Source organism: Caballeronia humi, from assembly GCF_001544475.1.
Lineage (GTDB): Bacteria > Pseudomonadota > Gammaproteobacteria > Burkholderiales > Burkholderiaceae > Caballeronia > Caballeronia humi.
Genome location: NZ_FCNW02000005.1, coordinates 1 through 114,988 on the forward strand (window position 1 = coordinate 1; position 114,988 = coordinate 114,988).

Sequence of the window (114,988 nt, forward strand, 5' to 3'; positions counted from 1 at the left end):
TACTGCGGTCCCATGCAAAGCGGTCGACCGGAGTTAGCGCTTCAGCGCTTACTGCGGTCCCATGCAAAGCGGTCGACCGGAGTTAGCGCTTCAGCGCTTACTGCGGTCCCATGCAAAGCGGTCGACGAGAGTTAGCGCTTTACCGCTTACTTTCGTCCCATGCAAGTGGTTGCTAAAACGCGCGGCGGGTCAGCTGCCGCGATAGTAGTTGTAGCTCCACGGTCCGAACAGCACGGGCAAGTGGATGCGCTGAGTGATGTCCGTCACGCGAAAGCGCAGCGGAATCGTCGAGAGAAAGAGCGGCTGCGGCAGGCTGGCCTTGCGCGCGGTGAAGTATTCATCGACGTGCAGCAGCAGTTCATACGTGCCGGCGCGGTACGCGTCGCCTTCGAGGAGCGGCGGTTCGCTGCGTCCGCTCGCGGCGAGCGTCACGGTCTGCAGATGCCGCGACCGGCCCTCCTCGATGCGAAACATCTCCACGCGCATGCCGGCGGCCGGCGTGCCGTGCCAGGTGTCGAGCGCGTGCATCGTGAGGCGCGGGCTGAGGCCGTCCTGCTGCACGGGGCCCGTGGTCTGGTTGGGGACGGTGCCCGCTTGCTCACCGGCCGCCTGCGCGCCGCCGGCGAGCAGAAGTCCGCCGCCGAGCGCGACCGATTGCAGGGCAAAGCGGCGACGGCTCGCGTCGACGGAAGTCGGGTCGTTGTTGCGCATATCAGGCTCCTTGCTTGTTGCCGAGATTGCGAATGCCGATGAGCACCAGCACCGCAGCCAGGATCTCGATGACGGCCACCATATACAGGCCCGTCGTGACCTTGCCGGTTGCGTTCTTGATCAGACCCATCACGTATGGCGCGCCGAAACCCGCGAGGTTCGAGACGGAGTTGATCAGCGCGACGCCCACGGCCGCGGCACTGCCGGCGAGGTAACGGTTCGGCAATTGCCAGAACACGGGAATCGCGCTCATGGTGCCGACGAGCGCCACCGTCATCGCAAGCAGCGCGACGACCGGCGAGAGCGCCTGCACGCCCATCAGCACGGCGAGCGCCGCCATCGATACGCCGCCGATGATCGCCGGGCCGCTGAAGTGCCAGCGCACTTCGTTACGGCGATCGGAGCGCGCGCCGTTCACGATCATGCCGACGGCGCCGCACAGATACGCGACCGCCGCGATCCAGCCGACGGCGATCGGGGAGATGAAGCCGACGTCCTTGATGATGGTCGGGATCCAGAAGGTCAGCGTGGAGTTGGCGCACAGCAGACAGAAGAAGATCGCGATCAGGAGCCACACCTTGCGGTTCGTGAGGAGCCCGCGCCAGTCGTGGCCGCGCTCGCCCATCGCAGCGCTGTCGCGGCGCAGGGCGTCCTGCACGACGCGCTTTTCGTCGTCGGTGAGCCAGCGGGCCTGCTCCGGCTTGTCGGTCATGTAAAACCACGCGAAGATGCCGGCCAGCACGGACGGGATGCCTTCGAGGATGAACAGCCACTGCCAGCCGTGCATGCCGTGAAAGCCGCCCATCGACGTCATGATCCAGCCCGCGAGCGGCCCGCCGAGCACACCGGCAATGGCGGACGCCGACATGAACGTGCCGAACGCCCTGGCGCGCCGCTGCGACGGATACCAGTACGTGAGATAGAGGATCACGCCCGGATAGAACCCGGCCTCGAACGCGCCGAGCAAAAAGCGCAGGAGGTAGAACTGCGTTGGCGTGGAGACGGTGGTCTGAAGCATGCAGATCACGCCCCAGCAGATGGTGATGCGCATGATCGTCTTCTTCGCGCCGATCTTCTGCAGCAGCATGTTCGACGGCACTTCGAAGAAGAAGTAGCCGAGAAAGAAGATACCGGCGCCGAGGCCGTAGACGGCTTCGGAGAAGTGCAGCGAGTCCAGCATTTGCAGCTTGGCGAAGCCGATGTTGACGCGGTCGAGCCACGCCAGCACCCACAGCACGCCGAGGAACGGCAGCAGGCGCCAGGAAACCTTGCGATAGGCGCTGGCTTCAGCGCTTGCGACCGCACTGTTTGCCTCGTCGGCGAATGCCGGCATGGCCTGTTTGATGATCGACATGGTGTCTCCTTTCCAGTCGGTTGACGTTGCGCGGCCGGTCCCCGGGAAGGTGGGCGGCGGCCGTGTGTTCGGTTGGAAGCAAGTATAGGAATGCGCCGCCAATTGGGAACGGCGGGGGAGTGAATAAGGCCCATAGCAACGCATGTATGGGTGCGAGAGCCTTATTCGAAAAGGGTTTGCGGGACTGGCAGGCCGACCTATGATTTACCCTTGAGCCACTTGACCATGCCCCGGATCGGTGCAAATTTGACACTTTTGTACGGATTTGACCCCGTTGCTCTGCGCGGCGCAACACGTTAAAACATCGTCATCCACCTTACGTGCCCAGGCCCGCCATGAATCGCGCCGACGATCCGTTCGATACCTACCTGCTGCGCGTGTTGTGCACCGTGATTGCCGAGCGCAGCGTGTCGCGCACGGCGGTTCGGATGAACCAGTCGCAGCCGGCCATCAGCAGTGCGTTGAAGCGCCTGCGCGACATCTTCAACGACCCGCTTCTCACGCGCGAAAAGAACGTGATGGTGCCCACCGAGCGCGCGCTACAACTGGCGCGCAGCGCTCAGGACGCCCTCAGCGCGCTGGACAACCTGCTCGTATCGGACGACCGGTTCGATCCCGCCACCACCGAGCAGAGCTTTACCGTCGGCATGCCCGACTATCTGGCGCCGCCGTTTTTCGCGGCCGTGGTGCGCGAATTCCGCCGCGCCGCGCCGCGCGCGAGGCTCTCGGCGGTGCCGCTGAGCGCGACGTTCAATTACGAGCAGGCGCTGTCGGAGGGCTCGCCTGATATCGTTATCGGAAACTGGCCGAATCCGCCGGAGCATCTGCATCTGTCGGTGCTGCTGGAGGACGACGTCGTCTGCGTCGTGGCGGAGGAGAGCGTCCATGCGCAGCCGGGCAAGTTCACGGCGGAGACGTATCTGGGCGCATCGCACATCGTGCCGACACCGTATTCGCGCGACCAGCGCGGCGTCGTCGATACGGGACTCAGCACCATGCGCGTGCATCGCGACAACCGCATCAGTTGCCCTTACTTCAACCTCGCGCCGAGCCTCATTCCGGGCACCGACCTGATCCTCACGACCGGCCGCCACTTTGCCAACTACCACGCGCAATATTTGCCGGTGGCGGTGCTCGATCCGCCGATCGACTTTCCGTTCATGCGTTTCTATCAGCTTTGGCATCCGTCGCGGCATCGGTCGGCGTCGCACATCTGGCTGCGCGGCATGCTGACAGCGGCCGCGCAGGAATTGCGCAACCTGCGCGACATGAAGCGGCGCTAGCTGTATCGCGTTCTCTTATGTAGTTTATAGAATCGCGGACCTCGCCGCTGCCGCGCGTGCTTTCTATACTCGGCCCGTATTCATCACCACGCCCGGCGGTTACCGCGGGCCTTACGGGAGAGCAGCCCATGTCACAGTCGATCGATCTCGCGCCAGTCAACGCGCTGGACCAGACGGCCTTCGTACGCACGTTCGGCAGCGTATTCGAGCATTTTCCGCAGGCGGCGGACGGCGCGTGGCCGCGCCGGCCGTTTGCTTCAGCGCGTGCCCTGCACGACGCGATGATGGATGTGATCCGCAATCTCGATGCGCAGGCCCAATGCGATTTTCTGAACCTGCATCCGCTCTTGTCCGGCGCGAACATCCGCGCGGGCACGATGACGGCGGATTCGAACGCGGAGCAGAAGAGTGCTGGACTCGACGCGATGACGGCCCAGCAGGAAGCGACACTCGAGCGGCAGAACGCGGCCTATCTGGAGCGGCATGGTTTCCCGTTCATCATCTGCGTGCGGCATTACACGCGCGAAGGCATCTTCGCCGCGCTCGAACGGAGACTCGACCGCGCGACGCATCAGGAAATCGACGAAGCGCTGGCGCAGATCGCAGCGATCACACGCGGGCGGTTAAATGAGCGCTTGGGTGCGCTGGAGCGATTGACGGTGAGCGTTACCTGAGGCGATCTCTATTGCCGCGGTATCGACTGAGCCAGCCCGATGAGATTCTGCGGCGCGACGCGGATCAACCCGCCGCGCGGGCTGTCGATATCGGCGATGAGCATGAACGATACCGAGCCGATCACGGGCATCAGCAACAGGAACGCCTTGCGCGATTTGACGCTGCGCGAGCCATATCCCACGAGCGTGTTGCAGAACACGCCGACCAGGATCATCAGCATCCACGCGGCCACGGGAATCCGGTTCCACCACGCCGCCTGCGTATAGCCCTGCGTGTTCAGCACATCGTTCATGCCGGAGACGGCGAGCGCCGTGACGGGTGTCGGCTGGACGATCGCGGCAGCTTTCACCGCCGCCCACAAATCGGCTTCGAGTTGTTCGGTCGCTTGGTTGATGGGGCTGAGTTGCGCTTCGTCGTGCGTCTGATAGTAGAGCACGCGCTGGTCGAGATATTTGATGAGGAGCGCGCGGGTGAGGGCAGCCTGAGGCCCCGGCAAAAGCTCCGCTCGAAGAAACTCGGTGCCGATCGCGTTGGCTTCTTCTTCCTCGTAGGCTTTCCGCTGATCGTACCTCCCGACCGACATCGACAGCGTAAAGCCGATCATCAACGCGAGTAGCGTCAGGCTGGCGCCTTGAATGATGCCGAAATCTTCGCGCGCTTCGGCATCGAGCGGACGCCTTCGCTTGAGCGCGACACCCGCCCATGCTCCCAGCGACATCAGCACGAAGGAGATGACGAAAATCTCGAAGGGGTGATTCATCGTCTGGGTCATGCTTCGGTGCCTCCAGAGCGGAAGAGCGAATGATCCCCGAAAGTATAGATTCCGCTTGGGCGAAGCATCGACCGAAATCAACCGCCCGCGATCGACTCCTGCTCCCGCCGTACTCGCGCTTCCTCCTCGAAACGCGTCTCTTCGATTTCCAGCAGTACGCTATCGAGATCGACGGGACGCGTATCGATTTCGATCACCCCGGTCAATTCGACATCGACGTGCAGCCCGCCCGCTTCGAACAGCCGCCAGATCTCCGTGCCGTAGTCGGCGGAAAAAAGCTGTGGCGCGAAGCGTCCGAAATACGCGGCGAGGTTGTCGACGTCGCGCTTGAGCATCGACGCGGCTTCGTTGTTGCCGGCCGCATCGACGGCTTGCGGCAAGTCGATGATCACCGGCCCGCCCGCCGCCAGCAGAATGTTGTACTCGGAGAGATCGCCGTGAATCACGCCCGCGCAGAGCATCCGGACCACCTGATTGAGCAGCATCGCGTGCAGTTCAAGGGCGTGCGCTTCGGTCAGATCGACGTCGTTCAGCCGCGGGGCGACGTCGCCCGCTGCGTCGACGACCAGTTCCATCAACAGCACGCCATCGGTGCAGATGTACGGCTGCGGTACGCGAACGCCTGCGTTGGCGAGACGGAACAGCGCATCGACTTCGGCGTTCTGCCAGACCTCTTCCTGCATCTGGCGGCCGTAGCGCGAGCCTTTTTCCATCGCGCGCGCCTGACGGCTGTTCTTGACCTTGCGACCGTCGCGATACGACGCCGCTTGCCGGAAACTACGCTGCTTCGCGTCCTTGTAGACCTTGGCGCAGCGCGTCGAATCGCCGCTGCGCACCACGTAGACGGTGGCTTCCTTGCCGCTCATCAACTGACCGATGACTTCGTCGATGAGACCTTCGTCGAGCAGCGGTGCAAGCCGTTTTGGCGTTTTCATCGGACCGCCAGATGCGGTTCGACGTGCGCGAGGGTTGATGTGTCCGCGATCAGCCGGGCGGGCGCTGCGCGTTGGAGTACTGCGTGGAAATAGGAGGAATTCATCCACCAAGTATACAGGGCCGGGGAAATCGCGCCTCTTACGCATCCCGACGCACAAGGGGACGCTGTGTACGGTCGATGGCGAAAGGCGTCGTCGTGTGCTGCACGACCGCCTGTTGCGCGGGCCGCGTCGGAGCGATATGAGCGAAAGCAAGCGCAGCGGTCAACGCGACGGCCAGAAGCGAAATAGTGATGGCGTTCATTTCAGCACCTCGATGAGTAAATATCAGACGAAAGAGCGTTTCAATCAGTGATCGTCGGTGATTCGCCGGTCACCGGCGCGGCGTGCCCGGTCAAGACCGAATAGCTCGACACGAGCGGCTCGGCGAACTTCGACGGCTGCTCTTCAGGCGGCAACTGCGCGGGGCCAAAACCGTTTGCGGCCTGATACACCGGCAGCGGAGGCGCCGCCTGAACCGAAGAATCGACCGGAAACACCGGCCCGCCCACGATGCCCACGCCAACGAACACATGCGCTTGCGCGGCCGTCACACAACCGGCGGTCAGGGCTGCTGCTACGAGGATTTTGCGGATTGCTTTCATGACTTTCTCCTATCGGGTTCGTTTGTCTTGCTGCATGACTGCAGTGTGCTCGCCGAAAATGAGGAAAGAATGAGGAGCCGGGCCTTGTCCGCGAGCGAGACGGAGCGGTGCGCGTGCTCGTCGGCGGCGCGCCACGCGGATTCCTCGGACAGACACGGCGTCGGCTTCGCATTGCTGCAACTCCAGTGGTGCCAGACGAAGAAATCCGCGCAACGCTCGTTGCCGCCGATCGAAGCGAGGTGATGCACCGAGTATCCGCACTCGATCAGCGATTCCTTGCGGACATCGTCGAGATTGAAGGCGATCAGGTAGCCGGCCACGTTGCGCACGACCGGTCCGCGAATCTGCAGGCCGCTTTCGCCGACGCTGCATAGCGTGGGCAGGCGGATGTCGTAGCGCCCGCCTCCGGTCGATTGCACGACTTCCACAGTGACGAAGTCGGTGCGGTAGCCGTATTGACGGGCAAGAAAGAACTCAGCGGTCCGCATGGGACTCTCCTTTGAAATAGATCGATGCCTGCTCGCCCGAGTGCGCCCGCGACCAGACCTGCTCGTCGCTGAGCGTGGTCTGGATCAGCTCGACCGGCATCCCGCCATCGACGATCACCGCGACGCGAAAGCCATCGATCGGTTCATACGGTCCGAGCACGACCTGCTTTCCGTCGATTGCGCGCGCCAAATCGTCGACCTTGAACGCGACGTGCGGCATCGTGCGCAGCACCGGATGCAGGATGCTGTCGGTATCGAAACGGTGGTACTGGATGCGCACGAGTTCGCTTTCGCTATCGCTCGTGTACATGCCGAAAACCGCGCTATAGCGTTCGCCGGGGTGTGACTCGGCAGTCGGCACGCCGAGATGGTGGAACTCGTAGGTGACGTCGTCGCGTTTGAACATGACGTTGCTCAGTAGCTTCCCGCCATTGGCAGGAGAAGGTAAGGCAGGAGGTCTTCGTAGCTCGGCGTATCGAACGACGCGGCTTGCGCGGCTTGCGTGGGTTTAGGCGCGTCAGCCATCGGCTCGACTTCAAGCACGCCAGTTGCCTGCAACGACGGATCGTTCTTCATGATTCACCCCGGAACGATGCACGAGTCAATGACGATCGCTGCCGGCGAGCCAGCCATCGCGCGTATCGTGATCGATCGCCTCCATGCGATGCTCCAGATCGGCGAGATCGGCGGACGCGGCCAGATAATCGTCGCGTTCGTGCTCAGCGGCGTTGTAACGGATGTTGTGGAGGACTTCGAGAAAGTGCGTGAACATGATGGACTCCGCTTCTTGAGTGGTTGTGCATCGATCGATAGTGAAACGATGCGGTTCCGACGGCCGTTGTGCCTTTGCTGGCACTAGTCGTTCGTCGACACTGGTAAGCGTAGTCGCGCTGAATGAGCGGAAAATGAGGGTGCTGCGGACTAACTCGATTTGTCGCTGGATGGTGCGCTGAGCATGACCGTCCACCCAAGGCCGCGCACGTTGCGGATCACGGAGTTGCCGAATTTCTTGCGCACGGAATGGATGAGCACATCCAGCGCATTGCTCTCGATTTCCTTGCCCCAGCCATAGAGCTTGTCTTCGAGCTGTTCGCGCGAGAAGATCGTGCCCGGCCGTTCGAGCAACGCGAGCATCAGCGCGAATTCACGCGCCGAGAGCGCGGCCGTCGTCCCCGAGCAGGTGAGCGTGCGCTCGTCGAGGTTGAGGTTGAGGGTGTCGTTGCCGAGACGCGAGACCGCGTAGCCCGCCTTCCGACGCAGCACCGCGCGAATCCGCGCGAGCAATTCGGGAACGTCGAATGGCTTGAGCACGTAGTCGTCGGCGCCGACGTCGAGGCCCTGCACGCGCGTTTCCAGATCGTCGCGCGCGGTGAGAATCACCACCGGCACCGCGTTGCCCGCCGCGCGCGCCTGCCGCAGCAGTTCGATGCCGGTCATGCCCGGCAGGCCCAGGTCGAGCAGCACGACGGTATAGCTCGCCGCCGCGATGGCCGTGCTGCCGGCGGTGCCGTCGCGCACCCAGTCGACGGCGTAGTCCGCATCCTTGAGCGCGCGCATCAGGCTCGTGCCGATCTGTACATCGTCTTCGATCAGAAGGATTCGCATGGTGTCCCCGTCTCGCCCCGCACACGCGCATTGTATGCGAGCCAATCAGGCGGCGCATGCGTCATGAGCGTGGTTCGGGATCGAGCGGCAGAGTGATCGTCGCGACGATGCCTGACGGCCCGTCGCTGCGGTTCCTGAGCGCTACCGCGCCGCCGTAGCGTTGCGCGACGGCCTTCACGATCGAGAGCCCCAGGCCGCTCCCTTCGATGTCGCGGTTCGCGCGAAAGAAGCGGTCGAACACGCGCGGCAGCAGGTCCTCGGCGATCCCCGGCCCGGTATCGACCACCTCGATGCACGCCATGCCCGCCTCGACGCGCAGGTAGAGATCGATCGTGCCGCCATCGGGCGTATAGCGCACCGCATTGCTGACGAGGTTGCGCACCGCCATGCCGACGTCGGTCTCGATGGCCCGGACGTGTGCGCTCACGATCGATTCCGCGCCGATGTCGAGGCCGCGTTGCAGCGCGATCGGCAGTACGTCGGCGACGGTCGCCCTCACGATATCCGCGAGATCGACGCGCTCGATCGCGGCGCCGCTCACCGGCGCATCGGCGCGCGCGAGGCGCAGCAACTGCGTGATCAGGCTTCCACTTCGCGCGATGCCGCCGCGCAATTCGCAAAAGCGCTCCTGATTGCTCGCGACGATGTCGCGCTGAAGGTTATCGGCCTGGAGCTGCAGCGCGGTGAGCGGCGTGCGCAGTTCGTGCGCGGCATCGGCGATGAACTTGCGCTCGGCTTCGATCGACCGCGCAAGACGCTCGATCATGTGATTGATCGAATGGATGAAGGGATCGAGTTCCGTCGGCACGCCAGCGGTGCGCAGCGGCTGGAGATGGCCTGCATCGATTGCCTGCACTTCGCGGCCGAGCCGGTTCAGATCGACGAGCGAGCGCCGCACCACAAGCCCGACGGCAATCCATACCAGCGGCAGCAGCACGAAAATCGGCCATAGCGTGCGGGTGGCAGTCGCTTCCTCGAGTTCTCGTCGCACCGAAAGACGTTGCGCGATCTGGATCGTCATCGCGGGGCCGCGCAGTGTGTAGATGCGCCATTCCTCGCCGTTGACCGCTGAAGTGGAAAAGCCCTGCGGCGCATTTTGCGGCAGCAATAGCGAGGGTTCGGTGGAGCGGAAAGGGGTGTCCTGGCCTGGCTTCCAAACGACGAGGACGATATCGCGCGCGTCCTGCGAGCCGCGCAGAGGCGTCTCCGGGATGCCTTCGGCGTAGCCGTCGCGCATGCGCTGGCCGACCTGTTCCATGCGCAGGTCGAGCAGCGCGCCCATGCCGTTCTTGCAGAGCTGATAGGAGCTCAGTCCCTGGAGCAAGCCGATGATGCTCACGAGCAGACCGAGCGCGACGACCAGTTGACTTCTCAGCGACTTGAACATCGGTGCACTCTTCGAACGAAGCGGGTAGTGCATTCTACGACGCCCGTTCAAAGCCCTGTGCGTGGATCGATCGGACGCGCGGCATGTTGCGCGATCTTCGCGAGTTCAGGACGCAGCGCGTTGCTGACGATGGTCTTCTGCGCGTCGTTCAGGCCGTGATAGAACGTGAGCCACGCTTTCGCCGACTTCTCCGGCAAGCCCGCATCCTGCTGCACGGCCTTCTCGTGCGCGGCATGCAGCGCAGACAAATCGAGGATCGGCTTGTCGAGCATGGCAGCGGTTTGCTGCTGCATCACGTCCGCGTTCATGCGCTCGGCGGCGTGGGATTCGCGCATCGCATCGAGCGCGGCCTGCCATTGAACCTCCTGGTTCGGGGCGAGGTTCAACTGGTCGTGTATCTGTTTCAGGTCGACGCGCTGGATCTGTTGCATCACAGCGGTCATCGGCGGTACGGATTGGGCAAACGCGGACCCCATGCCGACACTCAATCCGATGAAGGCGGCGGCTACGTAACGGGAAGTCTTGCTGAACATGATGTGCTCCTTGAAGTGACGCGGATCGCGCCGGTTTTTTAGGTGGCCGGGGTTTTCGCCTCGGCCGGAGTTCATGTAAAGCAGTCTAGGGGCGTTGTATTAGGGAAAAATGAGCGCGCTTTTCTTCGGGTGCGCGTTCTGCGGTTCGGCCGAGACCGAAGGATGTGCCGCGAACTTCGCAATCCGCCATCCAAATACGATGGCAGGCCCGAGCGTCGTACCCGGTCCCGGATAGGTGCCACGGAAGATCGACGCGAGATCGTTGCCGCACGCGAAGAGGCCCGGAATCACGTTGCCGTCGTTGTCGAGCACCTGTCCGTTTGCGTTGCCCGCGAGGCCCGCGCTGCACGCGAGATCGGCGGGCCAGACGGTGACGGCGTAGTAAGGTCCCGCGCCGATCGGCCGCAGACAGGGATTCGGCTTTTGCGCGGTGTCGCCGTTGAAACGGTTCATCGGACTCGATCCGCGATGAAACTCCGGGTCGACGCCCTGCGCCGCGTTGCGGTTGTACGCCTCGACCGTGCGTTCCAGTCCCTTCGCATCGACGTTCAGCTTGGCGGCCAGCGCAGCGAGTGTGTCGCCCTTGATCAGATAGCCCGCTTTCTCGAAGCTCGCGATGCGCGCCCGACTGCGTCCGCGCATGAGGAGGCCCAGGCCGTAGTCGCGAATGAACGCGGCATCGACGATCAGATGCGCCGGCACGCTGTCGGTGCGCAGCATGCCCATCACGAAGTCGTGATACGAATCCGACTCGTTGACGAAGCGTTCGCCACGGCTGTTCACCGCGATCAAGCCGGGCTTCGCGCGGTCGAGAATGATGTGCGGCCAGACGCCGTCGGGCTTGCCATTCTTGCGCAGGATCGAACAGGGCATCCAGAGGCCGGGGCTTTCGCAACCGTTGTCGAGCTTCGCGTTGAGTTCAAGCGCGCTTTTCACGCCGTCGCCGGTATGCGTTTCGGGCGAAAGCGACAACGGCTCCGCGCCCGCGGGAAACAACTGTTTGCGCAGCACCGGATTGCGCGTGATGCCACCGGTCGCGAGCACCACGCCGCGACGCGCGCCGATTCTTTTCTTCCCAGCGTTCTTCTGCTGCACCACGGCGCCCGTCACTTTGCCGTTCTCGATAACCAGTTCCACGAGCGGCGTCTCGAAGCGCACTTCGACGTTCTGCTTGCGCAGGCTGTAGAAGAGCCGCGCGGCGAGCGCGTTGCCCATGACGAGATGCGTGCCGCGTGGATAGCGCAGGCGGTCGAGCACATAGCGCCCCACGACGGCCAGCGTGCGCGAAAAATTCTTCGTCGATGCGAACGGCGCGAGCAGCGCATCGAGATCCGTGCGCGCCACCATCATCCCGCCGAGGCCCATGAATTCCGCACGCGGCGGCTTCACGCGGACGAATTCATCGCCGAGCAGACGCGCGTCGAACGCCACGGGCGCGAGCGCGCGTCCGCCGAACGCAGCGCCCGGACCGCTCACGTAATCCGGATGAGCCGCGGCCGCGACAAACTTCACGTCGCTGATGCGCTGCAGTTCATCGATCGCCTTCGGGCCGCTTTGCAGAAACGCCTCGCGCGCTTCATCGCCGCCACGATCGCCCACGACCGAGGCGAGAAAGCGCCGCGCATCGTCGATGCTGTCAGGCACGCCGTCGCGCACGCTGAGGCTCGTGCCCGGCACCCACGTCGTGCCGCCCGACGTCGACGTGATCCCGCCGACCGCATCGGTCTTTTCGCACACGAGTACCTTCAGCCGTTCGTGATGCGCCACGAGCGCCGCCGTCATGCCGCCCGCGCCGGCTCCGAACACCAGCAAGTCGACCTCTTCGTCCCAGCGTGCCTGATTGACTGCATCCATGATCTTCGTCGTCTCCTTCTTCATACCGATACCGGTGCTTTCGATGCCGCCGCGCGATGCACGGCGAATGTCGTCGCGAGGGTGCGCGTGGCGTCGTCGCCGGAACAGACCGGCTGTTCCTCGCCATCGATCACCGCGCAAAAATGCCGCAACTGCTCGTGATACGGATCGCCGCGATGCGGCGTGCTCTGCTCGACGGTCAGCGGGTCATGCCAGCCTTTGCCGCTGCGGTATTCCCACACTTCGAGCAGCGGCAGCGTAAGCGACGCATCCGTGCCGGTCAGGAAATGCGTGTTCACGTGCTGGCGCGGATAGTGCGCCGCCTCGCCCGCCGCGAGATCCCAGTTCCACGGCGACGCCGCGCAATCGGACACCGCCAGCGTTCCGAGCGCGCCGCTCGCGAAGCGCAGCAGCACGGCCGCCGTGTCTTCCACCTCGAAGCCGCGCACCGCATTCGACGTCACCGCCTGCACTTCGACCACTTCGCCGAGCAGGAACCGCATGATGTCGATGTCGTGGATCAGGTTGATCAACACCGGGCCGCCGCCTTTTTCTCGGCGCCACGTCATGTCGAAATAGCTGTCGGGCTTGTAGAAAGTGGCGAGCGCCATCGCCGCGACGGGCGTGCCGAGGCGTCCCAAGCGCACGATCTCGCGGGCGCGCCGCAGGATCGGATTGTGTCTGCGATGATGGCCGACGAGCAGCGGTACGCGCGCCTCGGACGCCGCGCGCGTCAGGTGCGCGGCCTGCTCGACGGTATCCGCGATCGGCTTTTCCATCAGCACCGCGATGCCCCGTTCGATGCACGCAAGCCCGACTGGAAGATGCGTCGCGTTTGGCGTCGCGACGATCGCGCCTTGCGGCTTCGTTTCGTCGAGCATCGCGGCGTAGTCCGCGAACCATCGAAGTCCTTCGGCACGCGCAAACGCTTCGGCGGCCGGCGACGGATCGGCGATCGCCACGATTTCGCAATCCGGATGCGAACGCGCGCGCTCCACGTGCATGCGCCCGATCGCGCCCGCGCCGATTACGGCAAGTTTCTTCTTGCTCATTCGTGTCCCCTATAGAACGCCACGGTCTGCTTCAATCCGTCTTCGAGCAATGTGTGCGGCAGACCCGGCAGCAGACGCGCGAGTTCTGGATCGGCGGGAAAAGAAGTCGCGATCGGCAACGGCGCGCCAGCCGCATCGATCCGCGCACCCGGCACGATCGAGCTGACGTGCTCGATGACCGTCCCGACCGAGGCAATCTCCCCCGCGAGCGTGAAAGCGTGCGCGCCTTCGACGCGAGCGAACAGCGCGGCTTCATAAGCGGCAGCGACATCGTCGGCGTAGACGAGCCCCGTCGATCCCGTGAACGGAATCGTGTACGGCTCGCCGCGCGCGGCCGCCCGGCAGGCGAGGCTCGGCCCCGCGCTTGATCCGCTCTCGCGTCCCGCGCCGTACACGACGAGCGGCCGAAAACCCACGCTCGCAATGCCGTGATCGTTCCAGTAAGCGCGCGCCGATCCCTCGCATGCGAGCTTGAACGCGCCGTAATGCGTCTGAGGAAAGGGCGCGACGCCGTCTTCGGGGCCGAAGACGCCCGCGCTGCTGGCGTAGAGCACGGCTCCGAGGCCCGCTGCGCGCGCCGCTTCGAACACGTTCAGCGTGCCGATCAGGTTGATCTGCGCGCCGCGCACCGGATCGGCGGCGCAGGCCGGCGTGAGCACGCCCGCGAGATGGATGACCGCGTCGCAACCGTTCATCGCTTGAACGACATCGCTCGCAGAGGAGATATCGCCGGCGCGCCATTCGACTTCGGCTGCGCGTTGCGGCGCAAGCTGTTCCAACACGTGCGTGTCCTCACGCACGTCGAACGCGCGTACTTTTACCTGCCGCGCCAGCAGCCGGCGCGTTACCCACGCGCCCAGGAAGCCGCTCCCGCCTGTTACCAGTACTTTCATCGTCGTCTCTCCGTCGTCTCGAAATCGCTTTGCAAATGTCGCTTTTGTGGAATAGTATTCCAACATCAAAGAATATTCCACAGCGATGTTGATTTTCTGATTCACGAACGACCAAGGACGACGTAATGACTCTCTACGACACAGTGACCCTCACCGTGAAGATCGGCGCCAACGCGCAGGTCTTCGAAAACATCAAGGCGAATGGCGACCGGTCCGGCGCGAAGCTGCTCGGCTGCTGGTACTCGGATATCGGCGCGCTCGGCAAGGTGATGGTGTTGCGCGGCTTCGAATCGGAAGCAGCGCTGATCGACGAACGCCGTCGCCTTTTGCTCGAAGGCAATCCGTTCGGCTGCGGCGAATACACGACCGATGTGAAGGTCGAAAGCTATGCGCTCTTTCCGTTCCTGCCGCCGATCGAGCCGGCGGAGCACGGCGGCATCTACGAGATGCGGGTCTACGGCACGAAACTCGCGAGCCTGCAGCACACGATCGACGCATGGGAAAACGCGGTGCCGGAGCGCACGAAGCGCTCGCCGCTGATTGGCGCAATGTATTCGCTCGACGGAACCGTGCCGCGTTTTCTCAACATCTGGCCGTACAAGAGTGTCGATGAACGCTCGCGCATTCGCGCCGAAGCCGTGAAGGACGGGATCTGGCCGCCTAAAGGCGGCCCGCAGCATCTGACGACGATGGAATCGACCATCTACGTTCCCGCGCCGTTCTCGCCGCTGCGCTGAAAGGAGCCGACATGTCACAGCAAAACCAGCGTCCGCTGTCGCTCTCCGCGCTGACGGCGCTCGAACTCACGCCGCCGCAGATGGTCGAGTGCGCAGCAGAGGCGGGCTACGAGTACGTCGGCTTGCGGCTGTTGCCCGCGACCGATCACGAAGCGCGCTACGACTTCACCGGCCATTCGTCGTGGAAGCGCGAGACGCTCGCGCGCCTGAAAGATACCGGCGTGCGCGTACTCGATACCGAGATTTTGCGTCTGAAGCCCGATACCGATGTCGCCGCCTACGAGCCGGTGCTCGAAGTCGCAGCGGAACTCGGCGCGAAGTATGTGCTCGTCGCGGGCAACGATCCCGACGAAGCGCGCACCGTCGACCGCCTCGCGCAGTTGTGCGACATCGCCGCGCCGCTCGGACTCTCGCCGTCGCTCGAACCGATGCCCTGGACCGACGCGAAGGACATCACGCAGGCGGCGCGCATCGTGAAGGCATCGGGGCGCAGGAACACGGGTCTCATCATCGATCCGATTCACTTCGACCGCGCGGGTTCGTCGCTCGATGAACTGCGCGATCTGCCGCGCGAATACTTCGGCTATCTGCAGTTCTGCGACGCGCCCGCCGAGCGTCCGACGGATCTCGAAACGCTGCTTTATCAGGCGCGCTGCGAGCGGATGATTCCAGGTGAGGGCGGGCTAAATCTCGCGGGCATCCTGCGCGCGTTGCCGGCGCACTTGCCGGTGAGCGTCGAAGTGCCGATGGACGGCTGGGCCAAGACGGCGAAGGCCGTCGAGCGCGCGCGACGGCTGCGTGAAGCGACGCTTGCGGTGATTGCGAAGGCTTACGCGGCATAAAGCGAGCGTCCTTATCGTGAGCGCTCGAAAATGACAGGCAATCTGACGCGGGCGCTGGCGATCATCGAATTGCTGGCGAAGCACGGCGGGCGCATGCAGCTCGCCGCCATCGCCGACACGCTCGACATTCCTCGCAGCGGCACACACCGGCTGTTGTCGATGCTGATCGACGAAGGCTTCGTGCGTCAGGATGCGGAGCATGGCGAATACGGCCTTGCGCTCAAGCTCGTTTCGCTCGCGCTGATCCATCTGTCGACGGGAGGGATTCTCGACGTCTCGCAACCGGTGCTCGACCGGCTCGCGGCGGCGTCGGGGGAACTGGCGCGGCTGGGGATCGTCGAGGGCGATCACCTCACATTCGTCGCCAAGGCGCAGGGCGCGCGCTCGGGCCTTCGCTACGACCCCGACATGGGCAGCCAGCCGCCGCTCTATTGCACCGCCAACGGACAGGCGTGGCTCGCGTCGCTTTCCGATGAAGAGGCGCTGGTGCGCGCGGGCGGGCTAGGCCGCAAGGGTCACGGTGGTCCGAACGCGCCAAGAACTGTCGCGCAACTTCTGCAGGACCTTCGAACCACCCGCCTGCGCGGTTACAGCATCGCGATCGAAACTCACGAGGCAGGCATGTCAGCGATGGCGGCATCGATTCGTCACGCGGTCTCGAAAGACGTCGTGGGCGTCGTAAGTCTCGCCGGGCCGACGACTCGATTACCCGAGTCGCGACTGGAAGCGCTCGCGCCCGCGTTGCTCGAAGCGGCGTCGGACATGAGCGCTGCGACGTTGAACTCGCCGTTCCTCAAACGCACACCTGTCGCGTTCATCTAGCGTCGCTTTTTTCTCGCTGCACCCATCACATCAACATCCATGAAAACCCTGCAACTCATTTTAATTATTGAACGCAGTTCCATCCTAGATTAGCATTCGTTAAAACTTGTATCGACTAGAGCATGACGAACGCCATCCACGAAAACCGGAACCAGGAGCGACGACAGATGAGCCAGAACCAAGGTGGGGACAAGAAGGACAACGGCAACACGGGCACGATGGGCGGCGGCATGACGCGTCGCGACTGGCTGACCACAGCGGGCAAGACGCTCGCGAGCGGGGCGGCGGTGATGTCCGCGCCCGCGTTCGTGCGCGCGCAGGGTGACCAGCCGCTCAAGGTCGGCCTCGTCATTGCGAAGCAGGGCGTGTGGACCGAGCAGGGCGAGATGATCGCGAACGGCGTGAAGCTCGCGCTCGCTGAAGCGGGCAACCAGGTGCGCGGACGTCGCATCGACCTCGTCTGGTACGACGAGCCCAATCCGCAATCGGCGCAGCAGAACATGCAGAAACTTGTCGACGAGGACAAGGTCGTCGCCGTGATCGGCGGCACGAACAGCGGCACGTCGCTCGCGATGGCATCGGTCGCGAATCGCACGAAAATGCCATACATCTCGCCCAATGCGGCCGCGCGCGAACTCACAGGCAGCAGTTGCAATCCGTACACGTTCCGCACGCTCGCGCCCACGCCAGTGACGTGCCGCGCGCTTGCGCCGTCGCTCTTGTCGAAGGGCAAGCGCTGGCACTTTCTCGTGGCGAACTACGCGTACGGACAGGACATCCAGCGCGCGATGTCAGATTTGCTGAAGCAGGCCGGCGGCACGATGACCGGCGCCGACGTCACGCCGCTCAACACCACCGACTTCAGCTCGTTCATCCTCAAGATTCGCCAGTCGAAGCCGGACGTCGTCGTGCTGGGCCTGCCGGGCGGCGATCTCTCCACCTTCCTCAAGCAGTACGCCGAGATGGGCATGAAGGGCACGATTCCGGTGGCTTGCCCGATCATCGGCGACTCGGACCTGTGGTCGATCAGCCCCGAAGCCGCGACCGGCTACTACGGCAAGCCGTGGCACTACAGCTCGCCGGGCCATACGCCGGCGGAAGTCGCGTTCATCAAGAGCTACACGGCAAAGTACGGCAAGCCGCCCGCCGACAAGGCATGGCTCGGCTGGTTCTCGACGCGCGGCCTCCTCGAAGGCATCAGGCAGGCGAAGAGCACGGGCGGCGCGGACATCGCGTCGAGCCTCGAAACCGTCAGGCTCGACGACGGCGCTGTTCCTGCGTACTTCCGCGCCTGGGACCACCAGATGGTGCGTAGCTGGACGGTGTTCAAGGTGAAGGACCGCATCACCGACAAGTGGGACTGGCTCGACAAGGTATCGCTCCTGCCGCAAAACCCCGCCGATGTCGATGCGCTTTATGGCACGCGCCAGGAAGTCGGCTGCACGATGGCCGCGCGCGCCGCCTGAAATCGACCCAACTGTAAGGCCGGAACAGGGAGTACGGACATGGCAGAGATTGTCTTGTCCCAGATCGCCAATGGCTTGGTGCTGGGATTTCTTTACGTGCTGCTCGCGATCGGACTGTCGATCATTTGCGGGCTGCTCGGGATCGTCAACTTCGCGCACGGGGCGCTGTTCGCGCTCGGCGCGTACTTCGCCATCGCGCTCTCGACGCAGTTCGGCTGGTGGGCCGTATTGCTCGCGCCGCTGCTGGTGGCCGCGGTCGGCATGCTGATCGAGGTCGTCTTCATACGCAGGCTGTATGGCAAGGAGCCGCTGCTCGGGCTGATCGTCACGTTCGCGTTGTCGCTCTTGCTTACCGCGCTGATCCGGCTCGTGTGGGGCGCGGGCGGCCTGCCGTTCAGCCCGCCTGCGGCGCTGTCGGGTTTCATCGTCTACGGGCCGCTCCTGCTCACGAAATACCGCTTGTTCGTGCTCGTCACGACGGTCGTGATCCTGCTCGCGCTCTGGTGGTTCCTCAAGTTCACGCCGTACGGACGCATCCTGCGCGCCGGGAGCCGCGATCCGGAGATGGTCGGCCTGCTCGGCATCAACCTGCCGCGCGTCCTGACGGGCGCGTTCGGTCTCGGCGCGCTTCTCGCGGGCGCGGCGGGGCTGCTCGCGGCGCCGCTCTTGACCGTCACGCCGAGCATGGCGACGGCGGCCGTCATGCCGGCGTTCGTGATCGTGACGATCGGCGGGCTGGGCTCGTTCGGGGGCGCGGTAGTCGCGGGGCTGCTGGTCGGGATCGTGACGGCGCTGGCCGTGCAGTTCTTCCCCGAGGGCTCGGCGGTGGCGATGTACATCCTGATGGCCCTCGTGCTGCTCGTGCGTCCGCGCGGGCTATTCGGTGAACGCTGGGAGCGCTTCGAATGAACTTCAAACTCGTATCCCGACACCCGGTCGCATTACTCGCGATCTGTCTGTTGTTCGTCTCGGCGCTGCTCGCGATGACCGGCACGCCGCTCGAACGCGCGACGCAAGTCGCGATCTACGCGCTCTACGGCATGGGCGTGAACCTGCTGGTCGCGTACACGGGTCTCGTGCCGTTCGGGGCGTCGGTGTTCTTCGGGACGTCGACGTATCTCGTCGCCGTATCGCTGCAACGCTATCTGCATAACGAAGTGCTGGCGCTGGCGTTAAGCGTGGTGCTGTCGGCGGCGATGGCGTTTCTCATTGGTGCCATCGTGCTCAAGCGCCGGGGGCTCTACTTCTCGCTGCTCACGCTCGCCTGCTCGCAGATCGCGTTCGAAATCGCGTTCAAGTGGACCGATGTCACCGGCGGCGAGAACGGCCTGCAAGACGTGCCGCGCCCGATGTTCGCGACGTTCCCCGCGTTCCATGTCTTCGCTTGCGTGACGGTGGTCCTGGTGGCGTGGGCGTTGTGGCGGCTCGTGCATTCGCCCTTCGGCCGCGCGTTGCAGGCGCTGCGCGACAACGAGCAGCGCGCGTCGAGCCTCGGCTACGACACGTATCGGCTGAAGCTCTCCGCATTCGTGATCTCGGCGGCGATCATCGGTTATGCGGGCGGCTTGCTCTGCCTGATGCTGCAGGGCGCATACGCGAACAACCTGAGCTGGGAGCACGCGGGCGACAGCCTGCTGATGACCGTGCTCGGCGGCGTGCATCAGTTCCTCGGGCCGCTGTGGGGCGCGATCGCGTTCATCCTGCTCGAAGACAAGCTGAGCGGCCTCACCGAACACTGGTGGCTGCTGTTTGCGCCGATCATCATCGCGTTCGCGTTCTTCTCGCCGGAAGGCATTCAGGGGCTCGTGCAGCGCGTGCTGAAAAAGCCGCGCTGGACGCTCGTGCGCGATACGATCCCCGCGCGTCCGAGCGTGATCCAGCCGTACGAAAGCGCTCGCATCGACGCCGATCCGAATACGCCGATCCTCTCCGTGCGCGGCCTGTCGAAGCAGTTCGGCTCGCTCGTCACCGCTGACAAGATCGACCTCGATGTCTTTCCGTATCGGCTGCACAGCTTCATCGGTCCGAACGGCGCGGGCAAGACCACGTTCTTCAACATGCTGACGGGCGTGCTCCAGCCAACCGCCGGACAGATCCTCTTCGACGGCCAGGACGTCACCCGCCTCGCGATGTTCAGGCGCGTGCGGCTTGGCATGAGCCGCTCGTTCCAGATCCTGAGCGTGTTCCGCAACCTGACGGTGTTCGAGAACGTGCGTGTCGCCGTGCAGGCGGCCGGGCGCGGACGTCTCGGCATATGGCTCGATGCGCACGGCTTGGAGACGCAGAACGCACGCACCTGGTCGCTCCTCTCGGCGGTCGGGTTGGTCGATAAAGCGGCGGCGTCGTGCGAGAACCTGTCGCATGGCGAGCAGCGTCTGCTCGAGATCGCGATCTCGCTCGCCACGCAGGCGAAGATCCTCCTGCTCGACGAACCGCTCGCGGGTCTGGCGGAAGCCGATCGCGAGATCGTCGCGAAGATCGTGCGGGAATTGGCGAATCACCATGCGGTGGTGCTGATCGAACACGATATCGATCGCGTGCTGGCGATCTCCGATCGCATCAGCGTGCTGCATCGCGGACATTTGATCGCAGATGGCGCGCCTTCGGAAGTCGCGGCGCATCCTGAAGTGATCGAGGCGTACATGGGCCGTTCGAAACTGACCGTGCCTGCGGCCGAACGTGTGAGCACGCGTATCAAGCGCGCCCCGGCGACGAAGCCGCTTCTCACGATCAGGAACCTGAAGGCCGGCTACGGCGGCAACACGATCCTCGATGGCCTCGACCTCACGCTCAACGAAGGCGAAGTCGTGGCGATTCTCGGACGCAACGGCGTCGGCAAGACGACGACGCTGCGTGCCGCCACGGGCATCGTGCAGGCGAGCTCGGGCACGATTACGTTCGACGGTCACGACATTACCAACAAGCCGAGCCACACCATCAACCAGCTCGGCCTCGCGATGGTGCCGGAAGGACGCAGGCTCTTTCCGAACCTGACCGTCTACGAGAACCTGCGGCTGGCGGCGCGCAAGGGCGGCGCGAGTGTCGATGAAATCTACACGCTCTTTCCGCGGCTTGCGAACCGCAAGGACACGCGCGCGGAAAATCTGTCGGGCGGCGAGCGGCAGATGGTGGCGATCGCGCGCGCGTTGATGGCGCCGGCGAAGGTGATCCTTCTCGACGAGCCGTTCGAAGGGCTCGCGCCGGCTGTCGTGCAGGAAGTGCTCGATGCTGTCGTGCGGTTGCGCGACCGGGCGAGCGTGATCATCGTCGAACATCAGGCCGATATGGTCTTGCCGATCTCGGACCGCGTATACGTGTTGGTGAACGGACGCGTCGCCTACCAGAACACGGCCGAAGCGCTGGAGCAGGACGAGTTCACGCAGGCGAGACTGCTCGGTGTCATGCATGACGAAGCGACGCAGCCTGAGGCGGCGGCATGACGGCAATCGTGACTGGGGGCGCTCGCGGGATCGGTCTGGGCATCGCGCGAAGGCTCGCGGCGGCGGGGCACCGGATCATTCTCTGGGACATCGATTTCACCGGCTTCGATTCGTCCTCGGCAGGCTTCAAGCCTTTGCTGAAGCAGAAGGTGAACGTCGCCGATCTGGCATCGGTCACGTCCGCTTTCGACGATGCCTTAACGACGGCCGGCCGCATCGAGATACTCGTGAACAACGCGGGCCTCAACGGACCGATCGCGCCGGTCTGGGACTATCCGGCCGATCAATGGCAGCGCGTGCTCGAAATCGATCTCACGGGCGTATTCAATTGCTGCCGCGCCGTCATTCCGCATATGCGGGAAAACGCGTACGGACGCATCGTGAATGTCGCGTCGATTGCGGGAAAGGAGGGCAATCCCGGCAATAGTGCTTATTCGGCCGCGAAAGGCGGCGTCATTGCTTTTACGAAGTCGGTCGCAAAGGAATTGGCCCAGTCGGGGGTGCTGGTCAATTGCGTTGCCCCGACGATGGCGGAAACCGGGTTACTCAATCAAATGACGCCGGAATTTATTGCAACGATCAAGGCGAAGATACCAATGGGCCGCTTCGTTGCGGTTAATGAAATTGCAAATATGGTCGCGTGGATCGCAAGTGCCGAGTGCAGCTTCACAACCGGCTTCACTTTCGATCTGACAGGTGGGCGCGCGGCGTATTGAGCGCATCTTTATGTATCGAAGAAATTACAGGGCGCTGATTGCGCCCGTTCTGTTTTCTGCTCTCATCGAACGATAAATCGGTCGAAAAGACCTGGGAAATCGTTTGAGTTCGCGGTAATCCATACCTATGAACATTTACCCCGGCTTGTTTTGGGGTGAATCGTGTCGCTTTCGCACAGCATGCCAAACCTCGCACGAGAAATCTTCTGTAACACGCAGCTAGATCAATAGGTAGTTTCTTAACGGCATACCATATCACTAAAGCAATTCTTGCCTTTCTTCAGACTGTTACGTCTCGTAACAGCATCTGGCATTTGCGGACAAATATACTTCGTTCATCCAATCACACCGCAGATACTACCGATGAAAGCCATCAACGAGACGAATCACCAAGGCAACGTTGCAGTAGAGAATACCGATTCCAAGGAATCGAAGGTTTCACGTAGAAATTTCCTGTCGATGATGGCGGCAGGCGCAGGAAGCATGGCTCTCGCGGCCTGCGGTGGCATTGGTGAAGGCGATGGCGAATCGGCTGCGTTGAACGGTGTCGCGAAGGCTGCGACCTCAGGTTCCGCCGACGGCACCACCATCCCGCCGGCAGCGTCCATTACCGATTCGGCCGGCGCGGTCTGGACGGTGGTGAGCGGCGTCGTCAAGAAGAACGGCGCATCCGCCGGCTACACGAGTCAAGTGCAGATGCTGCTCTACAAGGGCGGCAAGGTTTATCAGCAGAACGTCACCGGCAACTTCTGGTACTGGAGCGGCACCGCATGGGTCGCCACGACGGACCCGCGCACCACGACCTCCGTCGCAGCGCCGCTCTTCTACGGCGTGAACGGCCACATGGCGTGGGGCAGCGGCATCTACCAGACGCTTTCGGCAGCGGCGCAACTCGCGATCCTCAAGGACCTGGGCGCAAGCGTCTACCGTGCCGACACGGCCGACGCCGGCATGTCGCAGACGATCGCCAACGCGTTGAACGGCGCGTTCAAGAACAGCGGCGTGACCATCATGCCGGTCATCAATCCGCGTTCGGCGGGCTGGAATCAGTCGGGTACCGAAGCCGCGGCGTACACGCTCGGCTACAACCTCGCCGTGAAGTGCACGACCCCGCTCAAGGGCCTCGTCACGCACATCGAATGCGGCAACGAACTCGATACGGTCGGTCTCAAGATCGGTGGCGACGGAAGTGCTTCGACCGACTGGAATCCCGCTTACTGGCCGGCATTCCGCGGCGTGATCCGCGGCATGATCGACGGCGTAAAAGCGGTCGACCCGTCAATCAAGTGCGGCGTGAACGTGGGCATTCCGATGGCGTACCGCGCGCTGCAGATGCTATGGAGCGGCATTACGCCGAACGGCACGGCGAACGGTGTCGGCGGCGCGGCGAACGTGCGCTGGGACTTCACGACGTATCACTGGTACAAGAGCTCGTACAACATCCAGAAAGCGGGACCGAAAGCTTCGGTCGACGTGCTTCAGATCCTCAAGGACTCGTTCGGCGTGCCGATCTGGCTGACGGAATTCGGCTGGTCCGGTACGAAGGACTCGGCTCAGTCTGCCGCAGATTACGTCACGACGGCGATGACCCAGTACAAGTCGGTCAAGGACAAGTACAACGTCGAGTGCATCATGCTTTACGCAGTGATCGATGCCAGCTACGGCCTGATGCAGATGGACGGCAAGACGAAGAACCCCGCGTACTCGGCTTACAAGAACTTCGTCGCGGCCAATCCTGTTTGATGACAGATGGTTCCGAGGTGCGCAGTGCGATCGATTCGACGTGCTGCGCTGCGCGAGTTTTTTTGCCTTCAACGAACAGGCGAGCGTCGCATCGAAGCGCGTCGACGCACAGGCGGTCAGGACAAAAGAACAATGAGAGATTCCGCCGAAGTCGGGTACAAGGGTTTTGCCCTCACGCCATTGACGGTAGAAGAAGACGGGTCGTACACCGCGATGCTCATCGTGTGCGATCCTGAAGGGGTTCAGCGGGCGAGCGGTGCGCTGGGACGCTTTCCCTCCGCGCTCGAAGCGATGCGGTTCGCGCTCAGGTACGGGATGGCTGAGATCGACGGCTGTCGTGTGCCTGAGGTGATGTGAGAGGCGGGCGACGAAAGCACCGTGACGTGCTTTCTCACTCTGTCTCGTTGTCGTCGGTGTCGGCATTGGCGCCATTCAACTCTTTATTCATGGCAGCGTCCGCCAGTGTCGTCGCGATCTCGGGGCGGGCTTCTTTTCGCTCGCTGTATCGATCAGTCAGATACGCCGAGCGATCTCGTACCAGCAGTGTGAACTTGTAGAGTTCTTCCATCACGTCGACTACGCGGTCGTAATAGGAAGAGGGCTTCATTCGGCCCTCGGCGTCGAACTCCTGCCATGCCTTTGCGACCGAGGATTGATTCGGGATGGTCACCATGCGCATCCAGCGTCCGAGAATGCGTAGTGCATTTACCGCATTGAACGACTGTGACCCACCGCACACCTGCATGACCGCCAGCGCGCGGCCTTGCGTGGGACGCACGCCGCCGCTCTCAAGCGGTAACCAGTCGACCTGGTTCTTGAACACGGCAGTCAGTGTGCCGTGGCGCTCCGGACTGCACCACACCTGGCCTTCCGACCATTCCGAGAGCTTGCGCAATTCGATTACTTTCGGATGATCGGCCGAAACGCTGTCCGCGAGCGGCAAGCCGTGTGGATCGAAGACACGCGTCTCGGCGCCGAAATGGCGCAGAATCCGTTCAGCTTCGAGTGCGAGAAGCTGGCTGTACGACGTGGGGCGCAACGAGCCGAAGAGAAGGAGGATTCGCGGGGCGTGCGTTGAAACGGCGCGTGGCTCGAGCTTCTGAACATCTGGCGTATCGAGGTGCGCTACGCTGACGTTGGGCAACTCCTGCATCATCAAAATTTCTCCGTCCTGCTCGTCAATCATCATGCGTTGCTTCGGTCCTTCGCTTCGTACCAGCTTCGTGAACGATTGACGATGCCGACCACGAACAGCATCACCGGCACTTCAATCAGCACGCCGACTACCGTGGCAAGTGCTGCACCGGAATGAAAACCGAACAGGCTGATCGCGGTCGCTACGGCAAGTTCGAAGAAGTTGCTTGCGCCGATCAGGCTGGAGGGGCCCGCCACACAGTGCGCGACGCCCAGGCGGCGATTCAACAGGTAAGCGAGCCCCGAATTGAAGAACACCTGAATCAGGATCGGCACCGCGAGTATGGCGATGACGAGAGGTTCCTTGACGATCGCCTGCCCCTGAAACGCGAACAGCAGTACGAGTGTTGCAAGCAGCGCACCGATGGAACACGGGCCAAGGCGTGCGACCGCGCGCGAGAAATGCGCTTCCCCTTTCGCCAGCAGACGGCGCCGAAGCAACTGCGCGACGATCACGGGGATGACAATGTACAGCCCGACCGAGATGATCAGCGTATTCCACGGCACCGTGATCGCCGACAGTCCAAGCAGCAGCGCGACAAGCGGAGCGAACGCCACGATCATGATCGAGTCATTCAGCGCCACTTGCGACAGCGTGAAATACGGATCGCCTTTGCAAAGTTGCGACCAGACGAACACCATCGCCGTGCAAGGTGCGGCGGCGAGCAGAATGAGGCCGGCGATGTAGCTGTCGACTTGATCTGCCTGGAGCCAGGGCGCAAAGACATGTCGAATGAAAATCCAGCCGAGCAACGCCATCGAAAACGGCTTGACGAACCAGTTTACAAAAAGCGTTACGCCAATGCCACGCCACTGGCTTTTGACCTGCGTCATGGCGGCGAAATCGATCCTGAGCAGCATCGGGACGATCATGATCCAGATCAAAACTCCGACCGGCAGATTGACCTGCGCCACTTCCATGCGTCCGATGGCCTGAAAGAACGGCGCAAACATCTGGCCGAGCACGACGCCACCCACGATGCAGAGCGCAACCCAAACCGTCAAATAGCGTTCGAAGAATCCCATAGCGGGGTGTTCGGCGGGAAGCGCCGTGTCGGTGCTGCTCATGTCATTCCTATACGGGGTTCTCGCCGATGGCGCGCATTTCGTGCTGGCTTGCGAGTTCACTCTGCCGAGAACATTGTCCCGGAATTGCACCATGCGCGAGCCGATAGCATCCAAGCGCTTTACGGTGCATCACCGCAACAGTCTGGCGGATCGCTCGCCTCGCATGTCGTGCCAGAGCAGCAGTTCTCCGTCAGAAAACCGATGAGATCCGTCATCGCGCCGAAGTTTGCCGTGTAGATAACGAAGCGTCCGTCCTGGCGCGACTCAGCCATGCCGGCATGCGATAAATCTTTCAGGTGAAACGAAAGGCTGGAAGGGGAAAGCCCCAACGCCTGGGCGAGTTCACCTGCGGCCATGCCTTCCGGGCCTGCCACGACCAACAGGCGAAAGATCGCGAGGCGCGATTCGTGAGCGAGCGCGCTCAGGGCGCGTACAGCAAGTTTCGAGTCCATGCACCGAACGATAAACGAACGGTTTTGACATTTCAAGTAATATCGAAATAACCGTTTTGAGAGCGGGTTGTTTTGTAGGGCACAGCAGGCACGCACAGCCAACAACAAGCCGCGCCTTCACATCACTTCGCGTACCGCGCCAGAAACATATCGGCGGCCGCTTCCGCCACTTTCTCCTGCTCTTTCCTGGAGAGCCGCGGTTGGCCCATCGATACCTGCGGCCAGAACGCGAACGCCTTCACCAGTCCATGTAACTGCTGGGCGGCAAACGCCGGGTCCTTAATCGCGACACGTCCATCCACCGCCGCCGCGCGGATCCACATGCTCAAATCCTCCTCCCGCTCGCCCATGCGCGCGACCATATCCCGCGCACGTTCCGGCGAATGAATGCCCGCCGCGATCGCCACGCGCGCCAGCGACAAAAACGCTTCGTCGTCGAGAAGACGCATCTTGCGCATCAGCAAATCGAGCAGTTGCGCGCGCAAGGGAGCATCGGAGTCGTAGGCGGGGGCGTCGCTCGTCTGGCTCGCGTCCCACAGTTCATGCAAGATCGCCGCGAAGAGCGCTTCCTTGCTCGCGAAATGGTTGTAGACCGTGCGCTTGGAGACGTTCGCGCGCGCAGCGATGCGATCCATGCTGGTCGCATCGAAGCCGGACGCGATGAACTCCTCGACGGCCGCATCGACGATCGCGGCGCGCTTCTTGTCCGTCAGGCGTAGGGGAATGGCGTTCGGATTCATCGTTCGATTTTACACTGACAAGTTTACTTTCTTCTCAAAAATAAACTACACTGTCCAGTCTACTTCCCGAACCCATACCGACATGCCTTCGTTCATCGATCTCATCGGCCGCAAGCTCGGTTTCGCCGCCGCCAAGCGCTCACGCGTGCTGTCCCGCACCTCGCCGCAGCACGATGGCGAGCGTTTTCGCAACGTCAGGCCGCGTCCAGCCGAGGGCTTCGGCAAAACGCTGCGCATCATGTGGAACGTGCTGCTCAACAAGCCGCGCGGCACGGTGCCCGCGCAGGCGCCAGACGTCGAGACAGTGACGCGCGCACAGCTCGACGCCGCGCCTGATCGCAGTCTGTACCGCCTCGGTCATTCGACGCTGCTATTCAAGGTGCGCGGGGAGTTCTGGCTGACCGATCCGGTGTTCGGCGAGCGCGCGTCGCCTTTCAAGCGTGTCGGTCTGAAGCGCTTTCACGCGCCGCCGATCGCGCTTGACGACTTGCCGCCGCTCGCGGGCGTGATCCTCTCGCACGATCACTACGACCACCTCGACCGCGAAACCGTGCTGGCGCTGGCCGCGACCACGGGTGTGTTCCTGACGCCGCTCGGCGTCGGCGACCGGCTGATCGAGTGGGGCATAGACGCGTCGAAAGTGCGTCAGCTTGACTGGTGGCAGAGCGCGTCGATCGGCGGGGTGACGCTGACGGCCACGCCCGCGCAGCACTTCTCGGGTCGCAGCCTGTTCGACGGCAACAGTACGCTGTGGGCGTCGTGGGTTATCGTCGATGACGATCTGCGCATCTTCTTCAGCGGCGATACCGGCTATTTCGACGGTTTTCGCGCGATCGGCGAGCGGCTGGGTCCGTTCGATGTGACGCTGGTCGAAACGGGCGCCTACGATGCTCAATGGCCCTACGTCCACATGCAGCCCGAGGAAACCGTGCAGGCGCACGTCGATCTGCGCGGCCGGTGGCTCGTGCCGATTCACAACGGTACGTTCGATCTCGCGATGCATCGCTGGCAGGAGCCGTTCGAGCGCGTCACCGGGCTGGCGCTCTCACGCGGCGTCGCGGTCTCGACGCCGCGCATGGGCGAACGGCTGAATCTGGAGGCGCCGCATCGCGGGGAGAAGTGGTGGCGTGAAGTTGCGCAAACGGTTGAGTCGACGAAGGCGTCGTGGCCGTGGTGTGCGTCGTCGGAGCAGAAGTCGTAGCCAACGGCTTGTCAGGTTGATGCTGGCGGAATTGATGCCGCATGAATGAAGCGTATCAGGGCATTTAGCCCCTTCTCTTCGTCAGCTTCTAGCTCCCTCCTTAACCCTCTTCCGATGCGCCGCGACTTTCGCGCGGTTTCCACAAATCGCCATGCTGCACCAGCGGCGCGCGTGCCCGCGCGTGTGATCGGCGAACAGCAGCGTACAGGCCGGGCCCTCGCACGCTTTGACCTGTGCGAAGTCCTCCTCGCACACGAGTTTCGCCAGCGCTTCGACGATCGGCATCAGCAACGATTCCGACGTCGGCCAGCGCCGACGCATGCGAAGCGCGAACCCCGTTTCATCGACCACGATCTCGCCGTGCTGCTCGTCGCGTTCCAGCGCGCGATTCAGCGGCTCAAGCTCACGCAAATCCATCGACGATAGCGCACGCCCCTTTCGCTTCTGCACAAACGCCCTGAACCACTCCCGCAGGTCGCGCGCCTTCGCCGCGAGTTCATCGAGATCGGCCGACGACGCTTCCGCCCTTACGCGCCGGATCACATCCACGGGCACGAACTCCGCCTGTTCGAGCCAGCTCAACAAACCCTCACCATCGGCGATCCAGTCGATCGGCTCATCGATTGGCGTGGCCAGCGAGTTCAGGAAGTCCAGTCCGGGTGCATCGGCGAGCAGGATCGCCGGAATCTCACGGTAGTTCATTTTTCCAGGTCAGGCGCAAGGATCACGATGGATTCATCGTAACCACTAAAAACCGGGTTGACAAGTTACATATAAGATTAGTAACCTTCTAACGACGCTTTTAAAGGTTACGACAATCACCGGAGAACATGCCATGTCCAAGATCGCCCATCGCCATATCGACGTCGACGGTTTCAAGGTTTTCTATCGCGAAGCCGGTCCGGCCGACGCGCCGAAGCTCCTTTTGCTGCACGGCTTTCCGAGTTCCAGCCATATGTTTCGCGACCTGATTCCGTTGCTCGCGGACCGCTTCCATATCGTCGCGCCGGACCTCCCGGGCTTTGGCCAATCCGACATGCCGAGCCGCGACTCCTTCGCCTACACTTTCGACAACATCGCCCACGTGATCGACCGTTTCACCGAGACGGTCGGTTTCGATCGATACGCGATCTACGTCTTTGACTATGGCGCGCCGACTGGCTTCCGGCTTGCGCTGAAGCATCCCGAGCGCATCACGGCGATCGTTTCGCAGAACGGCAACGCGTACGAAGAAGGCTTGAGCGAAGGCTGGAATCCGATTCGCGCGTATTGGCAAGCGCCCACGCAGGCGAACCGCGATGCGTTGCGCGCGATGCTGACGAAGGAGACGACGACCTGGCAATACACGCATGGCGTGAGCGAACCATCGGCGCTATCGCCCGACGGCTATTCGCTCGACGACTACTATCTGAGCCGCCCCGGCGCGCACGAAATCCAGCTCGACCTCTTTGGCGATTACCGGAACAACGTCGCGCTGTATCCGGCGTTTCAGGAATATTTCCGCACGCATCGGCCGCGCTTTCTGGCGGTGTGGGGCAAGAACGATCCGTTCTTCCTGCCTGCGGGCGCGGAAAGCTTCAAGCGCGACATTCCCGATGCTGACGTGCGCTTCTTCGATACCGGCCATTTCGCGCTCGAAACGCACGCGAAGGAGATCGCGGCGGCCATCGCCAGCTTCCTCGCTTACTGACATGCCGCACGGTGTGGCACGCCGGAGGAAATCGCGGAATTGATGACGTTCGTGGAATCACCCGGCGCTCGCTGTTTGCGCCTGAATGGCGGCGAAGTGAAGTCGATATGAGCGTCACCCAATTGCTATCGCCCAGTCAACGGCCGGCAGCCAGGTGACGAATCCCGCATCGGCCAGTTCGGCGCGCACGCGCAGACGCTCGCATGCCAACGCTTCGTCGGCGCGGCCCTGAAGCACGTCGGCAAGAGCCCGCCCGCGTGCCGCGAAGAGCGTCGCCCAGGGCAGCGGCTCCAAACGCGTGTAATCCTCCAGCGCAACCGCGTGCCGCATCGCTCCTGCCGCATCGCGTGCCGCAAGCATCGCCTCGATGGCATCGCGATGGAACCAAAGATGGTTGTGGCCGACCGCGCCCTGCCGCAGCAACTCCGCGCCTTGCGCAAGCAGTTGCATTCGTTCGGCGGGATCCTCGATGGCGCGGCTCAGCGCGCTCAGCGCCTTGGGCCCGCTGAACTGCGTTCCCACCTCGCCGCAGATCGCGAGCGCCTCGCGCAGCAATCGCGCGGCGCTCGCGCGCTCGTTCGCGTCGATCAGCAAGCGCGCCCGGTTCTCCAGATTCTGCGCCTCGAAGCGCCGCGCGCCGAGTTGCCTGATCAGCCGCATCTCATGGTCGAGATGCAGCCGCGTTTCCTCTGCGCGCCCGAGTTCGAGCGCGGCGAACACGCCCATCGTCTCGCCGAGCATCTCCGCGCGCGGCTGGCCGACGAGCGCGGCGGCGCGCACCGCCGCTGCGCCGTCGTCGCGAGCCTGACGCGCTTCGTTCAGGTACATGCGGCTGAAGCCGACCATCGACCGGTTCGCGACTTCGATCCGCCCAAGCCCATGCTCGCGGCTCAATTCGACGCAGCGGCTGAAGTGCTCGAACGCCGTGCGCATGCGGCCTTGCGCATACGCGGCGTCCGCGAGACCGCCGAGCGCGCGCGCCTCGGCTTCCGGCGAACCCGAGCGGCGCGCCTGAGCGAGACCGCGCTCGTGCTCGTCGCGACAGCCGTCGATCCGGCCGAGCGGGAAAAGGATGTTGCCGCGCAGATGATGCAGCCGCGCGCGCTCGGCGACGAGATCGTGCCGCTCGGCGACTTCCTGCGCAGCGTCGAGCAGCGCCTGCGCTTCGGTCAGCCCCTCACTCACGCGCAGGCTCTCCGCGAGCCCGAGTTGCGCGCGGCAGAGGCACGCGTCGTCGGGTGCGGCGGACACGGCCATGCGGTATGTCTCGATCGATGCGCCGACCTCGCCCAGATCACGCTGCAATTCGCCCATCAGGCAGCGAAGCGCGTGACGCTCGCCGTCGTCGCGAGCGATCGCAAGGCCGCGCGCGATCAGGCGCAGCGCATCGTCCGGCAGCCACGCCGCGCGCTGTGCAAGCGCCGCGTCGAAATAGGCATGCGCGGCGCGCGCGTCCTCCGCGCGGTCCAGATGCTGCGCGCACAGTACCGGGTCGCTCGCCGCGAACCATTCCGCCGCCCGCCGATGCAGCTCGCGGCGCCGCGCATGCAACAGCGTCGAATACGCGCCCTCCTGAATCAGCGCGTGCGCGAACAGAAAATCATCACCTTCGGGCAGCACGAGCGCGTTCGCGACGAGCCCGTCGCACACGTAGTCCGGCGCGTCGATCAGTTGCCGCAACAGTGCAAGCCCGAAGCGCTGGCCGATCGCAGCCGCGGCCTGAAAAGCCTGCCGGTCGAGCGCGGGCAGGCGGTCCATGCGCGCGAGGACGAGGCTGCGGATCGACGCGGGCACGGCTTCGTCGCGGCCTTCCTCCGCGTTGCGCAGCAGTTGTTCGAGAAAGAGCGGATTGCCGTCAGCCCGTTCGATGCACGCCAGTGCGACGCGCTGGGTCGCATCGATGAAACTTTCGGCGAGATCGAGTGCCTCGGTGCGTCGCAGAGGGCCGAGGTCGATCGTCGCGAACGGCGTGCCGCGGCAGCTCGCGCGCCACGCGGCGTCGAGCGGATCGCCCTCGACGCGCGATGTCATCACGACGAGGCCCGGCCCGTTCGCCAAAGCCGACGCGATCGCCGAGAGAAAGCCGAGCGTTTGCGGATCGGCCCAGTGCAAGTCCTCGACGACGATCAGCACCGGCCCGCGCACGCACGCGCCCTGCACGAGCGACGCAACGAGCGCCCGCTTGCCGCGATCGCGCGCGCGATTGTCCATCGCGTCGTAAAGCGTGCGCCATTCGCCGGTTTGCGGCAGGTCGAGGAGATCGTGCAGGAACATCAACTGATCGGCCCTGGCCACGCGCAGCGCCGTCTCGCCGCGTTCGACGACATCGGCCGTGGGCGCGAGCCCGAGCAAACTCCCGACGATCGCGCGAACCGGGTCCTGCCCGCGACCCATGCCGAAGTCGAGCACGCGGCCGCGATGCGTTGCGAAACCGAGCGCCTCGGCCGTGCGTCGCATCTCTTCGGCAAGCCGCGACTTTCCGATTCCCGCTTCGCCGCGCACATAGACAGCCTGCCCGGCGAGCGCCGCCAGACACGCCCGCGCGATGCCCCGGAACTGCTCCAGCTCCGCCTTGCGCCCGACGAAGCGGCTGCGGTTGTCGCTCGAACGCTCGCCTTCGATGCCGGTCAGGCGCCACACGCGCACGGGCGCTTCGATGCCCTTGAAGCGCATTTCGCCGAGGGCGTCGGCGCTGACGGCCTCGCCTAGCGCGCGGCGCAGGCCGTCGGCGATCAGCGTGTCGCCGGGGCCGGCGGCATCGACCAGGCGCGCGGCAAGATTCACCGAATCGCCGATGACCGTGTAGTCGCGAACGCCCGCACGGCGGTGTGTGCCCGCGATCACCTCGCCGCTCGCGATGCCGATATGCGCGACGAGCGGATGCGCCGCGAGCTTGCCGAGATCCGCGAGCGCCGCGTGGATGTCGAGCGCGGCGCGGGCGGCGCGCAGCGCGTCGCTGTCGTGGGCGCGCGGCGCGCCGAAGAGGGCCATCACGGCGTCGCCGATGTGCTTGTCGATCGTGCCGCCGTAGCCGAGCACGATGTCGTCGACGAGCGCCGTATAGCGGCCGATGCGCTCGTTCAGTTCCTCCGGGTCGAGCGTGTGTGACAGCGCGGTGAAGCCGCACAGGTCGGCGAAGAGGATCGTGACTTGACGGCGCTCGTCTGAAGAGGGCGCAGACGTCGGCTCGGAGCGTTCGGCAATCGCAGCCAGCAGCCGCTTGCGATGCCCGAGCGACGCGACGCCGATCTCCTTTAAATCGGCATCCGATAGCTGCGCGAGCATGGCGAGATCGACGTCGTTATCGGCGAACGACTGTGCGTATTGTCCGAGCCCGAGCGCGTCGAGCCATTGACCGATATCCATCGCCACGACTCCCGTCACGTCAGATGATTCGAACGGCGTGCAATTACAGTGTAGGCCGCGGCGCAGCGCACCGCGCCTTGCAAATTGACACGCCCGCGCGCCACGGCGGATACTCACCGACGGACCGGCCTCCCGGAGTCGCCCCGGGGCCCTGTTTCCCACCGTCGTTCTCTGCGTCCCGCAATCCGCCAGCACCGTCCCGCATTCCCCGGGAGAGCGCCGTGAAGCCAGGCACAGCAGGATCGGCCATCGTGCCGCGAAGAGGCGAGCGCATCGCGCGCGTGATCGGCGACCTCTCCGCCGGCACGATATCGACGCTCGTCATGCTCTGCTACGCGATGAGCCTCGGCATGATGATCTTCAGCGCCGACCTCGCGCGCTACGCGGAACTCGGCGTGCCGACCGCGCTCGTCAGTTGCGTCGTGACGGCGCTCGTCATCGCGCTCACCAGTTCGATGCGGATGAGCATCGGCGGCCCCGACAGCAACGCGACGGCGTTCCTCGTCGGCGTCGCGGCGGGTGTCGCGAGCAGCGTGCGCGCGAACGGCGGAACGCCCGCCGCCATCCTCTTGACCGTGCTGATTTCGATCGCACTGTGCTCGCTCGTAACGGGTGTCATCCTGCTCGCGATCGGGTCGTCCAAACGCAGCCGCTCGCTGCAGTTCCTGCCTTATCCGGTGCTCGGCGGCTTTCTCGCCGGCACGGGCTATCTGCTGCTCGCGGGCGCGTTTCGCGTGCTGACGGGCCACGCGCCGACCTGGCAGGCGCTGCCGCTCGTCACACATCTGCACTGGCTCGCGTGGGCGCCTGCGCTCTTCGTCGGCACATTGGCGACGGTTCTGCATCGCACGTGGAAGAACGTGGCCGCGCTGCCGCTGACGCTCGGCTTCGGCATCGTCGTGTTCTATGGGCTGTTGCGGGTCGCGGGCATCGGCATCGAGGAGGCGCGCGGCATGGGCCTGCTGCTGCCTCATGTGCCGTTGCATGGGCTGCAGATTCCCGAGTTGCATCTGCCGGGTTCCTTCACTAAAGGCGATATCGACTGGCACGCGATCGTCGCGCATCTGCCGGAGACGCTCGTCGTGACATCGGTATCGGCGATCACGATTCTGATGAACGCCACCGCCATCGGCAACGCGACCGGACAGGACGTTGACCTGAACCGCGAAATGCGCGTGGCGGGCCTCGCCAACATCGCGAGCGGGATGCTCGGCGGCATGGTCGGCTATCAGTCGTACAACCGCTCGATGCTCAACGCGCGCGCCGGCGCGACGAGCCGCGTCGCGGGCGTGTTCGCCGCGCTCGCGTGTCTCGTGGTGCTGGCTGTGTCGCCGGATCTGGTCGCGCTCTTTCCGGTGCCGGTGCTCGTCGGGCTGCAGGTTTTCATGGGGCTGCGCCTGCTGATGGACTGGCTCGTCGGCGCGTGGGGCAAGCTCGATCTCGGCGACTATCTGCTCGTGCCGCTGATCCTCGGCGTGATCGCGTTCTATGGCGTGGTCGCGGGCGTTGCGGCCGGCGTGCTCGCCGCGTGCGTGAAGTTCGCGTTGCTGTATGGCCGCGTGAGTTGCGTGCGCATGGAGTTCGATGGCAGCACGCGCACGTCGAACGTCGAGCGCACGCTCGAACAGGCGCAGTGGCTCAAGCAGCGCGGCCACCAGGTATGCGGATCGTGCCTGCAAGGGTTCCTGTTCTTCGGCACGGCCAATTCGATCGTGCATCGTCTGCGCGAGCGGCTGAAGCAGGACACGCCGATGCCGGTGCGCTACGTCGTGCTGGATTTTCAGGCGACCAACGGGATGGATGCGTCGGTGTCGGTCAGTTTCATGAAGCTGCATCAGGTGTGCAAGACGCGCGGGGCGGTGCTCGTGCTGACCGCGCTGCCCGCCCGCTCGCGCGCGTTGCTGGCGCGCACGGGGGCGTTGAATCCCGGCGATCTCGAATTCGCCACGCTGGATGCGGGGCTCGAATGGATCGAGGAGCGGCAACTGGAGGGCGGCGCGAAGGCACGCGCCGACGGCGAAGCCGACTTCCACAAGACGCTCGCGCTGCACTTCACGCCCGATGCGTTGAGCCGTCTGATGGACTGCCTTGAGATGTGCGAGGTCGATCAGGGCGAGCCGCTCTTTCTGCACGGCCAGCCGGGCGACGCGATGTTCATCGTCGAGCGTGGACACGTGACGGTGTCGCTGCCATTCGCCGACGGGCGCTCCGTGCGCCTGCGGACGTTCGGACCGGGGACGATCGTCGGCGAGATGGCGGTCTATTCGCGCAGGCCGCGCAGCGCCAACGTCTTCGCCGACGAACCCGCGCGCCTCTGGAAGATGTCGCTCGACGCGCTGCAGCGCCTCGAACGCGACGATCCGGTGACGGCGCAGCAGTGGCACCGTTTCGTCGTGAAGATCATGGCGGCGCGGCTCGCGAGCGCGGACGATGCGTTGCGCGCGGCGTTGTAAGCCAGCTCACTTCGTATCGAACGTATGGACGCCGTCCCAGTCGTCGGGGAGCGGCGTGGCTTGCAGCAGCGCGATGCGTTCGCGATACACCATGAAAAGCCCACAGCCCGGATGCCGCTCGACCAGCGCCGCGAGCTTCGCGGACGCCGCCGCCCACTGCCGCGCGCGATAGTGCGCGAGCGTCGCGTGCCATTGTTTGAGGTCGTCGTGCTCGGCGGGATCGGCGCTGTCCCACGCGGCGCGCGTCATGAGCGGCTCGAACACGGCGACGGGTGTCGCGCGCCCGAGCACCCGCACGCGATCGATCTCGCGATACACGACTTCCTCCGTACGCGCGCGCGTCGCTTCGCCGACCAGAATCTCCACGCGATAGTGTCGCGTCAGCCCTTCGAGCCGCGCCGCGAGATTCACGGCATCGCCCATGACGGTGTACGCCTTGCGCACCGACGATCCCATGTCGCCGACCGTCATCGGCCCTGTATTCACGCCGATGCCCGCCCAGAGCGTCGGCCAGCCGCGCGCGGCGAACGCGCGGTTCAGGTCGACGAGTACCGCGCGCATGCGCAGCGCCGCCGACACCGCGCGCCGCGCGTGATCGCGGTCCTCGACCGGCGCGCCCCAGAAGCCCATGATCGCGTCGCCGATGTATTTGTCGAGCGTGCCGCGCTCGTCGCGCATCACGGCCGTCATCGTGCCGAGATACTCGTTCATCAACTCGGCGAGCGCTTCCGGTTCGAGCGTCTCGGCGATGGCGGTGAAGCCGAGCACGTCGGAGAAGAGCACGGTCAGTTCGGCGCGGCGCCCGGCCATGCTGTAGCTCTCCGGATGCCGGCTCATCTCCTCGACGAGTTCGGGCGGCACATACTGGCCGAAGAGGCGCGTGATGTGTCGCCGCGTGCGTGATTCGACAAAAAACGCATACGACATGTTCAGCACGAACAGCGCGCCGATCGCGAGCAGCAGCGCGGCGACCGGCTGTGACCACGCGCCATGGCGCCAGAGCGCGAGATCGCCCGCGATCACGGCGCCCGTCAGCAGGATCGTGAGCAGCGTCGCGCGGGCGGGGACGCGCCACGGCCAGGCGAAGATCATCGCGAGGCCCGCGACGGCGAGCACGAGCGCCTGCAGCACGCCCGCCGATGCGGGCTCGGAGCGGATCGAGCCGTCGAGCATGCCGGCGATCAGGTTCGCATGGACCTCGACGCCCGGAAACACTTCGCCGACCGGTGTCGTGCGCTGATCGACGAGGCCCGGCGCCGTCGTGCCGAGCAGCACGATCTTGCCGCGCAGCGCGCCCGCAGCGATGCGGCCCGCCAATACGTCCGCGACCGAATAGTATGGAAAGCTGCCCTGCCTGCCCCGATACGGCACGAGCGCGGCGCCGTTCGCATCGACGGGGATCGCGAGCGTGCCGCGCGGCGTGCGCAGCGTGAGCGCGGAGAGCGTGGAGCTGGCGTCGGCGGGGGCATCGAAGGCGAGGGAGAGCGGCGCGCTGCCCAGGAGCACGCGCACGACCGCCAGCGACAGCGCCTCGTACACCGCGCCGCGATATTCGGTCACGAGCGGCACGCGTCGCACCGAGCCGTCGAAGTCGATCACCGGGTTGAAGAAGCCACCACGACGCGCGGCTTTTTGCAGCGACGGCAGGTTGCCTCCATAGCTGCTCCAGTCGAAGAGCGTCATCGGATGCGGGTCGAAGGCGCGCGCGGGCAGTACCGGCGGTGGAATCGCGCCGCTCGTCTGCGCCTGATTCGCGAAGTAATAGCCGAGCACGACGGGCCGGCCTTCGAGCGCATCGGCGAAGCGGCGGTCGTAGTCGAGTTGCGCGGCGAGGCCCGGCAGCGTGCGCTGGAACTGCGGGTCGTCGCGAAGATCGCCGTTTGCGAGGCGATTGAGCGCCGCGAGTCCCGAACTCGCGTCCGGCTCGGCGAAGACGATGTCGAACGCAAGCAGCGCGATGCCCTCGCGCGTAAAAAGCGTATCGGCGAGCGTTGTCATGCGCGCGCGGTCCCACGGCCAGCGGCCGAGCTCCGCGAGACTCTTTTCGTCGATATCGAGGATCGCGATGCGGCTGTCCACCGTGCGCGGCATCGTGAGCTGCACCTTGGTGTCGTAGATCAGCGCGTCGAGCGTATCGATGAAGCGCACGTCGTAGCGATTCAGCACGTGCCCGAGCAGCGCGAACACGATCGCGAGGCTGGCGGCATAGCGCAATGCGTGCAGTTTCAAATGGGCCTCACGCCTTTAGTGCGACGTCCGCAACTGTTCATTCGCGACCGCGAGCCGCGCCGCCAGCATCCGCACGACGAACTCGTGAAAGCGCGACGCGAGCGCCGGGTCTTCTGCTTCCAGGCGCCGGAGCGTCGGCAGCGCGAGGCGCAGGACCACGGCCGGCGTCTCGGCGATCACGTCGGCGCTGCGCTTTGCGCCGGTGTACACCGCCATCTCCCCGACGATCGTGCCCGCGCCGAAACTGCGCAGGCGCATCGTCTTGCCGTCGTCGAGCGCGAGCGCCACGCATACGCGCCCCGATTCGACGAAATATACCGAATCGCCCGGATCGGCCTGACGGAACAGGAACTCGCCGGCCGCGAGCAGCACCGTGTCGAGGTGCGGCCGCAACGCGCGCAGGCTCTCGGGCAAGCGCGACTCGCCGGGATCGGGCGAACGTTGCGCGGCGGCGCGGCTGCTAGCGAGCAGTTCGTCCTCGATCCATTCGAGGCCTCGGTCCAGATCGTCGAATTCATGTACGGCGGCCACCAGCGTCCCGCCTTTGCGGAACCACGCCTGCAACGGCGTCGACAATCCGGTCAGCACCAGTTCCACGCCCGCGCGCAGACACGCCTGGCGCAGCCGCACGAAGCTCGCCGTGCTGGATGCATCGACGCCGTGCACGCGGCCGAAATCCACCAGCACGAAGCGCACGCCGCCATCCGCCGTCGCGCGCGAGCTTTCGATCCGCGCGCGCATGTGCGCGAGGATCGAGTGCGACGTGCCGAAGAACAGAAATCCCTGCAGCGCGATGCCATAGAGCCGCGCGGCCTCGCGATCGAGCAGGCGGTTCTCGTCGACGGTGCGCTCCACGTTCGAGCGGCGAGCGCGCCCGTTGAACTCCGCGCGAATGCAGTTGATGCGGCCATAGCGCACGACGAACAGCAGGCACGCGGCCACGACGCCCAGCACGACGCCCGCGACGATGCCATGCGTCGCGATGATCAGCATCATCGCGGGGATCAGCAGGTAGTCGTGCCACGGAAGGCGCCGGAAGGAATAGAAGAGCCATTCGGCGAGCATCGCGCCGCCGAGATAGATTTGCAGCCCGACTACGACAGGCTTCGGGAAGAGCGCGATCAGGTCTGGCAGCGCGCCGATCACGAGGAGGCAGATCAGCGCGCCGAACACACCCGCGCGGCGCCCCCGGACGCCCACGCGCCAGTTCATCAGCGTGCGGCTCGTCGACTGGCATCCCGCGGTGCCGCCGAGCGCGCCCGTCAGCACGTTCGACAACCCGGCGCTGCGCAGTTCGCGATTGAAGTCGATATCGTGCGACGTGCTGACGCCGACGCTCGTCGTGTTGAGCAGCACGGTCATCGCCGTGACGGCCGCGACCGCGACGATCTCCGCCGCGTGCGAGACGAGCGGCGCGAGCCAGGCATCGCGCAGCAGCACGACCGGCAGGCGTAGATCGCGGATCGGCTCGGGTTGGAAGAGCAGGCCCGCATGGCGCGCGCTGTCGAGCGATTGCCCGGTCGCGAAAAGCCCCGCATAGAACACGACGACCCCCGCGAGAATTACGAGCGGCACGAGCGCCACGCGCCGCGTGAGCTTCGCGCCGATCAGCAACCCCGCGCCGACCAGAAGTGCGGGCGCGGCATCGAGCCACGACAGATTTGCGAGCAGGGGCAGGGCGCGCAACGTGAGCGGCGCGCCAGTCATTACCCGAAACGCGCCTTCGAGGATCAGAAAACCCGTGCCCGCGAGAAAGCCGCCGACGACCGGAAACGGGATGTACTGGATCGCGTTGCCGCGCTTCCAGTGGGCGAGGGCGTAGAGCAGAGCGCCCGTCGTGAGCGAGGCCGTCGCGAGCAGGATCAGCACGGTCGCGAGCGCCGCCTGATTGCTGCCGCCGCCCGCGCGCACGTTCATCGCGACGGCGGACGCGATGCCCGCGAGCAGTGCCGCCGCGTTTGAATCCGGGCCGCCGATCATGAACGGCACCGAACTCGTCAGCGAGATCACCAGTCCCACCACCACGCAACTGACGAGCACCGCCGGCATGCCGGCCGCGAGCCACGGCGCGAGGCTCGCGCTGAAGATCATCGCGCCGTAGCCGATCGCGTAGGAGAGCGCGAGCACGGCGGCGAGCGTGCCGGCGAGAGCATCGAGCGCCAGCGCCGACGCCTGCGCAGTCCGGCTGGCGCGAGTCGAGTCGTGGACGGCGGTCACGCGCGATGCCTCCGGGCGGTCAACGGCACGCCGCCGATGGCACGACCGGCGTCACGCGGCCCGCGGGCAGCACCCGGAACGGCGCGATCGGGCTCAACACGATCACCCCTTCGCCCGCGCGCACGACGCGTTTTTCGTGTTCGTTGGTGACGATGATCTCGCCCGCGAACACGACGATCTGATCGCCCTGGCACGCGGTGTCGTCGCCGCAATCGGTCACGGAGTACTCGGTGCCACGGATGCCGATCGTCGAGGTCGGTGTCTTCAGCTTGTAGTTCTGCCCCTTGCCCTCGCTCGCGACGAGCCCGTCGAGCATGCGCAAGCCGCCTTTCACGAGCGAAAGGAAGCTGCGGCTTTGCGAGGCATCGGCGGCGGCGTAGTTGAAGTCGTCGACGCGGAAGATCGTGCCCGGCTTCAGGTAGACGCGCTGATGATCGGTGAAGATCATCACGATCTCCGACCCCGCCGCGGTCTCGACGGTGTCGCCGTTCTCGACCGCGCCGCCGACCGCCGCAAGCCGCTTCGCCCCGCCCGCTGATTCGATCGCGACGCTGCCGACCAGCGCCGTGACCGTCGCGACCGGGCCGGCCGCGCCAGCGGGCGCGCTCGTGAAGAGGAGGAGCACGAGGCAGAGGCAGGAAGCAATCGCACGGAACGGGTTCACGATTTTCGCGGATCGGTTAGAACGACTTCGCCAGCGTGAGCCAGAAGCGGTTCGCGTGGCCGGTGCCGAGCGTCGAGGGCACGTAGCCGAGCGTGTGCGCGTACGACATCATCAGCAGGTAGTTGCCCGGCGCTACGAGCGAGGCGCCGATGCCCCCTCCCGAGAGCCGCAAGTGGTTCGTCCCCGGCACGAACGGATGCGCGGCGAGCTTGCCGTCGCCGGTATCGAGGAAGCCGAACAGCGTGAAAAGCCCCGGCACGAACGACTGCCGGATCGACTGCCGCAGTTCCAGCGTGGCGACGTAGCCTTCGTCGAGCGCGCCGTCGCCGGTGGCGTAGGCGCGCACGGCGTACGGTCCGCCGAGCGACATTTGCTCCGACGAATCCAGGTTGCGCGACGTGAACTGGCCGTTGAGCGCGACGTAGACCTGTGTCGCGTCGGTCAGTGCCTGCGTGTGCGTGAACGAGTACACGAACTTCGTGAACGCGCCGACGGTCTGCGCGGCCTCCTGCGCGGCGACTTGCTGCGGCTGGGGATCGGAGAGGCGCAGATTGCCTTGCTGCACGGTCGTGTCGAACGTGGTGATGCTGCTCGCGAGCGTCAGGTTGCCCGAGAAACCCAGGCGGCCGACGTCGCTGTTCTTGTCGTCGGCGGTGCCGAAGGCGCCGAGGTCGTCGGCGAGCAGCTTGTGGTCGATGCCGAGCGTGGCGTAGACGTTGGCGTTCACCGAACGCAGCAGCGGATAGCTCAGGTAGGTCGAGACGACGTTTGCGCTGCCGTGCGCATCGAGCGCGCTGAAATCGCCGCCGACGACGTACGTCGAGCGCGTGTACGCGACGCTCCACGCGAGGCCGCTGCCGCCGAGCGGCAAGGTGTAGCCGATGTTTCCGTAGGTCTGTCCGGTGATCGAGGTGAGCGCGCGCACGCCGAGCTGGTCGCCGAGTCCGAGCGGGTTGTTCCACAGCATCGTGCCGATGACGCGCGCCGAGCCCGTCGACGTCTCGCCGAAGTTGTCGACCTGCACGGTGCCCGAGAGCGGGCGCGCGGCCGGCACCTGCAAGGTCAGGTCGGACGTGCCGGGCGCTGCACCCGGCGAAACCGTCGCGCTGGCGCCGGTCGTACCGCTCACGTCCTGCATCAGAAGCGTCGCGCGAGCGAGCTTGTTTTCGTCGATCACGTCGCCGAGGCGCTCGGGCGTGGCGAAGCGCTTGAGCACCGAATCGCGCGTGCGCGACTGGTTCGCGAGTTCGACCGTGCCGTAACGCCCCTCGCTGATCGCGATCCGCACGAGGCCGTTGTCGATCTGCTGCGGCGGCACGTAGGCGCGCGCGACCAGGTAGCCGTGCGCTCGGTAGTAAGCGTTGATGCGCGCGGCGGCGGCATTCAGGTCGTCGAGCGAGCGGGCGGGGCCGGTGTCGTCGGTCAGCAGCGCGAGCAGGTCGGGCGTCGCGATCGCCGTGTTGCCGCTCAGCTCGAACCGGCTGACGGCAAAGCGAATCCCGCCCGATGACGGCACCGGCGTCGCGGCGGGCGGGGGCGCCACCTGCAGCCGGAAGTCCGATGGCGGTGGCGCGGGCGCCGGCTGTTGCTGCTGCTCGCGAAGCGTGCTGCCAGCGTTCGGGACGATCTGCGGGACCTGCGCATGCGCGCCGTGGGCACCGATCGCGAGCGCGATCGCCGTCCACCGTATGCGCACGGCATGGCGCTTTCCGGCGCCATCCGAGCGCTTCCGACGATGACGACGCATCACATCCGGCATACGTTGCCGGGCCACGCATCGTCGGGCAGGCGGCTGCCGTCGCTCGCGGGGTCGCTCGTCGTCTGGACGACCGGCGTCGCGGGCCTCGCCAGGCCGGTGGGGAGCGCAAGCGCCGTGCGACCGGAATCGTCTGCTGTTTCGGCGGCGACGGTTTGCACCGCGTTGATGACGGCGGGCGCGGTCAGCACGGCCGGCGCGGTCGCGATCGGTGTTGCAGGCACTTCGGGTGCCTCGGGCGAAATCGGCGGGACGGGTGGAACGGGTGGAACGGGTGGAACAGTTGGGACAGGCGGCACGGGTTGCGCCGTCCCCGCGACGCGCAGCGTGCCGCCCGACGTGACGACGCGATACCCCGCGGGCAAGGCAGACCCCGGCGTCACGGTGATCGTATAGATGCCGGGCGCCGCGTCCGGCCCCGTGCCGGCGCTCGTCACGGTGAACGTGAACGGCTCGTGCGTCGTGGGGCTGTCGGTAAATGCGTTGCCGTAGGTTGCGCCCGTATAGCGCAGGCTCAACGACACGTCCTGGGGCCCGAGCACGCGCGTCATGCCGACGGTCTTCGCGATGTCCGGACTCACGGTCAGTTCGGCCTGTTGCTGCACCGCGAAAACGAAGCGGTTGCCGCTCGCCGCAGCCGGCACGCCGCTCCCGCTCGACGGCGCCACGCCCCACAACGCGAGGTTACCGCTTTGCAGGCCGCCGAAGGTGTCGGCGTCGGGGTTGCTCGAAAAGACGAGCCAGCGTCCATTTGGCGTCGAAATCGCGTTCGGGCCGATGAGGTTGACGAAGCCCGCGTCGGCCACGAGCGTCACCGCGGTGCCCGTCGCCGTGCTGACGATCGGCGGGTCTAGCGTAATCGTCGGCGCGTGCAAGGTGACCGGGCCGGAAGCCGTGATGCCCGAAACGGTCCCGACCGCACCCACCGTGAGCGGCACGCTGTCGACGAGCGTGACCGACCCCGCGTTCGCTGCGACGATACCAATGCGGTTCGATGCATTGTCGAGGCGATACTGGCCCCGGCTGCCGTCGAGCGCGACGCCTGCCGCCGCGATCGGGGCGGTCTGCGTCACCGTCGAACGGGTGCCGAACAGCACGACGCCGCCAGGCGCGCTGACCGGCGCGTTCACGCGGATGCCGTCGCCCGCGATAAGCACGAGCGCGTTCGACGTGTTCCACGTGACGGCATCGTTGATCGAGATCGTGCCGGGGTTGATTGCGGCCGGATCGGCCGAGCCGATCGCGACGTTCGTCGTGCCAAGCGCGCGCGAAAGCGCGGCGCCGGTGACGTCGGCGCGGCCTTGGCCGTTGCCGACGTTGACATCGCGCGCGGCGATCAGCCAGACGCCGGTCGTGCCCTGCGGCGCCGCCGTCGAGAGAACCGCGTCGGGTGCGATTTTCACGCGCGAACCCGATGTTTCGATGATGCCGCCGTCGCCGCCGTTCGGCGCCGATGCATCGAGCACGCCGCCGACGAGCGCCGTGCCGCAATCCGCGACGAGCCGGATCACGCCGTTCTGGCTGACCGCGCTGTGCGCGACGATCACGCCGCTGTTGTTGACGACGCCCGCGAGCAGCGCGTCCCGGCCCTTCGCGGCGAGCAGCGCTTGCCCGCCGTCCGCTTCGATCAGGCCGCGATTGGACGCGAGCGCATCGAGCACGCCCTGCTCGACGGAGAGCCCGACCATCTGATGATCGCCGAGCGTCACCGTGACGCGGCTTCCGGCTGCGATTGCCGCGTAGCCGCCGGGCGTTCTGATCGAGCCGTCGTTGACGGCGCGCCGTCCGATCAGCGCGACGTATCCGCCCGGCGCGGCGGCGATCGCGCCCTGGTTGACGACGGCGCCGCCGTCGCCGTCCTTGTGGAACGCGTAGCGCCCGTGCAGGAAATCGCGGTTCGAGATCTGAAGCGTCGACGCGATCAACCCGCCGACATTGACCGTTGATCCCGCGCCGAACAGCACGCCGCGCGGATTGACGATGAACACCTGCCCGTTGGCGTCGAGCCGGCCGAGCAGCGCGGACGGATTCTGTCCGGTGACGCGATTCAAGGCGATCGACTGCGCGCCCGGCTGGTTGAACGTAATCGATTCGTTGGGACGCGTGTCAAACGAATTCCAGTTGATCACGAGCCGGCTGGAGTTCTGCTGCACTGCCGTATTCGACCCGCTCGCCGAAATCGATGCGGAACCGGCGACGACTTGCCCCCCGCCCGGCGCGGCGATCGCGCATGTGCTGGAAGCGCAGAGAGCGGTGATCAAGGCCAGGCGTACCCGGCCGATGCCGCGCGGCGCGCGGCATGCAGCGACTGTGCCCGTCATGGTTCGGATCCCGTGACAGTTCGTTCTATTGTTGCGGGGTTGCTTGATGCGTCATGCGCGGCGAACGCGGAGGCGTGACGACGCAGCGAATCCATTGATCAGTGTAGTGAACCAGCGACCGCTTTTAAATGCGTTTTCTGTAAATGCGTGCGGTGCGATTCGTCTGCGGATTGCCGCGTACTTCAGCTTTGATAGCGAGAATCGTCGGGTTTGAAGCGGCATCCCAGCCGGTAGCGCGACCCGGGATGCACGAAACGCGCGAACGTCACCGCGACGCTGCCCGTCCATGTGCGGCGCACGAGCGTGAGGCAGGGCTCGTGCGGCGCGATTTCGAGCAGATCGGCTTCGGAGCGCGTAGGCAGGCACGCATCGACGACGTGCTCGATTTCGTGCGCGGGCACCGTCGCCGAGAGATATTCCGAAGGCCGCACCGACCTGAAATCCTGGTCGAGAAACGCCGGCGCGACGGCCGGATTCACATAGCGATCCTCCAGACGGACCGGCACGCCGTTCTCGCGATGCACGCAGATCAGATGAAACACCGATGAACTCGGCGGCAGGCTCAGCGCATTCGATACCGCGGGCGGCGCGCTCTCGCGCTGCACGAGAAGTGTCTCGTAGGTGTATTCATGGCCGCGCGCGCGAATCTCGTCGCCGATGTGCGCGATCATCAGAAGCGTTGACTGCGGCTTCGCCTCGGCGACGAACGTGCCGACGCCCGACAGGCGCGTGATCCAGCCTTCGCCCGTCAGTTCGCGCAGCGCGCGGTTGATCGTCATGCGCGAGACACCGAGCGATTCGACGAGACTCAACTCCGACGGAATGCGATCGCCCGGCTGCCACGTGCCCGCTTCGATCTTGCCGCGGATGTAGGTCTTGACCTGCGCATAGCGCGCGAGCGGGGCTTCAGGTTCGGTAAGAGAGGCTTCCGGAGGTGGTGCGTGCATCGTTCCCGACATGGCGCCTTCTCCTCAGTCAAGCGTTGCACGCACGATGCGCGTCATCTTGCTCACAGCGGCGTCCCTTCGCTGCCGCGCGTCCAGAACGCGTTGCGGTCGAAGTAGTTCTGCAGGAACTGGCGCAGGCGTGGATGCTCCGCGTCGTGAAAGACTTCGCGCGGACGGCCCTGCACGGCGATGCGTCCCTGATCGATGAACATGACCTTGTCGGCGACTTGCGCGGCGAAGCCCATCTCGTGCGTGACGACGGCCATCGTCATGCCGTCGCGCGCGAGCTGCTTCATCACCTGCAGCACCTCGCCGACGAGTTCGGGATCAAGCGCGGACGTCGGCTCGTCGAAGAGCATGATGTGCGGCTCCATCGCGAGCGCGCGTGCAATCGCGACGCGCTGTTGCTGCCCGCCCGAGAGCTTCGCGGGATACGCATCGCCCTTGTGGGCAAGGCCGACGGTGTCGAGCATTGCGTTGGCGCGCTGCTTCGCCTGCGCGCGTGACAAGCGGCGCACGCGCAGGAGCGCTTCCATTACGTTTTCGAGCGCGGTCATGTGTGGCCACAGATTGAACTGCTGGAACACCATGCCGATGTTGCGCCGCACGCGATTGATCTCGCCCTGCGACGCGCGCACGCGCCGGCCATTGCGCTCGCCATAGCCGAGCAGTTCCCCTTCGATGCGCACTTCGCCTTCGTCGTAGGTTTCGAGCGCGGCGAGGCAGCGCAGGAGCGTGCTCTTGCCCGACCCCGACGGACCGATGATACATACGACTTCCGAACGCCCGATGTCGAGATCGACGCCGCGCAGCACTTCCACTTCACCGAAGCGCTTGCCGAGGTTGCGCACTTCGATCAGCGGCGCGGGAGGCGGCACTTCGAACACGGCGGGCTCGGAAGTGGAGGCGGGGAGATCGATCATGACGGTCATCGGTATCTATCCATCAAATCAGGCCATGAAGCGCGTGAGCCGCGCCTCGGCCCAGAGGCCCGCGCGCGACGCGAGTTCGACGAGCAGCAGATAGCAGACGCATAGCGCGAGCAGCGTTTCGACGAAGGCGAACGTCGCCGAACCGATGCCCGTCATCACGAACGTGAGCTCGGGAACGGTCACGATGGAGAGCACCGCCGTCTCCTTGCTGAGCACGATGATCAGGTTGACGAGCGCGGGCACGATCAGCACGAACATCTGCGGAATCTGGATGCGCACGACGGCCTGCCAGCGCGACATGCCAAGACATGACGCCGCTTCCAGATGCCCCGGCGGCACCGATCGAAAGCCCGAACGGAACGCTTCGGCGAAATACGCGCTGCCATAGAGGCCGAGGCCGAGCACGCCCGCTGTCAACGGTTCGAGCGTGATGCCGAACGACGGCCCGCCGTAGTACAGCAAAAAGAGCTGCACGAGAAACGGCGTGCCGCGAAAGAGTTCGATGTATGCGCGCAGCAGGCCGCGTACCCATCGGCCGCATACGAGTTGAAGGAGCGCAATGACGAAACCGATCGCGAGCCCGAGCACGACGCCCGCGATCCAGGTGCCGAGCGTCGTCGCGAGTCCGGCGCCGATCGCGGGCAGATTGTGCGTGATGACGGACGGATCGAATTGCTGCATGACGTGGCCTCAGGCGTGCTGCAACCGGACTTCGGCGGCATGCGCGACGAGCGAGAGCGCGCCGCAGATCACGAAGTAGATGATGCCCGCGGCGACATACGCTTCGAGCGGCCGATAGGTGCTCGCGGCGATGTTCTGAGCGGTGCGCGTGATCTCCGCGATGCCGACCACCGAGATCAGCGACGACGCCTTGATGAGCAGCACCATCTCGTTGACGAGCGATGGCAGCGTCAGCTTGAACGCTTGCGGGACGAGGACGCGGCGCAGGGTATCGAAGGGCGCGAGGCCGAGCATGCGCGCCGCTTCGATTTGTCCCGGCGCGATGCTGAGGAACCCGCCGCGCAAGATTTCCGCGATGTACGACGCGGAGCAAAGCGACACCGCGCTGATCGCCGCGACGAGCGGCGGCACGTTGATGCCCGCGAACGGCAGCAGGTAATAGACGAGCAGCAGTTGCACGAGCATCGGCACGCCGCGAAAGAAGAACACGTACGCGCCGCCCGCCATGCGCCACGCGCGATGCGGCGAGAGCCGCGCCGAGCACACGCCGATCGCCACGAAGAAGCCGATCACGAGCCCGGCGAGCGAGATGCCGATCGTCGCGACCGCCGCCTGCAACAGCAGCGGAATGCCTTGCAGGAAGACGGTCGCGCTGAACATAAGTGCTTTTAGCCTGCCGTTTGAATCAGTAGTTCGGCGCGGGCAGCGTCGCGGGGACTTCCATCGCTACGCCGAACCATTTCTTCTGCAGCGTCGCGAGGCGGCCGTCTTTGCTGAGTTTAAGGAGCGCGTTGTTGAAGGCATCAGCGAGCGGCTTGCTGTCCGCGTCCTTGCGCAGGCAGTACGCGAAATACACTTTCGCGCCGAACGGCGGCTGCACGACGGCGAACGTCTCGGGCCGCTGCTTCGCGACGTACGCGATGTTGGTCATCGAATTGGCGACCGCGACGATGCGGCCCGCCGCGAGATCCGCGTAGGCCTGGTTGTTGTCGACGTATTCGCGGATTTCCGGCGGTTTCGGCAAGGTGGCCGCGTAGGTCTTGAGTTGATCGAGCTGCGCGGAGCCCTTGCCGCCGCCGACCGTCTTGCCCGCTACATCGGACGATTGCTTGAGGCTGGAATCGTTGGCGCGCTTGAGGAAGGCGTCGGTGGCATCGGCGACGGGGAGCGTGTAGGTGTAGCGCTCCATGCGCGCCTTCGTGACCGTGATCGGGCCGCCGACCATGTCGAACTTGCCGGCTTCGAGACCGGGCAGCACGCTCGGCCACGGCAGGTCGATGAAGCGCACCTTTACGCCCATCTCCTTGCCGATTTCGGCGAAGAGGTCCTTGTTGAAGCCCGCTTGCTGGCCGTTCTCGAGGAAGTCGAACGGGGCGAACTGCATCTCCGTGCCGACTACTAGTTCGCCCGCTTTCTTGACCTTCGCGAGTTGATCTTCGGCGTGGGCGCACACGCTCGCGGCGCACAGTGCCAGCATCAGCACACCACTTTTCCAGCCTGCAAGGATTTTCATCAGTGAGTCTCCGGAGGTGCCAAGCGGGTTTTTTTCGTCGAATCGTGTGAGGTTGCGAGGCAGTATATACCGCGAAATTTCAGCGGCCAAAAAGAAAAAACGGGTGGGAAACCCTTAGGTGAAGCGCTGTTTTTTTGCGCTGCACCGCAACTTGCACCCCACGATTTGGCGGTATATACAACCGGTGACGCGCCCTGTATCTCTGTCATTCACGAGGACCCCGCCGATGCCGTCCCCCGCAACCATCCCTCTCATCGATTTCGCCGGCGTCCGCACAGGCGACCCTGCCGCGCTCGAACGCGTAGGCCGCGAGATTCGCGAAGCCTGCAGCAGGATCGGCTTCTTCTACATCGTGAATCACGGCGTGCCGCAAGCCGTGATCGATGCAGCCGAAGCAGCCGCCCGCAAGTTCTTCGCGTTCCCTGTCGATACCAAACGGCGCGCAGCGGTCAATCACCGGCATCGCGGCTTCAACTCGCTCGGCGACGCGACGATGTATCAGGCGAAGCGCCCCGACTATAAGGAGTTCTTCAGCATCGGCCTCGAACTGCCGGAGGACGATCCCGATGTGCAAGCGGGCCAGGCGTTGCGCGGCCCGAACAATTGGCCGGACTTCATGCCCGAACTGCAGCCCGCGCTCTACGGCTATTACGAAGCCATCGGCGAATGTGGCAGCCATCTGCTGCGCGCGGTCGCGAAGAGTCTCGGCATCGACGAGGATTTTTTCGCGTCGCGCTACACGAAGCGCATGCAGCGCACGCAAATGGTCTATTACCCGCCGCAGCCGCCGCAATCCGATGCCGATCAGTTCGGCGTCGCCCCGCATACCGACTACGGCTGCATCACGCTGCTGTGGCAGGACCAGGTCGGCGGCCTGCAAGTGCGCGAGATCGCGAATGACACGTGGATCGACGCGCCGCCGATTCCCGGCAGCTTCGTCGTGAACGTCGGCGATTTGCTCGCGCGCTGGACCAACGATCGCTTTCGGTCGACGCTGCATCGCGTGATCAATTCGTCGGGCCGCGAGCGCTATTCGATCGCGACGTTCTACGATCCGACTTACGGTGCAACCGTCGATCCGGCCGATCTCGGTACGCCAGCCGCCGATGTGCATCACGCGCCGGTCGCGGCGGGCGACTACATCCTCGGGCGCATCAACGATTCGATGGGTTATCGGAAGAAACGCGCGGCCGAGCAGCAAGGATCGGCGGCATGAGCGCGCCTTTGCAAGCGACGATTGCTGCGCTGCGCGAAGCATTGGGCGACGATCGCGTTCGCGTCGGCGACGAGATCGGCGAGCGCTCGATGACCGACTGGACCCGCCACGCGCCCGCGCGCGCGGCCGCGCTTCTCGTGCCGCGCTCGACGCAGGAAGTCTCGCGCGCGCTCGCGATCTGCCACGAGGCGCATCAGCCCGTCGTTCCGCAAGGCGGCATGACGGGGCTCGCGGGCGGCGCGATTGCAAGCGCGACGGACATCGCGCTCTCGCTGGAAAAGCTCGCGGGCATCGAGGAAATCGACACGGCCTCGGCCACGATGACCGTGCTCGCCGGCACCACGCTGCAGGCCGCGCAGGAAGCAGCCGAAGCGGCGGGCTTCGAACTCGCGCTCGATCTCGGCGCGCGCGGCTCGTGCCAGATCGGCGGCAATCTCGCGACGAATGCGGGCGGCAATCGCGTGATCCAGTCGGGCACGGCGCGAGAACAAGTGCTTGGAATCGAAGCGGTGCTCGCGAACGGCGCTGTGCTCAGTTCGATGAACAAGATGATCAAGAACAACACGGGCTACGACCTGAAGCAGCTTTTCATCGGCTCGGAGGGCACGCTCGGCGTCATCACGCGCGCGGTGTTGCGCTTGCATCCGCCGCGCGCTTCTCGGCATACGGCGCTCGTCGCGGTCGATGGATACGACGCCGCCGTCGCGCTGCTGCGCAAGCTCTCGGCGCGCTTCGGCAACGACATCGGCGCTTTCGAAATCATGTGGCCGGACTTCTTCGACTTCGGCGTGTCGCTCACGCCATCGGCGCGTTCGCCGTTCGAGGCGGAGCATCCGCTCTACGCGCTGATCGAGCACGCGGGCTTCGATGCAAGCGACACGGGCGAGCGCTTCGCAACTTTCCTCGCCGATGCATTCGATGCAAACGCTGTGCGAGACGCGATCGTCGCGCAGTCGGTGAGCGATGCGCGCGCGCTATGGCGCATCCGCGAATGCACGGCCGAGTTTCCGGCGCGGCTCGATCCAGTCAATTTCGACGTGAGCCTGCCGATCGGATCGATAGGGCGCTTCGTCGATGAGTGCCGCGCCGCGCTCGATGCGCGCTGGCCGTCGAACCGCACGTACTACTTCGGCCACATCGGCGATTCGAATCTGCACGTCACCGTCGATGGACACTCGGTGCCCCGCGTCTCGCATCACGACGTTTATGCGTTCGTGTACGACCTTATCGTGCCGTATCACGGATCGGTGTCGGCGGAGCATGGCATCGGCTTGCTCAAGCGCGAGTTCCTGCCGCTCTCGCGCTCGCCCGAAGAAATCGCCGCGATGACCGCGATCAAGCGCGCGCTCGATCCGCACGGCATCCTCAATCCAGGCAAGCTGATCTGAGCATGCAGCGCTATTGCGGCGTGCGCGAAGTGACCTGTTCGATCGACACCGCATCCCAGCCACCGCCCAGCGCTTTGACGAGCGCCACCGAAAGATTCCACTGCTGCCCGCGAATCTGTACGTCCTGGCGTTCGCTTTGCAGCAGCGATTGCTGTGCGGTAATGACGTCGAGATACGCGACGAGTCCGCCCGAGTAGCGATCGTTCGCGAGCGACAGCAGGCGCTGCGAATCGGTCACGGCCGCGTGCGATTCCTTCGCGGCATCGTCGAGGACCGACAGTCCGACGATCCCGTCCTGCACCTGCTGAAACGCGTTGAGCACCGTCTGACGATAATTCGCCTCGGCAGCCTTATAGCCTTCGTTCGCGAAGTCGACGTCGGCCGCGCGCCGGCCGCCATCGAACACGACTTGCCCCACCGTCGTGCCGAGCATCCAGAGCAGGCTCGGCGCGCTCAGGAGATTCGCGAACTGCGTGCTCTCCCAGCCGATGCTGCCGTTGAGCGTGACGCTCGGGAAAAACGCCGCCTTCGCGACGCCGATCTGTGCGTTCGCCGCAGCCATCGCGCGCTCGGCCGATGCGATGTCGGGACGCCGTTGCAACACGTCGCTCGGGACGCCTAGCGGGATCGCGGGAACGGTGCTCGTGATCAGCTTGGGCTCGATCGAGAACTGCGGCGCGGGCACGCCGGTGAGCGCCGCGATCGCGTGCTCGAATTGCGCGCGCTGTGTGTGCAGCAAGCGCGCCTGCACGCGTGTGGAGTCGAGCAGCGACTGCTGTTGCAGCACGTCGAGACCCGATACCGCGCCCAGATCGTGCTGCGCGGTCACGTAATCGAGCGCCTTTTGCTGTAGCACCACAGATCGATCGAGCACGTCGATTTCGGCATCGAGTTCGCGCATCGAAAAGTAATCGGTGGCGAGGTCCGTGGTGAGGATGAGCCGCGCGTTGGCGAGATCATCGGCTGATTGTTCCGCCGATGCCGCCGCACCTTCGACCTGTCGACGGATACGGCCGAAGAGGTCCGTGTCGTAGTCGATCGCGGGCCCAAGCTGAGGGTCGTTCTGCACCGTCGAGTGGTTTGCCTGCGCATAGTTGGTGAGCGGCCGGTTGCTGGAGATCCGCGAACGCGACGCCTGCGCGTTAAGGTCGATCTCCGGCGCGCGCTGCGCCGCCGTGTTCGCGAGCGTGGCCTTCGCCTGCGCGTAATGCGCGCTCGCGGCGGCAAGGGTTTCGTTCTGCGCGAGTGCCTGCGCCATCAACGTGTCGAGCAACGGATCGTCGAAGCCGAGCCACCAGTCGGGCGCAAGCGGCGCATGCGACGGCTCCGCGAGGCGCCAGTACGAATCGGTCTTCCAGGCGGGCGGGGCGTCGGCGTGCGGACGGGCGTAATCGGGGCCGACCGTGCACGCTGACAGCAGTGCAGCGAAGAGCACGCCAAGAAACGATGCGTGCTTCATGATGCCCGCTTCCGGTTCGGCGCCGCAGCCGCGACGACGACTTGATCGCCATCCGCGATCGAATCGCTCGGATTGACGATGACCTTGTCCGTCGCGTCGATGCCGCTTTCGATTTCGAGCGACTGCCCGAGGTCCTGCGCAATCACGATCTTGTGCAGATGCACCAGACCGTTTGCATCGACGACGGCCACGCGCGGACCTTCCGCGCGAAAGAGCAGCGTGTTGCCGGGCACGAGCAGCCGTGCGCGCGCGGCCGACGGCAGCGCGACCTGCACATAGGCGCCAGGCCGCAGCTTGCCATCGGGATTGGGCAGCGTCACTTCGACTTGCAGCGAGCGCGTGGGCACGTCGATCGCGCCCGAGATGTGCGTGATCGTGCCGCGAAACTGCTCGCCGGGCAATTCCGCCTGCGTCACGACGACCTGCTGCCCGCTCGTCACGTTCTGCGCATATGCCTGCGGAAGCTGCACGTATACGCGCAACGGGTCCGATTGCGCCAGCGCGAAGAGCGCGCGGCTCGCGCCACTTCCCGCATCGATCAGATCGCCGACATCGACGTTGCGTTGCGTCACCACGCCTGCGAACGGCGCGACGATCCGCTTGAACGATTCGAGTTGCTTCAGACGCCGCACGTTGGCATCGGCCGCTGCGAGATTGGCGACGTCCTGGTTATACGTGCTCTGGCGTTCATCTAGCTCCTGCTGCGACACCGCATCGCGTCCGCGCAACTGCTGCCAGCGCGCGAGCGAACTCTTGGCAAGACCGAGACTCGAGTTCGTCTGGTCACGTTGAGCCACGGCTTGCGCGAGTTCCTGGTCGATCTCGGGCGTGTCGAGATCGGCGAGTAACTGACCCTGCTTCACGCGCGCGCCGATATCGACGTACCAGTGCAGCAGATAGCCGGTCGCGCGCGCGAAGATCGGCGACTCGACGAAGCCGCGCAACGTGCCGGGCAAAAGCGTCTCGCCGCCGCGATCGGTCTGCGTCGGCGTGACGATATTCACGTACTGTCGCGTGTTCTGCCGTGTGGTGGCGTCGATGGAACGGCTGTGCATGATGTCGACAACCACGGTTCGCACGGCGCCCAGCGAGAACAGAAAGAGCACGATCCATAGCGCAATCTTCGCGCGCTTCCACTCGACGTTGCGCGGCGGCAGCGCGGGACCTTCGCCGGGATCTCGCGCCGGTATCGCGAGCGATGCATGGGTTTTCTCGGTCATTTCAGTCGTTCAATCGAAAGGGATGTGGGCCTACGCATGTTCGCCATCGCCATTTGCATCGCGCGACGCGGCGCGACGCGCGAGGCGGCTGTGGATGCCGGCGAAGACGAGCGGCACGAAAAAGAGCGTCGATACGGTCGCGAACAGTAGCCCGCCGATCACCGCGCGGCCGAGCGGCGCGTTTTGTTCCGCGCCTTCACCGAGGCCGAGCGCCATTGGAATCATGCCGATGATCATCGCAAACGCGGTCATCAACACTGGCCGGATACGGCTCGCGCCCGCTTCGAGCGCGGCGGAGAGCGGCGGCACGCCGGCCGAGAGCCGCTGGCGAGCGAACGAGACCATCAAAATGCTGTTGGCGGTCGCGACGCCCATCGTCATGATGGCGCCGGTCAGCGCGGGCACGCTCAGGTGCGTGCCGGTGAGAAAGAGCATCCAGACGATGCCCGCGAGCGCCGCCGGCAAAGCGCTGACGATGATGAGCGGATCGACCCACGACTGGAAGTTCACGACGATCAGCAGATACACGAGCACGATCGCCATCGCGACTCCGACGCCCAGGCCGAAGAACGAACTGCGCATGGTCTGCACCTGGCCGCGCACGGTGATCTGGCTGCCGCGCGGCAGCGCTTTGCTGTACGCGCCGACGAGTTTGTCCACTTGCCGCGCCACACTGCCGAGGTCACGCCCCTCGACGCTCACGAACAGATCGATGACGGGCCGGATGTTGTAGTGCGTGACGACCGCGAACTCGGATTTCGGCTGCAGGCGCACGAGGTTGCCGAGCAGTTGCGGCTGGCCGCTCGCCGTACCCGAGACAGGCGTGCGCAGCAATTCGTCGATCGATCCGACCTGATACTGCGGCGTCTGGATCGCCAGCGTGTATTCAACACCATTCTTCGGATTGAGCCAGAACGCAGGCGCCGTCTGCGAACTGCCGGAGAGCGAAATGAGCACGTTCTGCGCGACGTTGGCCGCGCTCAGGTTGAGTTGCTGAAGCCGGGTGCGATCCATCTGGAGGCTGATCGTCGGCTCGTCGAGCTTTTGCTGGATGTGCGTATCGACCGTGCCCGGAATCATGCGCACCGCTTTCATCAGCTTGCTCGCGACTTCGAAATTGGCTTGCTGGTTCGCGCCGGAAATCTGCACGTCGATGGCGGCGGGCAGGCCGAAATTCAGGATCTGCGTGACGATGTCGGCGGGCTGAAAGAAGAACTCGACGCCCGGAAAGCGTTGTGGAAGAACCGCGCGCAGTTTGTCGATGTAGGTTTGCGTGGGCGCATGATCCTCGGTCAGCGCCAGTTGTATCTCGCCGTCGAGCGTACCGATCGTGCCCGCGTTGCTGTACGAGAGGTTGATGCCGCTATAGGGCAGGCCGAGGTTGTCGAGCACGGTGGCAAGCTGCGTCGCGGGCACGACGTCGCGCACCACCTTTTCCACTTCGTCGGCGAGGCGCGCAGTTTCCTCGATGCGCGTGCCGGTCGGCGCGCGCATGTGCAGACGGATGTCCCCCGCATCGACGCTCGGGAAGAAATCCTCACCGAGCACGAAGACGAGCCCCGACGTCAACAGGCAAAAGCCGAGGAAGAGTGTCCCGAAGAGACGGCGCCGCACGAGCAGACTGCTCAGAATGACGATGTAGCCCGCACGCATTTTTTCGAAGCCACGATCGAAGCGCTTGTAGAGACGTGTGAAAAGCCCTTGCTTCGCGTTCGCGTCGGGTTTATGGGCGTGGCCCATCAGCAGCATCGCGAGCGTCGGTACGAGCGTGCGCGAGAGCACGTAGGACGCGAGCATCGCGAACACGACCGCCTCCGCGAGCGGTACGAACAGATAGCGCGCGACGCCGGTGAGGAAGAACATCGGCACGAACACGATGCAGATGCAAAGCGTCGAGACGAGCGCGGGGACCGCGATCTCGCCCGCGCCTTCGAGAATCGCGTCGTGCAGGTTCGTACCCAAATGCAGATGCCGTTCGATATTCTCGATGGTCACCGTCGCGTCGTCCACGAGGATACCCACCGCGAGCGCAAGACCGCCGAGCGTCATGATGTTGATGGTCTGTCCGAGCGCATGCAGCGCAAGCAGCGACGACAAGATAGACAGTGGAATCGATACCGCGATGATGCAGGTGCTGCGCCAGTTGCCGAGAAAGAGCAGGATCATCGCAGCCGTCAGCGCGGCGGCGATCAGCGCTTCGCGCACCACCCCCTGTATCGACGCCTTCACGAACACCGACTGGTCGAAGAGCGGCGTGATGTTCAGATCAGGCGGCAACGCGGCGCGCGCACCCGGCAAGAGTCCGCGTAACGTGCTGACGATGGAAAGCGTCGAGGCGCTGCCGTTCTTCAAAATCGAAATCAGCACGCCGCGATGGCCGTCCTGGCGCACGATGTTGGTCTGCGGCGAGAACCCGTCGCGCACGTGCGCCACTTCGCGCAGGTATGTGGTCGCGCCGTTCACCGTGCGCACGGGAATGTCGTTTAGGCCCGCCACGGTCCCCGGTGAACCGTTCATGTCGATCGTGTATTCCTTAGGCCCGATCTTCGCGGTGCCGGTCGGCAGGATCAGGTTCTGCGTATTCACCGCGCTTACGACGTCGGACGGCGTCAGACCTTTTGCAAGCAGTGCGCGCGTGTCGAGATCGACGGAGATGAGGCGCGTCTTGCCGCCGTAAGGATAGGGCACGGCGGCGCCCGGGATCGTGATCAACTGCGGGCGCAGGAAGTTGAGCGCCGTGTCGTTGAGATCCTGCTCGGAGAGCTTCGGGCTCGAGAGACCCAACTGGATCACCGGAATGCTCGACGCCGAATAGCTGATCACGAGCGGCGGCGTGGCGCCCGCGGGCATCTGCTTCAACTGCGCCTGTTCGACCGCGACCGTTTGCGCGATGGCAGTCTGGATGTTCGCGGTGGGTTGCAGAAAGAGCTTGATGATCGCGATGCCGGGCAGCGACTGCGATTCGATGTGCTCGATGTCGTTCACGGTCGTCGTCAGGCTGCGCTCGTTGACGGAAGTGATGCGGTTTGCGATGTCCTCCGACGAGAGACCCGTGTAATTCCAGATGATGCTCACGACCGGGATGTTGATATCGGGGAGGACATCGACGGGCGTCGTCAGCAACACGAAGGGTGTCGCCAGCAGGATCAGGATGGCCATCACGATGAACGTGTATGGCCGCTTGAGCGCAACGTTGACTATCCACATTGAGAGCTTGGGGCGAAAGATCGGCGATCAGCGGGGTTGGACGGAGAGCGCACCGCGGCAGTGGCCGGGCATGCGTCGGAGGATTCACGGATGGTAGAACGCGAGCCCCAACGCCTACCCGACGCCAAAATGGCAGAACGGTCAGAAAAGCGACATGGGGCTTACAAACAAATGAACGATGCTTCGAGGTCCGCGTTATATAAACTTTTAGTCAAGTAACACGAGTAGGCGAAGCGTCATGCCATCGAAAGACATTGCAGCAATCGTATGAATGATTGAAATATGCGGCTGTTGCTTCAGAGACCCCGGCGTCGATCCGTGCACACACTTCGAAGATCGACTTGTTGCAGATCGGTATGATTGGTTTCCGTCGTATTGTGTAGGATCGCTACGAATCAATGAAATGAGGCCACTAGCCGCGCCCTTTGGCAAACTGTAACAGAGGGAAGAGCGCTACTCAGGGTGCGAAGAGCGGAACAACTCGATTGCCCTTCTCACGTACGGCCGAAGTCGCGCCATAAATGCGCCGCACAGTTCGTCATCCCCGATGCACCCTATACTCATTCCCTGGGCAGCGCGAAAAGCGAAAGAATCGTCATCCACGCGCCGTCAATAAACACCCAAACAAAAGGGGCGTGGTCATGAGCACGTTGCGCGTTGCCTCGCACAGCTTTGCGGAACTAGACGATCTCAATGCAGTCCTTGCCGCCGGCCGCGCCTGGTTCGAAAGCCGCACCGTAGGCGAAGTTCGAACCGGCTCGCACGCTTTTCCCATCCTCGCCGCGACCATCGGTTCGACCGACAGAACAGCGCCCGCCATCGGCTTCTTCGGCGGCGTGCACGGGCTTGAACGCATCGGCACGCAACTCATCCTCGACTACATGCGCGCGCTGCTACGCCGCCTCGAATGGGACGACCTTCTGAGCGAGCAGTTGCGTTCGATCCGGCTCGTCTTCATGCCGATCGTGAATCCGGGGGGCATGTGGGCGCGCACGCGCTCGAACCCGAACGGCGTCGACCTGATGCGCAACGCGCCGCAAAGCGCCGAAGGGCGCGTGCCGTTTCTCGCCGGCGGCCAGCGCATTGGACCGTGGCTGCCGTGGTATCGCGGGAGCGGCGTCGGGTCGATGGAAGTGGAGAGTGCAGCGCTCCTGTCGGTCGTCGAGGATGAACTGATGTCGCGCCCCTTAAGCTTCGCGCTCGATTGTCATTCGGGTTTCGGCTGGGACGACAGCATCTGGTTCCCCTACGCGCGCACCGATCGACAGATGCCGCATCTCGCCGAGATGTTCCTGCTGAAGACGATGTTCGAACAATCGTGTCCGCATCACGGCTACGCGTTCGAGCCGCAAAGCCATCAGTACCTGCTGCACGGCGATCTCTGGGACTGCGCGTACGATCGGTCGCGCGCGCCGAACATCTTCCTGCCGATGACGCTCGAACTCGGCTCGTGGCGCTGGATCAGGAAGAACCCGATGCAGCTATTCTCGCGACTCGGCATCTATAACCCGATCAAGGCGCATCGCACGCGGCGCGTGCTGCGCCGGCATCCGAACTTCTTCGACTTCCTGACGCGCGCGGCGTTTTCGTCGCATCGATGGTTGCCGCGCGGAGAATTCCGGCAGCAGGTGACACAGCGGGCCATCGAGCATTGGTGGCCCAAAACCACGCCATGAGCGAATGGATACTGCTGCGTGGCCTCACGCGCGAGGCGCGTCACTGGGGCGCGTTTCCCGAGCGTTTTCGCATGGAGCTCGGCGATGCGCACGGCGTCACGCTGATCGATCTGCCCGGCATTGGAGCCGAGCGCGCGTTGCTTGATGTTGCAGGCATGGCGGCCTTCGTGCGCGACCGTGCGATCGCGATGGGCCTTGCGAAACCATATCGGCTGCTGGCGATGTCGCTCGGTGCGATGGTCGCGACGGAGTGGGCGGCGCGGCATCCCGAAGAGATCGACCGGCTCGTGCTCATCAACACGAGCATGCGGCCGTTCGCGCGGAGTGCCGAGCGGTTGCGTCCGGCTGCGTTGCCCGCGTTGGCGCGAATTGCGGCAGCGTGGAATCGCCCGCAACAATGCGAGGCGATCATTCATCGGCTGACGTGCCATCGTCGCGATACCGCCGCCGCAGATATCGCCGAATGGACCGCGATTCGTGCGTGTTCGCCGGTGAGCGCGGCAAGCGCCTGGCGCCAGTTGTGGGCAGCCGCGCGCTTTCGCGCGCCGCACGCGCCGCCGCGATGTCTCACGCTGCTGCTGTCGTCGGCGGCGGACGGGCTCGTCGATCCCGTGTGTTCGGCGAGGATCGCAACGCGATGGGGCGCGACGCATGCGGAGCATTCGTGGGCCGGACACGATCTTCCGCACGACGATCCTGCGTGGACTTGCGGGCGGATCGGCGAGTGGCTGCGTTCGGTCGATACATCGAGTACGTAGTGTCCGCAACGTGGCAAAATCAGCGGCAATCGTCCGGGAGACAGATCATGGGCAGCGAGACGCACGGCGAACACCACGCTCACGCAGACATTCCCGGCCAGATCGTCCTCGTCCTGCAGGGCGGCGGCGCGCTCGGCGCTTACCAGGCCGGCGTCTATCAGGCGTTGCACGACGGCCAAGTCGACCCCGATTGGGTGATCGGCACGTCGATCGGCGCAATCAACGGCGCAATCATCGCCGGCAATCCGCCGGAGAGCCGCATCGAACGGTTGACGCAGTTCTGGAACGGCGTGGCGCGACGTGGCTTCGATGCGGCAAGCTGGTTGCCGGGACTCGCGAACTGGTCGCGCGATCTGGCGATCATCACGCAAGGCGTGCCGTCTTTCTTCACGCCGCGGCTCGCGTCCTGGGCGGGCATTCAGACGCCCGTGGGGCCGGAGCGGGCTGCGTTCTATTCGACGGGGCCGCTGCGCGAAACCTTGTCGAGGCTCGTCGATTTTGATTACCTCAATCGCAAATCGACGCGTCTCACGGTCGGCACGGTCCACGTTCGCAGCGGACGCATGCGCTATTTCACCAATCGCGACGCACCGATGGACGTCGATCACGTGATGGCTTCGGCGGCTTTCCCGCCGGGTTTTCCATCGGTACGGCTGGAAGGCGAGTCGTACTGGGACGGCGGCATCTATTCGAATACGCCGCTCGAAGCCGTGCTCGACGACCGGCCACGCAGCAGCTCGGTGATCTTTGCGGTGCAACTGTGGCCGTCGAGCGGTCCGGAGCCGGAGTCCATCATGCAGGTCATGAGCCGGCAGCGCGACATTCAGTATTCGAGTCGCGCGGAAAGTCATCTGGATCGACAAAAACAGATTCATCGGCTGCGGCACGTGATTCGCGAACTCAGCCGGTACATCCCTGAAGAAGAACGCAATGCGCCCGAGGTTCAGGAGCTTCTTGGGTACGGCTGCGGCACGACGATGCAGGTACTGGAACTCGATGCACCCGCATTCAACAATGACGACTTGAACCGCGATATCGATTTTTCGTCGAGTGGGATCCAACGTCGATGGCATGCGGGTTATGAAGACACGACGCGCTTGCTGGCGTTGGCACCCTGGCGGGAAAAGCTCGATCCTATGGATGGCGTTACGGTGTTTCGAATGGCCTCGAAGGAAGGGCAGGGATAGCGACAACGTCAACGCTACACGGAGGCAATGATGCGTTCTCGTTCCAGGACATCGAAGGCGACTACTGGCCTGCTGACAGCAGCTCTGGTCCTTCCGATGCAAGCCTCTTACGCTGCCGATTGGGCCATGCTGGCGAAGTCCAATGAATCGCTCGTCTATTTCGATCTCTCGACATATCGACGAACCGGAACGGTCCGGACCGGCTGGACCCGCGAGACGTTCTTTCGCCCGGTGACCATTCCAGGCACGCGAAAGCGCGGCGATATGCGCGACGTCCGGTTTGTCATCGACTGCTCGACGGGAAGCAAGTCGGATGGCGAGACCAACTTCTATCTGCAAGGCGTCTGGCTCGACCATGGCTGGGGAACGCCGGACGTGTTCAATGTTCCGCCGAATGGCAGTGTGGATCAATTGCTCGTGACGAAGCTTTGTCGATAGGGCGCCGGAATTCTTGTCCTAGTCGTTTTACTTCTTCTTGGCTCTGCCGTGCAGGACATATGAAGCATATCGTCTGCTCATGCCCTACGGAGAAAGCGCATGAACACATCGATCATGCTTAAGGAACTCGATACACCGGACGACTGGACGCGCGCGTTCGACGTCATGAAGCAACTGCGGCCGCATCTCACTGACGCCGCCGCGTTCATTGCGCAAGTGCGGCGGCAACGCGAAGAGGGCTATCGTCTGCTCGCCGCGTGCGAGGGCGACGCCATCCTCGGTCTCGCAGGCTATCGCACGCAGACCAACCTGATTTACGGACTCTTCGTCTACGTCGACGATCTGGTTGTCGACGCGAATCTGCAAAGATCAGGCATTGGTGCGCAATTGCTCGAAGCCGTCCGCCAGATCGCGCGCGATGTGCACTGCGCTCACTTCGTGCTCGATACAGGCCTGCACATGGCGCTCGCGCAACGTTTCTACTATCGCAACGGCTTGCTCGCGAGAGGCATGCACTTCGTCGAACCGCTCAATAAAGCCACGGAAGCCGCACGATGAAAATCCTCTTTCTCAACGCAAGCCCGCACGGCGACATGAGTCACGGATACCGCCTCGCCACTGAGATGATCGACACATTGCGCAAGAACTCGCCTGCCGAAGTCGTCGTGCGCGACCTGGCCGCGCACGCGCTGCCGCCAATTGCGCGTGACTACGCGCGCGCCGTCACGTCGCGCTCACCGGACACACGCGCGTTTGACCTCTCCGAACAATTGATCCGCGAGATCGAAACGACGGACGTGCTCATCGTCAATACGCCGATGCACAACTTTACCGTGCCCGCCGCGCTCAAGTTGTGGATCGACTACGTGCTGCGCATTCATCGCACGTTTGCATCGACCGCTGAGGGCAAGGTCGGCTTAATGCGAGACCGGCCGGCGTTCGTGATCGTCGGATCGGGCGGATTTCATAGTGGCGAGCGCGCCCGTCAGCCGGATTTCCTCACGCCGTATGTGCGCTTCGCATTAGGCTCCATCGGCATACGTAACGTCCATTTTCTCCTGCTTGAGGGACTCGTGATGGGCGACGAAACGATCGGACGGGCACTGACGGTCGCACGCGAAAGCGTCGCACGTCATGCGCTTTTCGCGCTGGACGCGGCGCTCAACCCTTAAGTGCGTTTTGAAGCAATCGTGCGAGACGCGTGGCTGCAGCGGAATCAGCGACGTTGGCGAATCCGAGCACGAGCCCGCGCAAGGAGCGCTTTGTGCGTCCGCCCAAGTACCATGCCGACAGTGCCAGCACCGCGAGTCCTGCCTCGCGCGCGCGGGCGGCCACGGCGAAGTCATCGACGGGGGCATTGAAGAGCATGACCAGATGCATGCCGCCCGGAGGCAGATCGACGCGGATGGTGTCGCGCAACACATGCATGAGCGCTTGCGCCAGCAGCGTGCGTCGCTCTGAGTAGAGCGTTCTCATACGCTTGAGATGCCGCGCGAAATGTCCTTGCGCAATGAAATCCGCCACCGCTGCCTGCAACAGGTGGGGCGGCCCGGCGTTCATGCCTTTCGTGATCTGCTCGAAGCGTGCGATGGCGCGACCGGGCGCGACGATGTACGAAAGCCGCAGTCCCGGAAACATCACCTTGCTGAACGTGCCGCAATAGATCACGCGATCGTCGCGATCGAGGCTCTTCAACGCGGGCAGCGGACGCCCCGCGTAACGGAACTCGCTGTCGTAATCGTCCTCGACGATCCAGCTTCCCGCGCGCGTTGCCCAGTCGAGCAACATGATGCGTCGCGGCAATGACAACGTGACACCGAGCGGGCTTTGATGCGCCGGCGTCACGAAAGCAAAGCGCGCGTTCGGTTCGAGCGTCTCGCCTTGAGCGACATCGAGTCCTTCCTGATCGATCGGCACGGGCACGAGCCGCAATCCGGCTTCGACCAGAAAGTTGCGCGCGAGCAGATAGCCGGGTTCTTCGTACCAGGCGCTGTCGTCCGGTTTCGCGAGGCTGCGCAGCACGAGTTCGAGCGCCGCGCGATAGCCATTGGTCACGAACACCTGCTCCGGCTCGCAATCGACGCCGCGCGACAAGCCAAGATAAGTCGCGATGCGCTCGCGCAGCGGCCGATAACCCGCGGGATCGGGATACGTCAACGACGCGATATCGCCGCTGCGGGCGCGGTACGCGACGAGCCGGCTCCATACCTTGCGTGGAAAGGCATCGAGTGCGGGAAGACCAGGGCGTAACAGCGTAGCATCGTTGTCGGGGACCGCGTTGCGCGATGATTGCGAATCGCGTGGCGCCGACAGCGCGCGCTCTCGCTTTTTGCGCGCTGCCGCAAGCGTCACGGACGGCGGCAACGACGGCGAAACGTACGTGCCCGCCGCACCGCGCATCTGCAGATAACCTTCGTCGACGAGGATGTTGTAGGCCATCTCGACCGTACCGCGCGCCGTATTCAGCTGCATCGCCAGTCCGCGCAGGGCCGGCACGCGATCGCCGGGGCGCAAGTGACCCGCAGCGATTGCCGCTTTGAAGCGTTCGCTTATTTGCAGGTAGATCGGCACCGCCTCGTTACGGTCGATCTCGATGCTCAACTGATGTTCGCGTGCGGGCATGGTTGCTCGATGGCCTAGTGCAATCGACGATTCTTGTCCCTTCTTGCTGCGCCAAGATTCGCACACAATGCAGTCGGCAGCAACACTCAACTTGCACACATGAGGTGAATCATGAAGATCGTTGTTATCGGTGGGTCGGGCCTGATCGGCGCGAAGACTGTCGCCATCCTGCGCGCGAAGGGTCATGAAGCAGTGGCTGCATCGCCGCGCAGCGGAGTAAATGCGGTCACGGGCGAAGGGCTGGCGCAGGCGCTCGAAGGGGCACAGGTGGTCATCGATGTGTCAAATGCGCCTTCGTGGGCGCCCGACGACGTCATGGCGTTCTTTCGCGACTCGACGCTCAATCTCACGAAGGCCGAGGCGCATGCGGGCGTCCGGCATCATGTGGCGCTGTCGGTGGTCGGCACGGATCGCATGCCGGACAACGGCTACTTCCGCGCGAAGGTCGAACAGGAGAAGCTGATCGCGGCGTCGGGCGTGCCGTATTCGATCGTCCGTGCGACGCAGTTCATGGAGTTTCTCGGAGGCATCGCCGATGCGGGCATGATCGACGGCAAGCCTCATCTTTCGCCGCATCAGTTTCAGCCGATCGCAGCGGATGACGTCGCGGCGATCGTGGCGGATGTCGCGCTCGGTGCGCCGCTTGATCGCGTGACCGATATCGCCGGTCCGGAGCGCGCTCCGATGAACGAAATCATCGGACGATATCTCAAGGCGACGGAAGATGCGCGCGAGATCGTAGCGGACAAGGACGCGAGCTACTTCGGTGGCACGATCGATGAGCTTTCGCTGGTGCCTCTCGGCGAGGCCCGTCTGGGGCAAGTGGCGCTGGAGGACTGGCTGCGACGCGCGAAGACGTGACGCAAGGATTAACATGGAACTTCGCGCAAAGACGAAGAGCCTCCGCCGATGATAGAAGCCTCCTGCCATTGCGGCGCCATCCGCTTCACCGTCGAAGCGGCACCCACGGAGGTGAACGACTGCGGCTGCTCCATTTGTCGCCGCTACGGGACGCTCTGGGCCTACTATGAACCGAACGAAGTGCGGTTCGCGGCCGAGAGCGGCCCTACCGACGTCTACATGTGGGGTGAGCGCCGTCTCGAGCTTCATCGGTGCCGCACGTGTGGCTGCGTCACTCACTGGCGCGCCCGTGACCCGAACTCGACGCGCATGGGCGTCAACGCGCGGATGATGCCGCCGGAGGTCGCGGCGTCCGCCGTCATGCTGCGAAACGGTTTGCCGATTCGCTAGAGCGGTCCGGGCGCATCGTGACGATTCCCTCGATCCGCTATCTGCTCGCGTTCTTCGTCAACGTGTTGCTGCCGGCTGCTGCATACAGGATCGCATCCACACGTTTTGGACCCGCTGGCGCACTCATCGCATCGGCGTTGCCGCTGATCGGATGGATGTGCTTCGACTTCAAGCGCTTTCGGCACTTTGACGCGCTCAGTGCGGTCGTGCTTGCCGGAGTCGGCATGTCGCTGCTCGTGCTGGCGTCAAGTCCGGCGCGATGGCTGACCATGGCGCGTGAGCCGCTGGTGAGCGGTGTCATAGGCGTTCTCTTTCTGTTATCGCTTCTGCTTGAGCGGCCGCTGATCTATTATCTCGCGCGTTCGACGCTGTCACGCGAACAGCGAGGCCGCGAACTCGAATTCGATGCCACATGGCGTACGCAACCAGCGCTCGTGCGGTCGATCCGGTTCATGACTGCCGTGTGGGGTGTCGGGCTCGTCGCCGAAAACCTCGCGCGGCTTTGGCTGACTTACAGCTTGAACGATCACGATGCACAACAAGCGTCTACCTGGGTCAGATACGCGTTTTATGGCGGGCTGACGCTCTGGACTATCTTCTACCGACGAAACTACATCAAAAGGCGGGTGGGCCCGTCGACGAGCGCAAGTTCATCGAAGTAGCGCCATGGGAAGATGCCGCGCGCATGTTGATCGCTGAAGACGAGTTGCACGCCATAGCCCATCGGCTCGGCATGCGTGATGAAAACACCCTCGACCACAGGAACCTTGGCGCCATCGATGCGAAGGCGCCTGCACTGCGCGCAAGGGCACTCGCGGCGTAGCGTCGCATAGGAAATGCGTTGCGGCGCCTTATCGGCCCACACCAGACTCAAGGTGCCCGCGCGATGATCAAGTTCGATCCGGTCAGGCGTCGTCATGCATTCTCGCTTTCGATCTGCTGAAGCGCGATGCGCACGGCTTTGCGCACATCGGGATCGCGGTCATCGAGTGCCGCGCGCAGCGGTGCGACGACTGAGCGATCGCCCAGTTCCCCCAGTGCGAGCGCCGCTTCCTTCCTCAGATTGCTGATCGAGTGCGTGAGCAGCTTGGCGAGCGGCGCGCTCGCCTTGGCGTCGCCGATTCTGCCGAGCGCACGAGCCGAGCGCAATCTGACCTGCCAGTAGGCATCGTCGAGCGAGGTGATCAGTTCGTCGCGTGCATCAGGTGCGCGCAGCTTGCCGAGTGTCGTCGCAGCTTCTTCGCGCACCTGCCAGGCGTCGTCGTGCAACGCGCCGAGCAACGCGTTCACCGCCCCGGAAGAATCCGCCGATGCGAATCCCAGCGCCCCTGCAGCGGCACGCCTCACGTCCGGGTCCGGATCGGCACTCGCGAGCGACGCCAGCGAATCGAGCGCCCCCGGTTCCTTCAGCCAGCCGAGCACACCAACCGCTTCGCGCCGCACGGCCGCACTCGTGTGGACGAGCGCCTGCGTGGCTACATCGAATGCGCCGGGGTAGCGAAGCTCACGCAACGCGCGCAACGCAGACGCCTTGACGAACGCATCCGCGTGTCCAGCCCAGCGCGTGAGCACCGCGCCAGAAGCGGCGTCCTTCAGTTCCGAGAGACTTTGCGCAGCGGTGTTGCGTACGTCTGCGTCGGCGTCGAGCAAAGCACCGCCGAGCGCTTCCACAACGTCCGTTCGTTCCCAAGACGCAAGCACTTGCGCAGCCTCGCGACGCACGTCGGCGGCAGGGTCCTGCTGTAACGCGTCGATGACCGGTTGCAGCGAGCCTTCATCTTCGAGATCGGCGAGATCGAGGAGCGCGATGCGACGCACGGCCGGATCGGCGTCGGTGAGACGCGGGAGCAGAGCTGCGGCCTCTGGAGCGAGCGTGTCCGGGTCGTAGAGAAGGCGAAGGGTATCAGTCATGGATGGCTTGGGTTGGGGCAACGGCTTGTCAGCGGAGCAGATAGGGAATATCTACCTTCACGGCGCCTGTCGGGCAATCCTGTTCGCAGGGCATGCAATACCAGCATTCGTCGAACTGCATGTAAGCCTTGCCCTTGCTCATGTCGATGGCGAGCAGGTCCATCGGGCACACATCGACGCACACGGTGCAGCCTTTGTCGGCAATGCATTTGTCCTCGTCGACGGTAACGGGTGCGTTGCTGCGATGAAAGATCTCATGCGGGGTGAATGACATGTCGGTTCCTCGTTACGCGGGTACGGTCATGAGTGGACGCCCGCCGATGCGCAGCTTCTGATAGGCATTGTCGTCGCGTGGATCGGCGGCGATAACGTAGGGCTCGACCGCGCGCTTCTCGCTTGTCATGCGGCCGTGCTCGTCGCGTCGAAGATGCGTGTGGCAGAACCACTCGGCGTCGTCGCGAAGCGGATAATCGACGCGATGGTGATACAGACCCCAACGGCTCTCCGTGCGAAAAAGCGAGGCACGTGCCGCCATTTCCGCGCAATCGCGAATGACGCTGACCTCGGCCGCACGCATCAGCTCGTGCGGATTCGCAGCCTTGATCTCGCTGATGTCTTCGGCTATCTCCTCGAAGCGTTGCAAGCCGATCTCCATCTTGCGTGTGACCTTCGGCGGTTGCAGATAGTCGTTCACCATGCGGCGCAGCTTGTACTCGACCTGCGCGGATGCCAGCCCTGTTTCGCGCTCTAGCGGTTCGAAAACGCGGCGGCGCTCGGCTTCGACCTGCTCTTCATCGACCGGCGCAAGTTCGCGGCCCGCTACGTAGTCGGCCGCGTTGTGTCCGGCGAACCATCCGTATGTGAATGCGCCAAGCATGTAGTTATGAGGCACGGCTGCCATGTCGCCGGCGGCGTAGAGTCCGGGGACGGTCGTCTCCGCGCGCTCGTTCACGTACACGCCTGATGCGCTGTGTCCGCTGCAAAAGCCAATCTCCGAGATGTGCATTTCCACCATCTGCTGTCGATAGTCGGTGCCGCGTCCGGCGTGGAAGCGGCCGCGGCTCGGGCGTTCGTTCGTGTGCAGAATCTCTTCGATGTTTTGGATCGTTTCTTCCGCCAGGTGATCGAGCTTGAGAAACACGGGGCCGTTGCCGCTTTGCAGTTCCTGGTAGAACTCCCACATCATCTGGCCGCTCCAGTAGTCGCATTCGATGAAGCGCTCGCCCTTGCCATTCGCCGTAAAGCCGCCCAGCGGTCCGGTGACATAGGCGCATGCGGGACCGTTGTAATCCTTGATGAGCGGATTGACCTGGAAGCATTCGAGGTTGGCGAGTGCTGCGCCTGCGTGGTAGGCCATCGCATAGCCATCGCCAGCGTTGGTCGGATTCTCGTAGGTGCCCATCAGGTAGCCCGACGCGGGCAGTCCGAGGCGGCCGGCCGCGCCGCAACTCAGGATGACGGCCTTGGCGCGGACGACGTAAAAGTCAGCGGTGCGGCAGTCGAAGCCAAGCACACCGCAGACACGTCCTGTTGAATCCTTGAGAAGGCGCGTCGCAACCATGCGATTCGTGATCGACACACGCGCACGTTTGAGTTGCCTGTACAGCACCTTCTTGATGCTGTGGCCTTCGGGCATCGGCAGCACGTAAGAGCCCATGTGATGCACTTTCTTGACCGCGTAGTCGCCAGTGCTGTCCTTCTCGAACTTCACGCCCCAGCGGTCGAGTTCCTCGATCGTCGTAAAGCTGTGCTTTGCGTAGGCATACACGGCCGCCTGATCGACGATTCCGTCATTGGCGGCCGTGATCTCGCGCACATATTGCTCCGGTGTCGCATGGCCGGGGATCACCGCGTTGTTGAGCCCGTCCATACCCATCGAAATCGCGCCGCTGCGCTTCACGTTGGCCTTTTCCAGCAGCAAGATCCTGAGCGACGGATCGCGCTCCTTGGATTTTACCGCTGCCATCGGGCCTGCTGTGCCACCGCCCACCACGACGATGTCGTATTCGAGAACATGCGTTTTCATTGCTTATTCCTCGCGTTTCTGCGTGCTGTTTCCCGGTCGATGCGCAAGCGGTATTGAAACGCATCGCCTCGAAAATAGAGGTATTCGAAATCTATTGGCTTGCCGTCTGCGTCGTGCGTGAGCCGCTCGATACGCAACACGGGGCTGCCCTCATCGACGCGCAGCGCCTTCGCGGTGTCTTCGTCGGCGAGGATCGCATCGATCGAAACGTCCGCGTGGCCGAGCGGCACGGCGCAATCGTTTTCGAGGATCAGAAAGATGTCGCGTGTTTCCAGGTCCGCGCTCGCGACGCGCTTGCCGAGCGCCTCGGGCAACCAGGTTGTTTCGAGTGATACGGGCTCGCGGTTGAGCAATCTCACACGATGGATTTCGGCGACGCGCGAACCTTCCGGCACGTCGAGCCGCACCGCGACTTGCCGGCCCGCCTTCACGAAGCGCACGCTCTGAAGCTGATTGACGATCTCGTGGCCCATCGACGACATCGCTTCCGAAAACCCTTGCAGCGACGTGACGTTCTGAAAGGCTTTGGGCTTGGAAACGAACGTGCCTTTGCCGTGCAGCTTAAAGAGCAGGCCTTCTTTCTGAAGATCGCCGAGCGCCTGTCGGACGGTGATTCGGCTCACGTCGAACATCGCGCACAGTTCGTATTCGGACGGCATCTGACTGTGTGGCGCATACGTTCCATCGAGGATGCGCGCGCGCAGCGCGTCCTTGATCTGCGCGTAGAGCGGCAAGGGCGATAAAACTAGAAGGGTGGCGGCTGGCCTGGACATGGGTCCCACTTGTTATGACAAGATGGGACGAGTGTAGACACGGAGGCGTGTCTGCCAAACGAAGTTTTTATGCTATCGATTTTCGTTGTTGGCACATACGTCGTATTGGAGAAATCGACGCATCAACGGAAGCGCAAAAACTACTGTGCGACGCGCGCCTCAGCCTTCGGCCACTCTTTCATCATCTCGTCGACTTCCTCGCCGATCCATTCCCGGAACTGGATATATTCCGGCCGATGTCTCGCGTTCTTGTGCGTAATCAGATGATGATAACGATCATGGAAAACGAGCGAATCCTGCACAGGTCGAACGAGCACACCCTCGCTGATCTGACGATGAACAAGATGGTGCCAGCCAAGGATTGTCCCTTCACCCGCCTCCGCCATGGAAACGAGCAAGCGATAGTCGTTAGTTTCGAAAGGTTCGCCGAACGCGTTTCTTTCCGAGCCATCGCTTTGCTGAAACCAGTTGCGCCACACACGCCAGTCCACGTGTTCGCAAACCTGCGCACGACCCAAAAGAGAAAGATGCAGCGTCGGTTGCTTGAGAAGGTCGAGCGGCTTTAAAGCCTTGCCTCGAAAGTGACTGTCAAAGAACGCCTTGCTGCACACCGGATACACGACGTCATGAAACAGCGGTTCGACTTCATACTCCAGCTCGCGCGGCGGATTCTTGGTGATAATGAGATCGGGTTGCATGAGCTCATCCAGTTCCATGAAGTGCTCGGTGACCGTCACGTTGAGTTTGATGTCGGGGAAGCGCTTCCGGAAACGCGGCAAACGCGCTGACAGCCAAAGCGCGGAAAACGTATGGGACACACAAAGCCTCAACGCGTTCTTGTCCGAACGACGCACGACCTCGGCCGCCTCCGCGATGTTCATGATAGACAGATACGACGCGTTATAAAGGATGCGGCCCGCGTCAGTGAGCGCAATGTGCCGTCCCGTTCGCTCAAACAGGGCGACATCGAGCGCATCTTCGAGTTCCTTGATTTGCCGGCTGATGGCAGCCTGAGTAACGCAAAGAACCTCCGCAGCTTGCGTAAAACTCTCGTAACGTGCCGCCGTCACGAAGCATTTCAAAGCACGCAGCGACGGCATTTGCGCCAGGAGCCTGTCGGCAAACAGTTGCTTCTTCTGCATGGTCCTCACCTTATTTGCGGACGAACTCGAGAGACCGCGCGACCAGCGGACAGGCGGGCTTCCGATAGCCCGGGACAAGGTACTTTATCTCGGAATATCTGTGATTATCGGTCTGACAATAATAAATGGCTGTACGCTTATCCTTCTATACGTTTCAAGACGTTATCCAGTGCTGTTTCGTAGCGTGCATACACGCCTTCGCGCAAGAGTTCGTTATGAAGCTGTTCGTTGATCCCGCCTGGCGTCATGGACATGTGCGTCAAGGCAGAGAAGGAATGCTCCCTTTCGGCCGTGTCATTGACAAGACCGACCGAGTAAGCCGACAGATAGGTCCGCGCCGACCCGTAGTCGATGCCTTGCCTGACCAGCCATGCAGCCTGAGTTTCGAGCACCGCATAGAAGCTCGCCATCGTCGCCGTAACGGCTGAGATGGCATCGAACTTCCTTTCGTCATCGACATCGACTGCGGCGCCCACGAGGGAAAAAATCTGGCTCGCTATTTCATCGCGCGGGCAGAGCGCGGTGCTTCCCTTGGCAGCGGCGACGGCCGGCAGCGGTATGGCTCGGACAACCGCCTTGACCTCTCCGACCATCCGCTGCACCTCTGCAATCGAGACGCCAGCGAGAAAGCTGATGACGTGATGTCGTGGCGTGAACCGGAGATCGCCGAGCACCTCTCCGGCGATTTGCGGCACGACCGCGAGGCAGGCGATGTCACAGCGATCGAGCACCTCCTGATTCGATCCGCAAACGGAAATCCGCGAGTCGAGTGCAGCCAGGCTCGCGGCGATTTCGGCATTGCGTGGTGACAGAGAGATGCTCTCGAACGGCGCACCGACGCGAAGCAATCCTTTGACGATTGCCTGAGTGATCGTTCCTGTTCCAATGAAGCCTAGTCGCATGGTATTTGTAGGTTCAATGACACCGCGCTTGCTCGCGCGGCGCCAGGGGTTTGGGCTTCAGTCGAGTTTCAGCCAGGTTGTTTTCAGCTCGCAATACTGGTCGTGCGCATAGACGGACTTGTCTCGACCGCCGAATCCAGATTGCTTGAAGCCGCCAAACGGTGTCGACAGATCGCCTTCGCCGAAGCAGTTCACCGTTACCGTCCCTGCGCGGATTCTCGCCGCGACCTTATGCGCGTGGTTGACGTTGTCGGTCCACAGCGAAGCAGCGAGGCCGTAGCACGTATCGTTGGCAATCTGCACCGCTTCGTCGATGTCCTTGTATTCGATCACGCAGAGCACCGGCCCGAACACTTCGTCTCGCGCGATGCTCATGTCGGGCGTGACGTTATCGAAGATCGTCGGCTCGACGTACCAGCCGCCGCTCTCGACGAGAACCGCGTTGCCGCCGGCCGCAAGCCGCGCGCCTTCGGCCTTGGCCTTCTCGATGTGCCCGAGAACCTTCTCGTAATGCTGCTGCTCGATGAGGGCGCCCAGCTTGACATCGGGGTCCAGCGGGTCGCCGGTTTTCCAGCCTTCGAGCACGGTCTTGATCTTCGCAAGCAGCGCGTCCTTCTGGTCCGCATGCACCAGGAGGCGAGAACCCGCGCTGCAGTTCTCACCCATGTTCCAGAACGCCGCCGCGACCGCCTGCTCCGCGACGGCATCGAGATTCGCGACGTCGGGAAGCACGACTTGCGGATTCTTGCCACCGCATTCGAGAATGACGCGCTTGAGATTCGTGTCGGCGGAATAGCGCAGGAAGCGCTTGCCCGTTTCGGTCGAACCGGTGAACGCGATGAGATCGACGTCGGGGTGAAGGCCGAGCGCCTGTCCCGCCTTTTCTCCGGTTCCCGTCACCACGCTGAACACGCCTGCCGGCACGCCGGCTTCCAAAGCGAGGTCGGCGATACGCAGTGTCGCAAGCGACGTTTGCTCGGCGGGCTTCACGATGACGCTGTTGCCGACCGACAAAGCCGGCCCGATCTTCCAAGCGAGCATCAGCGCAGGAAAATTCCACGGCAAGACAGCGCCGACAACACCGATAGCCTCGCGCGTAATCATGCTGACGACGTTTGCCCCCGATGGCGATAGCGCGTCATAGCGCTTGTCGGTCACTTCGGCATGCCAGCGGATACAGGCAGCCGATTCGGGAATGTCCAGTCCCAGGCACTCCGAGATCGGCTTGCCTGCTTCGAGTGCTTCGAGCACGGCGAGTTCGTCGGTATGCTCTTCGATCAACTGCGCGAGCTTTAGAAGCACGGCCTTGCGTTGGGCCGGAGCCGCCTTCGACCATACGCCGGATTCGAACGCGTCTCTCGCTGCGACTACCGCGCGGTCCACGTCCTTTTCGTCGCAATAGGCCACGTCGGCGAGCGTCTTTCCACTCGCCGGATTCAACGTGGGGAATGTCTCGCCCGAGGCCGACGGACAGCGGGCACCGCCAATGAAGGCTCGTCCGTCGAGCGATAGTGCAGCAGCCTTTTGCTTCCATTCGTTAAGCGTCGTCATATGCGTTTCCTTAAGCGATTAAAGTTCGGCGCCAGCCGAAAGCTCCTTGACCCATATGGCGGCTGTTACCGCGACATCCGCGATCGGTCGCATGGGCAAGGGGCGCGGTGTGGGTTGCTTCAGGAGCTGTTGAACCATCTCGTTGTTCATGCCCAGCGCGTATTCGGCAATCACTTTTCCAGAAGCCGATCCTCTGCTAAGCCCCAAGCCATTGCAGCCGATCGCCTGATACAGGCCATCGTCCCTTCTGCCGAAGAGCGTGCCGCTATTGGCCGACAGGCAAAGCGCGCCGCCCCATGTGTATTCGAGTTCGACGTCTTTCAGCATCGGGAAACGTCGATCGAACGACCGTTGATGCAGATGCTTCGCTTTGCGCAAATCCGACTCCGATACCTCCAGCCCCGGCCGGAATGCAAAGTGATTGCGAATGCAGATGCGATCCGTGCCCAGCCGCCTGACGGTGGTTCCCATGGGGTCTGCCGGAATCAGCGCCCACGAGTTGATGCCGCCAAGCGCCTTGACTTCGTCGGGCGTCATGACACGAGTCAACGATGCGAACGTGTACACGGGCAACAACCCGTTCGGATGATCACCGAACGTTGCCGCGTAGGCGTTCGTGCAAAGAATCACCTTGCCGGCGGTAATCTTTCCGTTAGCGAAGGAGAGGACTTCGCCAGCCGCCGTGTGCTCGAGCCGCGACACAGGACTGAGCTCGAAGACTTCAACGTTCGACGGCATCGTGCTCGCCAGTCCGCGCATGAGCGCAGCGGGTTGCACCGTGCTGCAGCCGGGCGTGAAGATCGCACCGTGATAGAACGAAGTCCCCGTAACCTTGGCGATGGCGGCCTCGTCGAGCCACTCGAATCTTTCGTCGATACGCCGCAAGCCGCTTGCGAAGTGCTCAAGCGCTTCCTTGCCGCGCTTGTTGACCGATGCGTGATACTTGCCGTCGTCGCGCCAGTCGCAAGCGATTCCCTCTGCGCGCACGATGGACCTGACGTAACCGATGCCGTGCCGCTGCATCTGTATGTCGGCCTTGTCGGCATCGACGCTTCTCGAATAGCTTTCGCTGCTGATGTCATGCGGCAAGTCGACGAAGAAACCTGAATTGCGCCCCGCAGTCGAACGGCCGATGCGATCCGCCTCGACGATCGCGATGCTCGCCTGTGGCGCGAGCTCGCCCAGTCGTCGAGCGGCACACAGTCCTGTGATTCCACCGCCGACCACCACAAAATCAAATTGCCGCTCGCCACGCATCGAATGCGCGGCTGAAGGCGGTGACAGGGTCTCCCACCAGCCATTGACTCCATCGGCAGCGGGAAGCCGGGCGAATTCGAGTTTCGAGGCCATGCAAATCAGCGTCCCTTGCGGAGCAGCGGTTCGACGAGCTTCGCGAAATCGCGGCGCTCAGTGTCGGTGAGCGTGCCGAGCGGCGCGCGGGCATCGCCGACGCGCGTGCCTGCCAGCTCGCATCCATAGCGCACATACTGGATGAACTTGCCGCTCCGTTCGAGCAACTCGAGTACGGGGAGCAGCGCCGTCATCAACTCGCGGCCCGCGACAAAATCGCCGCGCTTGACGCACGCTTCGAGCAACTCGACGTGCACTTCGGGCAGGAAATTCGCCGCGCCTGCGACCCAGCTTCGGGCGCCCCAGACGAAGAATTCGAGCGCCTGGTCGTCCATGCCGCAACTGAGAACAAGCTTGCTCTTGAAATGGGTCGCGAGATGATGCAGGTGCGCGATATCGCCGGTGCTCTCTTTCATCGCGACGAAGTTGGGGCGTTCAAGCAGTTCCTCGAGCACGCGGTCGCTGATGTCGGTGCCTGTGCGCGCCGGGAAGTTGTACAGCATGATCGGCATGTCGAGACTGTCGTCGACTGCGAGCATGTGCTGCAGCAGTTCGTCCTGCGTGGGCTGCGCGTAGTAGGGCGCGGCGAGCAGCAGTGCGTCGAGGCCGGCCTTCTTCGCTTCCTGTCCGAGGCGCAGCACTTCACGCGTCGTCGTGGCGTTGATGCCTGCGGTCAGGAGCGTCTTGCCGCCCGCGGCCTGCGCGACGGAATGGAACGTGGCCACGCGTTCGTCGAAACTGAGCGCGTAGTACTCGCCCGTCGTGCCGCCGACGCCGAGACCGGACAGACCCCGACCAGCGAGATCTACCGCGTGCTTGCCGAGTAGCTCATGGTCGATCTCGCCGTCGGCTTTGAACGGGGTGACCAAGGGTGCATGTACGCCTTCGAAGCTCATTGAATCCTCTGCTTGGTTTGGACCTCACCGCGTGTGCGGTGCGGTAAGGTTGAAAGTGATGATCGCCCGCGTCAGAGCAGGGCTTCTGCATTCGAGTAGATGGGGAACCGGTTGCACAGGTCGCGAACGCGGCTTCGCACCGAACGCTCGACCAGTTCGTCGCCTTCGGGCTGCTTTTCCAGCGCGGAGAGAATCTCCAGAATCAGCGCGCCGATCTCCTCGAACTGCTGGACGCCGAAGCCGCGCGTCGTTCCTGCGGGCGTGCCGAGGCGAATGCCTGACGTGACGGTCGGGCTCTCGGTATCGAACGGAATGCCGTTCTTGTTGCACGTGATCCCCGCACGTTCGAGCGCTTTCTCCACGCGTGTCCCGGTCAGGCCTTTAGGACGAAGATCGACGAGAAGCAGATGGTTGTCGGTGCCGCCGGTGACGAGGTTCACGCCACCGAGCTTCAGCACTTCGCCCAGTGCCTTCGCGTTTTGCAGGACGTGGTCGATGTACGTCGTGAACTCTGGACGCAAGGCTTCGCCGAACGCGACCGCCTTGCCCGCGATGACATGCATCAGCGGACCGCCCTGCAGGCCGGGGAATACGGCGGAGTTGATCTTCTTCGCGACATCGGCGTTGTTCGTCAGGATGAAGCCGCCTCGCGGACCACGCAGTGTCTTGTGCGTGGTCGAGGTCACCACGTCCGCGAACCGCACGGGGTTTTCGTGCCGGCCGGCCGCGACGATGCCCGCGATGTGCGCCATATCCACCATCAACAGTGCGCCGACGCTGTCCGCGATCTGGCGGAAGCGCGCGAAGTCGAGTGCGCGCGGATAAGCCGAATAGCCCGCGATGATCAGCTTCGGCCGATGTTCATCGGCAAGCTTCTGGACTTCGTCGTAGTCGATGCGAAGCGTCTCGCGGTCCACGCCGTACTGCACAGCGTTGAACCACTTGCCGGACATCGCGGGACGCGCGCCGTGAGTCAGGTGGCCGCCGGCGTCCAGCGACATGCCGAGGACCGTATCGCCCGGCTTGAGCAGCGCGAGCATCACCGCGCCGTTTGCTTGTGCGCCGGAGTGCGGCTGCACGTTGGCGTATTCGCATTCGAAGAGCGCCTTGACGCGGTCCAGCGCCAGCGCTTCGATGCGATCGACGTGCTCGCATCCGCCGTAATAGCGCTTGGACGGATAGCCCTCGGCGTACTTGTTCGTCAGCACCGTGCCTTGCGCTTCCATCACTGCGGCGGACACGATGTTCTCGGAAGCGATCAACTCGATCTGGGACTGCTGGCGACGCAGTTCCAGCGCGATTTCCGAGGAGATGACCGGGTCGCGGTCCTGCAGGGTCTCTGAGAAAAATCGAACGTTATCGTTCACAGACATACTCCGTTTTAGTCAGTCGGGCAGGGTGCACCTGCTCACATGTCATTGCGCGAGCCACGCCTTCAGCTTGTCGGGATGGGCCTCGACGAACTTCTTCGCTGCCGTCGCGTAATCGTTGGTGCTGTTGCCCTCGAGTTCAATAGCCTCGACGTCGGCGAGCGTCAGCTTGAAATGCTTCATGAAGACATTGGCACGCGGGAACTTGGTGGCGAACTGCTTCGAGCCGAACGCGTGAATCTGTTCTTCGCCGCCGAGTGCGCCCTTCGGGTCCTTCAGGTAACGCATCGGCCATTTCTGGAAGAGCCAGTGCGGGCTCCAGACAGTCGCAACGATCCATTGCTTGGACTGCGCCGCCCGCGATACCGAGGCGAGCATGCCCGCTTCGCTCGACGATTGCAGCTTGTAGCCCGCGAGGTCGTATTCCTTGATGGCTTTCTCCGATGCCTGCATGAGACCGCCGCCCGGCTCGATGCCTTGAATCGTGCTGTTCAGCTTGCTCTTGACGTCCGGCTTGTTGAGATCGGCAATCGACGAGAGCTCCGACTCGGGGATATAGCTCGGGACCGCCCAGCCGTTCTTGCCGCCGGTATAAATGACGGAGACGTCATCCATATCGTTCTTGTAGCGCGAGTAGTACGTGCCGTGGGTCACCGGAAGCCAGCCCCCGACCATGAGGTCCAGGTCCCCGCGCGCGACGCCCTGATACTGGATGCCGATGTCCGCCTGAACGAACTGAACCGGTTGCTGGAGCTTCGTTTCGAGCACGTACTTCACGACGTTCGCAACGGCGAGCACGTCCGCCCAGTTGGTCGTTGCAATCTTCACGGGCTCGGCTGCCGCCACGCCGCCCGCATGTAGCCCGACCGCGCAAAATGCCGTTGCAGTGAGCTTCGCAAGGTACGACTTGAGCATTCCAGTTTTCATCTGATACTCCTGCAAGGGTTAGGGTTTGTTCGTCTTCTTCGTGAGTTACGTCTGGGTCTGAGCCGGTTCGCTTGCAGCCTGTTTCGATGCCTTGGGGCGGCTCACTTTCTTTTTCGACTTGACGCCGAAGCTCTCAGTCAGGCGGTCGAGAATGATGGCGAGCAGCACGACGCCGAGGCCGCCTTCAAAGCCGATACCGATGTCGAGCCTTTGGATGCCACTGAGCACATATTCGCCAAGTCCACCCGCACCGATCATCGAAGCGACGACGACCATCGAGAGCGCCATCATGATGGTCTGGTTGATGCCCGCCATGATCGAGGGAAGCGCATTCGGAAGCTGGATCTTCCAGAGCAGTTGCGTGTCGGTGCTGCCGAAGGAGCGGCCAGCCTCCATGAGTTCCTCGCGGACCTGCTTGATGCCGAGAGTCGTGAGGCGCACGACCGGGGGCATGGCGAAGACGATCGTCGCGATGACGGCCGGCACGCGCCCGAGTCCGAACAGGATCACGGCGGGGATCAGATACACGAAGGCGGGCATCGTCTGCATCAGATCGAGCAGCGAGCGCAGGATGACTTCGACGCGTTTGTTGCGTGCGCCCCAAATGCCCAGGGGAATGCCGATCAGCAGGCTGAAGAACGTTGCCGCGATGACGAGGGCGAGCGTCGCCATGGTTTGCGGCCAAAGACCCATGTAGTGGATGGCGTAGAGCGCAACACCGCCAAAGGCAGCAAACGCAACGCCCTTGCGCCACAACGCAACGGCCATCAACGCGACCAGCACCACGACAAACGGAATCGCACCGAGACCGTCTTCGAGCAACTTGACGACAGCGCCCAACGCAGCGGAAAACGCGTCGAAACCGCCGCGAAAGTGAAGAAACAGGAAATTGACCGCGCTTTCAGCCGCCTGCCCGATGAATGACGAGTTCATGAAGCCCTCCGTTGCATAACCTGTTTCAGAATCGTGCGGCACGACACGACGCCAGCGAACGCACCCGCCTGATCGACGATGGGGACGTCGTGATCCTGGCCAAGCGCAATGGTCGACAGTTCGTGTAAATCCGCGTCGAGAGGAATGGGAGAGACGTCGCGCAAAAGCGCGTCGCGAATGGGTCCGCTTCCGCACCTGTGCAGCGAGGCGGGCGTCACGCACCCTTGATAGCGTCCCGCTTCGTCGCAGACATAGCCGCACTCGACGCCGGCGTCGATGAGCTGATTCAGATAGCGCTCCGACGATGCACCGCTATCGCACTTGATGAGTCCGCGGTCGACCTTCGTGAGGAAGCTCGATGCCTTCAGAAAGCGCGACACGTCCACGTTGCGGAAGAAATTGCGAACATAGTCGTCAGCGGGCGTTTGAATCAGCTCGGCCGGCGTGCCGACCTGAACCAGTCGTCCATCCTTCATCACGCCAACGCGTCCGCCGATCTTGATGGCTTCTTCGATATCGTGCGAAATAAACACGACGGTACGCTGTTCCTCCTTTTGCAAGCGGAGGAGCTCGTTCTGCATTTCGAAGCGGATGAGCGGGTCGAGGGCCGAGAAGGCTTCATCCATCAAGAGGACCGACGGGTTCACGGCCAGAGCGCGCGCCAGTCCCACGCGTTGCTGCATGCCGCCCGACAACTCGCCCGGATAGAGCTTTTCGTACGAACCGAGACCGACGCGAACGAGCGCGCTGCGCGCCACGTCGTAGCGTTCCTTCTTCTTGAGGCCGCCCACTTCGAGACCGTACGACACGTTGTCGATGACGGTGCGGTTGGGCAAGAGCGCGAACGACTGAAAGACCATCGCCATCTTGTTGCGCCGTACTTCGCGCAATTCGGGCGTGGACATCGGCGCGATGTCGCGGCCTTCGAGCACGACCTTGCCGGATGTAGGCTCGATCAGGCGATTGAGCAGACGAACGAGCGTCGACTTTCCGGAACCGGACAGTCCCATGATCACGAAGATCTCGCCCGATCGCACGCTGAGACTCACGTTGTCGACCGCGACCATGTTGCCGGTCTGCTCGAAGATCTCGTTGCGTCCGAGGCCTTGACGCAGGAGTTCCGCAGCGCGCTCGGGTTTGGGTCCGAAGATCTTCGAAAGATTCTGGACCGTAAGAATATCCTTCGCCCGCTCGGACGTTTGGGCAGCCGTCGACGCTTGAAACGTCGCGGCCGCGTCTGACGGGAGGGTTAGGTTTGGGGTCATTCTGTCATTCCAGCTGGCAAGTTCAAAAACCTGTGGCCCAGTCCGGCTCGCGGACGCGCTGGGAGGCAGCGTCCGGCGAAACGTGCGCGGGGCAGGGATGAGCGTTGCGGCTTCCGGCATTCGCGCCGAAGAGCCATTTCTGTAAGCGAAGACAGCGAGCGTCGTGAAGTCGCAGATTTCGCGGCTATCTCACCACCGATACGTGATTTGTTCAAACCGCATTATCGGTAGCCAACGTTTGTTGCGTTGATAGAAGCGTACCCCGACAATTTCACTCATCCAGCTACATTTACTGGGCTCTTTGCCATACCTAGGGTTATGAGTCGTGGCCTGCGAATTGGCGGCGTTTCGGCCAGATGCCCACGGGGCGGGGCGGCGGACGATTAAAGGACTTCAGGATCGACGTTCGAGGAGGGGCGGGGATAAGGGAAACCACCGAGCGGAGCGGTTTTACTGCGGCGGATTGTCGAATATTATCGATTGCAGTGGCGTTGTCCAGAACGAATCACGTAATAAGCGACCACGCAGCACGGCTGAGAGCCCACAACGTTTAAAACGAGAACGCATGCAGAAATCATCGAACAGAGAGACCCGAAGCCATTACGCGATCCGGCAGGAAGACTGGCGCCCGCTTAGGATCGGTGATTCGCACATCCCCGGCTACTTCTGGATTCCCTTATCGGATGACGAGGACGGAGCGTGGTCGAGCTACTGGATGAAGATCGAGGCGGGGGCGCGAGGGCCGGTGCATCGCCATGGAACGACCGAACTGCTCGTCGTACACGAAGGCGTGCTCTCCGATAGCGATGGTGCAACGTTCACAGCCGGCGATGTGCTGACATACGCGGCAGGATCAAATCATGCGACTTCATCCGATACCGGATGCGTCGTCCTGGTCGTTGCGCGAACCGGTTCGACGCTGGCCGACTAAAGGCGAGAAATGAGCGCGCCAGATGCTCGACGGTGGCGCCGTGCCTTGCGCAAGACGCCACCAAAAATCGCTCAACGAAACAGCTTGGTTGCCTGCGAGAGCGTATTCACGACGCCCCACGCGAGCGGTACGAGCACGTAAATCCAGAAGATGGCAAGCAGCACCTTGTTGGTCGGATGCTCGGCGGTGCGCAAATCAGCGTTCATTTTCGATGCTCCTTTTTTTAGTTGATCGCCGGCGTCGACGTGTTCATGTGATGCCTTTCATCCACGCGACGAATGAGCAGATTGCACACGAACCCGATGACGAGCAGCGCCGCCATGATGTGCAGCGTCGTCGTATAGGCTTCCGCTTTCGCCACGCCGCGCTCGACTTCATACGCGCGGATATAGTTGACGAGCACCGGTCCCGCGATGCCAGCCGCCGCCCACGCCGTGAGCAGCCGCCCATGAATGCCGCCGACGAACGCCGTACCGAACATGTCGGCGAGATAGGCGGGAATGGTGGCGAAGCCGCCGCCGTACATCGAGAGAATCACGCCGTACGCAAGCACGAACAGCGCGATGTTGCCCGACTGCGCGAACTGCGGAACGAGGTAGTACAGCACCGCGCCGAGCGCGAAGAAAACGAAATACGTGTTCTTGCGCCCGATGAAGTCGGACGTCGATGCCCACACGAAACGTCCGCCCATGTTGAAGAGCGACAGGAGCCCGACGAAGCCCGCCGCTGCGCCCGCCGTGATCGATGCCTTGAAGCTTTCCTGGATCATCACCGATGCCTGGCCGAGCACGCCGATGCCAGCCGTCACGTTCAGGAACAGCACGAGCCACAGCAGATAGAACTGCGGCGTCTTCAGCGCCTGATCGATGTGCACATGCTCGCGCGTGATCATCTTGCTGGCGGTGACGGGCGGCGTCCAGCCGCTCGGTTTCCAGTCGCGCGGCGGGACGCGGATCGCGAGCGCGCCGATCGTCATCGAGATGAAGTACACGACGCCCAGCACGACGAACGTCTGCGCGACGCCGTTACTCGTCGCGCTCTTGAAGTGGTTCATCAGCGCGACCGAGGCGGGCGCCGCGATCATCGCCCCGCCGCCGAAGCCCATGATCGCCATGCCAGTCGCCATGCCGCGACGGTCCGGGAACCAGCGGATGAGCGTCGATACCGGCGACACGTAGCCGAGCCCAAGCCCGATGCCGCCGATCACCCCATAGCCGAGATACAACAGCCAGATCTGGTGCAGTTGCACGCCGAGCGCCGAGACGAGAAAGCCGCCGCCGAAGCAGCACGCGGCGGTGAACATCGTGCGGCGCGGGCCAACCTTTTCGAGCCACTTGCCGGCGAAGGCCGCTGAGAGACCGAGAAACACGATCGCAAGCGAGAAGATCCAGCCGAGCGTCGTGAGCGACCAGTCATCGGGAGCCGGTTGCGTGATGCCGATCACCTTCGTGAGCGGCGCGTTGAATACCGAGAATGCGTACGCCTGGCCGATACACAAGTGGACGGCGAGCGCGGCGGGCGGGACCATCCATCGCGAGAAGCCGGGCTGCGCAATGGTGGCGCTTTTGGAAAAGAAGCCGCGCGGTTCAGCGGCGGGATCGTTGTCGGTGATGCTGTTCATGGTCGGTCTCCGGGATCGTCTTTTTATGCACTGACGCCGCTTATAGTCATTGACGCGCTTGCCGTTATGCCATGCCGGCAAGCGCGCTGCCGTCAGCTTTCAAGTCTGGTCAAGTCAGACTACAACGGCTTACGGACGTCAATGCGCAGGACCATAGTCGACGCTTGTCGTTTTGGCAATATGAACGATCGTGCCATAAGTGTTTGCCCGGAGTGGGGCGGAGTTATTACGACGCAAATCCGGCGACATTCGACTTGCTGGCTACCGGCAATTCAAAGCGAAACGTCGTGCCGGGTCCGTCGCGATCGAGCAGACGTATCTCGCTGTGATGCAATTGCAGCATGCGCTGCACGATCAACAAGCCGAGCCCGCCGCCCTGATGTGTGCCGCCGGAGCTGAATGGCCGTTCGAACAGACCTTCGCGCAACTCGGCCGGAATTCCGGGGCCGGTGTCGCTGATCGTGACCGATACGTTGCCGCCCTCGTACGCGAGATCGACGTCGATCGCACCTTCGGCGGGAGTATGACGAATCGCGTTGTCGAGCACGTTCGTGAGCACGCGTTCGATCATGCCGAGATCGGCGCAAACGTTCGGCAGTCGCGGGGGAATGCCCGCCCGCAGCCGGATGCGGCGCGCTTCGACCGGCAATTCGAACTTCTGGAAGACGTCCTGCAGCAGATCGATCAGCGAGAATGATTCGAGGGCCGGCTGGACGTTGCCGTGTTCAAGCCGCGCCAGTTCGAAGAGCGCCTGCGCGAGCCGTCCCACCTTCACGCTTTGCGCCAGCGCGATCGCGAGATAACGTTTGCGCTCCGTTTCGCCCAGTGTCCCGGACTTCAGCGACAGCGTTTCGAGGTAGCCATGCAGCGAGGTCAGCGGCGTGCGCAGGTCGTGCGAAATGTTGGCGATCAGCTCGCGCCGCTGCTGATCCTGCCGCGTGAGCGCGCGCCATTGATCGCCGATTCGGTTCGCCATCTGCGCGAACGTCGCTTCGAGCACGGCGATTTCGTCGCGCCGTCCGGCAGGCGCGGAACGCGGGACGGCTGGTTGCGTGTCGGGTTCGCCGTCGGCATCGAAGCGGCGCATGGCTTCCGTGAGCCGCCGCAGCGGCCGCGTGATCAGGCCGAAAGCGCTCAGGCCCGCGAGCAACCCCAATAGCGCGACGAGCGCCATCGACCACAACGTCGTGCGCAGCACCGAACTGGCTGCCACGCGCGCAGCGAGTGCGTCGTGTTCCTCGCCGAGCAGGACCACGTAGATATAACCGGACGGTGGTTGCCCGCTCAATTCCAAAGGCGCGGCGCTGAACACCTTCTTGCCGTCTGCGCTGCGCGGGTCGTCGCCGAGGATCGGCAATTCGCCGCCCGCGATGAATTGCCGGATCGGCGCGAGATCCACCCGTTCGCGCTTGACGTGGCCGGACGGCGCATCGTCGCCCTGGATGCGTCCCTGGTTGTCGAGCAGATACACCTCCACGCTCGGGTTCACCATCATCAACTGCCCGAACAACTGCCGCACCGCATCGGGCCGCAGGCCGTTCGCGTCGGTCAGCGTGGTGCGGTGCGCGATATGGTCGGCAAGACCCTTCGACAGGCTTTGCACGACCTCCTTTTCGTGCAGGTCGCTTGAACGGATCTGCAGCCACGCCGATGCGCCGCAGCACGCCAGCAACAGCGCGGAGAAAACGATCGAGAGGCGCTGGGTGAGCGTGAGATTCACGGCGCGTCCTTGTGCGGTTCGCCGGGGAGAGCCAGCTTGTAGCCACGTCCCCAGACGGTCAGGATGCGCTCGGGCTGGGCCGGATCGGCCTCGATCTTCGCGCGCAGCCGGTTGATGTGCGTGTTGACCGTGTGTTCGTAGCCTTCGTGCTGATAGCCCCACACGGCATTGAGCAGGTCCATGCGCGAGAACACTTTGCCGGGGTGCTGCGCGAAGAAGTACAGGAGGTCGAATTCGCGGGGCGTGAGCTCGATTGGCCGGCCGTTGTCGGTGGCATCGCGGGTGATCGGGTCGATCGCCAGTGTGCCGATTCGTACGCTGCCCGCGTCGATGCGCGAATCCTTCGCCATCGCTTCGACGCGCCGCAGCAACGCCTTGACGCGGGCCACCAGTTCGAGCACGGAGAAGGGTTTCGCCAGATAGTCGTCGGCGCCGAGTTCGAGGCCGAGGATGCGGTGCACCTCGCTCGAACGGGCGCTCGTGATGATGATCGGCGTATAGCGCGTCATCGCACGGGCGCGACGGCAGATTTCGAGACCATCGACACCGGGCAGCATCAGGTCGAGGATCAGCGCGTCCCAGCCGCCCTGTTCCAGCAGGCGCAGGCCTTCGTTGCCATCGGCGCTGTGCACGACTTCGTAGCGTTCGTCGCGCAGATGAAGGCTCAGTACGTTGGCAATATCGACGTCGTCTTCGACGATCAGGATGCGCTTCGGGTGGTCCATGAGGAGTTCGTGGCGTAAGTGAGGCCGATAAACGCCGGCCGTTACGCCATTGTGCAAAATTTTCGGCGCCGAGTTATCACGATTAATTTAACTTTTCGTGAGGACTTCGACATCGGCCGCATTCCAGAATGTGGCCACTTTCCGAAGATTCGCATCGAGGGGTTCATCATGCAAGGCAGAAGGCGCTTTTTGATCGCGGGCGGCACGGCAGTAGCGGCGTTTGCGGCGCTGGGCCGTCTGCGCCCGCTGGCTGCCGCGACCATGGATGCCGGCAAGCCGGCCGCAAGTTTCGAAGTCACGCATACGGACGCGCAATGGCGCCAGATGCTGACGCCACAGGCGTATGAGGTGTTACGTCATGAAGGCACCGAGCGGCCGTATACCAGCCCGCTGAATGACGAGCATCGCGCGGGGGTGTTCGGTTGCGCGGGTTGCCGGCTCGATCTGTTCGGCTCGCGTACAAAGTTCGACAGCCACACCGGCTGGCCGAGCTTCTGGGCGCCGCTCGACCATGCCGTGGCGACGCGCGAAGATCGCTCGTTCGGCGTGACGCGTACCGAAGTCCACTGCCGTCGCTGCGGCGGCCATCTCGGCCATGTATTCGACGACGGCCCGAAACCCACGGGCCTGCGCTATTGCATGAACGGCGTGGCGATGAACTTTACGCCTGCTGCCGCTTAACCTAATCCACCGTCTACCGCCATGCTACTCATCGTTCTCGCCTATCTCGGCGGCGTCCTCACGATTCTCAGTCCGTGCATCCTGCCGGTGCTGCCGTTCGTTTTCGCGCGCGCCGATCAGCCGTTCGTGAAGAGCGGCTTGCCGCTGCTCGCTGGGATGGCGTTCACTTTCGCCATCGTCGCGACGCTCGCCGCGGTCGGCGGCGGCTGGGTCACGCAGGCCAATCAGTACGGACGCTGGCTCGCGATCGCGTTGCTCGCCGTCTTCGGTCTGACGCTGCTGCTGCCGCGCTTCGCCGATCATCTGATGCGTCCGTTCGTGAGCGCGGGCAATCGGCTGTCGAACTTCGCGCAGGAAGACGGCCAGCAGGTTCGCCCCGGTGCGTCGTTTCTGCTCGGCATCGGCACCGGCCTGCTGTGGGCGCCGTGCGCCGGTCCGATTCTCGGTCTCGTGCTGACGGGCGCGGCGCTTCGTGGCGCAAGCGTCGGCACCACGCTGTTGCTGCTGGCTTATGCAGCCGGCGCCGCGACTTCACTCGCGATCGCGCTCCTGATCGGCGGACGCGTGTTCGCGGCGATGAAGCGCTCGCTCGGCGCGGGCGAGTGGGTTCGTCGCGGGATCGGCGTGGCAATGCTGGGCGGCGTGGTGGCGATTGCGCTCGGCCTCGACACGGGTGTGCTGACACGCGTTTCGACCATCGCGACGAGTGGCATAGAACAGAAACTGGTGGACAAGCTGTCGCCCCGCAAGGCCCCGTCCGATGCCGTGATGACCGCCGACCCAGCCGCTGCCGGTGCGATGATGCGCGCCGCGCAAGCTACACCCAATAACGCTGCGCCGCTGCCGGTCGAAGGCGTGCTGCCGGCGCTCAACGGCGCCGTCCAGTGGCTCAATTCGCCACCGCTGACGGTTCAGGACCTGCGCGGCAAGGTCGTGCTCGTCGATTTCTGGACGTACTCGTGCATCAACTGCCTGCGTTCACTGCCGTACGTCAAGGCGTGGGCGCAGAAGTACAAGGATCAGGGACTGGTCGTGATCGGCGTGCACGCGCCGGAATTCGCCTTCGAACGCGATATCGGCAACGTGAAGAAGGCCACGCATGATCTCGGCGTCGACTATCCGGTCGCGATCGACAACGACTTCGCGATCTGGCGCGCGCTGAACAACCAGTACTGGCCGGCGCATTATTTCGTCGATGCGAAAGGACAGATCCGCTATCACCATTTCGGTGAGGGCGACTATGCGGAATCGGAGAAGGTGATCCAGCAACTGCTGGCCGAAGCGGGACATGCGGACGTATCGAAGGTCGCGCTCGGGATCACGAGCGGTAGCGTACAGGGCGTGCAGGCTGCGCCCGACAGCGCCGACATGCGATCGCCGGAAACGTACATCGGCTACCAGCGTGCGGAGAATTTCGCGTCGCCCGGCGGCGAAGCGCAGGACAAGGCGCACACCTACGCGGCGCCTTCACAGCCCGCTGTCAACGATTGGGGACTGGCCGGCACGTGGACGGTTGGCGCCGAACACGCGACGCTGACGGAGCCGTCGGGGCGCATCGTCTACCGGTTTCATGCGCGCGACCTGCACCTCGTGCTGGGTCCAGGTCAGGACGGCAAGCCGGTGCGGTTTCGCGTGAGCGTCGATGGTGCGGCACCTGGCGCGGCGCACGGCACCGATGTCGCGGCAGACGGCAGCGGCACCGTGACCGAACAGCGTCTCTACCAGCTCGTGCGCCAGACGGGCGACGTCGCCGATCACACGTTTTCGATCGAGTTTCTCGATGCGGGCGTGCAGGCGTATGCGTTCACGTTCGGCTGATTCAACTACTTCTTTAGAGGACGGATATCGTGCAAAAGAACTTCATGAAGATTGCGGGTTGCGTCGCTATCGCGGCGAGTGTGTTTGCCTTGCAGCGCGTCGCGAATTCGAGCGAGGCTGCGACGATGATTCCACCGCCTGCCCAGGACGAAAAAGTCGGCGCGACGCATAGCGAGACCGCCGTGTTCGCAGGCGGCTGTTTCTGGGGCGTACAGGGCGTGTTCGAACACGTACGCGGCGTGAAGCAGGTCGCCTCCGGCTACGCGGGTGGCACGGCGGCCACCGCGCGATACGAAACCGTGAGCGGCGGCGATACGGGGCACGCGGAATCGGTGCAAATCACGTACGACCCGACGCAGGTCACCTACGGACGGTTGTTGCAGATTTTCTTCTCGGTGGCGCACAACCCGACCGAGTTGAATTACCAGGGACCGGATCACGGCACGCAGTATCGATCGGCGATCTTCCCTGTGGATGCCCAGCAACGCAGCGTCGCGCAATCGTATATCGCGCAGCTCGACAAGGCGCATGTGTTTTCAGGGCCGATCGTCACGCGCGTTGAAGACTACAAGGGGTTCTATCCGGCGGAAAGCTATCACCAGAATTACCTGGCGCTTCATCCCGATCAGCCGTACATCGCGATCAACGATCTGCCTAAAGTAAGCGGGCTGAAGCGCATGTTCCCCGAGTTGTATCGCGACGATCCGGTCCTGCTCAAGGTGAACGCGTCGTAAAGGTCAACGTCGTTTGCGCGGCGCAGGACGAGTCGACCGGCTGGGTCGGGTTATCGAGGAAGGCGGCCATGATCGCGGGCGCGCACGTCGATTTTCCGAGCACCGAATGGCCCGTGAACGGAAACGGCACGACTTGAGCGTTCTTGAGGTCCGGCGTGATCACGTCGACCCACTCGGGCGCGGTCGCAGCATCAAAGGAACCTTCGAGGACCAGCACCGGCACGTCGCTCACGATGCGGGCGCTCACCGACGGGTCCGCGCGGCCGACGTTCCACACCGGGCACTCGTAGAAAAGCCGTCCCTGCTTGGGCTGGATCTTCAACACGCGATCCGGGAAGCCGGGCAGCGCCGCTTGCGCTTTCGCCAACGTGGCTGCCTCGGTGGTGAGATTGGCGCTCTCCGCGCAGAACACGTCGAGGGCTAGACCGGTACCCCCGAGCCCGACGAACTCATGCGGGCCACGGAAGGCAAGATAGGCGGCTGCCACCGAACCGGGATCACCGCGCGCCATGTCGTTGATCATTTTGGGGACGCCCGAGGCATCGCTTCGTTCGCTCTCCATGATCATCGTATAGGCGAACGAGAACCCGTCGACGTTGACCGTCACTAATGCCCCGGAATCGTCCTTGACTTGCGTGATCGCCGGCGTCTGGTCGAGGCGGTTGACCGTCGCGGTGAAGTCCGATGCCAGGTTCGGGTAAGCCTTGGCGCAGGTCGGCTGAGCGGCGCACGCGGCGAAAATCGCCTTGAACGAACTGGCCGGAGCCGTCCACCACAACTCGACTATGTTGACCGTGGGTGGCGACACCGAATCGAGAACCACGCTTCGGATGCCCTGCGGATGATCGCGCAGGATAGTCAGCGCGAGTCGCGATCCGTAGGAGACACCGTAAACGTTCCAGCTATCGATGCCGAGCGTCACGCGGAGATCGGCGATGTCGGCGGCGTTCTCCGTGCTGTTGTACGCAGAGAGATCGACGCCGGTCGCGGCCAGTTGATCGTGGCACGCCTTGATCGCCGCAACGTCGGCGGCGGTGCTGGAATCGGACGCGAAGGGAATGCTCACTGCGTCGAACTGGAACTGCTCCCAGCCCGGGCATGGCAGCAGCGGATCGGCGCGATGCGTGCCGCGCTGGTCGACGAAGATGACGTCGCGCTCGGCGTTGAGTCCATGCTGGACCATGAATGCGACCTCGAACGAGCCAGCGCCGCCGGGGCCGCCGGAGAGATAGACGACAGGTTCACGCCTGGGCGTCGCCGAGGCTGCGGGGGCGCGCATCACGAAGATGCGGATACGGCGCCCGTCAGGCTTGGTGCGATTTTCGGGAACGGTGAGGTAGCCGCACTGGACAGTTGGCGGAAAGTCGAGATCGGGGAAGCCGGCGATGTTCGGCTGGGGACAGGTGACGGTCTGAAAGGAGGCCGCAAGAGCGGGTGGGCCGTTCGAGCCGCCGCCTGAGCATGCGGTCATCAGGCACACGAGCGCGAGGCACACCGCCGCGACAACCACGCAATGCTTTGCAGGGCTCGTCATGCTCGGCTCTCCCGTCATTCATGTCGAAGCTGCAGCATGGCAGCGTGGTGACATTCCTGCACTGGACGATAGGCACTAAGCGGCGATAGTACAAGACATTCCGCAGGCCCGGTTCTCTCCTGATGAAAGGGGCGCATCCTTGTCCGAGTTTGCATTTACACCTTGCGCGAACCATACTTGTTCTGTCTGTTGATAGTTTTCGGCCAACTGCGATGAACGGAAACGACTCTGCTAGTGACGCTCACGATCACCACCACCACGGCAGCGAGTTATCGGAGATGGATTTGCGCGTGCGTGCCCTTGAGTCCCTGCTAGTGGAGAAGGGGTACGTCGATCCGCACGCGCTCGACATTTTCATCGAGACCTACGAGCACAAGGTTGGGCCGCACAATGGCGCGCGCGTCGTCGCGAAAGCGTGGCGTGATCCGGCGTTCAGGCAATGGCTGCTGGACGACGCCACCGCGGCGATCGCATCGCTCGGCTACACGGGGCGGCAAGGCGAGCACATGGTCGCGTTGGAAAACACGCCCACGGTACACAACATGGTGGTCTGCACGTTGTGCTCGTGTTATCCGTGGCCTGTGCTCGGACTTCCACCGGTCTGGTACAAATCGGCACCTTACCGGTCGCGTGCCGTCATCGATCCTCGCGGAGTATTGAAGGAGTTTGGTTTCGAATTGCCTGCGGGGGTCGAGTTTCGTGTGTGGGACTCCACGGCTGAAGTTCGCTACCTCGTGTTGCCTGTGCAGCCGCCCGGAACCGATGCATTTTCTGAAGAGGCGCTGGCCGAACTGGTGACACGTGATTCGATGATCGGCACGGGGTTACCGAACACGCCGAAGCCGATGCAGGAGGCACCATGAACGGCGCGCAGGATCTCGGCGGAATGCAGGCGTTCGGTCCGGTTACCCATGACGACGTCTCGCTCTTTCACGCGGACTGGGAGCGCAGAGTGCTCGCGATCACACTGGCGATGGGGGCGACAGGAAAGTGGAACATCGACATGGCACGCGCGGCGCGGGAGAGTGTGCCGCCTGCGCAATACCTCGCCAGCACCTACTACGAGATCTGGTTCGACGGCTTGAAGAAGCTCGTGCTGAGCACGGGACTCGCGAGTGCCGATGAAATCGAGGCAGGCGAATCGAAGCGTGACGCTGCGCAGGTTCCGCGCGTGCTGCTAGCCAAAGACGTATCGGCGGCGTTGCTGAGAGGTGGTCCCGTCAGCCGTGCGGTGAGTGCGGGAGCGCGGTTCGGCATTGGCGATTCGGTGCAGACGCGGCAAATCAATCCATCCACGCACACGCGTTTGCCGCGCTATTGCCGAGGCAAACGAGGACGTATCGTCGCGGTGCACGGCGCGCATGTCTTCCCGGATACGAACGCACTCGGCCTTGGCGAACAACCGCAATGGCTCTACACGGTGCGCTTCGACGGCGCTGAACTCTGGGGCGCCGATACGACGGCGGCTTCAGTTTGCGTCGATTGCTGGGAACCCTACCTGATTGAGGCGCAATGAAGCTGCCCGAATTGCGTGCCGCGTTGCCGGCACTGCCTTGTGACGATGCAGGGCCGGTTTTCAACGCACCTTGGGAAGCGCAGGCCTTCGCCATGACGCTGGCCCTGTACGAGCGCGGCTTGTTCACGTGGACGGAGTGGGCAACGTGCCTGAATCACGCAATCCGCGACGCGCAGGCTGCTGGCGATTCGGATCGCGGCGATACTTACTATCGTCATTGGCTCACTGCGTTAGAACGCATGAGCATGATCAAGGGACTCGTCACCGACGACTCGCTTCTGAATCGCCGCGACGCGTGGGACAGAGCGGCGCGCAATACGCCGCACGGGCACCCGATCCAGCTCGGGCGATGAGCCCTTCGCGTCAAGTCAACGATTCTATTTCGGGTTGCCCCGATCGTCAGTATCAAATGTCTGCGACTGGAATGCGATGAAAAACGCACGCCACGCGTCCCCGGGATACTCGATGATCAAAGCGCCGTCCTGAAAGACGCCGTTATCCGCCTTGTACTTCCCGCTGTTGCCCTGATTCATATGGATGTCGTGAACGCCGTTGCCGGGCACGAACGAGAAGTATTGGTCGGGCTTGCCGTCTTCGGGGCCCCACCGTGAACCGAACGCGTAGATCGACGACCCTTCGAGCCGCATTGCATCAAGCACGGCAGTTTCCAGCGTGTCCTTGAGGTCATTGTTCGCGCCGGGTTTGTCAGGTGGAAGCGGCTTCATTGCGGCCGTATCCACGAGTCCGCTACGCACGAAGTCGATTGCGATTCCGCCGGGCGCGGACACGAGCGTCGAAAAGCCGGCATCAAGCGCGCTTAAGCCCCTCGTGAAGGTCGGGGGAAGAGAGGTAGTGGTTTCGAAGAGGACGATCGAAGGGGACTTCGGGGCCGATGACTTGACGTTGACCGCGACACGGAAAGCGGTGTCATCGCCTTGAACGAGAATTTGGTAGTGGTCGTCGTCGGCGTTGCGCAGGTGTCCGCGGATGGTACCTTTCAGAACCCCGTATTGAATGGCCATCGATATCTCCCAAATCTTTGAAGCACGGTTGCTTTCGGCTTCGAACCGTACTCCGGTTTGATGTCGGCTGCAACCAGGTGGGCTTACGTTTGCGTCACTGTCCGACCTGTCGCAACAGCGTCCTCGAGGGAAGTGATTTCAACCCGCTGCAAAGCGGCGACTACATGGTGAACTCCAATTGCACCGGCACCGGTCACCGCGAGTGACCACAACCGCAGCGGATCGCGTACTCCCGAGGCGGTCGCATCAGCCGGTAAAACTGCCAAGCTGGCGGAAGCCGGCGGTAGTTCGGCGCAAAATGCCTATCGGTGGCGGTTGCGTGGGGTCCTCGACAGCAGCAATATCGCGGAATCGATGAATAACGATATTCATCGGAGAGAGCATGAGTCGGGCCAGTTCATCAGACTGATCACCCCGTGGAGGCTTCCCGATGCGCGAGATTTCATACGAAGAACAAACAGTCAGATCGGGAAATCCGCTCGCGCGCTACGCGCATCGAACTCGCATGACGATGGCGATCGGCCTCGTCACCCGATCCTGCGTCAAGAGCGGCACGGTCGTCGACTTCGGCGCCGGGCCGGGCCTCTTTCTGCACGAGCTTGGCGAAGCGCGCCCGGACGTGACGCTCGTCGGTCACGATCCGTACATGGCGCCGGCGTTTCCTGAAGTGAAGTATGCAGAATCCCTGGACACGGTCGAAGCGCAGAGCGTCGATGTGCTGACCGCATTCGAGGTCTGCGAGCATCTCTATTCGAGCGAACTCGATGCATTGCTCGACGATGCCGCGCGCATCCTGAAACCGGGCGGCGCATTCATTCTCTCGGTGCCGATCATGTATGGCCTCGCGATCGCGCCGAAGGTATCGAACTGGATGATCCGCAGCCACTCGTTCAAGTCCGAGTATTCGCCGGCGGAGTTGCTCAAAGCGATGGTCGGCATTCCAGTTAGCCGCCCGCAGAACCCGCGCACGACGCATAAGGGTTTCGATTTTCGAGAACTGCGGAAAATCGTCAGCCAGCGCTTCGTGATCGATGCCGTGCATTTGAGTCCGATGCCGCATACGCCGTGGTGGCTGTCCTCGCAATACTTCATGATCTGCCGGCCGCAAGCCGGGTTTGCGGCGGTGCGCTCCTGAATTAGCCGCTTCCATAACTGGCGCGCGCCCTCGCTCGACGCTTGCCATTTTCAGGCGCAGGTATCACTCTCTGAGGGTCATGTATCTTCGCGCGCGCGGTGGGGCATGCAATGAGATCCGTCGTCGCTACGCACGATCCAGAGCGGCAACTGCTGCCGTTTCGCGAATCATTGCTCGCCATGCTTGGCATTGCGTTCGTCACGATGCTGGTCGCACTGGACCAGACGATCGTCGGCACGGCGCTGCCTCGCATCGTCGCTGATCTGAAGGGTTTCGATTTGTATACGTGGGTGGCGACGTCGTACATGCTCGCGTCCGTCATCACGATTCCGATCTTTGGGCGCCTCGGCGATCTGTTCGGCCGCAAGCCCTTTCTCATCGCGGCAATTGCGCTGTTCACGGTGGCCTCCGTCCTTTGCGGACTTGCCGTGAACATGCTGTCACTCGTGATTGCGCGCGGATTGCAGGGGATAGGGGGCGGGATACTGATCGGCACCGTGTTCGCGACCGTGGCCGACCTCTTTCCCGACCCGAAGCTGCGGCTGCGCTGGCTGGTATTCGTCACGTCGTCGTTTGGCATCGCGAACGTGATCGGTCCGACGCTGGGAGGCATGCTCACGCAGATGCAAGGATGGAGGCTCGTGTTCTTCGTCAACGTGCCCGTCGGCATCGTCTCGCTGCTGTTCGTTCAGATGTTCGTGCCGAACTTGCGACCACGGATTGCACGAAGCGGCGCGATACAGCTCGACTGGCTTGGCGCATGCGTCGTCGCGGTGGTGTTCGGGTCCTTGCAACTGCTGATCGAGTTGTTGCCGAGAGAGGGCATCAGCCGAACGACAATCCTGTTGTTCACGGTCACACTGGTCTGCGGCATGACGCTGTACTTCTGGGAAAAGCGCATGGGCTACCCGGTCGTACCCGTCGACGTGCTGCTCGACCGCAAGCTTGCCGCGCTGTTTGCGATATCGGTGCTCGGTGGCTTCGCGCTCTTCTCGATGGTGTTCTATGTGCCCTTGCTGTTCCAGGGCGGCTTCGGCATGTCACCGCACGAATCGGGCATGCTGATCACGCCGTTGCTGCTTGGGACATCGGTTGGCAGCGTGCTCAACAACCGCATCGTCACGCGTATTCGTCGCGCGAACAGGCTGCTGTATATCGGCTTTGCGCTGTGTGTCATCGGCTGTCTTTCACTCGTTTCGCTCACCGGCCACGAACCGCATCCGGTCTGGATGGCCTGCATGGGCGCGAGCGGACTCGGCCTCGGTCTTGTCGCGACGAACCTGACGATCTGTTCGCAACAGATCGTCGCGCGCGATCATATCGGCGCGGTGACGGCGTTGCTGCAATCGTTGCGCATCTTCGGCGGCATACTCGGCACTGCGATCACGGGAGCGCTCCTGGGGCATCTCTACGCGGGGAGCGTGCACCGCTCGCTCGATTCGTATCAGGCGACGCAGTGGCTCAAATCGTTTGCAAGCCCGGACTTGTTGATCAACCGCGCCGAGCAGTCCGCGTTGATCGAGCGGCTGGTCAGCGCCGGTCATGCAGGCGACGCGATGATGCACTCCGCTCGCGACGCGCTCGTCGTGTCGATTCATATCGGCCTCGTGGTCGCCGCGATGGCGGCGTTCGTCGGCTTGTGCCTGGCGTGGTTCGTGCCCGCCGTGCAGGTCGTGCATGGCGAAGCCGAAGGGCGTGTCACATGAGTGTCCGCGCACGATCTGTCCTTGGCGTGATGGCGTCGCTGATCGTCATCGTCGCTGCGCTTTTCATTCCGCTGCCGCGCAGTCCGGTGCTCGATACGCATATCGTCACCTCAGCCTCGATCCAGCGTGCGCCCTCGACCATCTTCGACTTCGTGACGACGCCGGTTCACTGGCCCGCGTGGCACCCGTCGTCGCTTGCGGTAAGCGGGCAGACGGATCATTCGCTCGATGTCGGCGAGCAGGTGACCGAGGATTTTCGCGTGGCAGGCAGACGCGGACGCGTCGTGTGGACCGTCACCGCGCGCGAGTATCCCGTGAGGTGGTCGATCGCGGGGACGATCGACGGTCGCGCGGCCGGCACGGTCACTTATACGCTCGCGCCCGAGGCGCGCGGCACGCGCTTCGTGCGCGAGTTCACGTATGGCGCGCCGTCGCTGTGGTTCGCGTTGGTCAACGCGATCGTGCTGCGGCGGAAGATCCAGGCCGAGTCCGACGAAGCCGTCGAGCGGTTGAGGAGCTTGCTCGAGAATACGCCGTCGGGCAGGAGCGGGCCGGTCGCCGCGGATCAACGCAGTCGCATGCAATGAAATGAAGAGCCGATTGAGTCGGTCCGGGTTCACCGACAAGTGTCGCGGTGTGACAGGGTCGCGAACATCCCCGGTGACCACACCGATGACCTCTCGCCGACGTGCGGGAGATCGCAGCCGATGCACCGGCGAGCCGCTCGAAACTGTCGCTCAGAATTTCAAAGCATTTGCGCCCGAATAAGTCATATAGAAGCCCTCTCGCTCTTTTACCCATTCGCGCTTCGGCCAGCAAATAACTACAATAATTGGAGTAAGTATGCAAAACAGGATAGATAAACTCATCGAGAATAGGCCATTATTTTCGAGCAGGACGCGCGCACCGGAATAGGCGAATAAAAGGAATGAGAAAAGAATTAAAAAAAAGCATTTCAATGGCATGCTATCTACGCGGATACGGAAATACAACTCAACGATCGTACGCGAAAAGAAGTGCCATGCGGCGATCGACAACAAGACGCAGCCTACGACAAAAATAAGCCACTGCGATATGCCCCATGCAAACTCTATGTGCCCGATATCGCCATGCCGGCTAATCGACCGAAGCGCGGCGTAGCTTATCAACTCCGACAAATTCGAAACGTTGACCCAGAAAACAAAATAGAACAAATAAGGTTTGTTTTTTATTGAATTTAAACGCATCAAGTATAAAGACAAAAAATAAAGGAACAGAGTCGCTATAAGGGGCCCCGCGAACGCTATCATTCCCATTGCAAATTTGTCGCCTAATATATATATCAGAAAATAATTGACATGCTCATCGATTCCATCAACAAACAGTACGTTTTGCCAACTTAATCTACCGTAATCAATATCGAACGGATTCAATTTGTATCCGAAAAACCATGCGGTTATCGCGTGAGCATACTCGTGCGGGAAAACTGAGACCCAAAGTGATAGAATAAAAAAAAGTGGCGTCAATGTAATAAAAATCACGGGCTTTCTCGAATTATCCATTTGCGCCTCCCTTATCGCAATTGAGTTGCTCCAGTTTTTTATTGCTGCTTATAATCCGTGATGTTTCCAGGGCTCCACGCCATTGTTCTGCCGTTTGGCGCGCAGTCAGATTATTTTTGTCTCTACTGCACGGGTCTGCTCCGTATGACAGCAATAGGATAATGGTATCCTGGTTATTCGACCCCGCAGCGGCCATCAGTGGCGTAATGCCATCATGAGTGGCTCGATTTACCTGGGCGCCGTGCTCGTGCAAATTTTTAACAATCTCATTATTACCCACCGTTGCAGAAATAATTAACGCTGTTATACCGCTGCCATTCGCTGAATTTGCATCTGCCCCATGTTTCAGCAAATACGACACCACTTCAGGGTGTTCGTTAATTATTGCATAAGACAAAGCATCCAAGCCCCTTCCATCCTTTGCGCTGATATCGGCACCGTGCTGAACCAATTGTTGAATATTAGATATTTCACCTTTCTCGGAAGCTAACGAAAGCGCGGTTTTCTCCGGGGTCTTCACGCATGCGGACAATGCAATTAAAATAGGTACTAAAAACAAAATGATGGATCGTGTGTGTATTATCTGCCTAGATAAAAGTATCATGAATTTTACCTTTCTTGACGGAGAAATTTAGCCAGAGCGTCCGAAAGCGCTGTCTCACCGCGCAAATTAAAGAATAGGAATATCCGGTGAAATTTGTAAACGTTCTCTAATTTGACATCGTTATTTGTTTCCCAGCTTTGCGCTTCAACTTCGTGGGCGCTATGCGGATCGTCGGCGGCACCAGTGTGACTGCCGGCAAGCGGCAGGCCGGAGAAGTTGCAAAGAAGTTGCACTAAGCACCACCAGCGACAGAACAGTGAATTGAAGTACAGGTACTCGTTTTCTTTCCGCTAGCTGAGCGACCGGAGTGACGCACTCGACTCGTCTGCGTCATCCGCTACGAAAATGGCTGGCGGCTTGTCGGGAAAGCGGAGCAACGCAATCATCGGTGAATGTGCGACGATGTCCATCGTGTTGAGCAGTGGCGTGCTCCACAGGTATGTCTGCGTGCTCTCCCGTGCTGCGCAACAAAAGTCTTACCACTGTCTGGCGCCAATAGTGTAGATCAGCGAAAGATTATCGCCGGCGCAGCCGGCTTTCAAGGCGGGCCGCCGCGCGCGCCTTTACAACACGGACCCGAAGCCATCTTCCTTGCTGAACTGGTGAGACGAGCGATTGGAGACCTAGGAGCAGCAGGAGGCCGGCGTGGACGTCCGTCCGCTGAGCCTTCAAAGCAGCCGCTGAGGTCACGAAGCCCCGAAAAGCAGTTCAGGGTCGATCTGAGACGCTCGGCATTCGCTGGGACAAACAAGATAAAACGAATCCGCGAACCGCTTCCGCTGCGCGAAATCATTCGACGAAAAGCCTACGATTCGCCCGACCAAGCACGAATCTGCCAACCACCCGATGTAGTACCCACGTGCTACGTTTCCTCAAGCAGCTTTCAAACCGATACGCGCCTGTCAACCGTATTTCAGCGGTGTAAAGTAAACCGGCACCGGCCGCACGCGAAGGACGCAAGCACCCGCCGACTCTAGTGCCCCATCCAAAGCCTCAGGAATGACGACGGTGACGATCCCAGGGCCTCTCTCCGCGCTGCGGTCCCGACGCGAACACCTGCTCGAACGGCAAGCTGCGCTCGCCGCGCTCACCCGCATCGACGTCTATCAAAACGAGAATCTCGAACAAACGCTCCACTACATTATGGAGACGGCCGCGCAGTTGATGTGTGTCGAGCGCGTGAGTCTCTGGCGTTACACGCAGACGCGTTGCGCGATCCACTGCCTCGATCTTTACGAATCGAGCCTCGATCGGCACAGCTCCGGCGCGCAACTACAGGCCGAGCTCTACCCCGACTACTTCCGCGCACTTGCCACCAGCGACGCCATCGTCGCCGACGATGCCCACGCCGATCCGCGCACGCACGAATTCTCGAGCACCTACCTCACGCCGCTCGGCGTCACGGCCATGCTCGATACCCCGGTCTACCTTCACGGCCAGATCGACGGTGTGCTCTGTCACGAGCAGGTCGGCCCGCCCACGCCGTGGACGCCGGAAGACCGCCTCTTCGGCATTGCGCTCGCGAACCTGATTGCGCTCGCAGTCGAACGCGACGAACGCCGTCGCGCCGAGGAGGCGCTGCGCGAAAGCGAACAGCGGCTCGCCACGCTGGTCGCCTACGCGCCGGATGCGATCCTGGTCTTCGATGCCGACGCGGACCGCTACATCGAAGCGAACGATCAGGCCGCGCGTCTCTTTGGCCGTGCTCGCGACGCGCTCTTGCAGATCGATCCGCTGGAACTGAGCCCCGAGCGTCAACCGGACGGCCGCATTTCGAGCGAGGTGCGGCAAGAGATGATCGATCGCGCGCTCGAAGGCGAGACGCCCGTCTTCGAATGGCTGCATCAGAACGCATCGGGCGCGCTGGTTCCGTGCGAGATCCGTCTCGTGCGCCTGCCTCACGCGAGCCGCCGGCTGATACGCGGCAGCGTCATCGATATCGGCGAGCGCATGCGCACCGAGCAGGCACTGCGCGCGAGCGAACAGCGCCTCTCGACGATGCTCGCCTTTTCGCCCGACGCCATCACGCTGCTCGACGTCGATACGCTGCGCTTCGTCGAAGTGAACGAACAGGCCGCGCGCCTTTACGGCCGTGATCGCGACGCGCTCCTGCGTATCGGACCGGTCGAGCTGAGCCCCGCGCGTCAGCCCGACGGTCGCCTGTCGAACGAGGCGGCGCGCGAGAAGGTGGAGGAAGCGCTAGATGGCGGCGTGCCGGTGTTCGAGTGGTGGCATGCGGACCCATCGGGCACACTCTTTCCCTGCGAGGTCAGGCTAGTGCGGCTGCCCGATGCGACGCGACGGCTCGTGCGCGGCAGCGTCATCGACATCAGTGAGAGAAAGCTTGCCGAAGCGGCCCGCCGCGAGAGCGAGGCGCGGCTGCGCGGCATCCTCGATGCGTCGATGGACTGCATCATCAGCATCGATCGCGACGGCTGCATCATCGAATTCAATCCGGCTTCCGAGCGGACCTTCGGGTATCGGCGGGAGGACGTCATCGGCCGGGAACTCGCCGGGCTCGTCATCCCGCCGGAATTGCGCGACGCGCATCGCCAAGGCCTCAAGCGCTATCTCGCAACCGGCGAAGGGCCGCTGCTCGGCAAGCGCATCGAGGTGCCGGCGCTGCGCGCGGATGGCACGGAATTTCCGGTGGAGATCTCCGTCACACCGGTTTCCGGCGGCGCGAGTTTCGTGACGGCCACAGTGCGCGACATCACCGAGCGCAAGCGCGCGCAGGCGGAACTGCGCGCGGCGAAGGACGCTGCGGAAGCTGCCAACCGCGCCAAATCCGAGTTCCTCGCCAACATGAGCCACGAGCTGCGCACGCCGCTCAACAGCGTGCTCGGCTACGCGCAACTGCTGCGTCGCGAAGCCGAACTCAATGAACGGCAGTGCAAGGCGCTGACCGTCGTCGAGCAATCGGGCGAGCATCTGCTGGGACTCATCGATGAAATCCTCGACATGGCGAAGATCGAGGCCGGCACGCTCGATGTCGTCGCCGACAATTTCGATCTGCAACGCCTCCTCGCAAGCATCGCCTCGATGATGAAAAGCCGCGCGCAGGCCAAGGGACTTTCGTTCACGCAGGCGCAGTGGTCGGACATTCCGCGCGTGATTCGCGGCGACGAGCGCCGGCTGCGGCAGGTGCTCATGAATCTCCTCGACAACGCGATCAAGTACACGCAGCAAGGCGGGGTCGTCCTGAAGACGGGGCTGAACGACGGGCGCCTGTGCTTTCTCGTCGAGGACACGGGCATCGGCATCCGGCCCGAGCATTTGTCGGAGATATTCGAGGTGTTTCATCAGGTACGCGACCCGTCGACGGTCATCGACGGCACGGGGCTCGGCCTTGCGATCAGCAAGCGGCTCGTGCACCTGATGGGTGGCGCGCTCCAGGTATCGAGCACGCCTCGCGAAGGCAGCCGCTTCTGGTTCGAACTGGACGTGCCGCCGGTCGAGACGCAGCCGCCGATCGCCGTGAGCCGCATCGCGACCGGCATCGCGGGCGAGCGGCGGCGCGTGCTGGTCGTCGATGACGAAGCCGATGGCCGGAGCCTGCTGCGCGATCTGCTCGTGCCGCTCGGCTTCGAAGTGTACGAGGCCGCCGACGGCGAAGCCGCCATCGACGAGGCCCTGCGTCTCCTGCCCGATGCGATCCTGATGGACATGCGCATGCCACGGCTCGACGGACTCGCGGCGACCCGGCGCATCCGCGCGTTGCCGGAGCTGTCGGGCATGGTGATCGTCGCGATTTCGGCGAGCGCGTTCGAGCACAATCGCGCGCGCTGCATCGAATCGGGTGCGGACGAGTTCGTCCCCAAGCCGTTTCGACAGGAAAGGCTGATCGAGCTGCTGTGTGCGCGTCTCGGTCTGACCGTGCTGTATTCCGCAAGCGGCAGCAACGCTGACGACGAGCCGGATGGCGAAGTCGTGATCGACGCGCCGCCGTCGGAAGATCTGCAACGTCTGCTTGATCTCGCCTCGCGCGGCGACGTCAGGCAGTTGCTGCACGAGGCGAACGAGCTGGCCCGTCGCGATCGTGCGCACGCGCCGTTCGCCGGGCGCATTTGCGAGCTCGGCGAGGCGTATCGCATGAAGGAACTGCGGCGGTGGCTCAGGAGCTTCACGAACGGGCAAGGCAGCGACCCATGAACCGCCCGCTGATCCTCGTTGTCGAGGACATTCCGGCCAACCTGTCGATCCTGCTCGATCTGCTGAGCGCCAACGGTTTCTCGGTCTCGGTCGCGGAGGACGGCGAGAGCGCGCTCGAGGAGATCGAATACGCGACGCCCGACCTGATCCTGCTCGACGTGATGATGCCTGGCCTCGACGGCTTCGCGACCTGCGCGCGTCTCAAGTCGAATCCTGCGACGCGCGACATTCCCGTGATCTTCATGAGCGCGCTCACCGATACCGTCGACAAGGTGAAGGGCCTCGAACTCGGCGCCGTCGACTACATCACCAAGCCGTTTCAGCACGAAGAAGTGCTCGCGCGTGTCGGCACGCACCTCGAAATCAAGCGGCTCGCGGCGCGGCTTGGAGAGAGCGAGCAGCGGCTCACGAGCATCATCGATTCAGCAATGGACGCGATCATCGCGCTCGACGAAGCGGGCCACGTCACGCTCTTCAATCGCGCGGCGGAGCGTGTGTTCCGATGCGCGGCGAGCGAAGCCATCGGCAAGACGTGCAACCGTTTTCTTTCGGAGCCGCTCTGCCGGATGCTCGGCGACTTCATGCGGGAAGAATGCCCGCAAGCGCCTCTGTGGGTGCCCGAAGGCTTCAGCGCCGTGCGTGCCGACGGCGAATCGTTCGCGATCGAAGCGACGTTGTCATGGGCCGAAGCGAGAGGACAGGGCATCTATACGCTCATCCTGCGCGATATCGAGGAACGCAGGAAAGCGGAGGCCGAAGTCGGCCAGTTGCGCGGACTGAACCGGTGTTTGCAGGAAGAGTTGCGCGAAGCAAAGGCGGGCGAAGACCTGATCGGTCCCGAAGGATTGCGGTCCGTGCTGGAGCAGGTGCGCCTCGTCGCCCGCACCGATGCATCGGTGCTCGTGAGCGGCGAGACGGGCACGGGCAAGGAACTGATCGCTCAGGCAATCCACCGCATGAGTCCGCGCGCGGGGCGGCAGTTCGTCAAGCTCAATTGCGCTGCCCTGCCGGCCAACCTCATCGAGAGTGAATTGTTCGGGCACGAGAAGGGAGCGTTTACCGGCGCGCTGGCTCGCAAGGCGGGGCGTTTCGAACTGGCCGATGGCGGCACGTTGTTCCTCGACGAGATCGGCGAACTGGCTATCGACCTTCAGGCGAAACTGCTGCGCGTGCTGCAGGACGGCGAATTTGAACGGCTCGGCGGCACGCGCACGCAGAAGGCCGATGTGCGCATCGTCGCGGCGACCAACCGGAGCCTCGCCGACGAAGCCGCCGCGGGCCGCTTTCGTGCCGACCTCTACTACCGGCTCAACGTATTCCCCGTCGCGCTGCCGCCGCTGCGCGAGCGTCGTGCGGATATTGCGCCGCTCGCCGCGCACTTCGTGCGGCGTTTCGCGGCGAAGTATGGCAAGCACATCGACGCGATATCGGAACGGCAACTGGCCGTGCTCGAAGGCTACCGGTGGCCGGGCAATGTGCGCGAGCTTCAGCATGTGGTCGAGCGCGCAGTCATCCTGACGCAGGGATCGCAACTCGCGCTCGGCGACTGGTTCAGGGACGACACCCCGCCGTCCAGTCCAGCGCCATCAGGACGCGCTGACGAGCCTGCCGCGACGCTCGAAGAGGCGGAGCGGCTCCATATCCTCAAGGTGCTCGACGAGACGGGCTGGCGCGTGAGCGGCAAGGCGGGCGCCGCCGAGCGGCTCGGCCTCAAGCCGACGACGCTCGAATCGCGCATGAAGCGCCTCGCGATCACGCGTAAAACTCATTGACGGTCCCGAGATTTCGGGAATCTCACGAAATCCGCTGCGAAAGCAGGGGCGGAAGAGGCATCGGAAGGCATCGCTTCGCAACGTCGCGGAGCCTTTCCCAGCAAGCCTCACAGCATTAAACGCCGCTCTCGTGAAGCACTTGGCACGTCTCTCGCATTAATAAGCGCTCGCAATACGCGCCGTTAGTCGAGGTGCCCATTGCGTCCATCGTGAATCCGAAACGAGAGAGTGCGTGATGAGCAAATCAATGTGCGTCGGTGCGGCAGTCGCAGGCTTGAGCCTGATCGGCGCGGTCCCCGACTCCGACATCCTGTCGGCAATCAACGGCATGACCGTCTACATCTACGATAAAGACGCCGCCGCGAGCCCTACCGGCCCGTGCCACGGCACCTGCACGGCGGTCTGGCCGCGTGTCCCGGCGAGCGCGATGCCGCAGGGCGAGGGGATCGGCGCCATCGTCCACGAGGACGGCGTGACGCAGGCGGCGTACGAGGGGCATCCCGTCCACTACTACGCGGGCGACCGGAAGCCCGGCGACGCGAACGGCGACGAGATCGGCAGCATCTGGCACGCGATCCGGCCTGCCGCGCGCGCGAATCCCGCGATGTATGCGCCGGTGACGACAGCCGCATCCGGCTTCGACGACTTCTGACGGAATTACCCATGTCGACGATGAAGTGGATGACGATCGATGAGATGAACACAGGCGTGCCGCTGCCCGGCGGTTATCGGCTTCAGTTGCTCGGTCGCGCGGAGATCGGCGACGTGATCGATTCGGTCGCGGCGTGGTATCCGGACATCAGCGTCGGCGGCGCGAGCTGTCACCTGCGTGACGATTATCTGGCGACGCGCGTGTCGCTCGCGGCCGAGGAGGAGAAGGACGTGCTTGTCGTGCTGATCAAACGGGGAGACGCGCTCGCGGGCCTCTTCTCGTGCGAGCGCGACCGCGACACGCTTGCGCTGTATGCGCGCCTTGCCGTGATCGCGCCGCATCATCGCGGCGCGCGTCTGGGACACGCCTGCATCGTGCTCGCTGAGTGCCTCGCGCGGCATATGGGCATGGGGATGATCTACGGCATGGCCACGCTCAAGATTCCCCATGTGCAGATTGCGTTCGAGGCGCTCGGCTGGCGGCTCATCGGCATCGCGCCGGGATTCGATCGCGAGATGGTGGCGCCGGGCGTGGTGAAGCGCGTGTACGAGGCGGTTTACGCGAAGGTGCTGGTCGCGCAAGCGGATCTGCTGCAGCCGCATACGCGCAACCTGACGCCGTGCACGAGGCGGTTTTTTTGCGCGCTGTTTCCGGATCAGGCGTTGTCGTGTTGAGGCGGCTGACTACCACGGCAACCTCCCAAATCGCTCACGCAACGCGCGGCACTCGGCATGGGACACACGTCTAAGCGGTGTTGTCACGTTATCCACGCTGGTGCAGGATGCGAAGCGGCCGGTCGGTTCCGCTGAGCGCGTGACCGGTGTCGTGGGCGCGATATCTTCGGCGTCCAACAAGGAGAGCAGCAACATCCAGCAAGTGAACCTCGCCGTCACACAGATGGACGAGGTCACTCAGCCAAACGCGGCACGCGTCGAACAGGCATAGGCAGCGGCAGCGGCAGCGGCTGCGCTCGCGGAAGAGGAAGAGTCCCTGCGGGAAGCGGTGGCGATCTTCAGGCTGCGCGGCAACGATCGCGCCGATATCGATCGGGCGATGCGATTGGCGTAGTTGGCGGCATAAGTAGTCTGGAAAAGGGGGGCTGGGCCAACTATCCTTGAACCATGCGAGAAAGTGGAAACCGCAAGCGCATCGACGGCCCGCAGTTCAACTCATGCAGGAACCTCAACTCTCGGATGAGCGAAAAAAGCGCGCTATCAGTTGTTGCGCGGGCTGGCCACGGGCGAATGCTGTCCTTTCGCGTGTGAGGCAGCAGTGATTTCGATCAGGTTTGGAGAGGGGCGATCATGCGAGCACGTCGGGACTATCACCTGGAGGGGCACACCCCGATAGCGAAATCACGTCAGGCCGTTCCGGCGAATGCGACTGTCGCCTCGCGAGGACCTGCGCATCAAATCCTGCAACTGCAACGCGCCCTTGGAAACCATAAGGTCGGTCAGCTCCTGCAGTCTCAAGGATTCGCGCAACGACAGTGGCCTGCCGGTGTCGAATCCCTGCGTGAGACCGCCGACTCAAACGCGATCTCACGGGCTGCGTTCGAGCAGGCGACAAGTCGGCCGCCCGGCGAGTTGCCCTACCGTTCTACGCTCGAACGGTCGTTCGGCACGAGCTTTGGCGGAGTGCAGGCGCACCTCGGTACCGATGAAGCGAAGAGCGGCCTTCGCCTGCTAGGCGCTCAGGCGGCGGCGAGCGGAGAGCGGATCGCGTTTCGCGACGCCAGCCCGTCGCTCGGTCTGGTCGCGCATGAAGCCGCGCATGTCGTTCAGCAGCGCGCCGCGGGCGGCCCTGTTCAACTCAAGGCGTTGAATCTCGGTGCGGCTTCCGGTGACGCCGAGGCACGTGCCGACGCGGCTGCGGCAGCCGTGGTTGCCGGTTTCGACGCGCCACACGTCGGCACGGCCCCGCATGCCATCTATCGGGCGCTGGAGACTCGCGGCGGCACCTGGAGCACGCCGACCTATTCCGCAGCCGCGGCGGGTACGGGCGTCACGGGAGATCCGGTGGGTTGCCAGATCAAGCTGCACTTCACTCCAAACGAACTCGTCGAGGCGCCAGCAGGTGGCATTGGGATCACGCAAAGCGTGAAGAGCATGAAGGCGTCGACGGCCCACGGCGCCAACGACACCTTCGCGCCGCCAAGCGATCCCGGCAAGGCGATGGTCACGCTGCCCGCGGGAAGTGCGGACCCCGGTCGTGGCATGGACCGCAACATTTACCCGCCCGATCCGGCTGGGCCTGGTGGCGCTCGTGCCGTGCCTAACACCAACCCGATGTACGGCGTCTACAATCCGGCGGGTGGCGTCGCGACTTCGCTGAATGCGCAGACACCGTCGGTCGGTGCGACAAAGTTCGGTGCGCACGTCCGAAAGGCGGACGGCAAGCTCGATGCGGCGGTGGACGCAGTGCTCGAAGATTCTCCTTCGCGCCGGCTGGAGTTCGATAAACAGACTTTCGAGCAGACCTTCGAATCGACCGCGCTGATCATGTCCGGGCCGCTCGCCAACTCGTATCTTGGCTCGGTGCGGTGGGGCTATCGCTCTGACGAGCACGCCGTATCGAACCTTGTACCGTTGGCCATCGTTGAACAGGGGACCCCATCGGCCGCGTTCAATGCAGCGGCGCAAAAGTGGAACAGCGCAGTCTTGCCCGACCGCGCCAATCCCGGAACGACCTACGATACCGTCGACCTCCCGATCGACAATCAGCGCCGCCCAAGCGAAATGCCGACGATCGAGCTTTTGACGAAGCTGACGCAGATCGACGCCGAGATCGCCGCCGCTGCTGGCCCAGCCAGGATGCAGAAGGAACTGGAGAAGCGGGGGCTCGAGAACGAGGCGCGCACCCGCCATATGCGTATTTCGGTGAAGGTCAACGCAACAGAGGACTGGATAGGTTCCGACGAGACGTACTGCCGCGTCATCGGGCCACACGGTACGGTCACGACGCCGGTGCACGACCTCAAGAAGGGGCAATCATTCGTGTTCGACATTGCGCTGGGTGCGGCCCTGCCCGGGACCGGTGCGTTGACCATTCAGGTGTTCGACCAGGACTGGCCGGACAGCGACGACCTGCTGGTTTCGATGACCATGCCGGCGCCGTTCGCGCCCGTCACCAACACAGCGACGATGGACGGCGCCAACTATAACGTCACCGCGTCCTTTGCGTAATGAAGCCATCGAAGCTCATGGCAGTCGCGTTCGTCGCGCTGCTTTCGCAGGGACACGCCGAGTCTGGAAAGGAAGGACTTATGCCCGCCATGCAAATGACAGCCTCCGCGAAGGGTGCTCACCTGTCCATCACCTGGAAGAACACGGGCAGCACACCGCTTCGGGTCGCGACGCACGTCTTCGCCGGCGAGAAACACTTCGACTGGCTGACCGTCACGCTGACCGGCCGCGACGGCCGTGCGCGCAAGCTGAGTTTCACGGACAATCGCGACGAGTCGGCCCCTGTCGTCATCGATCTCGTGCCCGGCGCCATTACCGGCGAGACGATCGATCTGGACGCGTGGGCCTCGCGCGCGGCCAATGGCGCCAGGCCGCTTGCCACTGGCCGCTACCAGGCCACGATCGTGTACGACACCACCCATGAGACCTCCGTGTGGGCGGGGCACCTCGAGGCTGCGGCAACAGTGGATGTTCCATAAGACACTGCACTGTTGCCCGCTGATCCGGTCTCATTCAACCGGCCCGTAGTGAGACGGCGAACACAGTCCGCACCGATCCACGAAACACACGAGCTCGGCATTGAAAACCGCCGCGCAGCCAGCTACTCTTTTCGACAGTGCGGCCGCGCGGAAAAGTCGCCTGTCGCCCGGCGGATTTCACCGGGCCGGTCGCGGAGTTCGACCGTGAGAGGATTGCATCGACTTCTTCCGATGGTTCGACATCCGGAGGTCATGACATGAACGCTGGCAATAGCGCACAACCTTTCTGCTTCATGGTGATGCCCTTCGGCAGAAAGCAGACCCAGGCCGAGCCTGGTAAGGGCCCCGAAGAAGTCGACTTCAATTCGCTATGGGACAAGGCGTTCTTCCCGCTGCTCGCCGAACTCGGCTATCGGCCGATACGCGCCGATCAGGAAACGGGCGCACTCATCATCAACCAGATGTTCCAGCGTCTTTACTTTTCCGACCTGGTGCTCGTGGATCTCTCCGTGCCGAACGGCAACGTCTACTACGAAATGGGCGTGCGCCATTCCGTCAAGGAAAAGGAATGCGTGCTGCTGGCGGCGGACTGGTCGAGGCAACTGTTCGACGTCGCGCAGATGCGCACGCTTCGCTATCCGCTGCCGCGCGGCGACGTCGACGACGCAATGGGACAAGCGATCCGCGACGCGCTGCGTCCGTCGATTGCGAAGATGCGGGCGACGCGATCGCCGGTGCACGAGCTATTGCAAGGTTACCCCGGCAAAGTGCACGAATCCTGCGCGACCGGCGTGCGCGACCAGATCGACGCACTCGAGGCCTTCCAGGCGGACATGCGTATGCTGCGTTCGCTGCCGGTTTCGCTGCGACGCGGGAAAGTCGCGGAAATACGCGAGAAATATGGGTCGCAGGTCGGCATTCCGACGATAGCCACCGGATTGCTCCGTCTGATCATCAGTTGCGTCCAAACGGACGGGCACTGGCAAGAGGTCCTCACTTACATCGATGAACTCGATCCCGAGCTTGCGAAAGAGCCGTTCGTTCGAGAGCAACGCGCGCTGGCGCTGGGGAAGCTGAATCAACCGATGGAGGCAATCGCGGAACTCAAGCAACTCGTTGCGAACGACGGCGCCACCTCCGAGCGGGAAGGTCTGCTGGGCGGGCGCTACAAGGAGCTCATGCGCGCCGCCTTCGACGCAGGGAAAACCACGGAGGGCATCCATTTTCGCAATCTGTCGATCCAGCATTACGAGCGAGGCATGCAACTCGACCTGAACGATTTCTTCCCATCGTCGAATCTGGCGCGGCTGTACCGGGCGCGCAACGGCAAGGGCGACGAGTCGCGGGCCGAAACGGCGCTGCACGTGACGAGCGCCGCGTGTCAGCGCGCACTGTCCCGCGGAACCGAGAAGCAGTGGGTGCGCCCGACGCTACTCGGCGTAGCGTTCGACATTCCCGACGCCGACATGGCCGAGGAACTGCTTGAACTCGTGGAGACGGAAGGGGCCGACACTTGGCAATTCACGAGCAGCTTGCAAAGTATTACCGAGAGCGTGCCGCACGTTAAGGATGACGCGGTCAGAGCACGCCTCGCGCTGGTCCTTGATCGACTGAGAGTGCTCGCGGGCCAGTGAGCACGGTGTTGCCTGTGTGCGACGCACCACACTCGTGCGCACCTTACTTTGCATGGCGCGATGCGCGTCGTCTATCTTCCTCTTACCAATGCCGGGCATGAAGTTCGTCCAACGAACCTGTGTATGCACCCGCCGCGCCGCGCGAACGGCGAGTCGCTGACCGCGAGCGATCGTCCTGACCGGCCGCCCAGCAGGCTCCCACGGCGCTGAAGAACCCGGCTGGAAACAATGAACCGTGCGATGTCCTGACACGCGTGGGGTCCCGCCGTCCAGATCGCCTATTCTTTAAGTGAATCGAGCATACGATCCGCACGAACATCGAGGCGCGCCGTCCGCCTCGACTACCGCACCGGAAAAATTGCCGCGAAGGGAACGAGGATCATGGTGTACCAATTCTTCTTCAGCTACACGCGCAACAACACCGACATCTATCTCAAGGGTTTCTTCAAGGACCTGAGCAATGCCGTGCGCGACAAGCTCGGACTCGGGCCGCAGGACGCCGTCGGCTTCTTCGACCAGCGGGAACTCGAACTGGGCGAAGCATGGGATCAGAGCATCGTCGCCGCGTTGCAGAGCACGAAGGTGTTCATCGCAGTCATGTCGCCCGCCTATCTGAAAAGCGAGTACTGCGGCAAGGAGTGGGCACTCTTCGAGCAGCGGATTCGCGCGTCGTTTCCGCAAGGCGCCGCGCCGCCGCCCGTGCTCAAGCCGCTCATCTGGATTCCGTTCGACGCGGCCGCCCCGCTGGAATCCGTAGGCACCTACCAGTACACGCTCGGCGACCCGGGTGAGGTTCACAATCAGAGCGGCCTCAAGTACATGTTCAAGCAACGGTCGAAATACCGGCCTCATCTCATCGCGCTGATCGAATCGCTCGCCCAGCAAATCGTCGATGCCCAGCGCTATGACCTGCCCGCGTTGCCGGCAGTCCCGGCCCTCGCGGATACGCGCTCCGCGTTCGCACCACTCGAAGCATCGGTCGACGAAGCGGGCACCTCCGGCGGCGGGACCGTCACGCGCCTGACTTCCCCGATCCCGCCGACGCTTCTGAACCTGAGCCCGACGCACGTCCGTTTCGTGTATGTCGCCGCCGACCCCGCCCAGTTCGGCAACGCGCGGCGCAGCGAGCCCTACATCGCCCGTGGCGGCGCGGACTGGAAGCCGTACTATCCGGCCAGCATGACGCGCGTCCATCGCGCGGTGCAATTCGTGGCGTCGGCGGACGACCTCGATCTGACGAGCGAATCGCTGCCGTTCAGCAGCAGCCTCCTCGACGACATCGAAGACGCCTGCACGCGCCGCGAGATCGTGATCCTGATCGTCGACGGCTGGAGTCTTTACTGGGGCGCGCACTACCGGGACATTCTCATGCGCCTCGACCAGCGTCTCGACTATCACTGGTGCGTGCTCGTGCCCTGGAACGAGGACGATCCAGATTCGATGCGTATATGCGACGAGATCCGCGCGACGCTCGGCCAGACGTTCGACCGGCACGCAAACCTGTCCAACAATCCGCTCTTCTACCAGGCGAGCATCACCTCCGAGGAGCAGTTGAAGAAGGTGCTGCGCGAAAAGCTGACGCGGCTGAAGGAGGAAATCCGAAAGCGCGCGGACGTGCGGATGCCGGTGCCCGCCGGACCGGGCAAGGCGATCATCAGCGGTCCGTCGGCGGGAGGCTGAGGCCATGGAAGCGAATCGTCCGGCGGGCCGCATCCTGACGTTCTACTCGTACAAGGGCGGCACCGGGCGGTCGATGTGTCTTGCCAACGTCGCGTGGCTGCTCGCGAGCAGCGGCAAGCGCGTGCTAGTCATCGACTGGGATCTCGAAGCGCCCGGGCTGCATCGGTATTTCCAGCCTTTTCTTCTTGACGAAGAACTTGCCTCGTCCGAAGGGCTCATGGACATGGTGGAGCGCTATGCGAGCCACGCGATTCAGCGCGCGGACGACGCATCGTCCACCGATAGCGACTGGTACCTCAAGTTCGCCGACATCTCGAATTACCTCGTGTCGCTCGACTTCGAGCACTTTCCGCGCGAGGGCAGAATTGACCTGTTGCCGGCCGGACGGCAGACCGACCGCTACGCGGTGCTCGTCAGCTCGTTTAACTGGCAGAACTTTTTCGACCGGCTCGGCGGCGGTGGATTTCTCGAAGCAGTGAAGGCGAACGCCCGCGCGGAATACGACTACATCCTGATCGACAGCCGCACGGGCGTGAGCGACACGGCCGGCATCTGTTCCGTGCAGATGCCCGATTCGCTCGTCGTCTGCCTGACATACAACAACCAGAGCATCAAGGGCGCGGCGGCGGTGGCGCGTTCGGCCATCGCGATGAAGCGCAAGCTGACGGACGAAGCGCTCGCGGCGCGCCGCAGCGAAAAGGCGGATCCGGCCGGCGCGGTCATCGAGGACAGTCCGAGGGAATATCGCGTATTTCCGGTGCCGATGCGTGTCGTGCTCGCGGAAAGCGAGCGCCTCGCGATGCGGCAGGCATTCGCACAGGACGCGTTCAGCGGCATGCTCGGGCATCTGGGCGGCCGCGTCAGCGAGTACTGGAGCCTGGTTGAGATGCCGCACATCAGCTTCTACTCCTACGAAGAGGTGCTTGCCCCGTTCAAGGACATCGCGCACGATCCGAAGTCGCTGCTCGCTGCCTATGTGCGGCTGACGCGCTTCCTGACGGATAACGACGTCACCGACTATGTGCTGCCGCTGTCGCCTGAAGAAAAAAAGCACTATCTGAACGCCTTCGCCGAGACGCCGCTGCGCACCGCGCCAGCGCTCGCTGCATGGGTCGACAGCGAGTCGGAGGAAGATGCGCTCATCCGCGCGGCCAATAGCGCGTTCCAGATGCTCTCCGACGAACACCAGACCATTGCGCGGCGCGTGTTGTTGCGCCTCGTGCGCATCGGGCGCACGGAGGAGGGCGGCGGCTATTACCGGATTCGCGCGAATCTGAACGACTTCACGCATGAGGAGCGTTCGGTCATCGCGCAACTCGCCAAATGGCGTCTTCTGACCGTGGCGACCGACGTCAAGGTGTCGACACAGTCTCTCGCCGGCACGACGCAATCGAACGAACAGGGCGTCGCGATCGCCGACGATCACCTGATCACGAACTGGAAACCGCTCGCTCGCTGGCTCGAAGCGGACCACGACTTCCTGTTCTGGCGGCAGCAATTGCGCAGCTATCTGTTCATTTGGCAACAGAACAATCGCGAAGAAGGCGTGTTGCTCGCCGGACCCCTGCTGCGGGAGGCGGACTACTGGACGGCCGTGCGCCGGGAAGAACTGAGCGACATCGAACTCGAATACGTCGAGGAGAGCAGAAAGCTGGCAAAAGCCATGAGGATGGCCACCGAATTCACCGAGCGCGCGGCGCAGCCGGAGAAGACGGCCACCGGACCTCTGGAAGAATACATGCCGGCCCCTGCCAAGCGGTCCACGGTCAACGTCCCCAGGAAAATGCTGGCGTACTTCCTGGGCACGGCGCTCGCAGTGTCCAGTGTCGCCTTGTGGATGTCGGCGGCCAAACGCCCCGCGCCGCCGGAAATCCTGGTGAAGGTGTCCCCGGAGGCGCCGCCGGCGGCTTCAGGCGCTCCGGCGAGCACCAATTCGTACCAGATAGACGTGCGTCCGGCGCCCACAACCCTGCCGCCTGCCTCTGCCTCCGTCGCTTCGGGCCCTGCGCCTTACACAGGCACCGCGGCTGCCGCGACGGCCGGCGCCCCGGCGTCCGAACTGGCGCAGCATACGAGGCTCGACATCTTCTGGTGCGTTTCGTCCGGTGACGGCGCGCTCGCGCTGGCGCAGCAAATGAAACGCAGCCTGAAAGACGAACTGCCCTTCAAGGAGGTTCGCATCGCTCAATTGCCAGCCAAGAGGAACAGCGATGCGGGATACAACGCGGTCGGCCTGCAGGCGCGCCCCGATGCCGCGTTCGACGATGAACGGACACTGGCGGACGCGCTTCTTTCGACTGGCGCCGCAGGGAGTGTCGCCGCCGCGACCGGCTACCGCTGGTGGACCGTACCGTCGAAGCAGGGCACGAAGGATGTGCTCAGCGTCTTCATCTGTCCGGCGGGCCATTCGGGCAGCGGTTATTGAGCGGCGTTGCACTTCAGGGAACATCGGTCCGAACGGTTGCCGGATTCGCGATGGTGATCACGCCGCCCCACATGCACATGCATTGCGAGAGATTGTCGAGTGCCGGCAGGTTGCCGATCGGGACCGTCACCGCGCCGGGCACCCACGGCGAGACGGTCACGGGGATGCACGGCATCGGCGTGAGGACGCCCAGCGCGGCCGCGGTCGCGCTCGCCACGGCGGGATTTGCGATCGACATGCAAGCACCGAACGAACCGATGTTCACAAGCGACACATGATCCTGAATGTTCGCGGCGGGCGCGCCCTCGGCGTTCACCCGGTTGACGGGCAGTACGGTCAGCGTGGCGGGCGCCATGCCGAACGTGCACTGGAGCATGGCTCCCATCTTCACCTGCTGTGCCATCGTCGGACTCCTGTTGCGCGCTCGCCGTGTGCCGGAAGCGTGCGCATCACTGTGAAACCCAGCCGAGCGGCCCGCAGCGCGCGAGCATCGAGTCACGGGTGGGCAGCTCGCCTTTCGCGGTGAACCGGTTGTAGTCGGACTGGAGAACGGGCCGCACGGCGGCGGTGCTCGGCTCGGGATCGGCCTGTTTCAGCACGCGCCCGAGCGTCCACGAATTGAACTTCGTCATGTGCTGGATCACGCTGCGATATTCCTTCACGCTCGAATCCATCGTGGCGCCGCTCGCGTCGATGCGTTTCGCGAACACATCGGACGTACCGGACAGCCCTTCGGCGTCCGCGATGCGCTTGAGCCGCGTGTTGTTGACGACGTTCTGCTGCTCGCGGCAGAAAAGGTTGAAATCGTGCGAAGTCGTGCGCACGGCATCGTTGATGAGCGGGACGTCGCGGATCATCGACAGGCCGGCATAGATTC

General features: G+C 63.4%; 104 protein-coding genes (1 of these 104 cut by a window edge). 44 read left to right on the plus strand and 60 right to left on the minus strand.

All coding sequences use genetic code 11. The features are described from left to right. Positions 1-189 precede the first annotated feature (189 nt). The gene (gene uraH, locus AWB65_RS07610) at positions 190-711 is read right to left on the minus strand and encodes a hydroxyisourate hydrolase (RefSeq protein WP_087666576.1); all 522 of its coding nucleotides are present in this window, start codon (positions 709-711) and stop codon (positions 190-192) included. Position 712: 1 nt separating this feature from the next. After that, a complete protein-coding gene (locus AWB65_RS07615) occupies positions 713-2,065 on the minus strand; it encodes an MFS transporter (RefSeq protein ID WP_087666577.1) in 1,353 nt (450 codons plus the stop codon). A gap of 335 nt (positions 2,066-2,400) precedes the next feature. Between AWB65_RS07615 and AWB65_RS07620 the strand changes: the two genes are divergently transcribed. Both AWB65_RS07620 and uraD read left to right on the plus strand, forming a co-directional pair. Next, a complete protein-coding gene (locus AWB65_RS07620; RefSeq protein WP_087666578.1) occupies positions 2,401-3,348 on the plus strand; it encodes a LysR family transcriptional regulator in 948 nt (315 codons plus the stop codon). 128 nt (positions 3,349-3,476) lie between these two features. Further along, a complete protein-coding gene (gene uraD, locus AWB65_RS07625; protein WP_087666579.1) occupies positions 3,477-4,022 on the plus strand; it encodes a 2-oxo-4-hydroxy-4-carboxy-5-ureidoimidazoline decarboxylase in 546 nt (181 codons plus the stop codon). 8 nt (positions 4,023-4,030) lie between these two features. On the opposite strand, the gene AWB65_RS07630 is transcribed toward uraD, so the two are convergent. From AWB65_RS07630 to AWB65_RS07685, 14 genes are all read right to left on the minus strand, one after another. Beyond that, positions 4,031-4,795 carry a bestrophin-like domain gene (locus AWB65_RS07630; protein WP_087666580.1) on the minus strand — a complete coding sequence of 255 codons (765 nt, stop codon included), beginning with the start codon at positions 4,793-4,795 and terminating at the stop codon, positions 4,031-4,033. A 77-nt stretch (positions 4,796-4,872) separates the two neighbouring features. Further along, positions 4,873-5,730, minus strand: coding sequence for a PA4780 family RIO1-like protein kinase (locus AWB65_RS07635; RefSeq protein ID WP_087666581.1), 858 nt, complete (start codon positions 5,728-5,730; stop codon positions 4,873-4,875). A gap of 139 nt (positions 5,731-5,869) precedes the next feature. Continuing rightward, complete coding sequence (locus tag AWB65_RS36265) at positions 5,870-6,034, minus strand: hypothetical protein (RefSeq protein WP_159907547.1); 165 nt, start codon at positions 6,032-6,034, stop codon at positions 5,870-5,872. 40 nt (positions 6,035-6,074) lie between these two features. After that, a complete protein-coding gene (locus AWB65_RS07640) occupies positions 6,075-6,374 on the minus strand; it encodes a hypothetical protein (RefSeq protein ID WP_087666582.1) in 300 nt (99 codons plus the stop codon). After that, the gene (locus AWB65_RS07645; protein WP_087666583.1) at positions 6,371-6,862 is read right to left on the minus strand and encodes a hypothetical protein; all 492 of its coding nucleotides are present in this window, start codon (positions 6,860-6,862) and stop codon (positions 6,371-6,373) included. Before AWB65_RS07645 ends, AWB65_RS07640 begins: the two co-directional genes overlap by 4 nt. Further along, positions 6,849-7,268, minus strand: coding sequence for a VOC family protein (locus tag AWB65_RS07650; protein WP_087666584.1), 420 nt, complete (start codon positions 7,266-7,268; stop codon positions 6,849-6,851). The genes AWB65_RS07645 and AWB65_RS07650 overlap by 14 nt, the downstream gene beginning before the upstream one ends. Before the next feature lie 8 nt (positions 7,269-7,276). Next, complete coding sequence (locus tag AWB65_RS36270; protein ID WP_159907550.1) at positions 7,277-7,438, minus strand: hypothetical protein; 162 nt, start codon at positions 7,436-7,438, stop codon at positions 7,277-7,279. Positions 7,439-7,463: 25 nt separating this feature from the next. Further along, positions 7,464-7,634: a DUF3563 family protein gene (locus AWB65_RS07655; RefSeq protein WP_087666585.1), complete on the minus strand. Its 171-nt coding sequence runs from the start codon at positions 7,632-7,634 to the stop codon at positions 7,464-7,466. A gap of 149 nt (positions 7,635-7,783) precedes the next feature. After that, entirely contained in the window at positions 7,784-8,467 is a 684-nt protein-coding gene (locus AWB65_RS07660; protein WP_087666586.1) for a response regulator transcription factor, read from the minus strand. 61 nt (positions 8,468-8,528) lie between these two features. Next, entirely contained in the window at positions 8,529-9,854 is a 1,326-nt protein-coding gene (locus AWB65_RS07665) for a sensor histidine kinase (protein ID WP_087666795.1), read from the minus strand. A gap of 47 nt (positions 9,855-9,901) precedes the next feature. Further along, a complete protein-coding gene (locus tag AWB65_RS07670) occupies positions 9,902-10,387 on the minus strand; it encodes a Spy/CpxP family protein refolding chaperone (RefSeq protein WP_159907552.1) in 486 nt (161 codons plus the stop codon). Positions 10,388-10,486: 99 nt separating this feature from the next. Beyond that, on the minus strand, positions 10,487-12,241 hold the full coding sequence (locus AWB65_RS07675; RefSeq protein ID WP_087666796.1) for an FAD-dependent oxidoreductase: 1,755 nt from the start codon (positions 12,239-12,241) through the stop codon (positions 10,487-10,489). A gap of 20 nt (positions 12,242-12,261) precedes the next feature. Further along, entirely contained in the window at positions 12,262-13,293 is a 1,032-nt protein-coding gene (locus AWB65_RS07680) for a Gfo/Idh/MocA family protein (protein ID WP_087666588.1), read from the minus strand. Then, positions 13,290-14,186 carry an NAD-dependent epimerase/dehydratase family protein gene (locus AWB65_RS07685; protein WP_087666589.1) on the minus strand — a complete coding sequence of 299 codons (897 nt, stop codon included), beginning with the start codon at positions 14,184-14,186 and terminating at the stop codon, positions 13,290-13,292. The genes AWB65_RS07680 and AWB65_RS07685 overlap by 4 nt, the downstream gene beginning before the upstream one ends. A 125-nt stretch (positions 14,187-14,311) precedes the next feature. Here AWB65_RS07685 and AWB65_RS07690 point away from each other — a divergent pair, with 125 nt between their 5' ends. The 9 genes from AWB65_RS07690 to AWB65_RS07730 all read left to right on the plus strand — a co-directional run bounded on the left by AWB65_RS07690 (position 14,312) and on the right by AWB65_RS07730 (position 24,309). After that, entirely contained in the window at positions 14,312-14,923 is a 612-nt protein-coding gene (locus tag AWB65_RS07690) for an NIPSNAP family protein (protein WP_087666590.1), read from the plus strand. 11 nt (positions 14,924-14,934) lie between these two features. After that, the gene (locus AWB65_RS07695; RefSeq protein WP_087666591.1) at positions 14,935-15,765 is read left to right on the plus strand and encodes a sugar phosphate isomerase/epimerase family protein; all 831 of its coding nucleotides are present in this window, start codon (positions 14,935-14,937) and stop codon (positions 15,763-15,765) included. Between the two features lie 30 nt (positions 15,766-15,795). Continuing rightward, entirely contained in the window at positions 15,796-16,587 is a 792-nt protein-coding gene (locus AWB65_RS07700; RefSeq protein WP_087666592.1) for an IclR family transcriptional regulator, read from the plus strand. Positions 16,588-16,754: 167 nt separating this feature from the next. Further along, positions 16,755-18,053, plus strand: coding sequence for an ABC transporter substrate-binding protein (locus AWB65_RS07705; RefSeq protein WP_087666593.1), 1,299 nt, complete (start codon positions 16,755-16,757; stop codon positions 18,051-18,053). 39 nt (positions 18,054-18,092) lie between these two features. Continuing rightward, positions 18,093-18,962, plus strand: a complete 870-nt coding sequence (locus tag AWB65_RS07710; protein WP_087666594.1) for a branched-chain amino acid ABC transporter permease — start codon at positions 18,093-18,095, stop codon at positions 18,960-18,962. Next, on the plus strand, positions 18,959-21,493 hold the full coding sequence (locus AWB65_RS07715) for a branched-chain amino acid ABC transporter ATP-binding protein/permease (protein WP_087666595.1): 2,535 nt from the start codon (positions 18,959-18,961) through the stop codon (positions 21,491-21,493). Before AWB65_RS07710 ends, AWB65_RS07715 begins: the two co-directional genes overlap by 4 nt. Next, positions 21,490-22,209: an SDR family NAD(P)-dependent oxidoreductase gene (locus tag AWB65_RS07720; protein WP_087666596.1), complete on the plus strand. Its 720-nt coding sequence runs from the start codon at positions 21,490-21,492 to the stop codon at positions 22,207-22,209. The genes AWB65_RS07715 and AWB65_RS07720 overlap by 4 nt, the downstream gene beginning before the upstream one ends. 363 nt (positions 22,210-22,572) lie before the next feature. Further along, positions 22,573-23,952 carry a glycosyl hydrolase gene (locus tag AWB65_RS07725; RefSeq protein WP_087666597.1) on the plus strand — a complete coding sequence of 460 codons (1,380 nt, stop codon included), beginning with the start codon at positions 22,573-22,575 and terminating at the stop codon, positions 23,950-23,952. A gap of 132 nt (positions 23,953-24,084) precedes the next feature. Continuing rightward, a complete protein-coding gene (locus AWB65_RS07730; RefSeq protein ID WP_087666598.1) occupies positions 24,085-24,309 on the plus strand; it encodes a hypothetical protein in 225 nt (74 codons plus the stop codon). Between the two features lie 34 nt (positions 24,310-24,343). Here AWB65_RS07730 and arsH read toward each other — a convergent pair whose 3' ends face one another. The 4 genes from arsH to AWB65_RS07750 all read right to left on the minus strand — a co-directional run bounded on the left by arsH (position 24,344) and on the right by AWB65_RS07750 (position 27,406). Next, the gene (gene arsH, locus AWB65_RS07735; protein WP_087666797.1) at positions 24,344-25,108 is read right to left on the minus strand and encodes an arsenical resistance protein ArsH; all 765 of its coding nucleotides are present in this window, start codon (positions 25,106-25,108) and stop codon (positions 24,344-24,346) included. 29 nt (positions 25,109-25,137) lie between these two features. After that, positions 25,138-26,214 (minus strand): ACR3 family arsenite efflux transporter, encoded by a 1,077-nt coding sequence (gene arsB, locus AWB65_RS07740; RefSeq protein ID WP_087666599.1) that lies wholly within the window; start codon positions 26,212-26,214, stop codon positions 25,138-25,140. 119 nt (positions 26,215-26,333) lie between these two features. After that, positions 26,334-26,666, minus strand: a complete 333-nt coding sequence (locus AWB65_RS07745) for an ArsR/SmtB family transcription factor (protein ID WP_087666600.1) — start codon at positions 26,664-26,666, stop codon at positions 26,334-26,336. Positions 26,667-26,788: 122 nt separating this feature from the next. Further along, positions 26,789-27,406: a TetR/AcrR family transcriptional regulator gene (locus AWB65_RS07750; protein ID WP_087666601.1), complete on the minus strand. Its 618-nt coding sequence runs from the start codon at positions 27,404-27,406 to the stop codon at positions 26,789-26,791. A gap of 82 nt (positions 27,407-27,488) precedes the next feature. Here AWB65_RS07750 and AWB65_RS07755 point away from each other — a divergent pair, with 82 nt between their 5' ends. Further along, positions 27,489-28,607, plus strand: a complete 1,119-nt coding sequence (locus AWB65_RS07755; protein WP_087666602.1) for an MBL fold metallo-hydrolase — start codon at positions 27,489-27,491, stop codon at positions 28,605-28,607. A gap of 81 nt (positions 28,608-28,688) precedes the next feature. Here the strand turns inward: AWB65_RS07755 and AWB65_RS07760 are convergent, their stop codons facing one another. Beyond that, positions 28,689-29,309, minus strand: a complete 621-nt coding sequence (locus AWB65_RS07760; RefSeq protein WP_087666603.1) for a CGNR zinc finger domain-containing protein — start codon at positions 29,307-29,309, stop codon at positions 28,689-28,691. A 133-nt stretch (positions 29,310-29,442) separates the two neighbouring features. On the opposite strand from AWB65_RS07760, the gene AWB65_RS07765 reads away from it, so the two are divergent. Next, positions 29,443-30,297: an alpha/beta fold hydrolase gene (locus tag AWB65_RS07765; protein WP_087666604.1), complete on the plus strand. Its 855-nt coding sequence runs from the start codon at positions 29,443-29,445 to the stop codon at positions 30,295-30,297. Positions 30,298-30,411: 114 nt separating this feature from the next. On the opposite strand, the gene AWB65_RS07770 is transcribed toward AWB65_RS07765, so the two are convergent. Then, on the minus strand, positions 30,412-33,663 hold the full coding sequence (locus tag AWB65_RS07770) for an adenylate/guanylate cyclase domain-containing protein (protein WP_087666605.1): 3,252 nt from the start codon (positions 33,661-33,663) through the stop codon (positions 30,412-30,414). A 221-nt stretch (positions 33,664-33,884) separates the two neighbouring features. Here AWB65_RS07770 and AWB65_RS07775 point away from each other — a divergent pair, with 221 nt between their 5' ends. After that, positions 33,885-36,116, plus strand: a complete 2,232-nt coding sequence (locus AWB65_RS07775; RefSeq protein ID WP_087666606.1) for a SulP family inorganic anion transporter — start codon at positions 33,885-33,887, stop codon at positions 36,114-36,116. Positions 36,117-36,122: 6 nt separating this feature from the next. On the opposite strand, the gene AWB65_RS07780 is transcribed toward AWB65_RS07775, so the two are convergent. The 10 genes from AWB65_RS07780 to AWB65_RS07825 form a co-directional block, all read right to left on the minus strand. Then, complete coding sequence (locus tag AWB65_RS07780; RefSeq protein ID WP_087666607.1) at positions 36,123-38,345, minus strand: CHASE2 domain-containing protein; 2,223 nt, start codon at positions 38,343-38,345, stop codon at positions 36,123-36,125. Between the two features lie 15 nt (positions 38,346-38,360). Then, complete coding sequence (locus AWB65_RS07785; protein ID WP_087666608.1) at positions 38,361-40,562, minus strand: SulP family inorganic anion transporter; 2,202 nt, start codon at positions 40,560-40,562, stop codon at positions 38,361-38,363. Positions 40,563-40,581: 19 nt separating this feature from the next. Then, positions 40,582-41,226 carry a FecR family protein gene (locus AWB65_RS07790; RefSeq protein WP_235007544.1) on the minus strand — a complete coding sequence of 215 codons (645 nt, stop codon included), beginning with the start codon at positions 41,224-41,226 and terminating at the stop codon, positions 40,582-40,584. 16 nt (positions 41,227-41,242) lie between these two features. Beyond that, entirely contained in the window at positions 41,243-42,922 is a 1,680-nt protein-coding gene (locus tag AWB65_RS07795) for a ShlB/FhaC/HecB family hemolysin secretion/activation protein (protein ID WP_235007545.1), read from the minus strand. Positions 42,923-42,972: 50 nt separating this feature from the next. Beyond that, entirely contained in the window at positions 42,973-45,303 is a 2,331-nt protein-coding gene (locus AWB65_RS07800; RefSeq protein ID WP_087666609.1) for a two-partner secretion domain-containing protein, read from the minus strand. A gap of 182 nt (positions 45,304-45,485) precedes the next feature. Continuing rightward, complete coding sequence (gene hutC, locus AWB65_RS07805; protein WP_087666610.1) at positions 45,486-46,262, minus strand: histidine utilization transcriptional repressor HutC; 777 nt, start codon at positions 46,260-46,262, stop codon at positions 45,486-45,488. A gap of 50 nt (positions 46,263-46,312) precedes the next feature. Beyond that, complete coding sequence (locus AWB65_RS07810) at positions 46,313-47,173, minus strand: amino acid ABC transporter ATP-binding protein (protein ID WP_374729737.1); 861 nt, start codon at positions 47,171-47,173, stop codon at positions 46,313-46,315. 27 nt (positions 47,174-47,200) lie between these two features. Beyond that, complete coding sequence (locus tag AWB65_RS07815; protein ID WP_087666612.1) at positions 47,201-47,863, minus strand: amino acid ABC transporter permease; 663 nt, start codon at positions 47,861-47,863, stop codon at positions 47,201-47,203. Positions 47,864-47,872: 9 nt separating this feature from the next. Then, positions 47,873-48,523 (minus strand): amino acid ABC transporter permease, encoded by a 651-nt coding sequence (locus tag AWB65_RS07820; RefSeq protein WP_087666613.1) that lies wholly within the window; start codon positions 48,521-48,523, stop codon positions 47,873-47,875. A gap of 25 nt (positions 48,524-48,548) precedes the next feature. Next, positions 48,549-49,376, minus strand: coding sequence for a transporter substrate-binding domain-containing protein (locus tag AWB65_RS07825; protein WP_087666614.1), 828 nt, complete (start codon positions 49,374-49,376; stop codon positions 48,549-48,551). A gap of 226 nt (positions 49,377-49,602) precedes the next feature. Between AWB65_RS07825 and AWB65_RS07830 the strand changes: the two genes are divergently transcribed. Both AWB65_RS07830 and AWB65_RS07835 read left to right on the plus strand, forming a co-directional pair. Continuing rightward, on the plus strand, positions 49,603-50,592 hold the full coding sequence (locus AWB65_RS07830) for an isopenicillin N synthase family dioxygenase (RefSeq protein WP_087666615.1): 990 nt from the start codon (positions 49,603-49,605) through the stop codon (positions 50,590-50,592). Next, complete coding sequence (locus AWB65_RS07835) at positions 50,589-51,980, plus strand: FAD-binding oxidoreductase (RefSeq protein WP_087666616.1); 1,392 nt, start codon at positions 50,589-50,591, stop codon at positions 51,978-51,980. The genes AWB65_RS07830 and AWB65_RS07835 overlap by 4 nt, the downstream gene beginning before the upstream one ends. Positions 51,981-51,990: 10 nt before the next feature. On the opposite strand, the gene AWB65_RS07840 is transcribed toward AWB65_RS07835, so the two are convergent. The 3 genes from AWB65_RS07840 to AWB65_RS07850 are packed head-to-tail and all read right to left on the minus strand — an operon-like array spanning position 51,991 to position 57,866. Then, positions 51,991-53,439 (minus strand): efflux transporter outer membrane subunit, encoded by a 1,449-nt coding sequence (locus tag AWB65_RS07840; protein WP_087666617.1) that lies wholly within the window; start codon positions 53,437-53,439, stop codon positions 51,991-51,993. Then, positions 53,436-54,659: an efflux RND transporter periplasmic adaptor subunit gene (locus AWB65_RS07845; protein ID WP_087666618.1), complete on the minus strand. Its 1,224-nt coding sequence runs from the start codon at positions 54,657-54,659 to the stop codon at positions 53,436-53,438. The genes AWB65_RS07840 and AWB65_RS07845 overlap by 4 nt, the downstream gene beginning before the upstream one ends. Before the next feature lie 30 nt (positions 54,660-54,689). Continuing rightward, positions 54,690-57,866 carry an efflux RND transporter permease subunit gene (locus AWB65_RS07850; RefSeq protein WP_087666619.1) on the minus strand — a complete coding sequence of 1,059 codons (3,177 nt, stop codon included), beginning with the start codon at positions 57,864-57,866 and terminating at the stop codon, positions 54,690-54,692. 641 nt (positions 57,867-58,507) lie between these two features. Between AWB65_RS07850 and AWB65_RS07855 the strand changes: the two genes are divergently transcribed. The 6 genes from AWB65_RS07855 (at position 58,508) to AWB65_RS07880 (ending at position 63,097) form a co-directional block, all read left to right on the plus strand. After that, positions 58,508-59,542, plus strand: a complete 1,035-nt coding sequence (locus tag AWB65_RS07855) for a M14 family zinc carboxypeptidase (RefSeq protein WP_087666800.1) — start codon at positions 58,508-58,510, stop codon at positions 59,540-59,542. Further along, the gene (locus AWB65_RS07860) at positions 59,539-60,300 is read left to right on the plus strand and encodes an alpha/beta fold hydrolase (RefSeq protein WP_087666620.1); all 762 of its coding nucleotides are present in this window, start codon (positions 59,539-59,541) and stop codon (positions 60,298-60,300) included. The genes AWB65_RS07855 and AWB65_RS07860 overlap by 4 nt, the downstream gene beginning before the upstream one ends. A 47-nt stretch (positions 60,301-60,347) precedes the next feature. Next, a complete protein-coding gene (locus AWB65_RS07865) occupies positions 60,348-61,487 on the plus strand; it encodes a patatin-like phospholipase family protein (protein ID WP_087666801.1) in 1,140 nt (379 codons plus the stop codon). A 30-nt stretch (positions 61,488-61,517) separates the two neighbouring features. Further along, positions 61,518-61,925: a hypothetical protein gene (locus AWB65_RS07870; RefSeq protein WP_125474082.1), complete on the plus strand. Its 408-nt coding sequence runs from the start codon at positions 61,518-61,520 to the stop codon at positions 61,923-61,925. A 99-nt stretch (positions 61,926-62,024) separates the two neighbouring features. Continuing rightward, entirely contained in the window at positions 62,025-62,483 is a 459-nt protein-coding gene (locus AWB65_RS07875) for a GNAT family N-acetyltransferase (RefSeq protein ID WP_087666622.1), read from the plus strand. Further along, positions 62,480-63,097, plus strand: coding sequence for an FMN-dependent NADH-azoreductase (locus tag AWB65_RS07880; RefSeq protein WP_087666623.1), 618 nt, complete (start codon positions 62,480-62,482; stop codon positions 63,095-63,097). The genes AWB65_RS07875 and AWB65_RS07880 overlap by 4 nt, the downstream gene beginning before the upstream one ends. Here the strand turns inward: AWB65_RS07880 and pdxR are convergent. Beyond that, a complete protein-coding gene (gene pdxR, locus AWB65_RS07885; protein WP_087666624.1) occupies positions 63,087-64,547 on the minus strand; it encodes a MocR-like pyridoxine biosynthesis transcription factor PdxR in 1,461 nt (486 codons plus the stop codon). The two genes, AWB65_RS07880 and pdxR, sit on opposite strands and share 11 nt — an antisense overlap. A gap of 111 nt (positions 64,548-64,658) precedes the next feature. Here pdxR and AWB65_RS07890 point away from each other — a divergent pair, with 111 nt between their 5' ends. The 3 genes from AWB65_RS07890 to AWB65_RS07900 are packed head-to-tail and all read left to right on the plus strand — an operon-like array spanning position 64,659 to position 66,460. Then, positions 64,659-65,408, plus strand: coding sequence for an SDR family oxidoreductase (locus tag AWB65_RS07890; RefSeq protein ID WP_087666625.1), 750 nt, complete (start codon positions 64,659-64,661; stop codon positions 65,406-65,408). 48 nt (positions 65,409-65,456) lie between these two features. Next, positions 65,457-65,798, plus strand: a complete 342-nt coding sequence (locus tag AWB65_RS07895) for a GFA family protein (RefSeq protein ID WP_087666626.1) — start codon at positions 65,457-65,459, stop codon at positions 65,796-65,798. Between the two features lie 17 nt (positions 65,799-65,815). Beyond that, entirely contained in the window at positions 65,816-66,460 is a 645-nt protein-coding gene (locus AWB65_RS07900) for a VC0807 family protein (RefSeq protein WP_087666627.1), read from the plus strand. Here AWB65_RS07900 and AWB65_RS07905 read toward each other — a convergent pair. The 14 genes from AWB65_RS07905 to AWB65_RS07970 all read right to left on the minus strand — a co-directional run bounded on the left by AWB65_RS07905 (position 66,409) and on the right by AWB65_RS07970 (position 80,844). Continuing rightward, positions 66,409-66,717: a gamma-butyrobetaine hydroxylase-like domain-containing protein gene (locus AWB65_RS07905; protein WP_087666628.1), complete on the minus strand. Its 309-nt coding sequence runs from the start codon at positions 66,715-66,717 to the stop codon at positions 66,409-66,411. The genes AWB65_RS07900 and AWB65_RS07905 overlap by 52 nt on opposite strands. Further along, a complete protein-coding gene (locus AWB65_RS07910; protein WP_087666629.1) occupies positions 66,714-67,709 on the minus strand; it encodes a HEAT repeat domain-containing protein in 996 nt (331 codons plus the stop codon). Before AWB65_RS07910 ends, AWB65_RS07905 begins: the two co-directional genes overlap by 4 nt. Positions 67,710-67,737: 28 nt before the next feature. Continuing rightward, positions 67,738-67,983: a 4Fe-4S dicluster domain-containing protein gene (locus AWB65_RS07915; RefSeq protein WP_087666630.1), complete on the minus strand. Its 246-nt coding sequence runs from the start codon at positions 67,981-67,983 to the stop codon at positions 67,738-67,740. Positions 67,984-67,995: 12 nt separating this feature from the next. Next, complete coding sequence (locus AWB65_RS07920) at positions 67,996-69,735, minus strand: fumarate reductase/succinate dehydrogenase flavoprotein subunit (protein ID WP_087666631.1); 1,740 nt, start codon at positions 69,733-69,735, stop codon at positions 67,996-67,998. After that, positions 69,732-70,508: a GntR family transcriptional regulator gene (locus tag AWB65_RS07925; RefSeq protein ID WP_087666632.1), complete on the minus strand. Its 777-nt coding sequence runs from the start codon at positions 70,506-70,508 to the stop codon at positions 69,732-69,734. Before AWB65_RS07925 ends, AWB65_RS07920 begins: the two co-directional genes overlap by 4 nt. 140 nt (positions 70,509-70,648) lie before the next feature. Next, positions 70,649-71,650, minus strand: coding sequence for a LysR substrate-binding domain-containing protein (locus AWB65_RS07930; protein ID WP_087666633.1), 1,002 nt, complete (start codon positions 71,648-71,650; stop codon positions 70,649-70,651). Between the two features lie 137 nt (positions 71,651-71,787). Continuing rightward, positions 71,788-72,552, minus strand: coding sequence for a pyrroline-5-carboxylate reductase (locus AWB65_RS07935; RefSeq protein WP_087666634.1), 765 nt, complete (start codon positions 72,550-72,552; stop codon positions 71,788-71,790). A 57-nt stretch (positions 72,553-72,609) separates the two neighbouring features. After that, positions 72,610-74,103 (minus strand): aldehyde dehydrogenase, encoded by a 1,494-nt coding sequence (locus AWB65_RS07940; RefSeq protein ID WP_087666635.1) that lies wholly within the window; start codon positions 74,101-74,103, stop codon positions 72,610-72,612. Between the two features lie 18 nt (positions 74,104-74,121). Further along, on the minus strand, positions 74,122-75,453 hold the full coding sequence (locus AWB65_RS07945; protein ID WP_087666636.1) for an NAD(P)/FAD-dependent oxidoreductase: 1,332 nt from the start codon (positions 75,451-75,453) through the stop codon (positions 74,122-74,124). Positions 75,454-75,458: 5 nt separating this feature from the next. Next, positions 75,459-76,349, minus strand: a complete 891-nt coding sequence (locus tag AWB65_RS07950) for a dihydrodipicolinate synthase family protein (protein WP_087666637.1) — start codon at positions 76,347-76,349, stop codon at positions 75,459-75,461. 71 nt (positions 76,350-76,420) lie between these two features. Then, positions 76,421-77,716, minus strand: a complete 1,296-nt coding sequence (locus tag AWB65_RS07955; RefSeq protein ID WP_087666638.1) for a serine hydroxymethyltransferase — start codon at positions 77,714-77,716, stop codon at positions 76,421-76,423. A 48-nt stretch (positions 77,717-77,764) separates the two neighbouring features. Beyond that, a complete protein-coding gene (locus AWB65_RS07960) occupies positions 77,765-78,646 on the minus strand; it encodes a glycine betaine ABC transporter substrate-binding protein (protein WP_087666639.1) in 882 nt (293 codons plus the stop codon). Between the two features lie 45 nt (positions 78,647-78,691). Further along, positions 78,692-79,579 (minus strand): ABC transporter permease, encoded by an 888-nt coding sequence (locus AWB65_RS07965; RefSeq protein WP_087666640.1) that lies wholly within the window; start codon positions 79,577-79,579, stop codon positions 78,692-78,694. Beyond that, entirely contained in the window at positions 79,576-80,844 is a 1,269-nt protein-coding gene (locus AWB65_RS07970; protein WP_087666641.1) for a quaternary amine ABC transporter ATP-binding protein, read from the minus strand. The genes AWB65_RS07965 and AWB65_RS07970 overlap by 4 nt, the downstream gene beginning before the upstream one ends. Before the next feature lie 565 nt (positions 80,845-81,409). Here AWB65_RS07970 and AWB65_RS07975 point away from each other — a divergent pair. Further along, positions 81,410-81,775: a cupin domain-containing protein gene (locus AWB65_RS07975; RefSeq protein ID WP_087666642.1), complete on the plus strand. Its 366-nt coding sequence runs from the start codon at positions 81,410-81,412 to the stop codon at positions 81,773-81,775. A 71-nt stretch (positions 81,776-81,846) separates the two neighbouring features. On the opposite strand, the gene AWB65_RS07980 is transcribed toward AWB65_RS07975, so the two are convergent. The 4 genes from AWB65_RS07980 to AWB65_RS07995 all read right to left on the minus strand — a co-directional run bounded on the left by AWB65_RS07980 (position 81,847) and on the right by AWB65_RS07995 (position 85,841). Next, on the minus strand, positions 81,847-81,981 hold the full coding sequence (locus tag AWB65_RS07980) for an MFS transporter small subunit (RefSeq protein WP_087657886.1): 135 nt from the start codon (positions 81,979-81,981) through the stop codon (positions 81,847-81,849). A gap of 17 nt (positions 81,982-81,998) precedes the next feature. Continuing rightward, positions 81,999-83,396: an L-lactate MFS transporter gene (locus AWB65_RS07985; RefSeq protein ID WP_087666643.1), complete on the minus strand. Its 1,398-nt coding sequence runs from the start codon at positions 83,394-83,396 to the stop codon at positions 81,999-82,001. A 226-nt stretch (positions 83,397-83,622) separates the two neighbouring features. Further along, a complete protein-coding gene (locus AWB65_RS07990) occupies positions 83,623-85,116 on the minus strand; it encodes a sensor histidine kinase (protein WP_087666644.1) in 1,494 nt (497 codons plus the stop codon). Beyond that, a complete protein-coding gene (locus tag AWB65_RS07995) occupies positions 85,113-85,841 on the minus strand; it encodes a response regulator transcription factor (protein ID WP_087666645.1) in 729 nt (242 codons plus the stop codon). Before AWB65_RS07995 ends, AWB65_RS07990 begins: the two co-directional genes overlap by 4 nt. A gap of 168 nt (positions 85,842-86,009) precedes the next feature. Between AWB65_RS07995 and msrB the strand changes: the two genes are divergently transcribed. Genes msrB through msrA form a run of 3 tightly spaced genes read left to right on the plus strand, consistent with a single transcriptional unit; the run spans position 86,010 to position 89,074 of the window. Then, complete coding sequence (gene msrB, locus AWB65_RS08000; protein ID WP_087666646.1) at positions 86,010-86,522, plus strand: peptide-methionine (R)-S-oxide reductase MsrB; 513 nt, start codon at positions 86,010-86,012, stop codon at positions 86,520-86,522. Positions 86,523-86,543: 21 nt separating this feature from the next. Beyond that, positions 86,544-88,340 (plus strand): cytochrome c biogenesis protein DipZ, encoded by a 1,797-nt coding sequence (locus tag AWB65_RS08005; RefSeq protein WP_087666647.1) that lies wholly within the window; start codon positions 86,544-86,546, stop codon positions 88,338-88,340. Between the two features lie 44 nt (positions 88,341-88,384). Next, positions 88,385-89,074: a peptide-methionine (S)-S-oxide reductase MsrA gene (msrA, locus tag AWB65_RS08010; RefSeq protein ID WP_087666802.1), complete on the plus strand. Its 690-nt coding sequence runs from the start codon at positions 88,385-88,387 to the stop codon at positions 89,072-89,074. Here msrA and AWB65_RS08015 read toward each other — a convergent pair. Next, positions 89,055-90,608 carry an alpha/beta fold hydrolase gene (locus tag AWB65_RS08015; RefSeq protein WP_159907554.1) on the minus strand — a complete coding sequence of 518 codons (1,554 nt, stop codon included), beginning with the start codon at positions 90,606-90,608 and terminating at the stop codon, positions 89,055-89,057. The two genes, msrA and AWB65_RS08015, sit on opposite strands and share 20 nt — an antisense overlap. Positions 90,609-90,820: 212 nt before the next feature. Between AWB65_RS08015 and nthA the strand changes: the two genes are divergently transcribed. The 3 genes from nthA to AWB65_RS08030 are packed head-to-tail and all read left to right on the plus strand — an operon-like array spanning position 90,821 to position 92,477. Beyond that, entirely contained in the window at positions 90,821-91,471 is a 651-nt protein-coding gene (gene nthA / locus AWB65_RS08020) for a nitrile hydratase subunit alpha (protein ID WP_087666649.1), read from the plus strand. Further along, on the plus strand, positions 91,468-92,124 hold the full coding sequence (gene nthB, locus AWB65_RS08025) for a nitrile hydratase subunit beta (protein ID WP_087666650.1): 657 nt from the start codon (positions 91,468-91,470) through the stop codon (positions 92,122-92,124). Before nthA ends, nthB begins: the two co-directional genes overlap by 4 nt. Next, positions 92,121-92,477, plus strand: a complete 357-nt coding sequence (locus tag AWB65_RS08030) for a nitrile hydratase accessory protein (RefSeq protein WP_087666651.1) — start codon at positions 92,121-92,123, stop codon at positions 92,475-92,477. Before nthB ends, AWB65_RS08030 begins: the two co-directional genes overlap by 4 nt. Positions 92,478-92,501: 24 nt before the next feature. Here the strand turns inward: AWB65_RS08030 and AWB65_RS08035 are convergent, their stop codons facing one another. Continuing rightward, complete coding sequence (locus tag AWB65_RS08035; protein ID WP_087666652.1) at positions 92,502-93,146, minus strand: YukJ family protein; 645 nt, start codon at positions 93,144-93,146, stop codon at positions 92,502-92,504. Positions 93,147-93,576: 430 nt separating this feature from the next. On the opposite strand from AWB65_RS08035, the gene AWB65_RS08040 reads away from it, so the two are divergent. From AWB65_RS08040 to AWB65_RS08050, 3 genes are all read left to right on the plus strand, one after another. Then, positions 93,577-94,281 (plus strand): class I SAM-dependent methyltransferase, encoded by a 705-nt coding sequence (locus tag AWB65_RS08040; RefSeq protein WP_087666653.1) that lies wholly within the window; start codon positions 93,577-93,579, stop codon positions 94,279-94,281. 110 nt (positions 94,282-94,391) lie between these two features. Next, complete coding sequence (locus AWB65_RS08045) at positions 94,392-95,987, plus strand: MFS transporter (protein ID WP_087666654.1); 1,596 nt, start codon at positions 94,392-94,394, stop codon at positions 95,985-95,987. Continuing rightward, entirely contained in the window at positions 95,984-96,574 is a 591-nt protein-coding gene (locus AWB65_RS08050; protein WP_087666655.1) for an SRPBCC family protein, read from the plus strand. Before AWB65_RS08045 ends, AWB65_RS08050 begins: the two co-directional genes overlap by 4 nt. A 150-nt stretch (positions 96,575-96,724) precedes the next feature. On the opposite strand, the gene AWB65_RS08055 is transcribed toward AWB65_RS08050, so the two are convergent. Next, positions 96,725-97,528, minus strand: coding sequence for a zinc metalloprotease (locus AWB65_RS08055; RefSeq protein WP_087666656.1), 804 nt, complete (start codon positions 97,526-97,528; stop codon positions 96,725-96,727). Further along, entirely contained in the window at positions 97,521-98,132 is a 612-nt protein-coding gene (locus AWB65_RS08060) for an ankyrin repeat domain-containing protein (RefSeq protein WP_087666657.1), read from the minus strand. The genes AWB65_RS08055 and AWB65_RS08060 overlap by 8 nt, the downstream gene beginning before the upstream one ends. A 1,008-nt stretch (positions 98,133-99,140) precedes the next feature. Here AWB65_RS08060 and AWB65_RS08065 point away from each other — a divergent pair. The 9 genes from AWB65_RS08065 (at position 99,141) to AWB65_RS08110 (ending at position 114,111) form a co-directional block, all read left to right on the plus strand. Further along, positions 99,141-102,284 (plus strand): PAS domain S-box protein, encoded by a 3,144-nt coding sequence (locus tag AWB65_RS08065; RefSeq protein ID WP_159907556.1) that lies wholly within the window; start codon positions 99,141-99,143, stop codon positions 102,282-102,284. Beyond that, positions 102,281-104,056 carry a sigma-54-dependent Fis family transcriptional regulator gene (locus AWB65_RS08070; protein ID WP_087666659.1) on the plus strand — a complete coding sequence of 592 codons (1,776 nt, stop codon included), beginning with the start codon at positions 102,281-102,283 and terminating at the stop codon, positions 104,054-104,056. The genes AWB65_RS08065 and AWB65_RS08070 overlap by 4 nt, the downstream gene beginning before the upstream one ends. Positions 104,057-104,291: 235 nt before the next feature. Next, positions 104,292-104,708 (plus strand): COG4315 family predicted lipoprotein, encoded by a 417-nt coding sequence (locus AWB65_RS08075; protein WP_087666660.1) that lies wholly within the window; start codon positions 104,292-104,294, stop codon positions 104,706-104,708. 11 nt (positions 104,709-104,719) lie between these two features. Then, positions 104,720-105,382 (plus strand): hypothetical protein, encoded by a 663-nt coding sequence (locus AWB65_RS08080; protein WP_087666661.1) that lies wholly within the window; start codon positions 104,720-104,722, stop codon positions 105,380-105,382. 630 nt (positions 105,383-106,012) lie between these two features. Continuing rightward, positions 106,013-107,893, plus strand: a complete 1,881-nt coding sequence (locus tag AWB65_RS08090) for an eCIS core domain-containing protein (RefSeq protein WP_087666662.1) — start codon at positions 106,013-106,015, stop codon at positions 107,891-107,893. Between the two features lie 80 nt (positions 107,894-107,973). Next, the gene (locus tag AWB65_RS08095) at positions 107,974-108,372 is read left to right on the plus strand and encodes a hypothetical protein (protein ID WP_125474083.1); all 399 of its coding nucleotides are present in this window, start codon (positions 107,974-107,976) and stop codon (positions 108,370-108,372) included. Positions 108,373-108,629: 257 nt separating this feature from the next. Next, positions 108,630-110,006 carry a tetratricopeptide repeat-containing protein gene (locus AWB65_RS08100; RefSeq protein WP_087666664.1) on the plus strand — a complete coding sequence of 459 codons (1,377 nt, stop codon included), beginning with the start codon at positions 108,630-108,632 and terminating at the stop codon, positions 110,004-110,006. A gap of 381 nt (positions 110,007-110,387) precedes the next feature. Next, positions 110,388-111,686, plus strand: coding sequence for an FxsC protein (gene fsxC / locus AWB65_RS08105; protein WP_087666665.1), 1,299 nt, complete (start codon positions 110,388-110,390; stop codon positions 111,684-111,686). A 4-nt stretch (positions 111,687-111,690) separates the two neighbouring features. Beyond that, entirely contained in the window at positions 111,691-114,111 is a 2,421-nt protein-coding gene (locus AWB65_RS08110) for a tyrosine-protein kinase family protein (protein WP_087666666.1), read from the plus strand. A gap of 13 nt (positions 114,112-114,124) precedes the next feature. Here the strand turns inward: AWB65_RS08110 and AWB65_RS08115 are convergent, their stop codons facing one another. Next, on the minus strand, positions 114,125-114,514 hold the full coding sequence (locus AWB65_RS08115; RefSeq protein WP_087666667.1) for a DUF4280 domain-containing protein: 390 nt from the start codon (positions 114,512-114,514) through the stop codon (positions 114,125-114,127). A 46-nt stretch (positions 114,515-114,560) separates the two neighbouring features. After that, positions 114,561-114,988: the final stretch of a serine/threonine protein kinase gene (locus tag AWB65_RS08120; RefSeq protein ID WP_087666668.1), read on the minus strand. 892 nt of this gene lie beyond the right edge of the window; only the last 428 of its 1,320 coding nucleotides appear in the window; its start codon lies beyond the right edge, outside the window; its stop codon occupies positions 114,561-114,563.

Excerpts from the sequence above, each read along its gene's own strand:
- uraH (WP_087666576.1), bottom strand. The coding sequence starts at position 711 with ATGCGCAACAACGACCCGACTTCCGTCGACGCGAGCCGTCGCCGCTTT.
- AWB65_RS07615 (WP_087666577.1), bottom strand. The coding sequence starts at position 2,065 with ATGTCGATCATCAAACAGGCCATGCCGGCATTCGCCGACGAGGCAAAC.
- AWB65_RS07620 (WP_087666578.1), top strand. The coding sequence starts at position 2,401 with ATGAATCGCGCCGACGATCCGTTCGATACCTACCTGCTGCGCGTGTTG.
- uraD (WP_087666579.1), top strand. The coding sequence starts at position 3,477 with ATGTCACAGTCGATCGATCTCGCGCCAGTCAACGCGCTGGACCAGACG.
- AWB65_RS07630 (WP_087666580.1), bottom strand. The coding sequence starts at position 4,795 with ATGACCCAGACGATGAATCACCCCTTCGAGATTTTCGTCATCTCCTTC.
- AWB65_RS07635 (WP_087666581.1), bottom strand. The coding sequence starts at position 5,730 with ATGAAAACGCCAAAACGGCTTGCACCGCTGCTCGACGAAGGTCTCATC.
- AWB65_RS36265 (WP_159907547.1), bottom strand. The coding sequence starts at position 6,034 with ATGAACGCCATCACTATTTCGCTTCTGGCCGTCGCGTTGACCGCTGCG.
- AWB65_RS07640 (WP_087666582.1), bottom strand. The coding sequence starts at position 6,374 with ATGAAAGCAATCCGCAAAATCCTCGTAGCAGCAGCCCTGACCGCCGGT.
- AWB65_RS07645 (WP_087666583.1), bottom strand. The coding sequence starts at position 6,862 with ATGCGGACCGCTGAGTTCTTTCTTGCCCGTCAATACGGCTACCGCACC.
- AWB65_RS07650 (WP_087666584.1), bottom strand. The coding sequence starts at position 7,268 with ATGTTCAAACGCGACGACGTCACCTACGAGTTCCACCATCTCGGCGTG.
- AWB65_RS36270 (WP_159907550.1), bottom strand. The coding sequence starts at position 7,438 with ATGAAGAACGATCCGTCGTTGCAGGCAACTGGCGTGCTTGAAGTCGAG.
- AWB65_RS07655 (WP_087666585.1), bottom strand. The coding sequence starts at position 7,634 with ATGTTCACGCACTTTCTCGAAGTCCTCCACAACATCCGTTACAACGCC.
- AWB65_RS07660 (WP_087666586.1), bottom strand. The coding sequence starts at position 8,467 with ATGCGAATCCTTCTGATCGAAGACGATGTACAGATCGGCACGAGCCTG.
- AWB65_RS07665 (WP_087666795.1), bottom strand. The coding sequence starts at position 9,854 with ATGTTCAAGTCGCTGAGAAGTCAACTGGTCGTCGCGCTCGGTCTGCTC.
- AWB65_RS07670 (WP_159907552.1), bottom strand. The coding sequence starts at position 10,387 with ATGTTCAGCAAGACTTCCCGTTACGTAGCCGCCGCCTTCATCGGATTG.
- AWB65_RS07675 (WP_087666796.1), bottom strand. The coding sequence starts at position 12,241 with ATGGATGCAGTCAATCAGGCACGCTGGGACGAAGAGGTCGACTTGCTG.
- AWB65_RS07680 (WP_087666588.1), bottom strand. The coding sequence starts at position 13,293 with ATGAGCAAGAAGAAACTTGCCGTAATCGGCGCGGGCGCGATCGGGCGC.
- AWB65_RS07685 (WP_087666589.1), bottom strand. The coding sequence starts at position 14,186 with ATGAAAGTACTGGTAACAGGCGGGAGCGGCTTCCTGGGCGCGTGGGTA.
- AWB65_RS07690 (WP_087666590.1), top strand. The coding sequence starts at position 14,312 with ATGACTCTCTACGACACAGTGACCCTCACCGTGAAGATCGGCGCCAAC.
- AWB65_RS07695 (WP_087666591.1), top strand. The coding sequence starts at position 14,935 with ATGTCACAGCAAAACCAGCGTCCGCTGTCGCTCTCCGCGCTGACGGCG.
- AWB65_RS07700 (WP_087666592.1), top strand. The coding sequence starts at position 15,796 with ATGACAGGCAATCTGACGCGGGCGCTGGCGATCATCGAATTGCTGGCG.
- AWB65_RS07705 (WP_087666593.1), top strand. The coding sequence starts at position 16,755 with ATGAGCCAGAACCAAGGTGGGGACAAGAAGGACAACGGCAACACGGGC.
- AWB65_RS07710 (WP_087666594.1), top strand. The coding sequence starts at position 18,093 with ATGGCAGAGATTGTCTTGTCCCAGATCGCCAATGGCTTGGTGCTGGGA.
- AWB65_RS07715 (WP_087666595.1), top strand. The coding sequence starts at position 18,959 with ATGAACTTCAAACTCGTATCCCGACACCCGGTCGCATTACTCGCGATC.
- AWB65_RS07720 (WP_087666596.1), top strand. The coding sequence starts at position 21,490 with ATGACGGCAATCGTGACTGGGGGCGCTCGCGGGATCGGTCTGGGCATC.
- AWB65_RS07725 (WP_087666597.1), top strand. The coding sequence starts at position 22,573 with ATGAAAGCCATCAACGAGACGAATCACCAAGGCAACGTTGCAGTAGAG.
- AWB65_RS07730 (WP_087666598.1), top strand. The coding sequence starts at position 24,085 with ATGAGAGATTCCGCCGAAGTCGGGTACAAGGGTTTTGCCCTCACGCCA.
- arsH (WP_087666797.1), bottom strand. The coding sequence starts at position 25,108 with ATGATGCAGGAGTTGCCCAACGTCAGCGTAGCGCACCTCGATACGCCA.
- arsB (WP_087666599.1), bottom strand. The coding sequence starts at position 26,214 with ATGAGCAGCACCGACACGGCGCTTCCCGCCGAACACCCCGCTATGGGA.
- AWB65_RS07745 (WP_087666600.1), bottom strand. The coding sequence starts at position 26,666 with ATGGACTCGAAACTTGCTGTACGCGCCCTGAGCGCGCTCGCTCACGAA.
- AWB65_RS07750 (WP_087666601.1), bottom strand. The coding sequence starts at position 27,406 with ATGAATCCGAACGCCATTCCCCTACGCCTGACGGACAAGAAGCGCGCC.
- AWB65_RS07755 (WP_087666602.1), top strand. The coding sequence starts at position 27,489 with ATGCCTTCGTTCATCGATCTCATCGGCCGCAAGCTCGGTTTCGCCGCC.
- AWB65_RS07760 (WP_087666603.1), bottom strand. The coding sequence starts at position 29,309 with ATGAACTACCGTGAGATTCCGGCGATCCTGCTCGCCGATGCACCCGGA.
- AWB65_RS07765 (WP_087666604.1), top strand. The coding sequence starts at position 29,443 with ATGTCCAAGATCGCCCATCGCCATATCGACGTCGACGGTTTCAAGGTT.
- AWB65_RS07770 (WP_087666605.1), bottom strand. The coding sequence starts at position 33,663 with ATGGATATCGGTCAATGGCTCGACGCGCTCGGGCTCGGACAATACGCA.
- AWB65_RS07800 (WP_087666609.1), bottom strand. The coding sequence starts at position 45,303 with ATGACGGGCACAGTCGCTGCATGCCGCGCGCCGCGCGGCATCGGCCGG.
- hutC (WP_087666610.1), bottom strand. The coding sequence starts at position 46,262 with ATGTCGGGAACGATGCACGCACCACCTCCGGAAGCCTCTCTTACCGAA.
- AWB65_RS07810 (WP_374729737.1), bottom strand. The coding sequence starts at position 47,173 with ATGATCGATCTCCCCGCCTCCACTTCCGAGCCCGCCGTGTTCGAAGTG.
- AWB65_RS07815 (WP_087666612.1), bottom strand. The coding sequence starts at position 47,863 with ATGCAGCAATTCGATCCGTCCGTCATCACGCACAATCTGCCCGCGATC.
- AWB65_RS07820 (WP_087666613.1), bottom strand. The coding sequence starts at position 48,523 with ATGTTCAGCGCGACCGTCTTCCTGCAAGGCATTCCGCTGCTGTTGCAG.
- AWB65_RS07825 (WP_087666614.1), bottom strand. The coding sequence starts at position 49,376 with ATGAAAATCCTTGCAGGCTGGAAAAGTGGTGTGCTGATGCTGGCACTG.
- AWB65_RS07830 (WP_087666615.1), top strand. The coding sequence starts at position 49,603 with ATGCCGTCCCCCGCAACCATCCCTCTCATCGATTTCGCCGGCGTCCGC.
- AWB65_RS07835 (WP_087666616.1), top strand. The coding sequence starts at position 50,589 with ATGAGCGCGCCTTTGCAAGCGACGATTGCTGCGCTGCGCGAAGCATTG.
- AWB65_RS07840 (WP_087666617.1), bottom strand. The coding sequence starts at position 53,439 with ATGAAGCACGCATCGTTTCTTGGCGTGCTCTTCGCTGCACTGCTGTCA.
- AWB65_RS07845 (WP_087666618.1), bottom strand. The coding sequence starts at position 54,659 with ATGACCGAGAAAACCCATGCATCGCTCGCGATACCGGCGCGAGATCCC.
- AWB65_RS07850 (WP_087666619.1), bottom strand. The coding sequence starts at position 57,866 with ATGTGGATAGTCAACGTTGCGCTCAAGCGGCCATACACGTTCATCGTG.
- AWB65_RS07855 (WP_087666800.1), top strand. The coding sequence starts at position 58,508 with ATGAGCACGTTGCGCGTTGCCTCGCACAGCTTTGCGGAACTAGACGAT.
- AWB65_RS07860 (WP_087666620.1), top strand. The coding sequence starts at position 59,539 with ATGAGCGAATGGATACTGCTGCGTGGCCTCACGCGCGAGGCGCGTCAC.
- AWB65_RS07865 (WP_087666801.1), top strand. The coding sequence starts at position 60,348 with ATGGGCAGCGAGACGCACGGCGAACACCACGCTCACGCAGACATTCCC.
- AWB65_RS07870 (WP_125474082.1), top strand. The coding sequence starts at position 61,518 with ATGCGTTCTCGTTCCAGGACATCGAAGGCGACTACTGGCCTGCTGACA.
- AWB65_RS07875 (WP_087666622.1), top strand. The coding sequence starts at position 62,025 with ATGAACACATCGATCATGCTTAAGGAACTCGATACACCGGACGACTGG.
- AWB65_RS07880 (WP_087666623.1), top strand. The coding sequence starts at position 62,480 with ATGAAAATCCTCTTTCTCAACGCAAGCCCGCACGGCGACATGAGTCAC.
- pdxR (WP_087666624.1), bottom strand. The coding sequence starts at position 64,547 with ATGCCCGCACGCGAACATCAGTTGAGCATCGAGATCGACCGTAACGAG.
- AWB65_RS07890 (WP_087666625.1), top strand. The coding sequence starts at position 64,659 with ATGAAGATCGTTGTTATCGGTGGGTCGGGCCTGATCGGCGCGAAGACT.
- AWB65_RS07895 (WP_087666626.1), top strand. The coding sequence starts at position 65,457 with ATGATAGAAGCCTCCTGCCATTGCGGCGCCATCCGCTTCACCGTCGAA.
- AWB65_RS07905 (WP_087666628.1), bottom strand. The coding sequence starts at position 66,717 with ATGACGACGCCTGACCGGATCGAACTTGATCATCGCGCGGGCACCTTG.
- AWB65_RS07910 (WP_087666629.1), bottom strand. The coding sequence starts at position 67,709 with ATGACTGATACCCTTCGCCTTCTCTACGACCCGGACACGCTCGCTCCA.
- AWB65_RS07915 (WP_087666630.1), bottom strand. The coding sequence starts at position 67,983 with ATGTCATTCACCCCGCATGAGATCTTTCATCGCAGCAACGCACCCGTT.
- AWB65_RS07920 (WP_087666631.1), bottom strand. The coding sequence starts at position 69,735 with ATGAAAACGCATGTTCTCGAATACGACATCGTCGTGGTGGGCGGTGGC.
- AWB65_RS07925 (WP_087666632.1), bottom strand. The coding sequence starts at position 70,508 with ATGTCCAGGCCAGCCGCCACCCTTCTAGTTTTATCGCCCTTGCCGCTC.
- AWB65_RS07930 (WP_087666633.1), bottom strand. The coding sequence starts at position 71,650 with ATGCAGAAGAAGCAACTGTTTGCCGACAGGCTCCTGGCGCAAATGCCG.
- AWB65_RS07935 (WP_087666634.1), bottom strand. The coding sequence starts at position 72,552 with ATGCGACTAGGCTTCATTGGAACAGGAACGATCACTCAGGCAATCGTC.
- AWB65_RS07940 (WP_087666635.1), bottom strand. The coding sequence starts at position 74,103 with ATGACGACGCTTAACGAATGGAAGCAAAAGGCTGCTGCACTATCGCTC.
- AWB65_RS07945 (WP_087666636.1), bottom strand. The coding sequence starts at position 75,453 with ATGGCCTCGAAACTCGAATTCGCCCGGCTTCCCGCTGCCGATGGAGTC.
- AWB65_RS07950 (WP_087666637.1), bottom strand. The coding sequence starts at position 76,349 with ATGAGCTTCGAAGGCGTACATGCACCCTTGGTCACCCCGTTCAAAGCC.
- AWB65_RS07960 (WP_087666639.1), bottom strand. The coding sequence starts at position 78,646 with ATGAAAACTGGAATGCTCAAGTCGTACCTTGCGAAGCTCACTGCAACG.
- AWB65_RS07965 (WP_087666640.1), bottom strand. The coding sequence starts at position 79,579 with ATGAACTCGTCATTCATCGGGCAGGCGGCTGAAAGCGCGGTCAATTTC.
- AWB65_RS07970 (WP_087666641.1), bottom strand. The coding sequence starts at position 80,844 with ATGACCCCAAACCTAACCCTCCCGTCAGACGCGGCCGCGACGTTTCAA.
- AWB65_RS07975 (WP_087666642.1), top strand. The coding sequence starts at position 81,410 with ATGCAGAAATCATCGAACAGAGAGACCCGAAGCCATTACGCGATCCGG.
- AWB65_RS07980 (WP_087657886.1), bottom strand. The coding sequence starts at position 81,981 with ATGAACGCTGATTTGCGCACCGCCGAGCATCCGACCAACAAGGTGCTG.
- AWB65_RS07985 (WP_087666643.1), bottom strand. The coding sequence starts at position 83,396 with ATGAACAGCATCACCGACAACGATCCCGCCGCTGAACCGCGCGGCTTC.
- AWB65_RS07995 (WP_087666645.1), bottom strand. The coding sequence starts at position 85,841 with ATGGACCACCCGAAGCGCATCCTGATCGTCGAAGACGACGTCGATATT.
- msrB (WP_087666646.1), top strand. The coding sequence starts at position 86,010 with ATGCAAGGCAGAAGGCGCTTTTTGATCGCGGGCGGCACGGCAGTAGCG.
- AWB65_RS08005 (WP_087666647.1), top strand. The coding sequence starts at position 86,544 with ATGCTACTCATCGTTCTCGCCTATCTCGGCGGCGTCCTCACGATTCTC.
- msrA (WP_087666802.1), top strand. The coding sequence starts at position 88,385 with ATGAAGATTGCGGGTTGCGTCGCTATCGCGGCGAGTGTGTTTGCCTTG.
- AWB65_RS08015 (WP_159907554.1), bottom strand. The coding sequence starts at position 90,608 with ATGACGAGCCCTGCAAAGCATTGCGTGGTTGTCGCGGCGGTGTGCCTC.
- nthA (WP_087666649.1), top strand. The coding sequence starts at position 90,821 with ATGAACGGAAACGACTCTGCTAGTGACGCTCACGATCACCACCACCAC.
- nthB (WP_087666650.1), top strand. The coding sequence starts at position 91,468 with ATGAACGGCGCGCAGGATCTCGGCGGAATGCAGGCGTTCGGTCCGGTT.
- AWB65_RS08030 (WP_087666651.1), top strand. The coding sequence starts at position 92,121 with ATGAAGCTGCCCGAATTGCGTGCCGCGTTGCCGGCACTGCCTTGTGAC.
- AWB65_RS08035 (WP_087666652.1), bottom strand. The coding sequence starts at position 93,146 with ATGGCCATTCAATACGGGGTTCTGAAAGGTACCATCCGCGGACACCTG.
- AWB65_RS08040 (WP_087666653.1), top strand. The coding sequence starts at position 93,577 with ATGCGCGAGATTTCATACGAAGAACAAACAGTCAGATCGGGAAATCCG.
- AWB65_RS08045 (WP_087666654.1), top strand. The coding sequence starts at position 94,392 with ATGAGATCCGTCGTCGCTACGCACGATCCAGAGCGGCAACTGCTGCCG.
- AWB65_RS08050 (WP_087666655.1), top strand. The coding sequence starts at position 95,984 with ATGAGTGTCCGCGCACGATCTGTCCTTGGCGTGATGGCGTCGCTGATC.
- AWB65_RS08055 (WP_087666656.1), bottom strand. The coding sequence starts at position 97,528 with ATGGATAATTCGAGAAAGCCCGTGATTTTTATTACATTGACGCCACTT.
- AWB65_RS08060 (WP_087666657.1), bottom strand. The coding sequence starts at position 98,132 with ATGATACTTTTATCTAGGCAGATAATACACACACGATCCATCATTTTG.
- AWB65_RS08070 (WP_087666659.1), top strand. The coding sequence starts at position 102,281 with ATGAACCGCCCGCTGATCCTCGTTGTCGAGGACATTCCGGCCAACCTG.
- AWB65_RS08075 (WP_087666660.1), top strand. The coding sequence starts at position 104,292 with ATGAGCAAATCAATGTGCGTCGGTGCGGCAGTCGCAGGCTTGAGCCTG.
- AWB65_RS08080 (WP_087666661.1), top strand. The coding sequence starts at position 104,720 with ATGTCGACGATGAAGTGGATGACGATCGATGAGATGAACACAGGCGTG.
- AWB65_RS08090 (WP_087666662.1), top strand. The coding sequence starts at position 106,013 with ATGCGAGCACGTCGGGACTATCACCTGGAGGGGCACACCCCGATAGCG.
- AWB65_RS08095 (WP_125474083.1), top strand. The coding sequence starts at position 107,974 with ATGCCCGCCATGCAAATGACAGCCTCCGCGAAGGGTGCTCACCTGTCC.
- AWB65_RS08100 (WP_087666664.1), top strand. The coding sequence starts at position 108,630 with ATGAACGCTGGCAATAGCGCACAACCTTTCTGCTTCATGGTGATGCCC.
- fsxC (WP_087666665.1), top strand. The coding sequence starts at position 110,388 with ATGGTGTACCAATTCTTCTTCAGCTACACGCGCAACAACACCGACATC.
- AWB65_RS08110 (WP_087666666.1), top strand. The coding sequence starts at position 111,691 with ATGGAAGCGAATCGTCCGGCGGGCCGCATCCTGACGTTCTACTCGTAC.
- AWB65_RS08115 (WP_087666667.1), bottom strand. The coding sequence starts at position 114,514 with ATGGCACAGCAGGTGAAGATGGGAGCCATGCTCCAGTGCACGTTCGGC.